Origin of the sequence: Pedobacter gandavensis (assembly GCF_032678465.1) — a bacterium.
Lineage (GTDB): Bacteria > Bacteroidota > Bacteroidia > Sphingobacteriales > Sphingobacteriaceae > Pedobacter > Pedobacter gandavensis_B.
The window spans coordinates 115344-230686 of the sequence record NZ_JAVTSK010000003.1 but is presented as its reverse complement, the minus strand read 5'-3'; the positions used below and the strand labels follow the sequence as shown (position 1 = coordinate 230686).

The 115343-nt window shown below is 40.1% G+C and carries 96 protein-coding genes (1 of these 96 only partly in view); 42 read left to right on the top strand and 54 right to left on the bottom strand.

Features of this window, described 5'->3' with window-relative positions; genetic code table 11:
* Together R2Q94_RS07150 and R2Q94_RS07145 are read left to right on the top strand one after the other, a co-directional pair.
* Nucleotides 1-137, top strand: the 3' end of a protein-coding gene (locus R2Q94_RS07150) for an ElyC/SanA/YdcF family protein (protein WP_316820763.1). Its footprint begins 547 nt before the window's first position; only the last 137 of its 684 coding nucleotides appear in the window; the start codon falls outside the window, past its left edge; the stop codon is at nt 135-137.
* A gap of 139 nt (nt 138-276) precedes the next feature.
* Entirely contained in the window at nt 277-777 is a 501-nt protein-coding gene (locus R2Q94_RS07145; RefSeq protein ID WP_316820762.1) for a DinB family protein, read from the top strand.
* On the opposite strand, the gene R2Q94_RS07140 is transcribed toward R2Q94_RS07145, so the two are convergent.
* The 14 genes from R2Q94_RS07140 to R2Q94_RS07075 form a co-directional block, all read right to left on the bottom strand.
* Nucleotides 774-2204, bottom strand: a complete 1431-nt coding sequence (locus tag R2Q94_RS07140) for an AcvB/VirJ family lysyl-phosphatidylglycerol hydrolase (RefSeq protein ID WP_316820761.1) — start codon at nt 2202-2204, stop codon at nt 774-776. The genes R2Q94_RS07145 and R2Q94_RS07140 overlap by 4 nt on opposite strands.
* 4 nt (nt 2205-2208) lie before the next feature.
* A complete protein-coding gene (mprF, locus tag R2Q94_RS07135) occupies nt 2209-4797 on the bottom strand; it encodes a bifunctional lysylphosphatidylglycerol flippase/synthetase MprF (protein ID WP_316820760.1) in 2589 nt (862 codons plus the stop codon).
* Between the two features lie 261 nt (nt 4798-5058).
* Complete coding sequence (locus tag R2Q94_RS07130) at nt 5059-5613, bottom strand: DUF3347 domain-containing protein (RefSeq protein ID WP_316820759.1); 555 nt, start codon at nt 5611-5613, stop codon at nt 5059-5061.
* 15 nt (nt 5614-5628) lie between these two features.
* Nucleotides 5629-6858, bottom strand: a complete 1230-nt coding sequence (locus R2Q94_RS07125; protein WP_316820758.1) for an efflux RND transporter periplasmic adaptor subunit — start codon at nt 6856-6858, stop codon at nt 5629-5631.
* Nucleotides 6859-6861: 3 nt separating this feature from the next.
* Nucleotides 6862-8103 carry an efflux RND transporter periplasmic adaptor subunit gene (locus tag R2Q94_RS07120; RefSeq protein ID WP_316820757.1) on the bottom strand — a complete coding sequence of 414 codons (1242 nt, stop codon included), beginning with the start codon at nt 8101-8103 and terminating at the stop codon, nt 6862-6864.
* On the bottom strand, nt 8081-9430 hold the full coding sequence (locus tag R2Q94_RS07115) for a TolC family protein (RefSeq protein WP_316820756.1): 1350 nt from the start codon (nt 9428-9430) through the stop codon (nt 8081-8083). The genes R2Q94_RS07120 and R2Q94_RS07115 overlap by 23 nt, the downstream gene beginning before the upstream one ends.
* On the bottom strand, nt 9396-11333 hold the full coding sequence (locus tag R2Q94_RS07110; protein WP_316820755.1) for an efflux RND transporter permease subunit: 1938 nt from the start codon (nt 11331-11333) through the stop codon (nt 9396-9398). The genes R2Q94_RS07115 and R2Q94_RS07110 overlap by 35 nt, the downstream gene beginning before the upstream one ends.
* Entirely contained in the window at nt 11330-12628 is a 1299-nt protein-coding gene (locus R2Q94_RS07105) for an efflux RND transporter permease subunit (RefSeq protein ID WP_316820754.1), read from the bottom strand. The genes R2Q94_RS07110 and R2Q94_RS07105 overlap by 4 nt, the downstream gene beginning before the upstream one ends.
* A gap of 114 nt (nt 12629-12742) precedes the next feature.
* A complete protein-coding gene (locus R2Q94_RS07100) occupies nt 12743-13111 on the bottom strand; it encodes a heavy-metal-associated domain-containing protein (RefSeq protein ID WP_316820753.1) in 369 nt (122 codons plus the stop codon).
* Nucleotides 13112-13205: 94 nt separating this feature from the next.
* A complete protein-coding gene (locus tag R2Q94_RS07095; protein WP_316821052.1) occupies nt 13206-13604 on the bottom strand; it encodes an HYC_CC_PP family protein in 399 nt (132 codons plus the stop codon).
* A 112-nt stretch (nt 13605-13716) separates the two neighbouring features.
* Complete coding sequence (locus R2Q94_RS07090) at nt 13717-14286, bottom strand: AraC family transcriptional regulator (protein WP_316820752.1); 570 nt, start codon at nt 14284-14286, stop codon at nt 13717-13719.
* Nucleotides 14287-14371: 85 nt separating this feature from the next.
* Nucleotides 14372-14776 (bottom strand): hypothetical protein, encoded by a 405-nt coding sequence (locus tag R2Q94_RS07085; RefSeq protein WP_316820751.1) that lies wholly within the window; start codon nt 14774-14776, stop codon nt 14372-14374.
* A 76-nt stretch (nt 14777-14852) separates the two neighbouring features.
* Nucleotides 14853-15065: a heavy metal-associated domain-containing protein gene (locus R2Q94_RS07080; RefSeq protein ID WP_316820750.1), complete on the bottom strand. Its 213-nt coding sequence runs from the start codon at nt 15063-15065 to the stop codon at nt 14853-14855.
* 36 nt (nt 15066-15101) lie between these two features.
* The gene (locus R2Q94_RS07075; RefSeq protein WP_316820749.1) at nt 15102-17330 is read right to left on the bottom strand and encodes a heavy metal translocating P-type ATPase; all 2229 of its coding nucleotides are present in this window, start codon (nt 17328-17330) and stop codon (nt 15102-15104) included.
* A gap of 214 nt (nt 17331-17544) precedes the next feature.
* On the opposite strand from R2Q94_RS07075, the gene R2Q94_RS07070 reads away from it, so the two are divergent.
* Nucleotides 17545-17793, top strand: coding sequence for a hypothetical protein (locus R2Q94_RS07070; protein ID WP_316820748.1), 249 nt, complete (start codon nt 17545-17547; stop codon nt 17791-17793).
* A gap of 46 nt (nt 17794-17839) precedes the next feature.
* Here the strand turns inward: R2Q94_RS07070 and R2Q94_RS07065 are convergent, their stop codons facing one another.
* The 8 genes from R2Q94_RS07065 to R2Q94_RS07030 form a co-directional block, all read right to left on the bottom strand.
* Nucleotides 17840-18820 carry a pepsin/retropepsin-like aspartic protease family protein gene (locus R2Q94_RS07065; protein WP_316820747.1) on the bottom strand — a complete coding sequence of 327 codons (981 nt, stop codon included), beginning with the start codon at nt 18818-18820 and terminating at the stop codon, nt 17840-17842.
* Nucleotides 18820-20085, bottom strand: a complete 1266-nt coding sequence (locus R2Q94_RS07060) for a thioredoxin family protein (RefSeq protein ID WP_316820746.1) — start codon at nt 20083-20085, stop codon at nt 18820-18822. Before R2Q94_RS07060 ends, R2Q94_RS07065 begins: the two co-directional genes overlap by 1 nt.
* A gap of 117 nt (nt 20086-20202) precedes the next feature.
* Nucleotides 20203-21696: a PKD-like family lipoprotein gene (locus R2Q94_RS07055; protein ID WP_316820745.1), complete on the bottom strand. Its 1494-nt coding sequence runs from the start codon at nt 21694-21696 to the stop codon at nt 20203-20205.
* Nucleotides 21697-21715: 19 nt separating this feature from the next.
* The gene (locus R2Q94_RS07050) at nt 21716-22492 is read right to left on the bottom strand and encodes a DUF4843 domain-containing protein (protein WP_316820744.1); all 777 of its coding nucleotides are present in this window, start codon (nt 22490-22492) and stop codon (nt 21716-21718) included.
* Nucleotides 22493-22509: 17 nt separating this feature from the next.
* Nucleotides 22510-23919 carry a RagB/SusD family nutrient uptake outer membrane protein gene (locus R2Q94_RS07045; protein WP_316820743.1) on the bottom strand — a complete coding sequence of 470 codons (1410 nt, stop codon included), beginning with the start codon at nt 23917-23919 and terminating at the stop codon, nt 22510-22512.
* Between the two features lie 32 nt (nt 23920-23951).
* Entirely contained in the window at nt 23952-27368 is a 3417-nt protein-coding gene (locus R2Q94_RS07040; protein ID WP_316820742.1) for a SusC/RagA family TonB-linked outer membrane protein, read from the bottom strand.
* Nucleotides 27369-27410: 42 nt separating this feature from the next.
* Complete coding sequence (locus R2Q94_RS07035) at nt 27411-28490, bottom strand: FecR family protein (protein WP_316820741.1); 1080 nt, start codon at nt 28488-28490, stop codon at nt 27411-27413.
* Between the two features lie 101 nt (nt 28491-28591).
* Nucleotides 28592-29179, bottom strand: coding sequence for a sigma-70 family RNA polymerase sigma factor (locus R2Q94_RS07030; RefSeq protein WP_316820740.1), 588 nt, complete (start codon nt 29177-29179; stop codon nt 28592-28594).
* A gap of 216 nt (nt 29180-29395) precedes the next feature.
* On the opposite strand from R2Q94_RS07030, the gene R2Q94_RS07025 reads away from it, so the two are divergent.
* Genes R2Q94_RS07025 through R2Q94_RS07015 form a run of 3 tightly spaced genes read left to right on the top strand, consistent with a single transcriptional unit; the run spans nt 29396 to nt 31816 of the window.
* Nucleotides 29396-29986 (top strand): porin family protein, encoded by a 591-nt coding sequence (locus R2Q94_RS07025; RefSeq protein WP_316820739.1) that lies wholly within the window; start codon nt 29396-29398, stop codon nt 29984-29986.
* Nucleotides 29987-30012: 26 nt separating this feature from the next.
* On the top strand, nt 30013-31086 hold the full coding sequence (locus R2Q94_RS07020; protein ID WP_316820738.1) for a sensor histidine kinase: 1074 nt from the start codon (nt 30013-30015) through the stop codon (nt 31084-31086).
* Nucleotides 31073-31816 carry a LytTR family DNA-binding domain-containing protein gene (locus R2Q94_RS07015; protein WP_316820737.1) on the top strand — a complete coding sequence of 248 codons (744 nt, stop codon included), beginning with the start codon at nt 31073-31075 and terminating at the stop codon, nt 31814-31816. The genes R2Q94_RS07020 and R2Q94_RS07015 overlap by 14 nt, the downstream gene beginning before the upstream one ends.
* Here the strand turns inward: R2Q94_RS07015 and R2Q94_RS07010 are convergent.
* Nucleotides 31813-32730: a DUF6268 family outer membrane beta-barrel protein gene (locus R2Q94_RS07010; RefSeq protein ID WP_316820736.1), complete on the bottom strand. Its 918-nt coding sequence runs from the start codon at nt 32728-32730 to the stop codon at nt 31813-31815. The genes R2Q94_RS07015 and R2Q94_RS07010 overlap by 4 nt on opposite strands.
* 220 nt (nt 32731-32950) lie before the next feature.
* On the opposite strand from R2Q94_RS07010, the gene R2Q94_RS07005 reads away from it, so the two are divergent.
* A complete protein-coding gene (locus R2Q94_RS07005) occupies nt 32951-33751 on the top strand; it encodes a PAS domain S-box protein (RefSeq protein ID WP_316820735.1) in 801 nt (266 codons plus the stop codon).
* 45 nt (nt 33752-33796) lie between these two features.
* Entirely contained in the window at nt 33797-34279 is a 483-nt protein-coding gene (locus R2Q94_RS07000) for an N-acetyltransferase family protein (protein WP_316820734.1), read from the top strand.
* A 111-nt stretch (nt 34280-34390) separates the two neighbouring features.
* Here R2Q94_RS07000 and R2Q94_RS06995 read toward each other — a convergent pair whose 3' ends face one another.
* From R2Q94_RS06995 to R2Q94_RS06965, 7 genes are all read right to left on the bottom strand, one after another.
* Nucleotides 34391-35296 carry a PorP/SprF family type IX secretion system membrane protein gene (locus tag R2Q94_RS06995; RefSeq protein ID WP_316820733.1) on the bottom strand — a complete coding sequence of 302 codons (906 nt, stop codon included), beginning with the start codon at nt 35294-35296 and terminating at the stop codon, nt 34391-34393.
* Between the two features lie 16 nt (nt 35297-35312).
* Nucleotides 35313-36074, bottom strand: a complete 762-nt coding sequence (locus R2Q94_RS06990; RefSeq protein ID WP_316820732.1) for a gliding motility-associated C-terminal domain-containing protein — start codon at nt 36072-36074, stop codon at nt 35313-35315.
* Nucleotides 36075-36140: 66 nt separating this feature from the next.
* Nucleotides 36141-39428, bottom strand: a complete 3288-nt coding sequence (locus R2Q94_RS06985; RefSeq protein WP_316820731.1) for a tail fiber domain-containing protein — start codon at nt 39426-39428, stop codon at nt 36141-36143.
* Between the two features lie 41 nt (nt 39429-39469).
* Entirely contained in the window at nt 39470-44239 is a 4770-nt protein-coding gene (locus tag R2Q94_RS06980) for a hypothetical protein (protein WP_316820730.1), read from the bottom strand.
* A 643-nt stretch (nt 44240-44882) separates the two neighbouring features.
* Nucleotides 44883-47072, bottom strand: a complete 2190-nt coding sequence (locus R2Q94_RS06975) for an alpha-galactosidase (protein WP_316820729.1) — start codon at nt 47070-47072, stop codon at nt 44883-44885.
* A gap of 321 nt (nt 47073-47393) precedes the next feature.
* Entirely contained in the window at nt 47394-48953 is a 1560-nt protein-coding gene (locus R2Q94_RS06970; protein WP_316820728.1) for an alpha-L-fucosidase, read from the bottom strand.
* A 126-nt stretch (nt 48954-49079) separates the two neighbouring features.
* The gene (locus R2Q94_RS06965) at nt 49080-49697 is read right to left on the bottom strand and encodes a sterol desaturase family protein (protein ID WP_316820727.1); all 618 of its coding nucleotides are present in this window, start codon (nt 49695-49697) and stop codon (nt 49080-49082) included.
* A gap of 221 nt (nt 49698-49918) precedes the next feature.
* Between R2Q94_RS06965 and R2Q94_RS06960 the strand changes: the two genes are divergently transcribed.
* The 11 genes from R2Q94_RS06960 to R2Q94_RS06910 all read left to right on the top strand — a co-directional run bounded on the left by R2Q94_RS06960 (nt 49919) and on the right by R2Q94_RS06910 (nt 61878).
* Nucleotides 49919-50869, top strand: coding sequence for a ring-cleaving dioxygenase (locus tag R2Q94_RS06960; protein WP_316820726.1), 951 nt, complete (start codon nt 49919-49921; stop codon nt 50867-50869).
* A complete protein-coding gene (locus tag R2Q94_RS06955; RefSeq protein ID WP_316820725.1) occupies nt 50856-51491 on the top strand; it encodes an alpha/beta hydrolase in 636 nt (211 codons plus the stop codon). Before R2Q94_RS06960 ends, R2Q94_RS06955 begins: the two co-directional genes overlap by 14 nt.
* A gap of 2 nt (nt 51492-51493) precedes the next feature.
* Nucleotides 51494-52213, top strand: a complete 720-nt coding sequence (locus R2Q94_RS06950; protein WP_316820724.1) for a pirin family protein — start codon at nt 51494-51496, stop codon at nt 52211-52213.
* Between the two features lie 4 nt (nt 52214-52217).
* The gene (locus tag R2Q94_RS06945) at nt 52218-52523 is read left to right on the top strand and encodes a hypothetical protein (protein WP_316820723.1); all 306 of its coding nucleotides are present in this window, start codon (nt 52218-52220) and stop codon (nt 52521-52523) included.
* Nucleotides 52524-52628: 105 nt separating this feature from the next.
* Nucleotides 52629-53390 carry an ROK family protein gene (locus R2Q94_RS06940; RefSeq protein WP_316820722.1) on the top strand — a complete coding sequence of 254 codons (762 nt, stop codon included), beginning with the start codon at nt 52629-52631 and terminating at the stop codon, nt 53388-53390.
* Nucleotides 53390-54802, top strand: a complete 1413-nt coding sequence (gene gndA / locus R2Q94_RS06935) for an NADP-dependent phosphogluconate dehydrogenase (protein ID WP_316820721.1) — start codon at nt 53390-53392, stop codon at nt 54800-54802. The genes R2Q94_RS06940 and gndA overlap by 1 nt, the downstream gene beginning before the upstream one ends.
* A gap of 33 nt (nt 54803-54835) precedes the next feature.
* Nucleotides 54836-56347, top strand: coding sequence for a glucose-6-phosphate dehydrogenase (zwf, locus tag R2Q94_RS06930; protein ID WP_316820720.1), 1512 nt, complete (start codon nt 54836-54838; stop codon nt 56345-56347).
* Nucleotides 56348-56437: 90 nt separating this feature from the next.
* A complete protein-coding gene (gene pgl / locus R2Q94_RS06925; RefSeq protein ID WP_316820719.1) occupies nt 56438-57163 on the top strand; it encodes a 6-phosphogluconolactonase in 726 nt (241 codons plus the stop codon).
* A gap of 496 nt (nt 57164-57659) precedes the next feature.
* On the top strand, nt 57660-60098 hold the full coding sequence (locus R2Q94_RS06920) for a beta strand repeat-containing protein (protein ID WP_316820718.1): 2439 nt from the start codon (nt 57660-57662) through the stop codon (nt 60096-60098).
* Nucleotides 60099-60127: 29 nt separating this feature from the next.
* A complete protein-coding gene (locus R2Q94_RS06915) occupies nt 60128-60925 on the top strand; it encodes a hypothetical protein (protein WP_316820717.1) in 798 nt (265 codons plus the stop codon).
* Between the two features lie 11 nt (nt 60926-60936).
* Nucleotides 60937-61878 (top strand): gliding motility-associated C-terminal domain-containing protein, encoded by a 942-nt coding sequence (locus tag R2Q94_RS06910; RefSeq protein WP_316820716.1) that lies wholly within the window; start codon nt 60937-60939, stop codon nt 61876-61878.
* 114 nt (nt 61879-61992) lie between these two features.
* On the opposite strand, the gene R2Q94_RS06905 is transcribed toward R2Q94_RS06910, so the two are convergent.
* The gene (locus tag R2Q94_RS06905; RefSeq protein WP_316820715.1) at nt 61993-63417 is read right to left on the bottom strand and encodes a RagB/SusD family nutrient uptake outer membrane protein; all 1425 of its coding nucleotides are present in this window, start codon (nt 63415-63417) and stop codon (nt 61993-61995) included.
* Nucleotides 63418-63441: 24 nt separating this feature from the next.
* Nucleotides 63442-66498: a TonB-dependent receptor gene (locus R2Q94_RS06900; protein WP_316820714.1), complete on the bottom strand. Its 3057-nt coding sequence runs from the start codon at nt 66496-66498 to the stop codon at nt 63442-63444.
* 270 nt (nt 66499-66768) lie between these two features.
* Here R2Q94_RS06900 and R2Q94_RS06895 point away from each other — a divergent pair, with 270 nt between their 5' ends.
* The 7 genes from R2Q94_RS06895 (at nt 66769) to R2Q94_RS06865 (ending at nt 72215) form a co-directional block, all read left to right on the top strand.
* A complete protein-coding gene (locus tag R2Q94_RS06895) occupies nt 66769-67905 on the top strand; it encodes an NAD(P)/FAD-dependent oxidoreductase (protein WP_316820713.1) in 1137 nt (378 codons plus the stop codon).
* Nucleotides 67906-67908: 3 nt separating this feature from the next.
* Nucleotides 67909-68640 carry a methyltransferase domain-containing protein gene (locus tag R2Q94_RS06890; protein WP_316820712.1) on the top strand — a complete coding sequence of 244 codons (732 nt, stop codon included), beginning with the start codon at nt 67909-67911 and terminating at the stop codon, nt 68638-68640.
* Nucleotides 68637-69689, top strand: a complete 1053-nt coding sequence (locus tag R2Q94_RS06885) for a type III polyketide synthase (RefSeq protein ID WP_316820711.1) — start codon at nt 68637-68639, stop codon at nt 69687-69689. The genes R2Q94_RS06890 and R2Q94_RS06885 overlap by 4 nt, the downstream gene beginning before the upstream one ends.
* 24 nt (nt 69690-69713) lie before the next feature.
* The gene (locus tag R2Q94_RS06880; RefSeq protein WP_316820710.1) at nt 69714-70160 is read left to right on the top strand and encodes a 3-hydroxyacyl-ACP dehydratase FabZ family protein; all 447 of its coding nucleotides are present in this window, start codon (nt 69714-69716) and stop codon (nt 70158-70160) included.
* On the top strand, nt 70153-71430 hold the full coding sequence (locus tag R2Q94_RS06875) for a beta-ketoacyl-[acyl-carrier-protein] synthase family protein (RefSeq protein ID WP_316820709.1): 1278 nt from the start codon (nt 70153-70155) through the stop codon (nt 71428-71430). The genes R2Q94_RS06880 and R2Q94_RS06875 overlap by 8 nt, the downstream gene beginning before the upstream one ends.
* Nucleotides 71431-71496: 66 nt before the next feature.
* Complete coding sequence (locus R2Q94_RS06870; protein WP_316820708.1) at nt 71497-71751, top strand: acyl carrier protein; 255 nt, start codon at nt 71497-71499, stop codon at nt 71749-71751.
* Nucleotides 71748-72215: a 4'-phosphopantetheinyl transferase superfamily protein gene (locus tag R2Q94_RS06865; RefSeq protein ID WP_316820707.1), complete on the top strand. Its 468-nt coding sequence runs from the start codon at nt 71748-71750 to the stop codon at nt 72213-72215. The genes R2Q94_RS06870 and R2Q94_RS06865 overlap by 4 nt, the downstream gene beginning before the upstream one ends.
* Before the next feature lie 28 nt (nt 72216-72243).
* On the opposite strand, the gene R2Q94_RS06860 is transcribed toward R2Q94_RS06865, so the two are convergent.
* The 3 genes from R2Q94_RS06860 to R2Q94_RS06850 all read right to left on the bottom strand — a co-directional run bounded on the left by R2Q94_RS06860 (nt 72244) and on the right by R2Q94_RS06850 (nt 76194).
* A complete protein-coding gene (locus tag R2Q94_RS06860; RefSeq protein WP_316820706.1) occupies nt 72244-73125 on the bottom strand; it encodes an exopolyphosphatase in 882 nt (293 codons plus the stop codon).
* A 5-nt stretch (nt 73126-73130) separates the two neighbouring features.
* Nucleotides 73131-75188: a polyphosphate kinase 1 gene (ppk1, locus tag R2Q94_RS06855; RefSeq protein ID WP_316820705.1), complete on the bottom strand. Its 2058-nt coding sequence runs from the start codon at nt 75186-75188 to the stop codon at nt 73131-73133.
* Between the two features lie 127 nt (nt 75189-75315).
* Nucleotides 75316-76194: a hypothetical protein gene (locus R2Q94_RS06850; protein ID WP_316820704.1), complete on the bottom strand. Its 879-nt coding sequence runs from the start codon at nt 76192-76194 to the stop codon at nt 75316-75318.
* A 151-nt stretch (nt 76195-76345) separates the two neighbouring features.
* On the opposite strand from R2Q94_RS06850, the gene R2Q94_RS06845 reads away from it, so the two are divergent.
* Together R2Q94_RS06845 and R2Q94_RS06840 are read left to right on the top strand one after the other, a co-directional pair.
* On the top strand, nt 76346-76837 hold the full coding sequence (locus R2Q94_RS06845; RefSeq protein ID WP_316820703.1) for a YajQ family cyclic di-GMP-binding protein: 492 nt from the start codon (nt 76346-76348) through the stop codon (nt 76835-76837).
* 106 nt (nt 76838-76943) lie between these two features.
* Nucleotides 76944-77387, top strand: a complete 444-nt coding sequence (locus tag R2Q94_RS06840; RefSeq protein WP_316820702.1) for a GNAT family N-acetyltransferase — start codon at nt 76944-76946, stop codon at nt 77385-77387.
* Nucleotides 77388-77510: 123 nt separating this feature from the next.
* On the opposite strand, the gene R2Q94_RS06835 is transcribed toward R2Q94_RS06840, so the two are convergent.
* Nucleotides 77511-78824 carry a nicotinamide mononucleotide adenylyltransferase gene (locus R2Q94_RS06835; protein WP_316820701.1) on the bottom strand — a complete coding sequence of 438 codons (1314 nt, stop codon included), beginning with the start codon at nt 78822-78824 and terminating at the stop codon, nt 77511-77513.
* Between the two features lie 93 nt (nt 78825-78917).
* On the opposite strand from R2Q94_RS06835, the gene R2Q94_RS06830 reads away from it, so the two are divergent.
* The gene (locus R2Q94_RS06830; protein WP_316820700.1) at nt 78918-80633 is read left to right on the top strand and encodes an ABC transporter ATP-binding protein; all 1716 of its coding nucleotides are present in this window, start codon (nt 78918-78920) and stop codon (nt 80631-80633) included.
* A gap of 12 nt (nt 80634-80645) precedes the next feature.
* Here R2Q94_RS06830 and R2Q94_RS06825 read toward each other — a convergent pair whose 3' ends face one another.
* The gene (locus R2Q94_RS06825) at nt 80646-81539 is read right to left on the bottom strand and encodes a mechanosensitive ion channel family protein (RefSeq protein ID WP_316820699.1); all 894 of its coding nucleotides are present in this window, start codon (nt 81537-81539) and stop codon (nt 80646-80648) included.
* A gap of 174 nt (nt 81540-81713) precedes the next feature.
* Between R2Q94_RS06825 and rnr the strand changes: the two genes are divergently transcribed.
* Nucleotides 81714-83843: a ribonuclease R gene (gene rnr, locus R2Q94_RS06820; RefSeq protein WP_316820698.1), complete on the top strand. Its 2130-nt coding sequence runs from the start codon at nt 81714-81716 to the stop codon at nt 83841-83843.
* Between the two features lie 39 nt (nt 83844-83882).
* Nucleotides 83883-84851 (top strand): polyprenyl synthetase family protein, encoded by a 969-nt coding sequence (locus tag R2Q94_RS06815; RefSeq protein ID WP_316820697.1) that lies wholly within the window; start codon nt 83883-83885, stop codon nt 84849-84851.
* A 42-nt stretch (nt 84852-84893) separates the two neighbouring features.
* Here the strand turns inward: R2Q94_RS06815 and R2Q94_RS06810 are convergent, their stop codons facing one another.
* On the bottom strand, nt 84894-85856 hold the full coding sequence (locus R2Q94_RS06810) for a response regulator (protein ID WP_316820696.1): 963 nt from the start codon (nt 85854-85856) through the stop codon (nt 84894-84896).
* Nucleotides 85857-86063: 207 nt separating this feature from the next.
* On the opposite strand from R2Q94_RS06810, the gene R2Q94_RS06805 reads away from it, so the two are divergent.
* Complete coding sequence (locus tag R2Q94_RS06805) at nt 86064-86420, top strand: helix-turn-helix transcriptional regulator (RefSeq protein WP_316820695.1); 357 nt, start codon at nt 86064-86066, stop codon at nt 86418-86420.
* Nucleotides 86421-86483: 63 nt separating this feature from the next.
* Here the strand turns inward: R2Q94_RS06805 and rpmA are convergent, their stop codons facing one another.
* The 4 genes from rpmA to R2Q94_RS06785 form a co-directional block, all read right to left on the bottom strand.
* Nucleotides 86484-86858 (bottom strand): 50S ribosomal protein L27, encoded by a 375-nt coding sequence (rpmA, locus tag R2Q94_RS06800; protein ID WP_316820694.1) that lies wholly within the window; start codon nt 86856-86858, stop codon nt 86484-86486.
* A 57-nt stretch (nt 86859-86915) separates the two neighbouring features.
* Nucleotides 86916-87227: a 50S ribosomal protein L21 gene (gene rplU / locus R2Q94_RS06795; RefSeq protein WP_187664577.1), complete on the bottom strand. Its 312-nt coding sequence runs from the start codon at nt 87225-87227 to the stop codon at nt 86916-86918.
* An 84-nt stretch (nt 87228-87311) separates the two neighbouring features.
* Nucleotides 87312-87824 (bottom strand): hypothetical protein, encoded by a 513-nt coding sequence (locus R2Q94_RS06790; protein ID WP_316820693.1) that lies wholly within the window; start codon nt 87822-87824, stop codon nt 87312-87314.
* 33 nt (nt 87825-87857) lie between these two features.
* Complete coding sequence (locus tag R2Q94_RS06785; protein ID WP_316820692.1) at nt 87858-89252, bottom strand: dicarboxylate/amino acid:cation symporter; 1395 nt, start codon at nt 89250-89252, stop codon at nt 87858-87860.
* 147 nt (nt 89253-89399) lie between these two features.
* Between R2Q94_RS06785 and R2Q94_RS06780 the strand changes: the two genes are divergently transcribed.
* Both R2Q94_RS06780 and R2Q94_RS06775 read left to right on the top strand, forming a co-directional pair.
* Nucleotides 89400-89897, top strand: coding sequence for an RNA polymerase sigma factor (locus R2Q94_RS06780; RefSeq protein ID WP_062549678.1), 498 nt, complete (start codon nt 89400-89402; stop codon nt 89895-89897).
* Nucleotides 89884-90480: a hypothetical protein gene (locus R2Q94_RS06775; protein WP_316820691.1), complete on the top strand. Its 597-nt coding sequence runs from the start codon at nt 89884-89886 to the stop codon at nt 90478-90480. The genes R2Q94_RS06780 and R2Q94_RS06775 overlap by 14 nt, the downstream gene beginning before the upstream one ends.
* 168 nt (nt 90481-90648) lie before the next feature.
* On the opposite strand, the gene R2Q94_RS06770 is transcribed toward R2Q94_RS06775, so the two are convergent.
* The 3 genes from R2Q94_RS06770 to R2Q94_RS06760 all read right to left on the bottom strand — a co-directional run bounded on the left by R2Q94_RS06770 (nt 90649) and on the right by R2Q94_RS06760 (nt 92415).
* Complete coding sequence (locus tag R2Q94_RS06770) at nt 90649-91104, bottom strand: hypothetical protein (RefSeq protein WP_316820690.1); 456 nt, start codon at nt 91102-91104, stop codon at nt 90649-90651.
* 76 nt (nt 91105-91180) lie between these two features.
* Nucleotides 91181-92038 carry an AraC family transcriptional regulator gene (locus R2Q94_RS06765; RefSeq protein ID WP_316820689.1) on the bottom strand — a complete coding sequence of 286 codons (858 nt, stop codon included), beginning with the start codon at nt 92036-92038 and terminating at the stop codon, nt 91181-91183.
* 11 nt (nt 92039-92049) lie between these two features.
* Complete coding sequence (locus R2Q94_RS06760; protein WP_316820688.1) at nt 92050-92415, bottom strand: VOC family protein; 366 nt, start codon at nt 92413-92415, stop codon at nt 92050-92052.
* Nucleotides 92416-92599: 184 nt separating this feature from the next.
* Between R2Q94_RS06760 and R2Q94_RS06755 the strand changes: the two genes are divergently transcribed.
* Complete coding sequence (locus tag R2Q94_RS06755; RefSeq protein WP_316820687.1) at nt 92600-95518, top strand: two-component regulator propeller domain-containing protein; 2919 nt, start codon at nt 92600-92602, stop codon at nt 95516-95518.
* Nucleotides 95511-96143 (top strand): response regulator transcription factor, encoded by a 633-nt coding sequence (locus tag R2Q94_RS06750; protein ID WP_316820686.1) that lies wholly within the window; start codon nt 95511-95513, stop codon nt 96141-96143. Before R2Q94_RS06755 ends, R2Q94_RS06750 begins: the two co-directional genes overlap by 8 nt.
* A 63-nt stretch (nt 96144-96206) precedes the next feature.
* Here R2Q94_RS06750 and R2Q94_RS06745 read toward each other — a convergent pair whose 3' ends face one another.
* The 4 genes from R2Q94_RS06745 to R2Q94_RS06730 all read right to left on the bottom strand — a co-directional run bounded on the left by R2Q94_RS06745 (nt 96207) and on the right by R2Q94_RS06730 (nt 101664).
* Nucleotides 96207-96833 (bottom strand): hypothetical protein, encoded by a 627-nt coding sequence (locus R2Q94_RS06745; protein WP_316820685.1) that lies wholly within the window; start codon nt 96831-96833, stop codon nt 96207-96209.
* A gap of 35 nt (nt 96834-96868) precedes the next feature.
* Nucleotides 96869-98770 carry a family 20 glycosylhydrolase gene (locus tag R2Q94_RS06740; protein WP_316820684.1) on the bottom strand — a complete coding sequence of 634 codons (1902 nt, stop codon included), beginning with the start codon at nt 98768-98770 and terminating at the stop codon, nt 96869-96871.
* A gap of 179 nt (nt 98771-98949) precedes the next feature.
* A complete protein-coding gene (gene trxB, locus R2Q94_RS06735) occupies nt 98950-99912 on the bottom strand; it encodes a thioredoxin-disulfide reductase (RefSeq protein WP_316820683.1) in 963 nt (320 codons plus the stop codon).
* A 123-nt stretch (nt 99913-100035) separates the two neighbouring features.
* Entirely contained in the window at nt 100036-101664 is a 1629-nt protein-coding gene (locus tag R2Q94_RS06730) for an acyl-CoA carboxylase subunit beta (RefSeq protein ID WP_316820682.1), read from the bottom strand.
* A gap of 263 nt (nt 101665-101927) precedes the next feature.
* On the opposite strand from R2Q94_RS06730, the gene R2Q94_RS06725 reads away from it, so the two are divergent.
* On the top strand, nt 101928-103238 hold the full coding sequence (locus R2Q94_RS06725; protein WP_316820681.1) for a TIGR00341 family protein: 1311 nt from the start codon (nt 101928-101930) through the stop codon (nt 103236-103238).
* A 27-nt stretch (nt 103239-103265) separates the two neighbouring features.
* On the opposite strand, the gene R2Q94_RS06720 is transcribed toward R2Q94_RS06725, so the two are convergent.
* Entirely contained in the window at nt 103266-103961 is a 696-nt protein-coding gene (locus R2Q94_RS06720; protein WP_316820680.1) for a diphthine--ammonia ligase, read from the bottom strand.
* An 80-nt stretch (nt 103962-104041) separates the two neighbouring features.
* Here R2Q94_RS06720 and R2Q94_RS06715 point away from each other — a divergent pair, with 80 nt between their 5' ends.
* On the top strand, nt 104042-104749 hold the full coding sequence (locus R2Q94_RS06715; RefSeq protein ID WP_316820679.1) for a hypothetical protein: 708 nt from the start codon (nt 104042-104044) through the stop codon (nt 104747-104749).
* A gap of 52 nt (nt 104750-104801) precedes the next feature.
* Here R2Q94_RS06715 and guaB read toward each other — a convergent pair whose 3' ends face one another.
* A complete protein-coding gene (gene guaB, locus R2Q94_RS06710) occupies nt 104802-106277 on the bottom strand; it encodes an IMP dehydrogenase (protein WP_316820678.1) in 1476 nt (491 codons plus the stop codon).
* Nucleotides 106278-106538: 261 nt separating this feature from the next.
* Between guaB and R2Q94_RS06705 the strand changes: the two genes are divergently transcribed.
* The 4 genes from R2Q94_RS06705 to R2Q94_RS06690 all read left to right on the top strand — a co-directional run bounded on the left by R2Q94_RS06705 (nt 106539) and on the right by R2Q94_RS06690 (nt 108464).
* Nucleotides 106539-106913, top strand: coding sequence for a hypothetical protein (locus R2Q94_RS06705; RefSeq protein ID WP_316820677.1), 375 nt, complete (start codon nt 106539-106541; stop codon nt 106911-106913).
* A gap of 213 nt (nt 106914-107126) precedes the next feature.
* Entirely contained in the window at nt 107127-107594 is a 468-nt protein-coding gene (locus tag R2Q94_RS06700; RefSeq protein WP_316820676.1) for a MauE/DoxX family redox-associated membrane protein, read from the top strand.
* 23 nt (nt 107595-107617) lie between these two features.
* Nucleotides 107618-108004: a hypothetical protein gene (locus R2Q94_RS06695; RefSeq protein WP_316820675.1), complete on the top strand. Its 387-nt coding sequence runs from the start codon at nt 107618-107620 to the stop codon at nt 108002-108004.
* An 85-nt stretch (nt 108005-108089) separates the two neighbouring features.
* Nucleotides 108090-108464 carry a hypothetical protein gene (locus R2Q94_RS06690; RefSeq protein WP_316820674.1) on the top strand — a complete coding sequence of 125 codons (375 nt, stop codon included), beginning with the start codon at nt 108090-108092 and terminating at the stop codon, nt 108462-108464.
* A 55-nt stretch (nt 108465-108519) separates the two neighbouring features.
* Here the strand turns inward: R2Q94_RS06690 and R2Q94_RS06685 are convergent, their stop codons facing one another.
* Genes R2Q94_RS06685 through R2Q94_RS06675 form a run of 3 tightly spaced genes read right to left on the bottom strand, consistent with a single transcriptional unit; the run spans nt 108520 to nt 114990 of the window.
* Nucleotides 108520-110049 (bottom strand): TlpA disulfide reductase family protein, encoded by a 1530-nt coding sequence (locus R2Q94_RS06685; protein ID WP_316820673.1) that lies wholly within the window; start codon nt 110047-110049, stop codon nt 108520-108522.
* Nucleotides 110050-110078: 29 nt separating this feature from the next.
* Complete coding sequence (locus R2Q94_RS06680; protein ID WP_316820672.1) at nt 110079-111473, bottom strand: RagB/SusD family nutrient uptake outer membrane protein; 1395 nt, start codon at nt 111471-111473, stop codon at nt 110079-110081.
* Between the two features lie 10 nt (nt 111474-111483).
* Complete coding sequence (locus R2Q94_RS06675; RefSeq protein WP_316820671.1) at nt 111484-114990, bottom strand: SusC/RagA family TonB-linked outer membrane protein; 3507 nt, start codon at nt 114988-114990, stop codon at nt 111484-111486.
* Nucleotides 114991-115343: the final 353 nt, after the last annotated feature.

The window sequence follows — 115343 nt, the reverse complement described above, 5'->3', positions numbered from 1 at the left end:
TTAAGACCAGATATGGGCAAAGCCTGATTCTTGGTGAATATTTAAGAATGATTACCTATGGAAACAGAGGCGACTTTTCCCTTTCCGAAGTACAAACCAAATTAAATCTTGTAGAAGCCTTATTGTTAAACAAATAAGCTACAACTGAGATTCAAAATCTGATTTATACAGATCCTAATTCCTTAAAAAGGATTCCTGAATTACGAAAAGAATACAATTCTTATTTGAGCAATTGAGGAAATCTTTGCACCTTCGTAGCACAAAAACCAGCGCATTATGTATCGTAGTATTGAAGATTTCCTGACTGAAAGAAAAGAAGAAGAGTCAAATACCATCAAACTATTTTCCAACCTTACTGAGGAAACAAAATCAGTAAAAATTCATGAAAACGTACGTTCTCTGGAGCGCCTGGCATGGCACATTACCCAAACCCTAACAGAGATGGGAAAAAATGCGGGCTTATTTGAAACCGATCTTTTACACGAGCTGCCTATTCCGTCTACTTTAACAGAACTGATTGAAACCTATGTAAATTACAATACGCTGTTGATGCGTACGGTAAGATTAAAATGGACCGACTCCAATCTGGATGACCTCGTGAATATGTATGGAGAACAGTGGAAAAAAGGCAGAGTCCTTTCCATCTTAATCGCCCATGAAAGTCACCACAGAAGCCAAATGACCGTCATCATGAGCATGCTTGGTTTAACTGTTCCTGGAATCTATGGTCCTTCCAAAGAAGAGTGGGAAAGCATGGGAATGCCGGCAATGGATTAATTTGGAATCTGCTTTAAAAATACCGTAGAGATTTTCTCATAATCTTTATCAAAATGGTGATCTCCAGAAATGGTGATCACCTTGAGCCCTTCTTTTAGAAACTGATTTTTAATTTTATTGCCTTCCCCTTCTCCAAAAATAGATACTGGAACTATTGGGCTTATTTTTTTAAGTTCGGCAATGACATTATATTTCTCTTTATTGCTTCCGAAATTGAACAGATCCACAAGATGGATTTCAAAATCCGCAGTCACATCCGGAGAAAGTGAAATGACACTTTTAAGCCTCGATTTTAAATCAACAGGCAAGCGGTTGGCTATAAATGGAACGATCGAAGCCCCAAAAGAGTAACCAGCAAGAATCAGGTTTTCCTTTCCCATTACGTTCAGGTAATGGCTGAGTGCCAGACTAACCTCCTTACTGGTTTGATCCGGATTCTTGGCATTCCAAAAGTACTTTTGTGCATCTAAACCCAGTACGGAAAGACCCTTGGCAGCCAGCTCCTCCGCCAGGCTCTGATCAAAGCTGGTCCAGCCACCATCACCAGAGATCATAAAAACAATTGGTAAGTTATTCTGTTGAGCTGCCGGAATCAGGGTGATTGGCAAATCTCCTTTGTAAGGAGTAATGGGCTGATGATTTAAATTGCTATTTTCCGCCGACTTCCGTTCTGTGAATCCCGGAGTAGTCAGGATTTTTTTTAAAGCAGTACTCAGTTCTGATTCCCAATCTACGGAATTCATAAAACCATGTCCGGCATTGGGCAAAGCAATCAGCTCAGTCATAGGCATCCCTTTCAGGAAAGTTGCTGTGACGACAAAAGGACAGGCTAAATCTTTTCTTCCATTGATTACCATAAAAGGAGCAGTCAGGCTTTTTGTACTTTGCAACATATAAGACACTCCTTTCTTTACCGGCTGTAAACCCAAACCATTCCCTTTACAAAGTGGTTTATTGATGTTAATGTCGGGAGAAAATCCCAAGGCAATTGCTCCTTTAAACGTATTCGCAGGTGCCTGCGCCAGCATGGCATAAACCAAGGTAGCACCATAAGAATAGCCCATTAACACTGGCTTCAAATAATTAGGAAGTCTGTATTTTTTTTGAATAGACAGGCTAAGTTCTTCAAAATCGGCCGCGGGATACAAACATGCAGTAGCTTGTTTGGATAAGTAATACTCATAATGTCTGGCATCTATTCCTAAAACCAATGCCCCCTCAGCAGCCATGTTTTGAGCCATATTGATGACCACATCTTTCCAGCCACCATCTCCGGAAACAAACAAAACGACGGAGGCAGGACTACGTAAAGGGTGGTAAATGGTAATATTTCCGAATTTACCATAAGAAACATGTTCTACCTCGATGGCAGCAGCGGGTTTAGCACCCAGCAATAACAGGAATAAAAAAACAATTAAGTGTTTCATCAGCTTAGGGTTTAATGACCTTGGATAATACCGTTGGCACTTGTAATAAATCGTAATCATGATCGTAAATCAGGTATCTATTCTGCCATTCAGGAGCAAATTTTTCTTTTGCTGCGCGTAATCCTTTGTAATGAGAGAAGGACCTGATTTTCTCATAGGCAAACTTCATCGAACGCTCCGGGAAATTATGTGGATCTACCAGTCCGGACATCGGTGCGAAGCCAAGGTTTACTTTTGTGCAACCTTCCGCTTTCAGGTGATTAAAAAGCGTAACCATAATAAAATCGATAATCCCATTCGGTGCATCACTGGTTTTCCTGATCAGATCGTAGGTACCCTCGCCTGGTGCATAGTCTGGGATAATATTGATAAAAGCAACAATCTTTTCCTCCGCATTTTCGACAGTTATGATGGTATGCCCCTTTAATTCCTCCCAGTTAAACATCCCCTGAGAAAACACCAGTTCTTCACGGTCCGTATCCTCAAGCCAACCGTCAGAAACAGCTTTTAACTTTTGCAACAGGCCATCTTTAATGGGTGCGGTATACACTTTCGTATGATAACCATGGTCCGTCACCTTTTTCAAGGCATTACGAATGGACTTTTTACTTCCCCCTTCCAATGAAAATGCCGACAAATCAACGATCCCCTCCTGTCCCAAAAACAATCGTTTCTTACCTAAGGATAAGAAGTCTTCCAGACTTTCCTCCGGCACCCGGTAATACAAACTTTTCATCCCATTTTCAAAGCAGTATTTATCGAAATCTTTAATCAGGGCTTTCCTGTTTTCAATAGCCGAAACCGGACATTCCAATACCACAGCAAAATTTCCCGCAATGCGATACGCGACAAAGCCCTCTAATGACTCTGAAAAATAAATCAGCTTGTCTTTATAAGTTTTAAAATAATCTATCCCGGTATTGCCATACTTTTCCAACAATTGATTGGCCTGCTCAAATTCCAGTTCTTCTGTTTCGTCGCTGGAAATATAAGGTCTGATGAGCGTGTAAATCAGGAAACCAATAGATAGAAAACCACTAATATTGATAGAATATAGGAATCCCCTGGCGAAATGGTCCATAGGTTGCAGGTCATCACTACCCATCAGGATGAAATTCTCCAGGGTATAGCGGACAGACTGCCACCAGCTAAAATCAATGTTAAAATGCTTTTTGTCGAGAAAATAAAAACCAATCGTACCATAAATCAGGATCCCGAGAATACTGAGTAAGGTAGTCTGAATTCCAAAAGACCTGAGTTTAGCATTATTTTTTATATAATATTCTTTTCTGGAAGCCAGAAGAACAACCATCACGAGTACAGAGAAAATCGCCTCTTCATAATCAATCGCCTTGGTCAGATTCCCCAGGAGAGAAAGTAAACACAATGCCATTGCAAAATACCAGGCCATGCGCAAACCTTTCAACATGAATGCCGCGGTAACCAGTAAAAACAAACCGGCCATCAGCACAAAATAATTGGAAGCAGTAATGGCTTCCATAGGAATAAAATCCTTCACAAATTTCAGGCGGGAATGGATCGCAGGAGTCAATACCGAAACAATGTTGATGATCCCCAGTAACAACAGGAACAATGCCGGAACCACCCGCATCAGTAATTTATTGATGCGGAAAAGAAAACTCATGGCCCCAATGAACATTGGAATCCAAAACTCCATGAAACGATAAAGAAAAGTAATGGATACCGCTTGTGGAGTAGCATAGCCCAAACGAATCAGGATAAAAGTCATGGAGGCTTCTACAGCCCCTAAGCCCCTTAAAAATGGAGAGATGATTAGGAATACGACAGCAACAATATAACTGATGATTGCATTCATCCAGGAAGCAGGAAGATCCAAAGCCAGCATAGCAATATAAATATGGACAATTCCTACTACTTCAATTAAACTACTGTAAAGAAAAGTGGCAATAAAATGCTTGCGTTCTATCTGGTTGTTTCTAAATTCCGAAGCATAAACTTCTATAACAGGGATGTATTTAATGATAAACCGGTAAATGCTCCCTCTTTTGATCACAGAGCGATACAAATAGTAAATTCCTACCATCAACAGGATAGCCGCAATCAGGCCAAACCATTCGCCGGCACCGATACTTCCTTCCAGGATAGCGTAAATAAATACTGGAATAGCAATCACCAGCACCGATAAAATTCCTACAAAACCGTAGATAGAAGAGGCAAAATTAATCTGAGATTTGCTGACTCCTTTCTGTTCAATCGGGCTACTAAAGAAAGCAAGAGAAGAAACTCCGCCTGCGGGCAAAAAAACACTGATAAAATTACGTTTCAGAAAAAGTATAGTGCCATCTGCGATAGAAATCGTGCTGGAAACCGCAGCAAATGAAGAGCGGTACATCATACCGTGGATAAATACATAAGCCACACTCAATACAATGCCTATAGTAACCCAGAGCCATCTGGCCGTGGTCAGTAAATGTTCAACCTGCCTGATTTCTCCACGCTCCTGCTTAATGAACCAGATCGCTAGTCCAATGAAGAAAAGACTAAAAACATAACTGGATATAATTTTTCCATTCTCCTTTAAAAAGGGCACAAAAAATTTGAGTTGCTTCATTCCGTTATTTAGATAAACTTTATAAGTCTTATCTAAATATACAGCTTATCCAAATAACAAAATGAAGAAATCTTCATACAAAAGATTAAAAAGATTTTCCTCCTAGAACTTCACATGCATGATAAAATGGAAAGAAAAGCAGATTGAATTAATCTAATAACTCATGTAGATCATATGTATACGTTTAAGTGAATAAAAATATACAACTACAACCTGATTATCAAATAACTTACACCCATTCCAATTCTAAATAATCTGAAATTATTTTATCGTTTCTTTAATTTCTCCGCAAGTCAGCATAGACTCACCATAATATGGATTTTTGATGTCTTTTTGATTGCTTAACCAGGAAGCACCTTTATCGTTTAATGCCATTGGGCAGTACTCGACGTAGATCTCACCACCGGCAACTCCTGAAACCTTTGCTCTTTGAATAAAATCATCACTCAACGAAGCAAAAGCCACTCTTTGTACTTCAATATCTGTAGCATCGCCAATTTTGGCAGTCAATGCCAATAAACTCGCCGGATTTGATAACTCTTTCGCACCCAATTCAATCGCCTGAGCCGCAACTTTTGCTTCTGCAACATCTCCATTGGTCAGGGCTGTTGTCAGATGAATATAGTGAGGATAAACCGCATTCAATTTATCATCCTTTAAACTCACCTTTCCTTTTTCTGCATTAACTTCCGTTTTTGCTTCTTTAGCATGGTCATGGCCTTCATGAGACTCTTCTGCTGGTTTCTGCGTATTTCCGCATGCTGATAATAAAGTGGTTGCCGCAATTGTTATGGCTAAACTTGTGATTGTTTTCATGTTATTTTTATTTAATTATTTCAATTTTAAACCTTCTATAGGATTCTTTCCTTTTTTCAAAATATATTCACTGTACAACAGATAGGCGCCAGTTACAACCACCTGTTCTCCATCAGATAGGCCGGCAGTAATTTCTACCTGGTTGTCGTTCTCCTGGCCTGTAGTGACCCGTTTCGGCTCAAAGCTATCCTTTCCTTGTTTTACCCAAACGTGCATCCCTTTACCATCACGGATTACCGCATCAACAGGTAAGGTCAAAGTGCTGCTCTTTTGATTCCCGCTAGGCACAAATACATTGGCTTGCGCGCCCGGCTGCCATTGCTGATTTGGGTTAGGAATACTTCCCCGGATTTGCGTCAGCTGTGTACCTGAAAGTAAGGATGGAGTGATAAAACTAATGGTCATTTCCTGAGGCTGATCTTCCCAGCCCGGGATCACCACTTTCACTTTTTGTCCTTCTTTGATACTGGCAACCTCATTTGGATAAACATCCGCTTCTACCCATAAATCACCATAACCTTCCAGTCTCATAATTGGACCACCTTCAGTCACATATTGCCCAGGGGTAACGGATACTTCTGCAACCACCCCACCTTCAGGTGCAAAGAAGGTTACATAAGGGTTTTTCTTCTGCGTCGTCAACAATTGTTGAATTTGTCCGGCAGACTGTCCATAAAGCAATAGCTTCTGCTTTGCAGATTCTACCAGTTGCTGTTCAATTTTATCCCCGGGAAATTGCTTTTGCTGTGCAACGGCCATCAGATATTCCTGCTGTAATGCAGAAAGCTGTTCTGAATAAATCTGGTACAAAGGTTGCCCCTTTTTAACCCGAACCCCTGTTTCCCTTACATACAATTGCTCAATCCGACCTGCGATACGACTGGAGATATAGCTGCTTTGTTTTGGATCAACAACCAGTCTACCATTCAACTGTTTAGTTCCTGAGATGCTGTTTGCACCAATCACTATCGTAGTAATATTTGCCAGAATCTGCCTTTTCTCATCTACTTTCAGGGCTTTATCATTACTATTCTTTTCGAAAGGCACCAGGTCCATTCCACAAATCGGACAGGTTCCCATTTCTTCTTTGATCACCTGAGGGTGCATCGGACAGGTATAGGTTTGTTTTTTTACGACCACACCATCTTTAGCAGCCTCCTTTTGCGCGCTTTGACAAGCGGCCAGAAATACCGAAGGAACGAGTGCCACCAATGCAAACTGTTTTATAAATAATTTACGTTCCATATCTTAAAGTTCCTTGTTTGCTGTCATTTTAATAAAACTCTCACTATCCACCAGATAGGCGGCATTCTTACTGATATTCCAGCTACTGATATCCTCTTTGATCTGTACCTTACCAGCAATGCTGATCCCAGCATCTACCATTTTTGGGATAAACACATTGCCCTCTTTCTTGAAAACTACGCGTTTATTTCCAACAGAGACAACTGCTTCCTCTGGTAACCACCAGGATGCAGACAATTGCACTGGAATTCTTGCCGTCACCAACTGGCCAACTTTGATCTTTGGATTGTTCAGATAAGCTCTTGCAATGGTGAAATTCTCCCCATTTTTAAAAGTTGGCTGAATTAAACCAATACGGGCCGTTTGACTCTCTGTTTTATCTGAAGTTTTGTAAAACACAAACTTGCTTCCTACCCTCAGATGAGCAGCCAGTGCAGCTTTCAAAGAAAACTCAGCCACCAGTTGATCCGAACTGTATACAGTAAAAAGCGCAGCACCTGCACTTACATACTGGCCCTCTCTTAATAAAACCGGTGAATTAACCGGAGCTGCAGGAACAGCTGCTGCAGCCGAAGCGGTTGCAGTTCCAGCCATACTGGCCATACCATCGCCAGATGTTGAAGATTCGGATGAAGCTGCCGGACTTGCTACTGCTGTTGCAGCAGATTGTTCCAGAATAAAACCGGAAACATTACTGTATACAGGAATGCGGTAACTTGGTGTACCCCGCTTTATTAAAGCGCTGATCCCTGCAGGTGTCATCCCCAACAACAATAAACGTTGCTTTCCTTTTTCCAACATCAACGGATCATTTCCAGTACGATAAATGAACAACAATTCCTGCTGAGCAGCCGCCAGATCGGGCGAATAAATCTCCATGATCAATTGACCTTTGCTGACTGGCTGATAATTGTATTTAATCCACAAACGTTCGATTCTCCCTCCAATTTTACTAGAAATATTGTGCTGGTTTCTTGTATCATAATTGATGATCCCCTGCACTTCTTCAGTAAAAATCTTTGAGCCATATTCGGCCTTGATCACCGGAACTGATGAAACCACCTGCTCATTGGAAGGTTTTAATAAATGTGAAAGATTGCTATCCACATTTACCGTTGCTGGATCATGATGCGCATCTGTCTTTTTGTTTTCTTTACAAGCACTCAACAATAATATACTGATCGCCGCTAATCCCATTAGCACACGAAAATTTCTGCCGGGCTTAACGATATAATTCTTTTTCATAATCTACGATCATTAAATAAAGTTTCAATTTTTCATCCAATACATTGGCCTGCATCATCGTCAGCGCCTCCCATGTACCAATCACCTCCGGCAGTTCCATTTTGTTTTCGCGATAATTGAGCATACTCACTTCCATGGTCTTTTTCAGTGTCGGAATAATCGTTTTTTCCATTGCCTCAATGCGTTTTTGCATGGACTGGATTTCGAACTGCATGCCATACAACATTCCTTGCGTTTCCTGAAGCATCGCAGCTTTTTCTTTCTCCATCGCCAACACTTCATATCCCATTCCTTTCGCTTCCGATTTATACATTTTCGAAGACCATGGCGCAATTGGAATACTCACCATTCCCATCACACTAAAGGCTTTAGGCATCATTTTCGTTAAAGGCGACATGTGATCAAAACGCAGTTTAAAATCTGGCTTAGCCTGTTTCTGCATGGCCTCAATGTTCAGTTTCATCGATTGAATGCTAAAGTCCATTTTCTCGATATCCTTCCTCACCATCGCCAGACTTCCTGTATCGATTGCCGAAGCTGGTACATAAACCGGCTGATAAGTGGAGTCAATCGCAAAATCCATATTGCCAGGATGATTCATTAGGCTGTTTAACCAGGCTTTAGATTTCGCCATATCCCCTTCCAGCATACGGATCATATTTTTATTCTCCTCAATTTTTGCTGTAGCCCGATAAACGCTACTCAATTTCGATTGATTAAAAGGATATCTGATCTCTTCCACCTTTTTCATGGTTTCCATGATCTTCTCATTTTCTTTCAAAACCTTGATCCTCTGCATCGAAACCAGCCAGCCAAAATACAAGCGCTTGGCCTGTGCTTTATATTCATTAAGTGTCACTCCTCTGGTCGCATTTTCTACCTTTGCCTTCGATTCAATGAACTTTTTATTCGCTTTTAGCTTCGCTGGATTAGGGATGTCCTGCTCCAACTGTACCATGACCGATCCTTTATCCCCTTCGTCCATAATCATCTGACCAGGGTAAGGAGTCATAAATGTTCCCACTCCAATCATTGGTGCCATCCAGGCTGTTGCTGCATTGGCCGTATGCTTATAACTTTCCGCCCTCAGTCCGTACGATTGCAACAGCAGGTTATTCTGATCAATTCTTTTCAAAATTGTATCCAGTGAAAGTACCGGCTTACCGGAAACAGCCAGACCTGCTTCCTGTGTAGTTTTTTCTTGTGAGACTACTGGTTTCAATTTCGAAACCGCTGGTTTTTCTTGTGCTACCGCAGCAAAAGGTAACATGCATACCAATGCTGCTATTCTTTTAATGTTGTACATCGTGAACCTCCAGTTTTCCATATTTTCTCAATTCGTATTCTTTTGACATTAAAAAGATCAGTGGTGTCACCAATAAAATGTGCGTAGAAGAAGTCAATACCCCCCCAATCATCGGTAAGACAATTGGCTGCATCACATCAACGCCAACTCCTGTAGCCCATAATACCGGTACCAGACCAAACAGCGACACACATACCGTCATCAGTTTGGGTCTTAACCTTCTGGCTGCACCAAAAATCACGTATTCTCTTAAATCTTCTTTAGTAATGTTCTCCCTTGAATTTCCTTTCAATTTGATCAGTTGAGCCATAGCATCATTCAGGTAAATCACCATTACAATCCCTGTTTCCACCGCGATTCCGAACAGCGCGATGAAACCAACAGCTACACCTACGGAAAGATTTACATCCCAGAAGTAGATCATGTAAGCCCCGCCGATTAAAGCAAAAGGCACTGTAATCAAACTCAGGAAAGCCTCTCTGATGGATTTAAAAGCAAAGTATAAAGAGAAGAAAATGATCAGCAATACCACTGGTGCAATCCACATCAGCGTTTGTTTACCACGGATCAGGTTCTCATACTGTCCACTCCATTCCAGAAAATACCCTTCAGGAAGCATCCCTTTTTCTTTATTCAACTTCTCCATGGCATCCTGAACGGTACTTCCCAAATCTCTGTCCCTTACATTAAACATTACCGCACCACGAAGGATCGCGTTATCGGAGCTGATCATCGGAGGACCATCTTCAAATTTGATGTCGGCCACTGCTGATAGCGGTACTTCCCCAAATCCTTTCGATTGAACCGGAATCCGCTTAATCTGCTCTACACTATTTCTATATTCCTGAGCCAGACGCACACTAATGGAAAAACGCTGACGCCCTTCAATGGTATTTCCAATGGTTGCCCCACCTAATGCCGTTTCAACAATCTGGTTGACATCATCTACATTTAAACCATAACGTGCCAGTTCATCCCTTTTCACATCTATCGAAAGGTATTTACCTCCGGTGATGGGCTCCACAAAAAGATCGCTCACCCCTTCAGTCCCTTCCAATGCCGCTTTTACACGCTCTGAAACAGAAGCAATGGTGTCCAGATTTTGCCCAAATACTTTAATCCCCACATCGGTACGGATGCCCGTAGCCAACATATTGATCCTGTTGATGATGGGCTGGGTCCAGCCATTCACCACGCCTGGAATCTGCAGTTTTGCATCCAGTTCGGTGATGATGTCCTTTTTGCTGATCCCTTCCCTCCATTCTGATTTAGGTTTTAGCGTAATGATCGTTTCAATCATGCTAATTGGTGAATTGTCGGTTGCCGTATTCGCTCTACCTGCTTTCCCCAATACCTTATCCACTTCCGGTACAGATTTAATAATCTTATCCTGCACCTGTAAAATCCTTTTCGCTTCTGCATTGGAAACATCTGGTAAAGTCACCGGCATAAACAAAATACTCTGTTCATCTAATGGTGGGATAAACTCTGTGCCCAGGTTTTTCAATAAAGGAATCGTAATGAGCAAAGCGATGATATTAATTGCTAAAGTGGTTTTTCTCCATTTCAACACCGTTCTGATGACGGGTTCATATACTTTTTCCAATACCCGGTTTACCGGATTTGCACTATCCGGTCTGAACTTCCCTTTCATAAAGAAGGAGATAATTACTGGTGCCAGGGTAATCACCAGCAATGCATCGACTATCATAATGAAAGTCTTTGTAAATGCCAGTGGATGAAACAATTTCCCTTCTTGCCCCGTCAGCATAAATACAGGTAGAAAAGAGGTGATAATGATCACCGTTGCAAAGAAAACTCCTCTGGATACCTGTTTACTCGATTTAGTAATGATCGCCAGGCGCTCCTCTTCCGTGATCCAATCCGGGGATTTACGGAATCTATTTTTTAACCACTTGATCATGATTCAGTTGTTTTTTGTTGTTCTTGCTCCCAGACCAGATAGCGTTCTGAAAGGTGTTTATAAGCATTTTCACTCATGATAATTCCATTGTCGACAATCACACCGATGGCCAGGGCAATCCCGGTTAAGGACATGATGTTGGAAGAAATATCAAAAGCATTCAGTAGAATAAAACTGGCGGCAATCGTAATCGGAATCTGAATAATGATACTCACCGCGCTACGCCAGTGGAAAAGAAAAATGATCACAATTATTGAAACCACAATCATTTCCTCGATCAGCGTATGGGTAATGGAATCAACCGATTCTTTAATCAGTTCACCTCGATCGTATACGATATCGAATTTGACTCCTTTTGGCAGGCCTTTAGAAACTTCTTTCATTTTAGCCTTGACATTGTCGATCACCTCTGCAGCATTTTCTCCATAACGCATCACCACAATTCCTCCCGCGCGTTCGCCTTCTCCATCCTGATCAAATATGCCTAAACGTGTTTCCCCGGTCATCTGAACGGTGGCCAGATCCGAAACCCGGATTGGTGTCCCATTCTGATTCTTCACCGGGATATCCCCAATCTCCTTAATTGATTTCAGGTAGCCTGAGGTCTTGATGATATAGCCCATATCACTCATTTCAAACTTCCTGCCACCGGATTCGTTATTGTTGCTTCGCACCGCTGCAATCACTTCCGGGGCAGTCAATTTGTAATAAAGTAATTTATTGGGGTCAATTGAGATCTGATATTGCTTCTGAAAACCTCCAAATGAAGCAATTTCACTTACTCCTGGTACGGTTTGTAAGGCAAACTTCACATACCAGTCCTGGATGGCGCGTTGCTCTCCCAAATCCATGTCTGGCGCATCCAGGGTATACCATAAGACGTGCCCTACTCCAGTTCCATCGGGTCCTAACTGAGGACTTACGCCATCTGGTAAGGTTTTTGAAATGGTACTGATGCGTTCCAGCACACGCTCTCTCGCCCAGTACACATCTACGTCATCCTCAAAGATGACATAGATAAAGCTCATTCCGAACATGGAAGATCCACGAACGTATTTAATCTTAGGGATTCCCTGCAAATTAGTGACCAGCGGATACGTCACCTGATCCTCGATCAGTTGTGGTGAACGCCCCATCCATTCTGTAAAGACAATCACCTGGTTTTCGGACAGATCCGGTATTGCATCTATAGGATTTTTCTTCACGGCATAAATGCCCCAAACGAATAAGCCTAAAGAGAGTACCAGCACAATAAACCGGTTGCGCATGGACCATTCTATAATTTTATGTACCATTTTATTTTATAAATTATGAGGATGTTGAATCTTGAAATCATCTGTTCAGGAAGGCCATCTGTAAAAGCAATTGCCCGCTCAGGCCTCGCTTTTACAGATTTTCCTGATCAATAATTAGTGTTTCTTTGGTGCTTTAGGTAATTTATCACCTGCTTCACGGTCGTATTGGCAACAACCATGTAAGGCACTGTAAACTTCATCCTTTGCCTTATACTTAGGCGTATCATAACCTACAGCAGCCACTTTTTTCTGTACTTCATCATTGCTGATTTTAGTACTGTCGTAGCTCACTTTCAGCATTTTTGTTTCGGTATTCCAGCTTGCAGCACTCACTCCCGGAACCTTTAAAGCAGTTTCGATCGTTTTCTTGCACATAGAACAGTTGCCAGATACTTTGATACTTTCAGTTTTTGATTGTGCAAATACTGCAGAACCAAGGAAGGTCAGGCCGACCACCATAGAGAATCTCAATGATTTCATCATAATTATAATTGTAAAAAATAGTTTAATAAGAATAGGGCCATGGCAAAGCCATCACCAGCGACACGAAGGTGTCAGGAAGGATAAAGGGAGGGTATTATATTCTGTAGGTACAGTTTTTCAGGAAGACAGGAACTTTCTGTCCTTCAGGAGGTGCATTGCTCAATGCCTCTCTGGTTATTTTAACAGGGATTTCTACGGCATAATCCAGAAACAATGCAACTGGAAGAATGGCCTGAAATGGCGGATTAAACTGGTATACCGTCTGACTAGTCGTTTGACTTTGGTCTACTTTGGTTTCCTGTTTCTGATCTTTACAGCATGATTTGTCTTTAGCATTGCCTTTTGGCATTCCACAAAGATCACAAAGCTCAGTACTCTGTTTTTCCATACCCCAGCTCACCAGCTCTCCCATGCAATAATGGAAGTGCAGCGTTGATCCACTGGAAATCCCCAGGTAGAACATTGCAATTATGGTTAGCAGTACTTTTTTCATCTGTTTCAAATCTCCTGAATTTAACCGGCTTAATTTTATATAATTCTGGAATTATTTTATAGAATTAAACCGGTTGAGGCCCGAAATTAATGGCCTGAGCATTTAAAGATACTTAATTATTAATTTTATCAATAGGATTTCTTAAGGATTTCCCCTCTGCTTTATATTTGCTTGGTGCTATTCCTGTAATCGACTTAAACTGAGAAGAAAGGTGGGCATTGCTACTGTAGCCCATTTTCATGGAAATCTCATTCAGATTGAGTTCTCCATATTCAATCAGTTCTTTCACCTTTTCAATCTTCTGATGAATAATAAACTTTTCAATGGTAAGCCCTTCTGATTCAGAAAATAACCGACTTAAATAGGTATAATCCCTATTTAAACGCAAGGCGATCATACTGATCAGACTCTGATTCAAATTGGCAAGATCAGAATAATGAACAATTTCAATGATGACCGTTTTAATCCGCTCTACCAATTGATCTTTCTCTTTATCTATGAGTTCAAATCCAAGAATGCTCAGGGAGGAAGCAATATTTTGTAACTGACGATCTTCGGGTTCCGGATGAATTTGCACGGTACCTAAAGTAATATCAGCAACCAGGAAGTTCAGATTTTCCATTTGATGGCGAACAGCAGTAATGCAACGTTCGCAAACCATATTTTTAATGTGTAATAACATGTAGTCAAGCTTAATGAAGTTAATGAGCAACAAAAAACTGTTGCCAGGTCAATAAAAAACAAATGAGGAAATTTCCTCCGCTTGATCAAATGATGAGTACCCTGTTGGAAAGATAAATAGGTGTTTTATTAAAAGCTACCCTGCTCGTATTTCTGTTCCAATTCCCGATATCGGCAATGCTTTCTGATCTAATCAGATATGCAAATACTGTCTGACTGGTGACCGACAATACATATCTGGCCTTTAATCCTGCAGCAGCCGAATCTTTAATATTTTCTTTAACCGCATATTCGCCATGATGCTGGCAGCAATCGCAGTCTTTATCCTGCAGCATCGTATCTGAAATGCCTTTTGCTTTTGTTGCTACATGAACCTCCTCATTTTCAAAACTAAAAGCAGAGGCCATAGAACAATGGAGTATACACACAAATAACCCGGTGGTTAACAACAGGTAAAATGCGGCAAAACTTAAAGCTCCAATTTTCTTCATAAGGTAAAACAAAGGCGGAAACCCCTTTGTAGTTTCCGCCGGCAAATATACAATTTAAGGCATTAAAGTCGCAAAACTAAACTTGCTCCGCCTGAAACCCTGCATTTTTTAAAGTGTCCTGAATCAATTTTCCATTCAATTCCGATGCAGCCTTAACCGTTAATATTTTATCTGGATTATTCGTATCGACTTCCCACTTACTTACCTCAGTAAGTGCGTCCAGGTGCGGACTAACCGTTGAAATACATCCAGCACATTTGATATTTGTTTTAAATTTTAAAGTTTCCATTTGATGTTATAATTAAAAATGATTGATATTGAGTGATTAACTTAATTTTGAGAGTTTTAACCTTAGACTATTACTGACTACAGACACCGAACTTAAAGCCATTGCTGCTCCGGCAAGCATAGGATTCAGTAAGAATCCATTGATGGGGTACAAGAGTCCGGCAGCAACTGGAATCCCGATCAGGTTGTAAATAAAGGCCCAGAATAAGTTCTGACGAATGGTCCTTACGGTCTGCTTAGAGAGTTTCAACGCTTTCGGAACCTGCTGTAAATCTGAAGATACCAGAGTGATACTGGCTACATCAATGGCAATATCAGAACCTTTACCCATGGCAATAGAAACATCCGCCTGTGCCAATGCCTGACTATCATTGATGCCATCTCCAACCATTGCTACTACTTTCCCCTCCACTTGTAATTCTTTCACAAAATCCGCTTTATCTGAAGGTAAGACATCTGCCTTATAGTGATCAATTCCAGCTTGTAAAGCGACAGAAGCAGCAGTGTGGTTGTTATCACCGGTAAGCATATATACCTCAATACCTTGAGCTTTTAACGCAGCCACTGCTCTTGCAGAACCAGATTTCACCTGATCGGCAATTGCCACAATGGCCAATACCTGGCTGGCATTGGCCAGGTAAATCACAGTTTGCGCCTTTTCCTGCAAACTCAACACCTTAGAGGCCAGAGCAGCGGATACAGGTATGTTTTGGTCTTTTAAAATCTTATGACTTCCAGCCCAATACTTCTGACCATTTACGATCCCTTCTACTCCTTTTCCTGTCAGGCTCTCAAAATGACTCAGTGCAACAGTACCAACGCCCTTATCTTTTAAATGGCGAACAATTGCTTCTGCCAATGGATGCTCTGAAGCATATTCCAATGCCATCAATATTTTTTCCAGTTCTGTCTTAGAATGAGGAAGATCTGCTGCCCATTCCAGCGCTGTTACTTCAGGCTTGCCTTCGGTAATTGTTCCTGTTTTATCCAGAATTACTGCATTTACTTTATAACCGAGTTCCAGTGCTTCTGCGTTTTTAATGAGTACACCTGTTTCAGCACCCTTCCCAATTCCTACCATAATGGCTGTTGGCGTAGCTAAACCCAGGGCACATGGACAAGCAATCACCAATACCGTCACCATGGCGAGCAATCCATGTGTAAATGCATGTTCTCCACCAAACAGCAACCATGCTCCAAGTGTTAAAACTGCGATCAGCATCACAACTGGTACAAAAATTCCGGCGATCCTATCGACCAGCTTTTGCACTGGTGCCTTAGATCCTTGCGCATCCTGCACCAATTTGATGATCTGTGCAAGCATCGTTGCTCCACCTACTTTTTCTGCTTTAAAACGGAAGGTCCCCTTTTGATTGATGGTTCCGGCAAATACCTGATCTCCTACTCCTTTTGCTACAGCTACCGGCTCACCCGTAATCATACTTTCATCTACAAAAGAATTCCCCTCATACACGACGCCATCTACAGGGATTTTCTCTCCTGAGCGCACCATCAGCCGATCCGCAATACGCAGCTCTGCAATTGGAATCTCTCTTTCTCCCTGCTCATCTACCAGTAACACGGTTTTTGGCTGTAATCCCATTAGTTTTTTAATGGCTGAAGAGGTATTTGATTTCGCTTTTTCTTCCAGCAATTTCCCCAGCATAATGAATACGATGACCACCGCTGCCGCTTCAAAATAAACATGTGGTTCTAAACCTCTGGAATACCAGAATTCCGGCCAAAAAGTATTGAATACACTAAAAGCAAAGGCAATTCCTGTACTTAAGGCCACCAAAGTGTCCATATTGGCACGACCATGTTGCGCTTGTTTCCAGGCATTCACAAAAAAGCTCTTCCCAAATAGGAAAAGAATTGGCGCTGTTAAGGCCATCATATAATAGTTGCCATTTGGCATATGCATGAAAAACATACCAATGATTACTACAGGCAAAGCCAATATGGAAGAGGCGATCATCCTCTTCTTCAGTTGCTGATAATTATTTTGTTGTACTTCTTCCTGTTTTTCTTTCGCTCCTTCTTCTTCAAGAATTAAGTCATACCCAACAGATTGTAATGCTTTCTGTAAATCTGAAGGCTGAATTTTATCCTGATGGTAAGTGACCTTTACCGATTGTGTGGCATAATTGACCTCGGCCGCTGTTACTCCCTCCTGTGTGCCAATCATAGACTCGACACTACTGGCGCAGGAAGCACAGGTCATTCCTAAAACAGGAAGGCTAAGGGTTTCTATATTTTCTTTCATTGAGGATCTTATTTTTCTTATTACAAAGGTACCCCAATCTCATAGGAAGAGTTTTATAGGATTTCGGGAAAGATTTATATAATATCAAAACCAATCCCTAAAACCTCAGCTTAGTTTTACAACTAAGCGTAAAGCCCAAAACAATATTCCTTAAAAAACGTTCTTTTAATAAGCTTTACTATAAAAATCTATTTAAGTAAAACCAACGAGTGCCATGGCAAAGATTAACATGTGTTTTGATCATCAGGTAGCGGTGAAGGTATTCTTTCTGAATCAGGATAAGATTAAAAAAAAATCAATTATCAAATACCTGAGAAGTGATTCGGATGGAGTTCTGGAGATCTCCCTTGATGGAATGGATGAAGGAAAATGGAAACTCAGTCTGGAGTGGAAATATGAAGACAAAGAGTATTCCCTGGTTAAAGAAATTGAAATCCCTTACAAAGAGGCGACGACTGGATAAGCCTGCCAGCATTTCTGGATACTCAGTTCATTAACCAGGAATTAACTTATTTCAATAGCATGGCCATATCATAAAATTTCATTGTATTTTCAATGTAGTTGATCTGAACATAGAAGTATTTCAAAAATTGAAAGCCAAGAATACCGGATACCTGCATCTGCTCATCAAAAGCTGGCATGGCATGTAAGCCCATACCTATCCCCTGCATATTTAAGCCGCCAATCCACATGTTCCGGAGCTTTCCACGTCTTACTTTTCCGGTATTACCAGAACCTTCAACCATTTGCACTTCTTGGGTTTGTTGCCATTCCTTACCGGCAGAAACTTCCAGACTAAGGTCCATAATGTTGTCGGTAGCTCCCGTATCCATAATAAAACGATAAGGCTGATTTGAAATACGGACTTCCACCACCGGAAAATTATTCAATAAAGCAAAGGGTATACTGATCGTGGGCGCAATTCCTTTCAATTTAGGTTCTTCTATCCCTTCTTTACTCAATACCATTTCGCGACTGGCAAAATTAAAATTTAGTTGATATGATTTGAAAAAAGCGCTTCCGATCAGACCAAGAATCTTCTCTGAACTACCCTGATTTAGCTGACTGAGCTTTACTGCGGGCAGGTATTGTTTTTCCAGTTTTAGGTTTTGCCAGGTTAAGCTATTTATAGCAACCCTTTCTATCGACACTTCTGATGTCATTCCTTTCAACTGTTGATCGGTCTTTTCCGTTTTAAAATGATCTGAATTCAACAGGATAAAACCATTGCTTCCTGTATCTACTAACAGCAAGCCCTCTACTCCATTCACCTGCACCACAACATACATTAACCCTCCAATAAATTTAAAAGGGGAACGAATCTCTTTGGGCAATACCTCTGCAGCACTGCTTTTTAAGCCCAGGACAGCTGGCTTCCGAAAGGAATTGATAAAATCATGAATGGCGAAAGATTTAGAGACAGATCCAAAGCAGCATAGGAGCATAAAGATTAGACTTTTCTTCCAAAAATTTAAAGTTAATAGATACATTAGTTACTGATGATTTGAGGTGTAGGACTAGCGGACAAAGTTCTCGTAAGGAACTCTTCCGGACTGATATTTGGGTAATTTGGTCTGGTTTTACGGACTTCGCTCAAAGCAAGTCCGGCATGAAACAAGGCTTTTTCCTGTAGCCCATTGTAAGCATACAACTTGCATAGCGTTTGTTGCACCTGAAAATCTTTATGATCCGCTTGCAAAGCCAACAATGATAAAGCCAGTTTATTATCGTCTTGATTTGTTCCTTTTCCGGCAATAATTAATGTGATTTGTGCAGTTTGAATAGGATTCAATTGTTTTCTATGATGGGCAACCAATCTCTTTGCAAGTTGATAGGCTTTCTGCTGATCCAGCAATTTCCAAACGGTCACTGCATGAAATTCGGCCAGGAATGCAGCCGTATCCGCTGCGTAAAATTGTCCGAGATAAGCCAATAAGCCCGGTTCATCTACCTGATAAACTTTCTTTTGATCTGGTCCTACTCCTACTTTCAAAGCCCTCGACATCAATTCTGCATCGATCACTTTCTTCAGGTACCTGCCAGCTTTCTCTACACCTAGTACCGCAGCCAATTTGTCCTGATTTTTCTGTAAGACTCTAAAATACTTACTATCAGAACCCGTAGTCATGAACATACGCATTTGTACACTTTCCAAAGAAAACTGATCCTTTTGCAACAGCAGATACTCATCAGCCACCGTCCCTAATTGGGGATCTCCAGCTGCCGCGAGTTTATATACATAAGTTTTTAAAAACTCCGTTTCCCGATAGCCCTCCAGATATTTTCTTTTATAGGAAAGTAACTGTTTGCCTGGATCAAGTGCCTCTTTTCCAATTTCAATAAATGCAGCAGGTTTTAATCCACCACCTCCTGCTTTATGAATCAACTTACCTTCGCTATCAAAGAATAAATAACAAGGATAAGAAGTGATTTTATAAGTTTGTTCAAACATTTTCGCATCTGCATAACGAAGTTTGGTAAAGGCATCATCCTTGCTTGTTTGATCCATTTGCAGCTTAAAACTGATAAAATTGGCATTAAAGAAATCGCCGACTTCGCTTTTTGGAAACACCTCTTTGTCCATTTGTTTACATGGCCCGCACCAGGTGGTAAAAGCGTCTACAAAAATTGCTTTATTTTCATTTTTAGCCTTCATCAGCACTTCTTTCCATCCTGGAAGGTTTTCAAAATTAATGCCCTGGCTATAACTCGTTCCTGTGATCATACTGATGATCACCACTAATAATTTTCTCATAACTTTTTTCGTTTGCTCAGCAGCGCTTAGCTACTGGAAGATGATTTCTTTGATTTTGAACTCAAAATAACCAACCCGAAGAAGGGGGAGCTTCTCCAGGCTGATTGGAGCGTATAATTATTTCCAGGTTACACTGGGATTCAGAGAACTAAATTTATATTCGATATCCAGAATTTTACCAAAAGAATCATACTTAGAGAAAAAAGTCTGATTACTGAAAGTTCCTGAAGGATCAACTTTAAAGAAATACACTGATCCCTTCTTTTCAGTCTTGCTGTTTACTGCTGCCAAAAACTGTGCACCATTAGTCATCAATAGATCAATAGATACATTGCTTTGCTCAAATGTATAGACCACTCTTGCAACATCATTATTAAAGTCATAGACATATATTTTATTGTCGACCGCATAATAAGTGAGTGGATTATTGCTGGCATTCGCATAAGCCGTAGCTGAAGAAAAACCTGGAGCTGTCACTTCTTTGACACTTTCACAATAAGTAACCAATGACTTATAAAAACCAAATTTATATACAAAGGTTTTCCCTGTCTGGTTGTCTTTACCATAGGCGATGGGTTTTAAACTACCAAAATTTGTAGCGGAGGGTGCAGTACCAGTTGGCATATTGTGATCAAAAAGCAAACAGGTTTTGTCCCCGATATCGTCCACATTAAACGCATCTGCAGGATTTCTTGTGATCGGCATCATTTTTCCTGCAGGTTTGTTGAATTTTAGGAAACGGTGGTTCAAATCGTCATATATAAACGCATAACTACTCATTAACAAAGACTTGGATGCTTTATAATTCCCAGAAGCGCGGTAACCGAACATCAACGGTGTACTACTACCTGTAGTCGTATGCAAACTTCCGTTATTGATCACATAATTGTTCATACCGGAAAAGTCCTGATACATCACTGTAGGCGCATAAGCTTCCGGTGCATAAAAAAACCAGGCCGGGCTTTGCTGTAACAGACCAAAGCTAGGGAGTAAAGTATATCCACCATTTTTCATGAACACATACAACAAGCCGGAGGCATTGGCCAAAGATTGTATCATGCTCAGGGATGTTGCATCTTTTAAACGAATGCTATTATTGGTCGAAAAAGCCCCATAAAAAACTTCATCTTTCGTATTGTTTAAAATCACATCAATATCCTGAAAACCATCAGCTTTTTCGTTCAGCACTAAAAAACCTTGTGAAGCTTTAGCGCGCACATTCAAGCCATAGGTCTGACTTCTTGCCAGGGAAGTTCCTGGATCCCTTACTTCCAGTTGAATGATGTATTCACCAATCGGAACCCTGATCGCATAATTTAAGTTCCTTTGTATAGAAACTGTTTTAATAGTCGTGTCGCCCATTTTTGCCTTTACAGGAATCAATTTCCAACTGTATTGCAATTGAGTACTGTCGCCGGTAAACTTAACTATTGGTGTAATTTTCAGGGAATCCAGTTGAACCAAAGAATAATTATCAGGTCTATAGGCTGGCCCTTCCAGGCTAATACTATTCACCGGTTTAAGGTCATAGTTCCCTTTATCTTTATAGCAGGAGGCAAACAATAGCCCTACCAACGGAATGAATAGCAAGTGGTTAAAAAATCGTTTCATTTTTTTTAGTTAAAGAAGGTTAAGGGAATATGATATTTAACCCGTTTTCATCTTTTAAAGGATAAGTAAACGGATCGTCGGCAGCAGGTTTTAATGTGCCTGAATTCAGATCGTCCAGCAGTGAACGTAACTTCAATTGAAAATAAGCGAATTTCGTACCACCAAAGATATACCTGGACGGATCTTCGAGTGCCAATGTTGCCGCATAATTAATTTCGGGATAACCCAGATGATAAAGAATAAAACGATGCTTGGTTTTAGAGTACACCCCAAAGAAACGTGTCATTCTCAAATCCCAATCCAGCGGTTTCACCATAAAATTAAAGAAAGCCACTTTACTTTTTAACTGCCTGCCAATTCCAGGCTCAAAAGCATCATTACCAACGAGTTTAAAAGTCACCGTTTTACGAATGGTTTCCAGATCCTTAGTGTTTTTCAGAATCAATGGAAAAACACCTTTAAAACTCCCTGCTTTAATAACTCCTTTTCCAAACTCGAAATCCTGTCCGGGTATAGCCAATGATTCATTCGCAACCAACTCGACTTTAAACTCCCGGTCTTGCGAAGCAGCTCTACCCGTCACATCTACCGGAAAAAACATCGTATCCGCCAGAATCGCTCCTTTAGCTGCAAATGAAAAGTCGACACTATCCAGATAACCAGAAGCCGTTCCCGATCCTAATCTGGAAAATTGTATTCGATCCTTTCCATCATAAAATTTCACCTCCTCTTTTGTACAGGAGGTAAACGACAACACAAGGCCCAGAGCTGCCCAGCTTAAATTCTTTACTGACATAAAATTATTTCTCATGACTATTTTCCTCCGTAAATTTTTTCATCTTCCGGTAATGGGAAGACATAGGTTTTTGCCTGCATTTCTAACACAGGACTGTCTTCAATACGGCCTGCATTCAGGCGTTTATAATAGAAGAAAGTCTGGCCTTCTGTAAAAAACTCTTTGCGATATTCTTTTGCGATTTCTGCCTGTAAATCTTCGGTGCTGACAATTGGCGACAATCCACGACTAGCCAGAACCTGATTCAGGTATTCCAATCCTGTTTGCTGATCTGCTGCCGCTTCTGCTGCGATATAAAACAGTTCTGAAATCCTCAACAATGGAATATAATTTCTTTTTAAGACCAATGGAGTACTAGCCCCTGCCAGATCTTCATAAAGGTATTTATGAGGAACCAGATAACCTTTTACTCCTAACATCATCGGTGCTTTAAAACGAATATCAGTTGGCTGATTCCTGAATATATTGGTGGTAATTTTTGATTCCTGTGTAAAGTAATAAGGCGTTGTTGTGGTTAATCCTGTACCTGGCAGGAAATTCGATTCTGCGGTTTTCTCAAATTTATCGCTGAAAAGGGCAAACAGGTGTTCTGCATGAAAGCTGCGGTCTGTATTGACTTCTGCTCCTGCTAAACGTAACCTGATTTTTTTGGCATCTATGACTTCCTTTGCCTTTTGAAAGGCCCTGATGTGATCACCCATATATAGGTAAATCCTTGCTTTAAGTCCTTTTACAGCATAAATATTCATTCTGATCTGACGGTCCGGACCGCCAGTCGGGCCTAAATCATCCATACGCATCAGTTCTTCTGCCTGATCCAGATCAGCCAATGCCAGATTGATGACCTCTGCCACTGAAGAAAAGGGCGTACTTTCCTTACCATAAGTCTTTACATACGGCATGTATTTTGTATCTCCGGCATGCGGATAAGATGGACCAAACATCCGCAACAAGTCAAAATGAATATAAGCTCTTAAAGCCAGTGCCTCACCTTTAATCAATTCATAATTATGGCCTGAAAAAATTGATTTTTTAGCATCGATATGCTCCAAAATAGCATTGACCTGCGCGATGGTATTGTATTGTTGTAACCAGGCTTTGTCGATCATCCCACGGAACTGACTGACTTCATAGTTGAAATTCTCAACTGGTTTCAGGTAACGGATGGCCAGGTCTGAGGAGCTGTTCACAGAATAGTCAGAAGCCATTACGCTCAACATTCCATAAGTTAGCTCTCTTCCATAAACTGCATCTTTCGTCATCGTAACATAAGCACCTACCATCGCTTCGTTAAAGCCCTGCTGACTTGCAAAAAGCTCTTCCTGTTTCATTTCTGTTTTTGGCTGTACATCCAACCACTTTTTACAGGAGCTCATTGTCAATACCAACAACAAGAAAGGTAAAAAGCCATATTTGAATTGTTTCATTTTGTTAAAATATCTTTTAAGTAATAAGACCATTATAAAGTAATGTTTGCACCAAATGAGATCCGCTGCGCAAAAGGATACATTGTACCACGTTCTATCCTAATGGTAGAAATCCGGAGAATATCATTCATGCTCAGGTTCAATCTGAGATTTTGAATCTTCAGACGCTTGATGAAAGGACTGTTGTTAAAAGTATAACCCAGGGTAATCGCAGAAATCGTTAAATAATTATTTTTCTGTACAAATCTGGAAGTTGCACCTACCCTGTTCGCACCGTTGATACTGGAATAACCACTATATTTTGCTTCATCACCGGGGCGGGTCCATTTTGCTTCATAAGCCCTTTCGTCTACGTTATACTCAGAGACATCAATATCCTCAACCTTAGAAACCAGCGTAGAATTGTAGAGGTAACCTCCATAAGAGTACCCTCCGGCTACAACCGCATCCCAGCCTTTATAAGCGAAATTAGCCCCTAATCCCCCGGAAAGTGTTGGACGTTCATCACCAATAACAACCTGCTCGGCAGCTCTCCATTCTGTTCCGATACTACCATCTCTGTATTGGTAAATTTCATTTCCGGTAGCAGGGTCAATCCCCAGGGAACGAATGGCATAGATTGCAGACCTGGAAGCACCTTCCACAAAAATATTAGGAGGTAATGTCGAAACTCCTCCCAAATCTTTGTCGTAATTAAATTGCAAATCATCAAGAATGAGCTTATTCCGTTGCTTCATGGCATCAGATATTTTGGAGATTTTATTTTTATTGGCCCCCATATTTGCCCAGATACCCAGTCTCGCCTTGTTTGGTCCACCTTGTAAAACCCTTAAATTCACACGGATATCAAATCCATTATTCTGCACTGATCCTATGTTGTCGGTAAAGCTCGCAAAACCTGTAGATGGTGCCAGAGTTACACTTTGTAATAGGTTGGAAGTGCTTTTCCAATAATATTCTGAATTGATATTCAATAGACCTGCGAACAAGCCAAAGTCCATCGCTACTTTCTTCTGACGCGTAGTTTGCCATTTCAGGTTGGCATTACCTAAACCCTGAATAACCGCACCGAAATCCTGATCATAAATACTCTCCGTATTGTACTTGTATTTCGTCATCGCCTGATAAGGCGCAAAATTCTGACTGGCAGTTTCGGCAATCCCAGCGGTGATCCTTAAATTGCTAAAGAAATTGAGTTTCTGAATAAAAGACTCCTTGTATAAGTTCCAACCCAATCCTGCAGACCAGACCGGAGCATATTTCTCATTTGATCCAAACTGTGAAGAGCCATCCAGCTTGAAAGATAAGTCTACAAAATATCGACTGTCGTAGGCATAATTAAATGTAGCCAGGAAACCTGCTAACCTACTGGTATTATCCAGACCATCAGGTCTGGTATTTTCTTTATACTGCTTGGCAAAGGCCAGATCATCCATTTTAGGATTGGGAAAACCTTGAGCAGTAATCCGCATGATACTGGAATTTGATTCCTTCACATTAAAGCCAGACAACAGGTAAAAGCTATGTTTTTCATTTATTAATTTACTAAATGTTGCAAATAAGGAACCCTCATAACCAAAAGATTTACTGTTGGACACATTCAGGTCACCACGTAGGGCATATGATGCCATATCAGGCGTAATTCCAGCAAATGCAGTGTGTTCTGCTGGTCTAAAATCTTTGGTATCTGACAATCGTTTGTTGATTCCTATTGTTGCTCTCAAACGAAAATCGTCACTGATTTTCCATTCAGAAGATAGATTATTAATGATCTCTGTATACTGACTTATACTTTGGGTATTAATTGTCCCATTGTATAAAGGGTTGATTATAAACTGATCTCTAAGCCCATTCTTAAAAGTCTCATATAAAAAAGGAGAGCCTGCACCACCTTCGCCAGGAATTGGGAAATAGGGTTTGGCATTAACAAAATCCTGGAAACTACCATAAGGTGAAGCTGTTCCTTTTGTATTTGCAATCTGAAGATCGTTTCTGAAGAGAAAATTCCCAGTATTGTAATTAAAAAGCATATTTCCCTGATAGTTGTCTCGGGATGAACCTTTCATCACTCCCGGATTAAAAGCGGCAGAGAATCCCACGCTATATTTAAAGGCCTGATCTCCTCCATCTAAGGTTAAAGAGTGGCGTTGCTCTACAGCGGTCTTTAATGGCTGAGAAAGCCAATAAGTATTTGTTCCCGCTTTAAGAAAGGCCAGTCGGTCATTATAAAGTTTCTGCCTTGAAATATGTTCGGAGGGAGTAGACGAACTGTACAAACCTACCCTTTCTTCAAACTCGAGTAAACGGGTTGCATCCAACATATTGTAATCTCTAAGATCTGGAATGACCATATTGGAACTTAAAGCATATGTAGCCCTCAATTTTCCAGCTGCCGGAGATTTGGTCACGATAACCACTACCCCATTTGCAGATCTTGTTCCATATATGGCTGCTGCAGATCCATCTTTTAATAAAGTTAAAGATTCAATTCTGTTCATATCCAAATCCACGATGCGCTCTAATGAGGTTTCAAAACCATCCAGGATAAAGAGTGGAAGGTTGGGGTTTCCGTAAAAAGTGGAGCGTAAATCGCCACTGGCGTAATTCTCGGTAAGGTTATTTCCTCCACGTATTTCAATATTTGGCAAAGCATTTGGATCTGAGCCGGCAAGGTTATTGTCAATAATCCGGAAGGAAGGATCCAGCAAACCTAATCCCTGAAGGATATTTCCAGTACTGAGTTTCATCAATTCCTGTCCGGTAAATGTAGTAGAACTTCCTGTATAGGTCTCCTTTTTACGATCGGAAATCCCCGTTACTACCACCTGATTCAGTTCAGAAACATCTTCTTTCAGTATGGTCTGGATATTGGAATTCTTTCCTACAGTCACTTCTGTACGAACAAAACCAATATAGGAAAGGATCAAGACTTCCTTTTCGGCTGCGCGGATCTGGTATTTTCCATTACTATCTGAAACAGTTGACCTGGAAGGATCTCCTTTAACACGGACAGAAACACCTGGCAAAGGTTTCTTCAAATGATCAATTACAGTTCCATTGATCTGTTGCAGACTAACTGCACCGGTTTGTTTTTCGATCTCAGCGATTTTAGCCTTCACGGCAATCATCGCTCCGTCTTGTTTAAATTTCAGGAATACCTTCATTTCCAACTCAGCCAGAACATCTTCAATAGAGCGGCTCTTTTTTGGGAAGCTGATCCTTTCCTGAGGGTTCAGCTTAATCGTGCTATAATAGAATTTTACCTGATACAGTTGTTCTATCTGACGAAAGGCTTGTTCAATAGTTTTGTTATTAAAGCTAAGGTTTTTCTTTTCCTGTGCTCCTGCGGATTGCAGAAAGACAAAAAAGAAGACAGCAATACAGTGCATACTGATCCTGCAGCAGGGTTTTATCCCATGCCGCAGCATAGCGACTAGATTTTCTTTCATAATTTGGGAAGTGGTGGTTGTAGGTTTGTTGGTTGAATTTATTTAGTTGAAACGGAGAATGACTTTCTCCTTTTCTATCTTGAATGTACAGTCGGTCGCAAAACAGAACATGTTGAGGACCCGTTCTAAAGATTCGTTTTCATAGGTGCCGGAAAATTTACCTGCCGACTTTTGTTGTCCGATGATTTCAATAGGCACACCATACCAATCTTCCAAAGCAGTAACCACTGCTCTAAAGCTGGTTTCTTTAAATTTGAGTTGCCCTTTGATCCAGGATTGACGTTGTTGAATATCAAAAGTTTCCTTTTCCATCAGATCTACAGACCTGTTCAACATCACCATATCTCCTGGGAGCAGGATTTCCGGCTGATTGTCCAAGCTTGAATTATAGGCCTTCTGAACTTTCAGTTTTCCACTTAGCAGTTCCACCTGTTGTCCTGATTCATGAGGATAAGCGCGCATGTAAAAGCTGGTTCCCAATACAGTTGCTTTCATATCGGAAGTTTCCAGCATAAAAGGAAGTTCAGCATTCGGACTGATGTCAAAATATGCCGCTCCAAGTAAAACTACTTTCCGATTGTCCTTATTATAGCCATGTGGTACTTTAAGTGTACTGTTGGCATTTAGAATAACCTTTGACTGATCAGCTAATGTCAGGGTCATTCTTTCTCCTAATGGCGATTTAAAAACCTGATATTTTGCCTGTTCTTTTCTTAAAGCCAGATCAGATTGTTGTCCTTCCTGATACTGGTTGAATAAAGTAATTCCCATTACCAGTAAAACTGCGGCAGCAGTAGCATACCAAATGCGGACAAACGACGGTTTTTTGTATAGAGGAACCAATTCGCCCTCCTGATTGGATGCTCCGGATTCTTCAGGAACAAATAACTGTGATTGTTGTGCCAATGCCAGAAGCTTAAATTCTTCCAGAGCCAGTTTCTCCTCACGGCTTTTCAGCATTTGATTTAAAGCGAACAACATCTTGCAGGCTTCATCGAGTGTCGCTTTATTTTCCGGAGATACAGCGGCGTAGGTTTCCCAGGTCAGTATATCCTGGGCATTGCTTTTATAACAATAATTGAGAAAGGTCTGATCTAAAATAAGTTGTTCTATAGTATACATTCGTATGGCGCTTTCCTACTAGACGGAATCAGCTTTAATTTTTACCAACCAATATTTGATTTTTTTTAAAAAATAAATAAACCAGAATCATCAATAAAAATCTACACAAAAATCAGGGTCATAAAAATACTCAGGTCCTTAGGACTCAAGTTCTCTTTAACCATTTCTTCTCTCATCCGTTTAATTCCTTCGAATAAATTGTTGTACACACTCCTGATGGTTAATGAGCTCCTTTCTGCAATTTCCTCATTACTCAATCCTTCATAATATTTTAAAAATATAACTGTCTGGCAACGTCTTGGTAAACCTTCATATATCCTGGATAGCTTTTCTTTCAGTTCTTCCAGGGCCTGACTATTGAGTAAACGCTCTTCTGTGGAAGGTTCAGACCAGGCATCAGAGAATTCATCCAATGATTCCATTTTATATTTCTGGGAGGAACGGTAGCTGTCAATAAGTTTCCGGCGAAAGGTAGTCGAGATATAAGCTTTCACATTGCTGACCTGACTAAAATCCGTCCCTTTTTCCAGGAAGCCCAAAAAGATCTGGTTGATCAGGTCTTTTACCGCACATAGATCCAGTCCACTTTTTAAACCTACAAAAACCAGGTAATTATAATGCTGCTGATACAATACGTAAATATCGTCCGATAGGGTTACTTCTGGTTGGGGTCCATTTATCACAGCCATGATTCAGCGCTTCTTATAATTTAAGACTGCAATCTACTATTCTAATTCTTTACCCTGAAATAAATTTAGCATAGTAGCATGTTTACCAATGGTCAAAGCTCCAATACCCTTCATCAAATTATTTTCCATTACTTCTGATTTATCCTCCTTTTTGCAGCATAAGGGAAGAGGAACCTCATTGGAATCTTCCGGAGTTAAACATTAAATATCATTCAAATGAAAAAACAATTATTACTGCCTGCAATCGCTTTAATGATGCTGGCAAACACTGCGAAATCACAAGAAAACAGTCCGGTACATATCGGATTAAAAGCCGGCGCTAATTATAGCAAACTATCACTTTCTGCTCCGGGCCTTTCAGGTAAATATTCGACCGGATTTTCGGCTGGTGCCCTGGCCAGAGTAGATCTTGCTGCAGCATATCTACAGGCTGAATTGTTGTACAGCAAAAAATCAGGTAAGCTGGAAAATGACGCCGCAATTCATCAAAAGGCAAAATGGTCGAGTCTGGATCTTCCTTTAGTACTGGGTTACAAAATTCTACGTACTGAGCAAATGAACCTGAGGATATTTGGAGGAGCTGTTTATAGCTATACCTTAAACGACAAGAGTTCCATCTTTAAACAAATCAATCCTGCATTCAGGGAGTTTAACAAATCCAATGTGGGTTATCAGGCTGGTGCAGGAATTGATGTAGGAAAGCTTACTTTTGACCTGCGTTATGAAGGTGCATTAACGGACATCGATAAAACATTCAAATCCCGTCCTAAATCCTTTCAGGCAAGTGTTGGATTCCTGATTTTTTAATCCAGTGCTTTAACATTAAGCTGATAATGAAAAAATTCCATTTCAATAAACCCCTGGTTTTCATTTCCTCTTTCTGGATCTTACTGGGTTTTACTTTATGGTCTCAATTGAAAAGAGACTTCCCCTTACTCGATACTTCAGGAACCACGATTCTTACGGTCTTCTGTTCGGCACTGATCTCCCATACTTTGAGTAATGGTTTATTACCGATTGCCTTAAGAAAAGGGAAAATGCAGATTTTTGTTGCCCAGGCAATTATTGCAACGGTTATTTTAACCGCCACAATATCGGGATTATTCTATGGCACCTATTGGCTCATCATTCATGGCACCCAGTATGACAATTCCGCTCAGCTGGAACAGCATCAGGATTATCTGGTGGTATTTTTAAGGACCATTCCTTCTGCTTTACTGATCATTGGCTCTACTTGTGGTTTTCAGTTTTATCAGGAACATTATAAAATGGCGCAAAAACATACCTTGTTACAACAGGCGCATCTGGAAGCACAGCTAAGGATATTACAGGATCAGATTAATCCTCACCTCATGTTCAATGTGCTGAATCACCTGCATATTCTTATGAAAAAAGATGTAGATCTTGCTTCTACTTTACTGATCAAATTTTCAGACATTCTAAGGTATCAGTTGTATGAATGTAACCGGGAAACACTCCCATTGGAAAAGGAGGTCAGCTATTTAAAAAACCTGGTCTCCGTAGAAAAAATTCGCTGGGGGGAAGAACTTCAGGTTGATTGTATATGGAACATTACAAATGGAAAGCGGGACATTGTCCCGCTTTTGCTCGTTCCATTTGTAGAGAATGCATTTAAACACGTTTCCCGTTTGCCGTCTGAAAGAGGCTTTGTCCGTTTGTCCTTAAATCAGGAGCATGAACAACTGACCTTCATCATAGAGAATTCAAACTCTCCAAAACCTGCCCGCAAAAATGAAAATAGCGGGATTGGCCTGGAAAATGTACAAAAACGTTTGTTGATCCTTTATCCAGGGCATCATGACCTGGAAATTACACGCACAGATGCCCATTTTAAAGTTGTTTTAGTTATTCAATTAGATCGAAAGGTAAATTATGTCGGTTACTAAAAATGCGATAGACCAGCCCTTATCCTGCCTGATAGTAGATGATGAACCCATTGCCCGCGCAGGAATTAAAGATTTCATAGAGCAGGTAGATTTCCTGCAACTGGTAGGTTCTTGTGGAACTGCAATGGAAGCTTCGGATTTCATCCATAAAAACCAGGTAGACCTCTTATTTCTGGACATCAATATGCCTTACTTATCAGGTTTAGAATTACTGGAATCCATGGAAAACCCACCATTAACGATTCTTACAACTGCTTATTCAGAGCATGCGCTGGAAGGTTATCGTCTACAAATTGTAGACTACCTGCTAAAGCCGATTCCATTTCAGCGTTTTCATCAGGCGGCTACCAAGGCACGTCAACTGCATCATTTGCAACGTTTACAAAAACAGCCTCAAGCGATGGATCCTTATTTATTTGTACGTCAAAAAGATAGTTTTAAGAAAATCCAGTGGGCGGATATCCTGTATGTGGAGGGTATGCAGAATTATGCGAAACTAAAATTTATTGATCAGGAATTGATCATTCATCAAACCTTAGTTTCCCTGGAAGAGATACTGCCCGCTGAACACTTTTTCAGGATTCATAAATCATATCTGGTTAATATCTCTAAAATTGATGTAGTGTCGGGAGGACGAATTTTCATAGGGGACCATGAGTTGCCTATTTCCCGACACCGAAGAGAGGATATATTAAAGGAGATCGTTTACAATAAACTCATCAGCCGCTAAGGCTTTCCAAAATTCCATTTGAGACCAACAGCTCCATATGCTGTGGTCTCAAAATGCGGAGGATTTTCCTTTTTTTGCTCTTTAAAGAAATCTTTCAACTTTCGGCTGGTAAATTCCATCGAACGGTACAATGAAGCGCCTGCGGTCAGCTGTAATGATAATGATTTACTTAATTTAAATTCAGGCTGAAATCCCGAAATCACCTGCAGATAGGACAACAATGCTTCGTCTTTTCTACCTACATCAGCTGTCATAGAGCTGACCTCAGCTACTGCTTTCAATTTAATAGACTCGCTGGCTTTAAAGGCTAATTCTACTTTTTCAGGGAAATTGACCATTACCTGGAACTTTCCATTGGTTTTCCAGTTTAGAAAGATGGCAGGCAACACCATAGGCACACCAAAAGTATTAGAGACTACAGGACCTACGCCCAGGGCCAGATTGGGATTAAACTGTTTAATAAAAATCACTCCTCCCATCACAAGAATGTCTTTGGAGGAAATATCTTTCATATCCGTATACACTCCTGCAGAGGCCATAAATAACATGTTCCAGCTTTTGCTCAATGGACGCAGGTGCATTAGACCTACACTCGCATTGAGCAGCTCGTCTGGAAACAATTGTACATCATAATTCTGATTTTTAATTTTAGCATAGGAACCACCCAGGCTTACCGCCCATACTTTGGCTCTGCCCAGGGAATCCATTTTCACAGACAAAGGAATACCAATGCCTCCTTCTATCCTTTTCATATCACTTTTTTGCGCTGTTTTCCCCGCATTACCTTCGGGAATATATCTGGATAGTGGAATGTATTCTGCTTTCAATCTGAAGCCTGACAGTTCCTGTGCTTTGCTCTCTAGTCCGCTGATCAGGGCAATCAGAATAATAATGCCGTAATTAAGAAATTTCATAATGTTTTTCTGTATCAATGATTAAATAAATTATCCGGCGAATTACGTCAGGATATGATCCTTACAGAAATAATATTGACCAGTGGCACTTTCATGTTGACAACTGGCATCACCTTATACTATGCAATAAGATTATCAGAAATTTAACCCGAGTTTCATTTTTTTAATACATTTGCAGCTGAGAGAGTTATCCTGATTTATTCCAAAGCATATCAACCGTTTGAAGACAAGAAACTATAGAATTCCTATCATTTATATCGTTATTGGTATTTTTTGGATCACATCTAGTGACTACCTTCTGCTTTCTTTTGCTTCGGAATTTGTACCTGAAATTTCCTGGTATGTTGCATCCTTAAAAGGGATCATTTATATTCTGGGAACTGGCTATCTTTTGTATTACCTGATGAATAAGGAAAGGGAAAAAACAGTAAAGGCAGACAATAAACGGATGGCGGATATTGTCGACAAAATGAATAATCTGATCATCATGTCTGATATTTCCGGTAACATCACCTGGGTAAACCGCGCATTTGTGAGCATTACAGGATATACCAAACAAGAGGCTCTTGGAAAAACACATGCCAGTCTTTTATATGGCCCGGAAACAAATCAGGAGGTGGTCTGTCAATTGGCAAAGGCTATTCAAAACCGGGAATTTTTCAGCGGCGAATTGGTCAATTATGCCAAATGTGGAAAAGCCTATTGGTCTCAATTCAACCTTTCTCCTATGTTCAATTTAAATGGTAGCTTAGAAGGCTATCTTTCTGTCGAGAATAACATCGACGACAGCAAGGACAGAGAAGACCTGATCGTTCAGCAACACCGAAAATTAAAGGCGGTATCCTGGTTTAATTCCCATGAAATCAGGAAGCCAGTCGCTTCTATTCTGGCCCTATCAGAGTTACTTATGGAAGAAAAAAATGCGGAAGAACAGCAAGAACTCATAAAATACCTCCACCAAAGCGCTGTCAACCTGGATCTTATCATTCATCAGATCAATGAAGCGGCGGCTGTAAAATAAATTATGTACCTTTGATCCCAGCATCAAACCAACAATTTCCTTAAAATGATCCGGCAGTTTACACCATCAGATCTTAACCCGATGAGGGAGATCTATAATCACTATGTGGAAAATACACTACTTACATTTGACGAAGTAGCATTGAATTCGCAAGAATTTGCGGATAAACTGGCTCCTGTACTTTCCAAATACCCTTGTCTTGTTTATGAGAAAGAAGGAAAAGTTTTAGGTTTCAGTTATGCTACCGCCTGGAAAGAAAACCCGGCCTATCGTTTTACAGTGAGCACTGCCATTTATTTGGATCCTGAAGCGATTGATAAAGGTACAGGAACCGCACTTTACAAAAAGTTGATGGAAGAACTACGTGAGATGAAAATTCATTCCATTGTTGCAGGGATTCTTATGCCAAATGAAAAGAGCACAAGAATGCATGAAAGATTAGGTTTCAGCAAAGTAGCTCACCTTAGCCAGATTGGTTATAAATTCAATAAATGGGTAGATGTAAGCTATTGGCAAGTCAGCCTTTAAATCCTGAAAAACGAATTTAACGCTCCATAAATAAAAAAAGCGTTGAACCTTATGAAGGTTCAACGCTTTTTTTATTTATGGTTCATGATCATGGATCAAATGGAAGCTGATTTATTTTCCTTCGTTGAACAACTTAATTTTAAGGTTGATCTCAAAGTCTCCTCCTGTACGTTGTCGTTCTCCGGCCAGCTGACTGGTGTAATATCCCTGAATCACATATCTATCGTAACTGACACCTACACCAAACGTAGAACTTTTGTCGCTATGGTACATCCCTAAAAAGGAAATGATGTTATTTTCCAGCTTAACGTTGGTTCCAATATCCCAGATGTTATCGATGTCTTTTGCCCCTCTGAAACTAATCTTTGGTTCTATAGAAACCACATCCAGACTCGTTCCGATTTTATAGGAGGCAGCTACAAAATAGGTAGAACCATCTACCGTATTCTGATCGTCTTTTTGCATGAATTTCTTCAAATTAGGTAAAGCACCCTGTAGGGTAAATCTTTCGTTGGTAAATGCAATCCCAAAATCACCATCTACAAATGCCTTACGCTGGTTAAAATTCTGTGCAGAGATATCGTCTGGTGCAGCAACAATATTGTTGTTATCCAGCTTTTCTTTCATCATGCCCAGGGAAACACCGAAATGCAGGCTTCTGTTATCACCATTTAAAGACAAATGATAGGCATAAGTTCCCATCACACGGGTACGGCCAATTAAGCCTGCCTTATCGCTATATACGGAAAGTCCTAATCCTACCTTTTCATATCGATAATCACCGGTTACAGACATCGTTACAGGTGATCCTGGAATAGATCTCCATTGGTTACGATAACCCATATTTACATTTAATCCCTGCGTCATCCCAGCGAATGCCGGATTACTGAGGTATTGATTTTCATAATACTGGCCTCCCAAAGGTCTGATCTGAGCCTGCGCATCCTGCGCCACATTGAAAAGTCCCACCATTAAAGCTCCGCCTGCTAAAATCCTCCGCACTACTAATTTCATCATGATCAATTTTATCTGATTATTTGTCTCTTACTATAGAAATAAATCCTGTTTTTTTACCTTTTCCTGAATCGATGGTCAGGATATAATAATAGGTGTCCTCCTGAAGCGGCACCCCATTAATCATCCCATCCCAGGAATTGTCGTAGCCAAACATCGTGAATACCACCCTTCCTTCACGATCGAAAATTCTCAACTCATTGTTTGGATAGAGCTGGATATTTTTAACAATCCAGGTATCATTTTTACCATCTCCATTAGGAGTGATCATATTATTTGCTTCCAGCTCGCTATAAGGTTTAATTGCCGAAGCCAGCATACTTACTGCGGTGATATCTGAAAGGAGAATGGCTTTGGTAAACAGCTGACCAATGTATCGTCCATCCGCATTGGCCACGCTTTCTTTTACCTGGATAAAGTCTTTAGCATTGTTACTGGTTACAGGGGAATATGCCAATACCAGATTTTTACCTTCGTTGCCATTCAGTTCCACATCCTCATAACTCAGCGCCAGTTCTCCTTCAAAATCTACAGGTTTGCTAAATCTGTACATCCTTTGGATACTATTGTACTTAGGAAAGATCACCACATTGGGCTGTTTGCTAATGCTCAGATTTTTCATACTCCAATCATTTGCGGGAACTAATGTTAAGCCATCCGTACTGAATACAGTTCCATTTTGAATAAAAAGACCATCTGAATTCACTTTTAACTGCGCCTGCAATTCTGCTACTGGTAGCAACAGAAAACCAAGGGCAAGTGAGGAGATTATTTTCTTCATTATTTTATCATTTATTCCCTTAGAAAGGGGGGATTAGTTTTTGATCAGCGCAGATAAGGCATGATCCTAGTTCAATTTTTTAAGAATCTGATCGATTTGCTCTTGTTGCTTATTCATTCTTATTTTCAGCTCTTCGATTTCTTTTTGTTGTTCTTTTACGGCCTGAATCAGGATTCCCGTCAATTGAGTATAATCTACTTTCAGAAAACCATCTTTACCTTCAGTGACCATTTCCGGATATACTTTTTGTAACTCCTGTGCGATCACCCCGATTTTCGGACCTGTCGCATATTTATTCTGGTCTTTATACACAAACCTTACTCCCCTGATCTGATCAATCTTTTGAAGTGTTGAACTCAGTGTCTCGATATGATCTTTTAGTCTACGATCAGATGGTGTATAAAAATTCTGACGTATGGTTAGGCTTTGCGCAAAGATGACACTTCCATCTGCTTCAAAAGTGGCTCCTTTTCCGGCTCCCCCATCTGCACTGATCGCATTTGCACCAAGCTTGATATTTTCAATTGCGGTATGGTTACCCAGATTGTCCTTTGCAGCAGCTGATACAGCAGTTAATCCTGCCTCTAATGTTTGTTTGTTTACCGCGTCGAATGCTGTGATTGGATCAGCAAGATTACTCAACTTAAATCCACCCATTTCAATATCTGCTCCTGCCGCAGCAAAACCGCTTAATGAAATGGCTGTTTTTGCAATTTCAGAGGCTTTACCATTTACATCACCAACAAGGAAATTGTCTTTGCCTAGTTGAAGTGCTCCTGCTACAAATGTTTTCGTGTCTACATAATTTTTTGTAGCTGCATCTTGCCCTACCGCCGGTTCTGAGAGTCCTGATAATTTAAATCCACCCATAAGCACATCTGCTGCTGCTGCACCAAATCCACTCAATGGAACTGCAGTTTTAAGGGTTGAAGTGGCGATACCTTTTGCATTCCCTACATACAGATTGCCTTCGTCCAGTTTATTGTCCATCGGAATCCAGTCCGTTCCATTGTAAACATATAAGTGCTGATCTGTGGTATTGTAATATGTATCTCCTGCCACTGCGCCGGTTGGTGCCGTTGGTCCTTCAGGAGTTTTAGTCGTTTTGGAATCTACATAAGCTTTAGTCGCCGCATCTTGTGCCAATGCCGGATCAGCAAGGTTAGTTAATTTAAAGTTAGTGGTTCCATCACCGAAAGAAATGTCTGCTTTTGGGCTTGCAAAATCGCTCAATGATATGGCAGATTTTTTTACTGCGTCTGCTTTATTAACCGCATTACCTACCAGGATATGGTCAGTAGGCAATGTCATTGCTGCGGGATTGGCAACTTTGGTATCTACATAGTTTTTCGTTGCTGCGTCCTGTGGTTGTTTCGGATCCGCCATAAAATTGATCTGGAACTGCGTAGTTACATCACCCATTTCAATATTCGCAACTGGCTTGGCAAAACCACTCAAAGGGATCTGAATCTTAGGAATTGCTGTTGCTTTTCCAGTTGCATTTCCAACAAACATATTCTCTTCCGGAAGCGATAAAAGTGTAGCAGGGCTCTGGAACAAAGCATCTACATATTTCTTCGTTGCTCCATCTGTTTCCACCTTAGGATCGGCGAGATGACTTAATACAAAACCGCCAAAAGATACATCAGTTGCGGCAGCGCCAAATCCACTTATAGGAATCGTACTCTTTAAAACATCCGCAGCTTTTCCATTCACATCCCCTACAAAAAGGTTTCCTGTGCTCAGTGTTAAACTAGAAGCGGCAATGGGTTTTTCATCTACATATTTTTTAGTCACCGCATCCAGTTCCGTTTCCGGTGCTTTCAGGTTGCTAATCTTAAAACCGGCCATAGAAAAGTCGGCAGTTGGGGCGCCAAATCCGGTAATTGGAACCGCATTTTTAAGGATCGGACTGGCCACATTCAAATCATTTCCAATTAATAAACTTCCTTTTGTAAGCGTAATTTTATTAGGATTAATGGGTCTGGTATCTACATAATTCTTAGTTGTTGCATCCTGTGGATCTGTAGGCTCTGCCAGGTTGATGATTTTATACTTCGCACCTGCTCCGCTTACCCCCATTGATACATGCTCCATTGCTTTATCAAATCCTGAAATCGGGATCAGGTTCTTTGGCGTTGCAGTAGCCACATCGGAAGTATTACCTACGAAAAAATTATTGTTTGGCAATGCCAGAGCTGTTGGATCCTTAAACAAATCATCCACATAGCCCTTGGTTGCTGCATCGGTTGCCACAGAAGGACTTTTCAGATTTTTGATCGCAAAATTATTGGTTCCATTTCCCATACGAACATCCGCTAATGGGAAACCGAAACCACTGAATGGAATATTGGATTTATCTAGTTTTTCGTTGCTGATGGCCAAATTACCAATGGTCAATTTCCCAGCACTGCTGATGGTTGCATCACCCGACAAAGGAACAGATACCGCTTCACTTGAAGCATTTCCGACAAAGATATGGCCTTCGTTTAGCACATTATCTACCGATACCCAACTGGTCTTGTTGTACACATAAAGTTTATGATCTGCCTGGTTGTAAAACAAATCTCCCTCTCTCACCTTTACAACTAAAGGATCAGGATTCGTATTTCCAGTTGGTGTAGAGCCGTTCGTAGAGATTTTGAACCATAATGCCCCATTATAGATATAGGTATTGTTATCGTCTTTATTGAAAAACATCTCTCCTGCTTTTGCAGGATTTGGGAACTCTGATTTGGTTCCACTCGCGATGACTCCCCCACCTAAATTGACCCAACCTTTTTCTGTAAAAGCGTAAAGTTTCTTATCGGTTACATTATAGAAAATATCTCCGAATTTAGGATTAGTAGGAATTTCTGCATCTGTACCAGATTTGAATGCCCGTATGTCTTTATCGATATCCTGAATTGCGGCATTCATAACGGCTATTTTTAAAGCATCGTTCGCATACTCAGGATCAAATGTTCCTAAGGGATATCCATTAGCAGTTGGTCTAAACAATGTTCCCATTGCATAGGCTGTTGGATAAGTTAAATAATCAAAAGCTGCTCCTCTTAAATAAGTGACATCAACTGTTAATTTTCCCCCGGTAATACTTACAATTTTATCGATTCTATAGGTTTGTCCTGCAAAATCGGCAATCATATCCCCAGGTAGAATTTCAGATACGGAAAAAATAAAAGCAGGATCAGTAAATGTACCTTCAATCGAATAGTTCGAATTTGCGGTAGTAGGCGTTTCTGAGGCGCCACTAATATAAAATCTACCACTCAGTAGTGTCTGGGCTTTACTGTCAAAGCCATAAAATACACTTGAGATTGTCAATATGACTACATATAAAAAACCTTTTCTCATTCCAAAATCCATTGTGCCTTGATTCAGTAAATTCCAATAAATTAAAAAGTAAACACAGCAGTATAGGTTTTGTACGGTCCAGGGCTAAATCTCAAAACCAGGGCATTATTACCTACACTATCAACAGAAAACATATTTGTTGCTCCTTTTACTCCGGATGACCAATAGTTAGCAGGGAAACCTGAAAATCTATCAATCACACTAATATTTGCTGGTGGCCAGAATTCATCTATTGAAGTATTATTCATGTTTACGTCTCTGATCTCAAATAATACAACAGGAGCTTGTTCTGCAGGAGTCTTACCGAACATGGTATTGTCAATATTCAACCTGAGTACATCCAACCTTACGCCTGTCGGAACAGTAATGATAAATTTAGTCTTAAGTCCAGGTACGTCGCCATCAACCTGCGCTATGGTTATTCCATCTGCTGATGCTTTAACCTTCGCATAAGCCAGACTATTTGGATGGTAGTACTTGATACTACCTGAAGCTGCACCTCCACCACCTGTTGGCGCTGGTGCCCATACTGCTGCAGTTCCAGCGGAATTTACCGTTAGTACTTTGTCTTTATCTGCGGCAGTAACAATCGGATAATTGGTCAGTTTGTTTTTCTCAGCAGGTAGCATCAAACCGGCATCAGTAGTTGTGCTTGCAGGAATGACTGCAGCGCCATTACCGGTAGAACTGTTGATCGTTCCATTAGTAGCACTTGATGTATAAGTAAGATCAGTTTTAGTTGAAATTACTCCGGCAGCATCAATAGCAATACCAGCACCTGTTTTCACACCACCAAGGGCAGAAGCTGTAGCTGCAGGCAAGGTATAAGCTGTACCGCCACCAGTTGCTGGTGTTACCCAGGTTGCATCACCCGAAGCATTAGCGGTAAGTACTTTACCAGCATCAGCAGCTACAGGGCTTGTAATTTTATTTAATTTCACTTTATCTGTCGCTGGCATCAGTCCGGCTACTGAAGTAGTCACGCCGGTCAGTATCGCTGAATTTCCAGTACTGGATTGCAAAGTACCATTGATTGGCCCAACTGTGTAAGTCAGGTCAGTTGCTACTGGTGCAGCAGTAATGGTAATATTCGCGGAACCATCAAAAGCCACTCCATTTATTGTTCTTGGCGTGATTAACTTAGTGGCAGTCGTGGCATTAAAACCACCTGTACCATCTCTTTTTACAATGGTATTTGCTGTGCTTGCAGTAGTTGCTGCATTAGCAAGGTCAACCCCTGATTTAATATTTGCCGCTGTTGCACCGCCAACAGATGCGACCAAAGGCAGATCTGCTGTTCCCGAAGGATGGGCCAAATCACCTGCCAGTTTAACGATACCTTTTGTCGTAGAGGTGGCTGCCACACCACCAGCCTGAGCATCCACATAAGTTTTCACTGCTTTTGCGCTAGGGTATTTTAGGTCTGATCCACCATCATTTGTGATGCTAGTGGTTTTATTACTGAGATCTTCTTTCAGATCAACCCCCAGCTCTGTTTTAAGTGCTGTAGGTGTAACTTGCCCTAATGTTGTTGTACCAGTCGCTTTGATATAGTTTCCTGCGGTATAAGAATTCATTCCAGTACCCCCATTTGCCACACCTACCGTCCCTGAAACCGTAGTTGCCGAACTTGCGTTTCCTATGACATCACCAACAATTTTACCTGTCCCATCTCTTTTAACAATGGTATTTGGCGTAGCTGCAGAAGTTGCTGCATTTGCTGCATTTGCACCTGTTGCCACCTGTGCAGCAGTTACACCACCTACAAAAGCAACTTTAGGCGCAACGGCGGTTCCATTTAGATCGGCAGCCAGTTGCACTAAACCTTTACTGGACGTAGTTGCGTCTGGTGCTCCTGCTGAAGTAGAGGCATCTACATAAGCTTTTACCGCTTTTACACTTGGGTATTTGTCGTCAGACAAAGCATCTGCTGAGACACTAAGACTCTTATTAGCAAGCAATTCTTTACCGTCTAATAATACCTGAGCAGCAGTACTTACCGGTTTATCGGCATCACTAGTATTGTTCACATTGCCCAAACCAAGATCGGCAGCTGTTAGCGTCACATTTCCTGTCTTAGTATTTACAGATTGTACGCCAGCACCTGGAGTAAGGATTTCTTTCCAATTGTTCAAATCAGTTGCTGGAGTAGCTGCCAGTACAAAACTTTTGGAAGCTGTGGTATTGATCACTGTGCTTCCAATCTGCGCTCCGGTAATCGCCAGCATTTCTGCCTGACTGGATACCACATTTACAGAAGAAAAAGAGATCGCAGGAATCTGGCTGGTTGGAATTTTTCCATTACCGTCTAAGGTTGCTACTCCACCTATCGCTGCTTTTTCAGATTTATTAATCTTATCATCTAAAGCCGTTTTTGTCGCATCACTAAGCGTTTTATCCTTATCAGCTGTATTCGTTACTTTATCTAAACCGAGCTCTACTTTTAATTGTGTTTTACTAATTTGCGCAAGTTTCGTTGCTGTTTCTGCGATCAGAATTCCTCCGGCAGTATACGTATCCAATCCTGTTCCACCTTTTGTAACTGGTAAAACTGTGATTAAAGGTTCTTTTAATAATAATCCCGGAACGGTTGGAGCTTCTGCAATACCTCCAAGGTCTCCTGCCAGTTGCACTTTCCCTAACAGGGTTGTGGTTGCATTTGGAACCCCTCCTGCTCCAATTACGGCGGCATTCACTTTAGTTTCTACATAAGTACGAACAGCACTTTCTGAAGGATATTTATTAGCTGAGTTTGTGGCCAGTGTACCATCTGTTGTTTTATTGACTAAATCCTCCTTGAGGTTAATGCCCAAATCTGCTTTCACCTGATCTGGCGTTCTTTCCTGCAAGGTCGTTGCGTCCAGCGCATTGATATAACTTCCAGGGGTATATGAAACAATACCAGTACCCCCATTTGGCACCTGAACTACTCCCGTAACCGAGGTCGCAGAGGTCGCAGTTGAGGCATTCCCAATTAAATCACCGGTTACCTTTCCCACGATAATATCTCCATTGGCATCTCTTTTCACAATGGTTTCTCCCAGATTAGCTGAAGTTGCAGCATTAGCCAGGTCTACCCCTTTCTTAATATCAGCAGCTGTAGCACCGCCAACTTTTAATACTTGTGGTGCATCCGCTGCTCCTCCCAAGTCATTAGATAACATCAACTGGCCCTTTACCGTAGTTGTTGCATCTACCACAACGCCATTTGCATCTATATAAGTTTTCACGGCTTTTACCGTTGGATATTTTACATCAGAAGCAGCATCTGTTAGAATTGAAAAGCTTTTATTCGCTTTATCTTCTTTGGCATCCAGGGCAGTTTGTGTTTGTGTACTGATTGGCTTATCAAGGTCACTTACGTTATCTACATTGCCAAGGCCTAAATTAGCTTTTGCATCTGTTACATTATTTGCGCCGGTTCCACCATTTACAATGGCTACGATTCCGGTCACATTTGCAGCATTTCCTGAGATATCCCCGGTTACTTTAGTACCACTTACCGTTCCAATTTTAGCATCAGTTACACTGCCATCTTTAATTTTATCAGCAGTAATTGCCTGGTCAGCAATTGAAAGAGGAATTAGATTTCCGTCTCCTGTTAAAGTAGCATCATGTCTCACTGAAGTTAGGCCCCCACCAGCAGCAGTCGTAATTTTTGCCTGTAATTCTTCAAGTGCCGCTTGTACGTTAGTAGAAGTAACCCCTCCTTTAGGCTCTACAGGTACTGTACTTGCTACCTGTTTCCCCGAACCAGCACCACTACCTACTAAACCGGCTAAATCTACCCGACTATTTCTTGGTCCTGAAATGGAAAGCACTGTTCCTTCCAGACTTAAACTTTGATTTAAATCCGCTAAACTCACGGTATTACTGCCTTTAATAGACAAATTATACCCGGCGTCGAAGCTCAACATCGGTAATAGCCCGCCTGCAGCTAGTTTATCATCTACATATTTTTTTGTTGCGGCATCCTGATTATTGGAGGGATCCAATAAGTTTGTCAACTTGAAACCGCCCATAGAGATGTTTCTTGCCGGAGCACCGAATCCACTTAATGGAATATTCTTTTTATCCAGGTCAATATTTGCTATTGTACCATCAGCAATTTTTATAGAAGTTACCGCATGATCAGCAAGATCAAGCGTCAGATCAGTTAAAACTGCTCCATTTCCATTACCAATTGCGATTGTCCCGAAAGAAGTGACAGTTTTCCCCGCACCAGGCAAGGAATTCCCCGGAATACCCGGCTCCCCTTTTTCGCCTTTCTCACCGGTATCACCTTTTACTCCTGGATCTCCTTTTAATCCGTTCAGTCCAGGCTCACCTTTTGCGCCACTATCGCCTTTGTCCCCTTTTGGGCCGACCAATAAAATACCGTTATTTGGCCATGCACCTGCCGTTTTTGGACCATAAAGGCTATTATTACCCAAATGCAGATAAAAATCGCCATTGGTACCGATCAAAGGAGAAGGTGTTGTAGCACCACTTAGAATGGTGTTTCCGTTGGAACCGGACCCCCCGGTACCTATTTCTGAATTACTAGCCAGTTTCTGCCATTGGCCATTATTATAATAATAAAAACCCGGAAGATTATTTGTTTGGTAAATCAATAAACCATTGGCAGGATTATTGATCCCTTCACGTTGAATAAGGGAGAGTCTTGGAATAAGTAAACCTTTTGAAGTAGAAAGCACTTCAAGTTGCGCACTGGCATCTGGTACATTAGTACCTATTCCTACCTGAGCTTTTGCACCAAATGCAAATAGCAACCCAATAAGCATGGTATATTGCTTAACTGTTTTATTCATGAGATTACGGTATTGTTAAAATAGATCGTGATAATTTAGGTATAGGCTCAATGGAACCTCTTACTTGTCCATGAGCTTTAATTCATTCATTTTTTGATTTATTTTCCTTTTTAAGGATATCCAGTGATCAATGCGCATTTCTGCGACAAAGAATCCCCTGGATTATAGTCTTTTATATAAGGCTGTGGTTCTCTTTTCTTTTCTGGAAACATATAGAATACAACAATATTGAACAATAAGGCATTTGCTTTTTTGTAGATATGGGAAAGCCAACATCTTACAAAAAAATATCAGTTTGGGGGCAAAGCTAATATAGATAAATGGAATATTATTGTAACGATAGTAAAATAATTGACATTAACTGCAACATTAGAACTCAAACAACTGTACATCAAGAGGTTTTGAATTTACCTATTTATGGGTATTGCAAAATTAAATGAACTAAAAAGAACACAAGTCTAAATTAATGGATGAAAATCTTGACTTTAGCTTATGAATCGCCCTGCAAAAAGCAGGGCGATGTGTCGATGTTGAGATGACGACAAGTGAGGATTGCATATTGGTTATGGTTTTTAACCAAAACATTTTAATTTCCTGATCTAAAACGACAGTTTTTCATTTCAGGATTTGCTGGTATTTTCTTTTATTCAGTAATTTTTATCCAGGTATAGCTTTCTGCTTTCATCAGTACTGGAACAGAAATGCTATAATCCCTATCCAGCGTATATTTTTTCGGGGCTCCATTCTGAACGCTTAAAGTGGCCGTATTTTTTAACCCGGTATAATACAAGGGCAATTTCAATTCTCTACGGATCTCTTCTTTTAAAGGATTATAGACCAGGATCATTCCCTTCGTTTTCAATTTAGGGTTCAGGTGCATCAGTCCATCCCAATCCCTACCATCTGCCCTACGCAAATGGATAATATCAGAATTAAGAATTTCCCTGTTTTCTTTATACCAATCGATCACTTTGACCACTGTTTTCTTGGTTTCTTCTGTATCATACAACCTTGGTCCGCGATAACAAGCCTGAATTCCAGCGCCATAATATTGCATCATTAGTTGCTCATAATCCTTAAGGTGATCTGCCAATGGCTCCAGAACAGCTTCTGGTCCGCCGCCCTGATATTTTGTCAAAGGAACAAATCCCCATACCATTGAAGGGATCTCGTCCCAGGTTGCATCAAAAATATTCTGGCGATTTAAAATCATCTGTTGTTCACGAGACAGCGAGAAATTCACCTCACGATAACCTATTCCCACCTTATTGGTACCATCCATAAAATACCAATCGGGTGCATTCACATAGATTCCCTGTTCATTGCACCAACGGTATAAGCTCTTTTGCAATTCCATCTGTTTCCATTGAGAATCTTCCAGGCCTTCATGCCCGGGGTGGGTAGTTGAAGCACAAACATCACCAGGGTAAGGTCCGTCATTTTCAAAGATATCAAAACCGGTTTTAGTCATAAATGTCTTCAAACTTTTCAGGTAGCCCAATCCCCATTTACTACCAAAACATGGGGCATTGACAAAAAAGGCACCGCCTGGCTTACCGGTTTTAGGATCGATGACATCATCTTCATCACTGATTTTACGCGAGCTAAACAAAGAATAACTCCCTATGAAAATCCCTTTTTTATGGGCATAATCGGTTAATGTTTTCCATTTATGAATATTGGTAGCGGTGGTATCTTCCATATTGCAATGACTACCGAAACTTAAAATCAGCGCCTCATAGCCAGTTGCTGCACATTGATCAATCGCAGTACGTACCTGTTCATCATTTTTACTCACCAAATGCATGAATATTGGATTGGCCGTAGTCCATGGCATAGTGGTACGGTACATTTTACGAATTGCCAGCCCTCTTCTCTCCCTATCGTAACTGTCCATCAACAACTCATTGGTACGAATAGATTGAAAAGTCGTCCCGGTTTTTAGCTGAACGCCAATATTTCTGCTGGGATGCACTTCTAACAAACAAGGTGTGGTATAGTCGTAATTCACCTGTGAAGTATAGGATTTATCTACTTTCCAATGGGTACTTTGGTCGCTAATCGGGTAACGCATTGCGTTGTTAAAAGCGAAATTACTTTCCAGATAAATTCCTTGCGGCACCTTCATTCCCCTACCGGTTTTATTATTAGAATGGAGTTCACCAACCACTGCGCTTTCTTCTTCCACAACCGCCAGCACCTCATTCACAACCTGATCGAGCTGCACCGTTTTTCCGGAATTATTATCCACTGTCAGCCATTTGGTAATTAAAGGCAAACCGTCATAAATCGCATAATTTACCTGTACCTTGATGTTTTTTAATGCCGGCAGCTCAGATTGGTAAGTAAAGGAAAGCACTTTTCCAGCCGCCTGATTTTTTTGACCTGCCCACATCTTTGTTTTCCAGTTCAGGAAAGGTTTTAATTCGGTAATCTGATGTGAAACATAATGAAAACTACTGTCGCCAGGTTTAAAATCATCAATCCATGAAGGCAGGAGGTAAGCATTTTCCTTTTGCCCGAACAAACCGCCTACATTGTAATTTTTACCATCAATCACTAAGCGTGCTTCAGGTTTTATGGCCCTTAGCAACTGCTGTCCGGTAATCTGATTGAGGAAATCCACACAGGCCACATCCGGACTAATTCTAAAAGTTCTTTTCAGCAAGCCATTGTCCAGCACCAGCTCCTTCTTTTCCGGAACCGCATATATTTTAGCTGTATAGGCAGCGTTATTCAATAACCAATCCTGTTTAGCAGGATTGAGCATTTGTGCTTTAACAAATACCGAACTAAAAATCATAAGCGAATACGCTGATATTTTTAGTGTCATAAACATCCATCTTTTCATGTGCTATTTTTGCTTTATTAATTTTTGAATAACTACTGGTGCTCCTTTCTTTGGTCTTTAAAGCACAAAGCATAAGGGATCAGCTTTCCTCAATTGCGGCTAAAGCCAGCTGGTAGGCTTGTAGTTGAGGTTTAAGTTGAACAGGGGTTCAGTAGGGGTTCAGTTAGGGTTGCCCTAGGCGATTTATGCCCATTGACCTAGCCAACCCTAACTGAACCCCTACCGAACTCCTACCAAAGACCCTAGTAGACCGGAATTCTTCCCCTACTCTACCTGGCTTCTTCTCCTGCTATTTTTTAGATTTTATTTTGTATAGCTAACCGGACGCAGGTACAGGCCCAGTTCAGCAATTGCCGGGTCTAACCTGGAAGAAAGGATCGTCAGGCGGATTTCCTTTGCGGATACTGCAGGAAAACGCAGCAGACGTTTATATCCTATCGTACTTCCTTCCGTAATTTTCTTCCAATGCTCCCCTTCTTTATATTCAAGTATAAAGGACTCTACCCTTTGTCCCATTGCCAGGTTTTCCTGTAAAGCCAGAACATCAAATTTCTGAGCCTGGTCCATTTTGAATTCCAGAACATAAGGAGCGGACTTATTGCTCATCTTCAAATAGGTATTGTCCTTTCCGTCAAATAAAACTGCTGTTTTTTTAGGATTCAGGCCAACAAGCTGAGCTGATTTCAACACATTATTCGCAAAGGTTTCATCGAGTTGTCTTTTGAAACCCTGAAGGGCATTCACATCACTTTGATTGATCAATCCTTCTTTATCTGGGGGAATATTCAACAGCAAAACGCCATTACGACCAACGGAGCTGTAATAAATATCCATTAATTTATCCGGACTCTTCACTTTATCGTTTTCTGCCGGATGATGGAACCATCCCGGACGGATAGACACATCAATTTCTGCAGGGTACCAAACCAGGCTTTTCGCTTTGCTGATCACCTTTCTGCTGCCCAGATCTTTGTCCATCATATCTTTTGGTGCAAATTCCGCTACTTTTTGAGAATTTTCGGCAATGGCTTCATTACGCATCTGATCTCCGGAAACCACACTCCATTCCATTTCCCTACCATAACCCGTTTCTGTTCCTACCCACCTCACATCCGGTCCGGAAACCGCAATCGTTGCTTTTGGTTGTAATTTACGAATCAGGTGATACCATCTGTTGTATTCGTAAACCTGTTTCTTTCCATTTGGACCTTCTCCATTGGCACCATCAAACCATACTTCGTCGATTTGTCCGTATTGAGTCAGCAGTTCTGTGAGCTGATTGATGAAATAATCATTATACGCCATGCTCCCGAAATAAGGAGAATTACGATCCCAGGGAGAAAGGTAGATCCCGAAACCAATACCAAACTCTTTACAAGCGGCAGCCATTTCTTTTACAACATCTCCCTGCCCGTTTTTCCAGGGACTATTTTTTACAGAATGTTCGGTATATTTACTAGGCCATAAACAGAATCCGTCATGGTGTTTTGCGGTTAAGATGACCTGCTTGAAACCGGCATCTTTACATACTTTTACCCACTGGCGGGTATCTAGTTTTTCAGGATTAAAGATTTTAGGGTCTTCCGTACCATCACCCCACTCTTTATTGGTAAATGTATTGATCCCAAAATGAATAAAGGCCGTAAGTTCCAGCTGTTGCCATCGAAGTTGTCTTTCTGAAGGCCTTACATTGGCTGCTTTTTTAATGATATCGGCCTCTGTATCATTTGGACTGATCCTGACATAATTCTTATCGGTAAAAATTTGTGCAGTTCCCTTTTGTGGAATGCCTGCAAGAATCCCGCAAGCAAAGACAGCCATAAGGTTAGTCAGTACTTTGGCGCTTAAAACTTTTGTTTTCATTTTGTGTGTTTATAAATTGGTTCAGCCATTAAAACAGATGCTGGCCAATTCAAAGAACGCAGGAATTTGAAATATAAAGTTTTTGTTAATTGCCAAAACGTTAAGCTTTTTTGGCATGGAGATCCTTTAGGACCTTTTACTCAGTTCTGAACCGAATACTTTGTCCCAGATGTCGGAAGTTACACCATAACCTTTAGTAGAATCGTCGTAGTGATGCAACATATGGTGTTGTTTTAACTTTTTCCAGAAAGGATTACTGAATTTAGCATGATGAAGCATATAATGCGTCATGTCATAAAACAAATATCCCATAATAAAGCCTGCGAAAAAGCCATCTAACATATTTAGCGGGAATATCGCACGGAATAAGAAGTAAAAAGCGGTGGCCAAAGGAATACTTGCTGATGGTGGCATCACCAATCTTTGGGCATCATTTGGGTAATCATGGTGTACGCCATGGAAGATAAAATGAATTCTTTTCCCCCATTCAGATTTAGGGTAAAAATGAAATACAAAACGGTGCAATACATACTCTGTTAAAGTCCAGATGAAAAGTCCCAACAGGATATGGCCAATTGCGGTCAGTACATCATTGAGTACCACTGCCTGCCAGCAGAAATATAGGATCACCGGAACATACACAATCAGAGGTACGAAATAAGGAATTTTCGATAGGCTTTCTAAAAGTGGACTCTTAAACATTCGGATAGATTCCGAAGAATTGGAGATAAAATTCTTTTTCATCGTATGGCAATTCGTTTTTATAAGTTGGCAAACTTAGGTAGGAATCCTGAACATTTACCCCCCATTAGTCAGTTATGAAACTTTTATGACATTGATTAACACCAATTGCAGGATTTATGTTTTGCTTTTTTAAAGATAGTGAAAAATGTATTTCTTACGATATGTTAAGATCCAGAAAATTCCATCTTCATAAATTTGTATTGTAATTAAACAATTGAGTCATGAAACATGAAATTTTAGGAATTCACCACATTACTGCGATTGCAGGCAATGCAAAGAAAAATTATGATTTTTATACCAGAGTATTGGGATTAAGGTTGGTTAAAAAGACCGTTAATTTCGATGACCCTAATACTTATCACTTTTACTACGGTGATGAGCATGGCACACCAGGCAGTATCTTAACATTCTTCCCATGGGAGGGCATTGGCACTGGTAGACGAGGCAGCAAACAAGTGACGGAAATAGGCTACAGTGTTCCTGCCGGCAGTCTTGAGTTCTGGCAAAAGAGATTAGAAGAAAACAATGTGATTTATAATAAACCTGCTGTAAAATTTGGGGAAAAGTACCTGACCTTTTTGGATCCGGACGGTTTGAAATTTGAATTGACGGAAGCACAAACACCAGATACCAGAGCACAATGGGAAAGTAAAGAAGTGAAAAAGCTCCATGCAATACATGGATTTCATCACATCACCATTACCAGTAATAAAATAGAAGCGACTGCAGCTATTCTGACTGGTGTATTTGGCTACCGTTTGTTAACCAAAGAGGTAAACCGCTCCCGTTATATAACCGATACAGTGGCTCATGCGGCAATTGTGGATTTGGTGGAGGCTCCAGGGGAAGCAATTGGGCACATTGCAGGAGGTTCTGTTCATCATGTGGCCTTCCGGGTAAAAGATGAGGAAACTTTGATGTACTTCAGAGATCAACTGCTACAGTTGGGAATGAACATCACAGAGAAAATTGATCGGAATTACTTCTATTCTTTGTATTTCCGTGAACCGGGCGGTGTGCTTTTTGAATTGGCGACAGATAATCCAGGCTTTACCATTGATGAGCCGCTGGAAGAATTGGGTACTCATTTGAAACTGCCTGTTCAGTATGAGCCTAACCGTAGCATCATTGAAGGAATTTTACCAAAATTAGATGAACATGTATCTTCATAAAAAAGACATTATTTCTGCCGGACAACCGATAGGTTCGGCAGATAAAGCAATCGTATTTTTACATGGCCGTGGGGCATCTGCATCAGACATTATTTCTTTAAATCAACATTTACAGGTTAATGATGCTGCTTTATTTGCTCCCCAGGCTACAAACCACAGTTGGTATCCCTATAGTTTCATGGCGCCGGTTTCAGAAAATCAACCGGCACTGGACTCTGCTTTGTCCCTCCTCAAAGATTTAACAGAAGACATTGAATCACAAGGAATTCCTAAAAACAAAATCTTCTTTGTGGGGTTTTCACAAGGAGCTTGTCTGACATTGGAATACATCGCCAGAAATGCGATGCAGTATGGTGGTGTGGTTGCATTTACAGGCGGACTCATTGGATCGGAACTCAAGCTGTCTAATTATTCAGGTGATTTTAAACAGACACCCATATTGATCAGCACCGGAGATCCCGACCCACATGTGCCGGTATCCAGGGTAAATGAAAGTAAAAAGATACTGGAAGAAATGAATGCGCAAGTCAGCATTAAAATTTATCCGGGAAGAGTACATACCATTAGTAAAGCAGAGATTGAATTGGCCAAAACCCTGGTTTTTCAATTGACTAAAATATAGAAATGATGGCACAAAGCGTATTACATAAAGCCAACACCCGCAGCATCGCAGATCATGGTTGGTTAAAGAGTTTTCAAACCTTTAGTTTTGCTGGAAATTACAATCCAGAGCGCATTCAGTTTGGCGCATTAAGGGTGCTAAACGACGATTATATAGATGGAGGAACCGGTTTTGGGGAACATCCACACGACAATATGGAGATCATTTCCATTGTACTGGAAGGTGCCTTAAAACATGAAGATAGCATGCACAATGTGGCGGTTATTGAACCTGGAGAAATCCAGGTGATGAGCGCAGGTACAGGCATTTATCATCAGGAATACAATAAAGACGAAAAACATCCGGCAAAGTTTCTTCAGATCTGGCTTTTTCCAAATCAAAGAAATGTGAAACCAAGGTATCAGCAAGAGCGTTACGACAGCAGGCTATTACCCAATCAGTTTACGCAGATTTTATCGCCGGATAAAGAGGATGAGGGGGTATGGATTTATCAGGATGCCTGGTTTCATCTGGGAAAATTCGATGCGGGCGTACACCTAGAGCATCCTTTAAAAAAGGAAGGAAACGGGCTTTATATTTTCGTGATAAAAGGAACAATCCAGGTAAACGGACAAGATTTAGCCGAACGTGATGGTTTTGGAATATGGGAAATCGAGTCCCTGCAGATCAACACCCAAACAGAGGCTGAAGTCCTATTGATGGAAGTACCGATGAATTTTTAACATTATGAAAAAGAAAGAAATATTACTGATCTGTTGTCATCCTGGGATTCTGGAAACCCTGACCCGCCTGATAGAGAAATCCGGTGAATTTTCGGTCACTGCTGCCACTTCTTCTGAAGCGGCAGTAGATCACTTTCATGCTCATGTTTTTGACCTGGTCTTAATGGGCGCGGGGCTCCCTCCGGAGGAGGAACAGGGACTGGAACAAAAACTGAAAGAAATCCATCCGGAAACCCCTGTAATCTACCACTTTGGAGGTGGAAGCGGCTTGCTTTTCACAGAAATCAAACAAGGACTTGGTCAGACATAATGTTTTTTTATTGTTTTATATTGAGGTTTAGCATCTTTAACTGGTCGATTTTTTGTTATTTTGAGTGTTTATAATACACCCGGGTTATTTTTACATCAATTACACATGCCTGCAGCAGAGAAAAACAGCAATATTTTATCTATCGATATCGGTGGAACCAGCATTAAGGCATGTATTTTAAGTGTTGAAGGGGAGCTAATTTCTGAATACTCCAAAGTTCCTACACCAAAAAATGCAACTCCAGAAATGGTCATCAAATGCATCAAAGAACTTTCTTCAAAGCTGGACCAGAGTTTTGTTAAAATCTCCATTGGTTTTCCAGGCTATGTAAAATGCGGAGTGGTTTATACTGCGCCTAATCTGGCAAAGAAAAAGTGGAACAATATTGATCTGGCACAGCAGGTCAGCGATAACTTTGGCAAACCGGTGCGCCTGGTGAACGATGCAGATCAACAGGCTTTAGGTGTGGTATCGGGAAAAGGATTTGAAATTGTATTTACTGTTGGTACCGGCTTTGGCACTGCACTTCTCTACGATGGCGATCTCCTGCCTCACCTGGAACTCGCCCACCTTCCAATTAGCAAAAATAAAGACTACGACGATTATATTGGCAACAAGGCTTTTATCAAAATTGGCAAAAAGGATTGGAATGAGCGCTTACAACGCATCATAGAAATTTATAAAACCGTATTTAATTACGATACTCTATATATCGGTGGTGGCAATTCAAAAGAAATTACCTTTCCATTAGACCCTAACATTATCCTGGTTTCCAATAAAGACGGAATCAAGGGTGGTGCTAAATTATGGGAGCTGGAAGATAAATTTCATGTATTTACTACTCACCCTAAAATAAACAACAAATAATGAACAAGTACACTTTAGGAATGATTGGCCTTGGCACGATGGGCCGCAATTTATTGCTTAACATGGCCGACAATGGCTATTCTGTAACCGGTTATGACAAGAGTCCTGACATGTTAAAGAAGCTGGAAGAGGATGGAAAAGCACATCAATTGAAAGGTTTTGCCGTACTGGAAGACTTTATTCAAAGTCTGGAATTGCCAAGAAGAATTGTTCTTTTGGTACCAGCAGGTGCAATTGTAGACAGTGTAATTCAAGAGCTTGTTCCATTATTGGATAAAGGTGATATGATCATCGATAGTGGAAACTCTCATTTCACAGATACCAGCAGAAGAGCAGAAGAACTTGCAGCGCAGGGTCTACATTTCTTCGGCATGGGTATTTCTGGTGGAGAAGAGGGCGCCAGATTTGGTCCGAGTATGATGCCTGGTGGTGATAAAGCAGCTTATAATGCGGTTAAACCAATTCTTGAAGCAGTTTCTGCGAAAGTAAATGGTGATCCATGTGTAGCTTATATCGGCCCAGGAGCTTCCGGTCATTTCGTGAAAATGGTGCATAACGGAATTGAATATAGCGTAATGCAAATCCTTGCAGAGACTTATGACTTGTTGAAAAACAGCCTTGGCTATAGCAATGAGCAGATTTATGCTACATTCGACAAATGGAATAATGGCCGTCTGAAGTCATTTCTATTGGAAGTAACCAAAGACATTTTCAAAGTAAAAGATCCAAAATCAGGAGGTTACCTGATTGACGTCATCAAAGATCAGGCGAAATCTAAAGGTACTGGAAAGTGGACTTCTCAGGTGTCGATGGACCTGCAATTGCCAATCCCAACAATTAATGAGTCGGTAAGTGCAAGAGACCTTTCTAAATTCAAAACTTTACGTGTAGACTTAGCTGCAGCATTGCCTCATCCTTCACAAAAAGTTGAAAACACTGAGGAGTTTGAAGCGCATTTAGAGCAGGCGCTTTATTTCGCCATGATCACTTCTTATGCACAAGGTTTACATTTATTAGCGCAAGCTTCTATTGAATATCAATATGAGCTGAACCTACAGGAGATCTCTCAGATCTGGCGTGGCGGATGTATCATCAGAGCGGTATTGCTGGAAGACATTTATCAGGCTTACAAAAAACAACCTGAGCTTCCTCATTTATATGCAGATGCAAGCATTCAGCAACAGTTAAAGGACATTATCCCTGGAACCAGAAATGTAGTGGTCACTGCGATCAACCATGGTATTGCGGTGCCTTGTTTTGCCTCTGCCCTTACCTATTATGATTCGTTAAGAACGGCAAATTCGCCATTAAACTTAACCCAGGCGCAAAGAGACTTCTTTGGCGCACACACATTTGAACGTACAGACAGCGAAGGTATTTTCCATGCCAACTGGAACGAAAATAACTTATAAATAACCCAGTGAACTAATACAACAATTTCACAAATGAAAACAAGCATCAACGTCAATCCAACCATAATCGTCATTTTTGGTGGTACCGGTGATTTAAATTTGCGCAAACTTGCGCCTGCACTTTACAATCTATATGCCGATGGTTTTATGCCATCAAAATTTGAGATTATAGGTACAGCCCGAAAGAAGCTTACGGATGATGACTTCAGAAAAACACTAATGGGCGGTGTAAATAGCTTTTCCAGATCCGGTAAGGTGAAGGAAGATAAATGGAGCAAATTTGCAGAACATGTTTCTTATAGTCCTGTAGATGTTGAAGCTCCGGAAACTTTTGGTGTTTTAAAAGCAAACATTGAAAAGTTTCAACAGGAATTTGGCCCGACTACACAAGTTCTTTATTACCTGGCAGTAGCGCCTAACCTTTTCCCTCTGATTGCAAACTGTCTTTCTGAATATGGACTGGCAGGCGATGAAGACAATTGCAGAATTGTAATTGAAAAACCTTTTGGAAGAGATCTAGAAACTGCAAGAGAACTAAATGCCATACTTTCCGGAATCTTTACCGAGAAACAGATCTATCGTATAGACCATTATTTAGGTAAGGAAACGGTACAAAATATCATGGCTTTCCGCTTTGCAAACTCCTTTTTGGAGCCACTATGGAACCGTACCTATATTGATCACGTTCAGATTTCTGTTACAGAACAGCTGGGTGTTGGCGAAAGAGGTGGTTACTATGAAAGTGCAGGTGCATTGAGGGATATGATCCAGAATCACCTTTTGCAATTGCTTTGTCTGATTGGGATGGAAACCCCAATTAACTTTGATGCCGACGAGATCAGAAACAAAAAAGTGGATGTCTTGAAAGCAATGCGTCCTTTTAGCCCGGAAGACATCAGATTTAGTACAGTCCGCGGACAATATACTAAAGGATGGGTAGAAGGTAAAGAAGTACCAGGATACAGACATGAAACTGGTGTTGCCGCAGATTCCAATACAGAAACTTTTGCTGCAATCAAGTTTTTCGTAGACAACTGGAGATGGCAGGGTATTCCTTTCTATGTTCGTACCGGAAAGCGTTTATTCCAGACTTCTTCGTTAATCACGATTCAGTTTAAGGATGTGCCACATCAGGTGTTTCCTTCAGCAGTAACTGAACACTGGCAACAAAACAGGCTGATCATCAGCATCCAGCCTGAAATGAGTATCCGTTTACAAGTACAGGCCAAAAGACCAGGTTTAGACATGGTTTTAAATCCGGTAGACATGGTGTTCGATTATAAAGGCACTTATACTTCACAAGCTCCTGAGGCTTATGAAACCTTGTTACTAGACGTGATGACTGGTGATCAAACGCAATTTATGCGCGCAGATCAGGTAGAAAGTGCCTGGGAATTGCTCATGCCAATTGTAAATGCATGGGAAACTAAAAAATCCCTGAGCTTCCCGAATTATACCGCAGATTCATGGGGTCCGGAAGATGCAGAAGCTTTGATAGCCAGAGATGGCTTCCACTGGTTCACCTTACCTTTGAAAGACGAATAAAAAAATAAAATAAACATTGTTCAAGAGGCTAATCCTGATACGGTCTACACCGATTTAGGATTAGCCTTTTAGCTAATAAAACAAGTACCAATGAACTTATTGATTTATAAAACCCAGGAAGAATTACAACAGGATTTAGTAGATTATATTGTTGCAATCGCTAATAAAGCGATCGAAGAACAAGGCTATTTCAATTTTGTGTTGACCGGGGGTAACTCTCCAAAAGAATTGTACCATTCACTGGCTACAACCTATAAAGATAAAATCGACTGGACTAAAGTATATTTCTTCTTCGGCGATGAACGAAATGTAATGCCTGATCATGAAAGCTATAATGGCTTAATGGCAAAAAGAGCCATGCTGGATCTGTTGGAAATCCCTGCAAACCAGATTTTTTATGTGGATACTACCCTTGCTCCTGAAAAAGCTGCAATAGAATATACGAAAGCAATCAACGCCCATTTTGATGGTGCAGACCTTTGCTTTGACTTAATTTTATTAGGTATGGGAGATGATGCACATACGGCTTCACTATTCCCAGGTACGACTATTCTGAACAGTAAAGAGGTAGAAGTTGATTCTGTATTTGTAGAGAAACTATCGACATACCGCATTAGTTTCACTGCTCCTTTAATCAATAAAGCAAAGAACATTGCGTTCTTAGTATTTGGTGAAAATAAAGCCAATGCGGTGAAACATGTGATCGAAGATCAAAAGAAAAACCCTAAATTATATCCTACTCAGTTGATTCAGCCAGTAGACGGAAGCGTAACCTGGTTCTTAGATGATGCTGCCGCAGCATTGTTAGATCATTAAGATTTTTATTTTCTTATCGGAAAAGCCGGTTGTCTTTTTATGACAACCGGCTTTTCTGATTTACAGGCTTTTCAAGCTCATGATTTGTGGTCATTTGAGGATATACCTCCCCATAAAACATCAATATGTGTCTTGATTTTATGATATAGAACTGTTCCAAAAATCAGGTGTTTTAGCCCGCCAGCCAATAGGCCAGACAAACAAAGTCTCTATATTTTCACACAAAGAAACATTCATAGCTATTAATTACACAATTAAGGTAAAACAAAGTATTTCTACTTCAATTAGGAATATATGATGATCCTTTATAAATATAAATGAACAAGATGAACAGCTATTAAACACCCATTCTCTATTAAGTTTGAGGTAGCATATAAAAATGCTGTTTTATTAGCCCTGAGGGTAATAAAATAGCCGTAACCTCTCGAAGATGACGCCGTTCAGTTTAAAAAACATAGGCAGATATTTTTTTCTTTCATTGTTAACTATAACGTTAATGGTGGTATGCGGGACTGCGGTGAAAGGGCAAACCCAAACCTATGCGAACAGTGAGGAAAATGGAAAAACAGGATTATGTGTTATATGTGGAGTGACGAATCCGACCTTCCCCATTAATTCCAGTAGTTTAACCGATTACTCCAATTTTGTGGTTACCGTAGGTTTAGGGGGGGTAACTGTTTATCAAACGCTGATCTTTCCCTCTGTCAATCCAAATGTAGGTTGTGATGAAATCATTATAAGAATTGGTAGTGGAGCAACATTACTTACTGCTAATCTATTAGGCGGTGTTACGGTACAAAGTTATAATGGTAACACAGCAAATCCAGATGCGGTAGTCGTAAACAGTAGCATTTTAACATTACTGGGAACTGATAACCAGGGAGAAATCAGAATAAAACCAACTGCAAGTTTTGATAGGGTAAGATTGACATTATCTTCTGCACTACTCGGTGCACTTAGTAACTTCAGGGTTTACTTTGCATATTCTTTAACCGGAAAACCTGTGGTAGCCGCCACAACCGGCGCCGCCGCGGTATGTGTCAACTCATCTACAGGTCTAAGTAATACAAGCTCTGGAGGAGTCTGGTCTTCGGTAAGCCCCGCGATTGCTACAGTTAATGCTGCTGGATTAGTGACCGGCGTTAGTGCAGGAAGCACCACCATAAATTACACGGTTACCAATGCTACGACAGGTTGTTCAACCACGGTTCCACATACCATCACTGTTAACGCTTTACCAGTAGTGAATGCCATTACCGGAACCTTATCCGCCTGTATAGGAAAAACAACCACATTATCCAGCACCACAACAGGTGGTGTATGGACGAGCGGAACTCCTGGAGTTGCCAGTATCAACCCTACTTCCGGGCTGCTGACTGGTGTATCTGCTGGAACCTCTTTGATTACTTATACCGTTACCAATGCAAATGGCTGTGTAGCTACACAAACTGCAACGGTCACTATTAATGCACTACCGGTAGTGAATGCCATTACCGGAACCTTATCTGCCTGTATAGGAAAAACAACCACATTATCCAGCACCACACCAGGTGGTGTATGGACGAGCGGAACTCCTGGGGTTGCCAGCATCAACCCTACTTCTGGCTTGGTGACTGGTGTATCAGCCGGAACCTCTTTGATTACTTATACCGTAACCAATGCAAATGGCTGTGTGGCTACTCAAACTGCAACGGTCACTATTAATGCACTACCGGTAGTGAATGCCATTACCGGAACCTTATCTGCCTGTATAGGAAAAACAACCACATTATCCAGCACAACAACAGGTGGTGTATGGACGAGCGGAACTCCTGGAGTAGCCAGCATCGACCCTACTTCCGGGCTGCTGACTGGTGTATCAGCCGGAACTGCTCTGATTACGTATACCGTAACTAATGCAAATGGCTGTGTAGCTATACAAACTGCAACGGTCACTATTAATGCACTACCGGTAGTGAATGCCATTACCGGAACCCTATCTGCCTGCATTGGAAAAACAACCACATTATCCAGCACAACAACAGGTGGTGTATGGACGAGCGGAACTCCTGCGGTAGCCAGCATCGACCCTTCTTCTGGCTTGGTGACTGGTGTATCAGCCGGAACAACTCTGATTACGTATACTGTTACTAATGGAAATGGCTGTGTGGCTACACAAACTGCAACTGTCACGATTAATGCGCTACCAGTAGTGAATGCCATTACCGGAACCTTATCTGCCTGTATCGGAAAAACAACCACATTATCCAGCACTACAACGGGTGGTGTATGGACGAGCGGAACTCCTGGGGTAGCCAGCATAGACCCTTCTTCTGGCTTGGTAACTGGTGTATCGGCCGGAACAGCTCTGATTACTTATACTGTTACGAACGGAAATGGCTGTGTAGCTGCTCAAACTACAACTGTCACCATCAATGCACTACCAATAGTGAATGCCATTACCGGAACCTTATCTGCCTGTATTGGAGCAACCACCTCACTATCCAGTACAACTCCTGGCGGTGTATGGACAAGTGCAAGTCCTGGGGTAGCCAGCATCGACCCTTCTTCCGGGCTGCTGACTGGTGTATCAGCCGGAACCGCTGTGATTACTTATACTGTTACTAACGGAAATGGCTGTGTGGCTACTCAAACTGCAAGCGTAATTGTTCATACCCAACCTTCCATTCCTGCAATCAGTCAACGTGAAATATGTCTGGGGCAATCCATTGATCTGAGCAGCCTGAATCCAGCTGATGTAAACGGAACAACTGGCGGAAGCTATGTATGGTCTTCAAGCATCGGAGGAGCGGCCTTGAGCTCCACTACAGTTTCCCCGTCACTTGGCAATACCACCTATTACCTGCGGTATACTAAAGATGGTTGTTTCAGCGACAGTAGTGTTTTGATTGTCGTACACCCAAAACCACCCACACCACATGTCACTCTAAATTAACCTACATAAAACTCTTAAACTAAAAAATTATGAAAACGAACCTCAAAAACCTTAAACTCATTGCAATTGCATTCAGCTTATTCGCATTACCTTTCAATGCACTTGCCGATTCCTTTGACTTATATTTATGTGGTACCGGAACCGCTGGATTGATTCCGGATCCTACAGTAACCGGAACGCTAAAAGCCAATGATCAACTGATCTGGCAGGAATTCACCTCAGCAGGTGCACCCACAGGTTCTGCGACGACAGTTACAGTAGTCACGAATGCGGTCGCGCCACCATTTACGGTTACAGGACTAGCTGTTGGAGCTCATTATTATAAAGTTCATGTCGTTACTGCCAGTGCAAATTCTTGTGCGGGAGATGTATCGCCAGCCTTTAATGTCTATTCTCTACCAGCGCCAGGGGTAGCACTTGGAGCACCTACCAATACGAGTTTTTGTGCGGAGAATTCGAATGCAACACTGAATTCTTCTACAATTACTGCAACAGCTACTGCACTTGCACCCGTACTTTCTGATGTAGGCTATGAGTTCACCTGGACCGCTACAAAAGATGCTGGATCTGGTGCTGTTGCTGTTGCAGATGTGACTACAGTTGGTTCAATTGCTGCAATCACTACTCCGGTAAATGTGAATTCTTTCACATTAAATAGCACTGCCGGATCGGGGGCATATGTTTTTAAAGCTGCGGTTAAATATAAAGTTTCTTCAGGTACACTGAGGGGAGATAATGGAACAGGTTGTACTGCTGAATCTGCGGCATCTTCAACAATTACTGTAACTCCTAAACCAGGCACACCAACAATTATAATCGCACCATAATATCATCATTGATGTTTAACAGAAAAACAGGTTTCGTATCAGGTATGTTGTTGCTCAGTGCAACGGCATGCTTTGCGCAATCTAATGGCCAGACTACCGCAGTGATTCCTGCGGGCTCCTCCTTAAAGCTAAGGGCCGTTTCTGTTAACGCAGTGACTTATCAATGGTTGAAAGACGGTGTAATCATACCTGACGCCACAAATATTGAATATGCCGCCTTTCTTCCAGGGATATATACGGTGATCTCCTATAATACGAATGGCTGCGCTTCCCATATTTCAGACCCAATTGTACTCACTGCCGGTGCTGTATTGGGACTAAGTGCAGACTTAATGATCACCAAAAGTGCAGAAAACAAATCCATCACAGTCAATGATACTTTTGAATACTTACTGCTGGTAAAAAACAACGGAGCCGGAGTAGCAAATAATGTTAAAGTTCAGGACATCCTTCCGGAAAATATGGTTTTAGACCAATTACTACATCCAAGTTTGGGTCTGGCAGATTACGCTGCAGGCAGTAGAACTGTACTTTGGGAGATTAAAAAACTGGAGAATGGAGAATCAGCGACCCTAAGAATAAAGGTTAAACCTTCAAGACCAGGACTACTCGAAAATACAGCTACAGTTTCAGCTACTGAAACTGACCCTAATCCGATCAATAACACTTCTACAAATCATAAAACGGTATCAGATATCATCATTCCAAATGTATTTACTCCAAATGGAGACGGGAAAAATGACACCTTCAACATCCCGGCATTAGAAAAATACCCAGAAAATGAACTGAGTATTTTCAATAGATGGGGATCTGCTGTCATGGAGAAAAAACCATATAAGAATGACTGGGATGGTTCGCAACTTAATGAAGGAACTTATTTCTACTTATTGAAAGTTAAAATGCCAAATAACACATGGGAAATATACAAAGGCTTTGTTACCATCATCCGTTAATTTTTTGACGACGCTACATCACCTAAAAAAACCGACATTTCTTTTAGAAAACGTCGGTTTTTTATTTTAAGATTACAGGTTTAATCCCCTACGATAGCCCTGAATTAATTTCTGTTAAAAACCAGGATTTTGTGATAGATTTTCATTTAATGTCCGTTCCGTTTCAGGAACAGGCATCAACAGATATTTATCATCCAGGGTAATTTTATGAATTTTCAACTGTTGTTCTTTCATTCTACCTAATCTCAGCAAATCGTATCTTCTTTGTCCTTCAGCTGCAAACTCCCAGCCTCTTTCCTCTACTAAAGCAGTCACAAAATCTTCTTTCGTAGGCGTGGTCACCAAACTCAAGGGTAATAATCCAGCTCTGTTTCTAACTGCATTAATGCCATTAAATTTATTTGGATCAGCGCTATTCAGCTGATTCATCGCTTCTGATTGCATCAGCAAGACATCCGCGTAACGAAGAATAACCCAGTTATTTCTGGCACTGTTCCCTTGTCGGGCAGGATCAGTAAATTTCAGGTAGTAAAAATTAGCCGTTCCGGGTACGACACCAATCGTCGCTGCTTTTCTATTATCCGTATTCGAATAAGACAAGGCAAATGCATTTTCTACATAGAATGCCTCATTCCCATCATTAGGAAATACAGATTTAGGCAGGTGCATTCTTGGAGTAATCGTCCCTGTACTTGGCGCCAGACCAAACTGTACGACAAATATTTCTTCTTTATTGCCAGCTTTCTTATCGGGATTAAAGACATCAGCGAAAGGAAGTAAAGTATATATGCCAGGACTCATCGCGATGACTTTATTACAGGCAGTCAGTGCATCCTGATAATCTGTAGCCACAGCAGCTGAACTTGATGCTCTGGTGAGGAATACTTTGGCTAATAAAGCGCTTGCAGCTCCACTGGAAACACGTCCTTTACTCGCTGCAGGGACCTTATCTTCTTTCAGACAATTTGCTTCTGCAAACATCAGATCAGTAATAATCTGCTCATAAACTGCTTTAATTGGCGTTCTGGCAGGTTTAAGATCATCAGATCCTTCTGTTGCCTTGATCAATAAAGGCACATCACCGAAACTCCTAACCAGGTCGAAATAAGCAAGGGCACGCAAAAATTTAGCATTTCCAACAATGTGATCCCTTACCGCAGGCGTGATTGGTCCCCCCTCCACATTTTGTATTACATCATTTGCACGGTTAATCAATACATAAGAATTGTTCCACCAGTTGCTGATCTCTCCATTGGTAGAAGTATAGGTTTGATTGTACAATTCCGGGCGATTGGTTTGTGGTAATCCCACTTTCATCTGATCACCGGTCAGGTCATTGACCACCCATACCGTACGACCATAATATTGTTGTGCTTGCATCACGCTGATGACTCCATTCAAAGCGGCATTTGCGTCTCCTTCCGTTTTGTAGAATTTATTCTGGGAAATAAAATCGTAGGCATCTTCCTCAAGAAACTTCTTACAGGACGAAACATTCAATAACACTATAGCAGCGATTAGTATATTTATCTTTTTCATTATCTTTTCTTAATAGGTGATCAATTAAAAGCCCAACCTGATTCCGGCAGTATAGGTTCTGGTGGTTGGATAAGCGTTATAATCAGTATTTAAACTTAGTCCGTTATTGAGTCCAAATGAGTTGACCTCCGGATCATAACCGCTATATTTAGTAATGGTCAGCAAATTGGTACCCGTCATAAAAATGCTGGCGGATTTAATGGTTTTTCCTAGTGCTTTACCGATTGGCATATTGTAAGCAAGAGATACAGTTTTCAACCTTAAAAAACTACCATTTTCTACCACATCACTGGTTACACCAGTCCTTCTTCTCAAGGTGCTATTGGCCTTAGGGATGGTATTGCTGGTATTCGGACCAGTCCAGCGGTCGACAACAGAGGCCAGTTTATTGGTCGTAAAATCACCGGATTCCATTTCATACCTATTGAGGTTCAGGACTTCAGTACCCTGTACACCTTGAATGAAAATATTCAGATTTAATCTTCCATAACTGAAATTATTGGTGATTCCATATATAAAGTCTGGTTGTGCATGCCCAATGATCTCCCGGTCTTTAGCATCAATTACTTTATCTCCAGTCAGGTCGGCATATCTCGGATCTCCAGGCAACACACCTTTAATCCCACTGGCATCAATTTCGGCCTGAGTTTGCCAGATGCCTAAAAAGCGGTACCCAAAGAAGGAACCAATAGATTCCCCTACTCTCAATACACTAGTCCCTCCTGTTCCGGAAGGAAACAACGCACTACTCGCATCTCCAACGAAACGTTCCTTTTCACCAGCAAGGTCGGTTACCTTGTTTCTGTTCATGGAGAAATTAAGATTTGTGCTCCATTGGAATTTTTCTCCAATAAAGTTTTCTGTGTTAATCGCCAGCTCAAATCCTTTATTGGATACGCCTCCTGCATTCAGTAAAATACTACCATAACCTGCAGTTCTTGGAATAGATACATTTAACAGCAGGTCTTTAGTTTTTTTGCTGTAGTAATCCGCAGTGATAGAGATTCGGTTCTTGAATAAAGCAAGATCAATTCCCAAATCAAATGAAGCGGTAGATTCCCAGGCAAGATTAGGATTCGGAATGTTATTCGGAGATACGCCAACCACTCGATTTCCACCTAGAGTTGCCCCATTTACACTGTAACGTGCGATGGATTGATATGGATCGATTTCCTGATTTCCTGAAACCCCATAACTGGTTCTCAATTTCAGGTCAGATACAAAAGGCAGCGATTTCATAAAATCTTCTTCAATCACACGCCATGCAATTGCTCCCGATGGAAAATAGCCCCATTTGTTATTTGCTCCAAATTTTGAGGAACCATCTGCACGCATCGTAAAAGTAACCAGGTATTTGTCCATCAGGCGGTAGTTGACACGACCAAAGAAGGAAGCCAGGTTATTTTTCAGTTTCCCGGAACCCGGAACCAGCACGTTTGCACCAATCCCTATATTATCGGCACCCAATACATTGGTGAAAAAATTATTACTGGCTGCGAAGAAATCCGAATTATTAAACTCTTGCATACTGAAACCTCCGATTACATTGACCGCATTGTTTTTGTTGATCTGTTTGTCGAAAGTCAGCGTATTTTCATTTACCCAACTGAAGTTATCCCCATATTCTTTTCTTGCTGTTCCAAGTGTATTGCTACCCACAAACAGGTCTGAAGGCACATAAAAATCCCTGTTTTGCAGGTTGAAATCTGTCCCAAAAGTGGATTTCCACTTTAAACCTTTTATGATTTCATATTCTCCAAAGAAATTAAGTAAACCACGCAGGTTTTTATATTTATTTGTCGTTTTATTCGCATAGGCAACTGGATTTCCTAAGGCAAAAACATAACCTGTAGGGCCATTTTGAACGGTATACTCTCCATTTGTATAGACAGGTACTGCCGGGTTAATCCGCAAAGCTTCCAATAAAACACCACCATTTGAACCGCCACTGGTATTCACCAAAGCACGTTTATCGAATCCGCCGGTAAGCTGAGAGCTAAAGCCGAAATTTAATTTCTCTCCTACTTTTTTATCCAGGTTAAACCTCACTGAAGCTCTTTTATATCCGGAGTTGATGATGATTCCCTGCTGATCGAAATAGTTCATACTCAGGTTATATTTTGTTTCCGCTGTTCCGCCGATAAAATTCAACTGGTAATTGCTGATCGGGGCAGTCCTGAAAATCTCATCCTGCCAGTCTGTTCCCTTACCCAGGCTGGCCAGTTGGGCATCGGTATACGGCAATGCTTTTGCAGAAGCCGGGCTCTCTATATTGCTGAGCCTTTGCGCATCATTCAGATAATTTGCATATTGGGTCGCATCCATCATTTTGTAAGGATTTCTTACTTTTTGAATTCCATGGTAGGCTTCGAAATTGATGGCCGACTGTCCCGCAGCACCCTTTTTGGTGGTCACGATCACCACCCCATTTGCTCCTCTACTTCCATAAATAGCAATGGAAGAGGCATCTTTCAGGATATCAATGGATAGGATATCATTAGGATTTATAGAACTCAGGTTTCCCGCTCCTGGAAAACCATCGATTACAAATAAAGGTTCATTACTGGAATTAATGGAATTGGTACCACGGATCCTCAGACTCACTGTCCCCCCTGGTTGCGCCTGAGTTTGCGTTACCTGAACACCACTTGCACGGCCTTGAATCATTTGATCCACTCGTGTAATGGGTACATTTTCCAGGCTTTTTGCAGTAATAGAAGCAACGGCGCCAGTCAGGTCCTTTTTCTTCTGAGTTCCATAACCCACCACAACTACTTCATCCAGATCATTGTTGTCTTCTGCAAGTGTAATATTTACAGTGCCTGAGGTAATGGTGTAATGCTGTGTAATGAAGCCTATACTTGTCAAGATCAGTACATCACCAGTTTTTGCGGCTATTGAAAATTTACCATCGGTGTTTGTGGAGGTAGCCAGGCCCGAACTTTTTACTTTTACGGAAACCCCGGGGATTGGGTTGTTGGATTTATCCTTAACCGTACCATTGACCGGTACAGATTGTGCAAACACTATCATGCAACAAAATTGCAGGAAAGCGATAAGAAGTGTGATTCTTTTCATCATATTATATTTGGTTTTGGTTTAGCTGTTCCGTATTTCTGAGTACTCAAATATTACAGCAGTCGATTGGTATCTGGAATATTTTCCAATACCATCAGATACTTTTCAGAAAAGTTAAAGTATCGGTTCACGAAATTAATATTTGGTGTTCCAATGTAGGAATCGACAGGAGCAGCAAGGGGTGAAATTCTTAAATCAATAGGAGGAAAATCATAAAACACGCGAAAAACAAATCATAAATACCCTTGTTATTAGCAGCAAGGGATCTACAATATGAAAACTCAGGTAGAAATACTCATTATAGGCGCTGGGTTATCAGGATTAACAGCTGCGCTCCATTTTTTGAAATCAGGCTTTCCGGTTACCCTGGTAGAAAAGAATACCTATCCCCATCATAAAGTTTGTGGAGAATACTTATCAAATGAGGTTATCCCTTATCTGGAATGGCTGGATGTAGATTTGAGTGTCCTATCTCCGGTGGCCATTCATCGATTTAATTTCTCTACTGAGGATGGCCAATTGCTAGAGGTTCCACTACCCCTGGGAGGTATGGGAATCAGCAGATTTTCATTAGATCACTTTCTTTTTCAACAAGCAAAAGACAAAGGCTGTCAGATGATCCAGGATACCGTTATAGCGCTTGATTTTCGGGAAGATCAAAACCTATTTGAAGTTAAACTGGCCAGTCAGCAGTTGATAAAAGCAAATATTGTAATTGGCGCATATGGAAAAAGAGATGCCCTGGATCAAAAATTGTCCCGTAGCTTTATACAAAAGAAATCACCCTGGCTTGCGGTAAAAGCTCATTATGAAGGATCCTTTCCTGATGAATTGGTCGCGATTCATAATTTTGAAGGTGGCTATTGTGGGGTCTCAAAAGTTGAAAACAATCAAATCAACATTTGTTACCTGGTAGATTATACTTCCTTTAAAAAGTACAAAAGTATTCCGGAACATCGCATGAAAGTCCTTTACCAGAACCCTCATTTAAGACAAGTATTTGAGCAGTTCAAACCATTATTTGATCAGCCGGTAACGATTGGTCAAATCTCCTTTGAAAAGAAATCACTGGTTGAAAATCACCTGCTGATGATTGGTGATACTGCAGGATTGATTCATCCATTTTGTGGCAACGGAATGGCCATCGCTATGCATAGCGCCAAGCTTTGTGCCTCATGTGTGATCGATTATTTAACACAGGACTCTCCTTCACGTATTGAGCTGGAACGGAAATACCGAAAAGTATGGAACCAAAATTTCCTAAAACGTATGTCTGCAGGAAAAATTATGGCAGGAATTCTGAGAAAAAAACAACTGAGAAACAAATTCATGCGTATATTAATAAAATATCCTTTTTTATTATCAATGATGATTAAACAAACTCATGGAAAACCCATTGTAATTAACTAATCAATGGTAGATACCAGGTACAGAAGCGAATTACCGGAAATCATGGACAACTTCTCCATGGAAGGGGAAGTATTAATAGAGGCGCTCGATAAAATAGCGCAGATTAATCGCTTATTGGGTGGTAATAAAGTCAGCCTCGAAGGCCTGAAAATATTACTGGATACGGCAATAACGAAAGAAAATCAGTTTACGCGAAAACGCGAAATCAGCATATTGGATGTGGGTTGCGGAAATGGAGACATGTTGCGGTTTTTAGCCGATTATGCGCATAAAAAACAATTAAATTTCAGACTTAAGGGAATCGATGCGAATGCTTTCAGCCTGCAGCATGCGATTCAATTATCAGCTGATTATGAAAACATCAGTTATGAATGTCTTGATGTTTTTCAGGAAGGGGCAATTCCAGAGCCTTATGATATCATTTTATGCACCCTCACCTTACATCATTTTAAAGATCAGGAGATCATCCAGCTCCTCTCCAGGCTTAAGGAGAAAGCTAAACTAGGACTGGTGATCAACGATTTACAACGGAGCATCATCCCTTATTATCTGTTTAGGGCTTTGTGCTTTGTATTCAGGTTAAATGAAATGTCAAAAGAGGATGGTCTGATTTCTATATTAAGAGGTTTTAAAAGAAAAGACCTGGAACAATACGCCCATCAATTGAAACTAAGTAATACATCTATAAGATGGAAATGGGCTTTTCGGTACCAATGGATTATACCAACAATATGAGCGTAAAAATAATAGCTGTAGCAAAATCACTTCCAGAATTTTCCAGATCAACAGAAGAAATCCTTCCATTCTTAGACCTATGGCTATCAGAACAAGATGATCGTTTTCGGAAAAAGGTGAAGAAAATCTTTGAAAACGCGATGGTCGACCAAAGGTATTCGATTATGTCTCCTGAAGCAGTTTTTGGAACTGCATCTTTTGAGGAACGAAATAACATTTACATTACTGAGGGGATCAAATTGGGCAAAGCTTGTCTGCAGGCTGCCTTAGAAAAAGCAAACTGGAATGCCAGGGATCTGGATTATATCATCACAGTAAGCTGTACGGGAATCATGATCCCCTCTTTAGATGCCTATCTGATCAACGCTTTAAACCTACGTCAGGATATAGTCCGCCTTCCCGTTACAGAAATGGGTTGTGCAGCTGGTATCTCCGGCATCATCTACGCTAAGAATTTCCTAAAATCAAATCCAGGGAAACGGGCAGCTGTAGTTGCCGTAGAATCACCAACTTCTACCCTGCAACTTGATGATTTCTCTATGGCCAATATGGTGAGTGCCGCCATTTTTGGAGATGGTGCAGCCTGTGTCTTATTGTCGGCTGATGAAAATGAGGAAGGGCCAGAAATCATTGGAGAAGAAATGTATCATTTCTATAATTCCGAGGAATTAATGGGTTTTCATTTGAGTAATACCGGCTTAAAAATGGTCCTGGATGCAGAAGTGCCTGAACATATAGCCAATCATTTTCCAGCTATTATCCAGCCTTTTCTAAAGAAACATGAGGTATCATTGGAAGATATTGATCATTTAATCTTTCATCCAGGTGGTAAAAAAATCATCCAGGTGGTAGAAGCTTTATTTGAACATTCCGGAAAAAACATCCTGGATACCAAAGAAATACTTCGGCAATACGGAAATATGTCGAGCGCAACAGTTTTATATGTGCTGGAAAGGTTTCTGGATAAGAAACCGGCAAAAGGATCACTGGGACTCATGCTTAGCTTTGGACCCGGTTTTTCTGCACAGAGAATATTATTAAAGTGGTAACTTTACCAGATAATTGAAATAAACATGAATAAAGAAGAAATCCTAACCCACTTACCTTATAGCAAACCGTTTTTATTTGTTGATGAGTTATTGTCGATCGACGAGAACGGTTCTGTCGGAACCTATACTTATGATAAAGATCTTGATTTTTACAAAGGGCATTTCAAGGATCATCCGGTAACTCCAGGTGTAATTTTAACAGAAACAATGGCACAGATCGGCTTGGTTTGTCTTGGTATTTACCTGACTGCCACCGCTACTTCCGGTCTTCCAGGACATGTGATGCTGACCTCCACTGCCATTGATTTTATGAAACCGGTTTTCCCTGGAGAAAAAGTAACTGTAAATACTGAAAAAGTATATTTCCGTTTCAAAAAGCTTCATTGTAATGTTCAAATGACCAATGAAGCCGGAGAAGTAGTTTGTAAAGGAACGATTTCAGGAATGGTAACCAACAAAATGAATGCCTAACAGAGTAGTCATAACGGGTATGGGTGTGGTCGCACCGAATGGAGTTGGTTTAGCTCCTTTCCTGGAAGCTATTCGAACTGGTCGTTCCGGCATCACCCATCATCCGTTATTAGCTCAACTGGAGTTCTCCTGTCAGATTGCAGGAACTCCCCTGCTTTCGGATGAATTTATTGCCAATTATTTCTCTGAAATAGAGTTGAGAAACTTCAACAGCTCCGGCATCATGTACGGTGTGATTGCAGCAATGGATGCCTGGAGAGACGCCGGACTTCAGATCGCCTCATCCGAAGAACCCGATTGGGACAGCGGAACCATTTTTGGAACCGGGACTTCCGGGGTAGATAAATTCAGGGAGGCGATTTACAAAATAGACGATTTACAAACCCGCAGGTTGGGCAGCAATGTGGTTTCCCAAACCATGGCCAGTGGCATCAGTGCTTATATTGGCGGGAAATTAGGATTGGGTAATCAGGTCAGCAGTAATTCTTCGGCCTGCACAACGGGCACAGAAAGCATACTAATGGCCTATGAGCGGATAAAATCCGGACTGGCGACAAGAATCCTGGCAGGCAGTACGAGCGATAGTGGGCCATATATATGGGCCGGATTTGACGCCATGAAAGTCTGTACCTTTAAACACAATGACTCTCCTGAGTCTGGATCCAGACCGATGAGTGCGAGTGCCAGTGGATTTGTACCAGGTGCCGGTGCAGGCGCATTTGTATTGGAATCTTTAGAAAGTGCATTGGCCAGAGGTGCCCGGATTTATGCAGAAATCCTGGGTGGCGAGCTAAATTCTGGTGGACAAAGGGGAAGCGGCAGCATGACTGCGCCAAATGCGATGGCCGTACAACGCTGTATCCGTAATGCGGTTCAGCATGCGGGTATTCATGCCAGCGAAATTGACCTCATTAACGGCCACCTTACTGCCACTTCAAAAGATAGTCTGGAAATTCAAAATTGGGCGGCAGCCTTACAAAGAAGCGGCGATGACTTCCCTTATATCAATTCCCTAAAATCAATGGTTGGCCACTGCCTTAGTGCCGCCGGCAGTGTAGAATGTGTTGCTGCCTTACTCCAGATGCAACAGGGTTTTATTGCTCCAAATATCAATTGCGAAGACCTGAATCCAGAGATAACTTCAATAATTTCCGCCTCCAGTATCCCCCGGATACAGCGCTCCCATCCTGTTCAAATCCTAGCCAAAGCCAGTTTCGGTTTTGGAGATGTCAACTCCTGTATCATTTTTAAAAAACATATTAGCGCTTAAGCTGTTTGTTAAAAACATCACTTATGATCCAGTTATATGTTAGCCATACCTTTTCAAAACAAAAACATGGACAGAGCCTTATTACTCTCAAAATTAAAAGTCATTGTTGCCAATTATAGTCATGACAAAGACGCTTTAGAGTTTCTCAATGAAAGCACAGATTTTATCAAAGACCTTAAGATCAATTCCGCCAATCTGGTAGATGTTGTTCTGGATGTGGAAGAAGAATTCGACATAGAAATTGATAATTTATCTATGGAGCGCATGGTCAATGTCAGTTCGGCTATGGAAATCATCTATGATAAACTGAAAGCGAAATGATCGGTAATGACATCGTGGATTTGCGGCAGGCGATGCAGGAAAGTAATTGGCGTAGAAAAGGTTACCTAAACAAACTCTTTTCCATTAGCGAGCAGCAATGGATCCTGGATGCTAAAAATCCAAGTCAAATGATTTGGTTGTTATGGAGCATGAAGGAAGCCGTCTATAAAATCCATTCCAGAAGAAAAAACTGGCGGGCATTTGCTCCTTTAAAGTTGATTTGTGATTCCCTGGACATTAAAGATGCAGCGGCTACTGGTAGCGTAGAATGTGATCAACTCAGGTTCTTTACCCAAACCCTGCTGGCTGAAGAATTCATTCATACTGTGGCCAGTGAGCAGTTTCCTATACCCTCTATCAAAGTGAGGATCAGTGGATACAACCCTAAAGACATCAGTTACAGAGCTACAGATCCGGCCACAGTGAGTCACCATGGCCGATACCTTGCATTAGCTTATATATAGCGGCTGTAAATTGTTACATCCCTCTTTATTATTTGAGGTTTTCTTCAATCAACAGATTAATGATCCCATCCGCAAGTCCAACTTTCGGGACATAAATCTGCTTAATTCCCGTCCATTTTAACAGGGTAATATAAATCTCACAGGCCGGAATAATTACATCGGCACGGTCTGGATTTAAGCCAAAAACCTGGATCCGCTCTTTTAAAGAATGGGCATTCAGATTATTGTAAAGTGTTTTTAATTTGATAAAAGACATGGGCATCCCTTCTTTCTCATCAGACATGCGGTACAACTTATTGATGTTACCACCGGTACCAATACCTGCAAGGTTTTTAAGGGATTTCGTGTTTTCTTTTACCCATAATTTCATTTCTTCCCAGGTTTCTTCCCGATCCTGATTGTCCAGGATTCTGATCGTTCCAATATCAAAAGATTTTGAAGCTACAGGAATTCGATTGACGAAAACCGAAAGTTCTGTACTTCCTCCACCTACATCAATATATAAATAGCTCTTTTTATTGTCCAGATTATCCTCTATATGATTGGCATAAATGATATTTGCCTCTCTTTGTCCCTGAATAATTTCCAGATTAAGGTCACAAACTTCCTTAACCTGTTTAATGATCTCAGCTCCGTTTTCCGCCTCCCGCATCGCAGAAGTGGCACAAGCCAGGTACTTACTTACCTGATAGACATCCATCAGGTTTTTAAAAGCACTCATCGTTTTCAATAAATCATCCGTTTTTCTTTTAGAGATGCGGTGATCCAGAAAAGCATCGTCTCCCAAACGTAAGGGAACCCGGATCAATGTATTCTTCTTAAAGCCGAATCCTTCCTCAGTTTTAGTGATGTCAGCAATTAATAACCGCACGGCATTGGACCCTATATCTACAGCAGCATATCTAAGCATTGGCTTTATTGGTGTTTATTTTTTAAGTAATTATAGGTTTGAACCTGCGCTCTCACCTTAGTATTCAATCTATTTTTATGGTATTTATTGCTGTTCAATTTGGTGATGTCCCGGGCTTTCACATTGTCCTGCAGCTGGAACTCGATAATATCCCTAATTTCTTGTTTCACTTCTTTATCCAGCACAGGAAAACCAACCTCTACCCGATGTTCAAAGTTCCTGCTCATCAAATCTGCCGAAGAAAGAAACATCTCTTCTTTCCCATTATTTCCGAAAATGAAGACCCTGGCATGTTCCAGAAACTTATCAATGATACTGACCACTGAAATATTTTCACTAAAACCAGCAACACCTGGCACCAGCGTACAAATCCCCCTCACAATCATCTTAATTTTAACGCCAGCATTACTGGCTTCATATAATTTCTCAACAATCCCTTCATCGGCAAGACTGTTTACCTTAAGGATCATATATGCAGGTTTCCCCGATTTGGCAATCTTAATCTCGCGATCGATCAATTGATAAAATTTACTCCGTGTTTCCAAAGGAGAAACGATCAGGTGTTTAAATCCGCTAACCACCATTTTCTTATTCAGGCCTGCAAACAATTTCTGCAAATCCTGAGTGATTTCTTTTTTAGCCGTAAAGATGCTGTGGTCGCAATAAATACCGGCAGTTTTTTCATTGAAATTACCTGTAGCCAGATTGGCATAATAGGTTGCTTTTCCGCGCTCCATCCTTTTCACCAGACAGATTTTGGAATGTACCTTGTAATCTGTCAGGCCATAGTTGACGTTCACTCCCTCTTCTTTTAATCGGGTACTCCAGAAAATATTTGCGTTTTCATCAAACCTGGCTTTCAATTCTACGAGGCAATTCACCTTCTTACCGTTTTTCGCAGCATTAATCAGGGCATTCACGACTTTTGAGTTCTCTGCCAGACGATACAAGGTAATATTGATCTCTGTTACTTTCGGATCAATGGCAGCTTCTCTCAGGAATAAAATGATGTAATCATAAGATTGGTATGGCAAGTTGACCAGATAGTCCTTTTCCGCAAGTTTATTGAAAATACTCTCTGTGCGGTGTAAACCCGCAACTTTTAAAGGCACATTTGGCGGATACTCCAGTTCTTTGCCACCCACATTCGGGAAGGCAATAAAATCGCCAAAACGGTGGTAACGATTCCCCGGAATTAAGCTTTCCGCTTCCACCTTCATTTTGTTTAACAATACACTGAGCATGTCGAAAGGCATTTCCGTATCGTAAAGCAATCTCATAGGTTTCCCTTTCTTCCGTTTATCCAGACTGCTCTTTAATTCTTCAATAAACTTATCACTTACCCTTTTATCAATATCTAATTCTGCATCCCTGGTCAGCTGTATAGAATAAGCATCAATTACATCATAATTAAACATATAAAAGATGTCATCCAGACAATATTTAATAATATCTTCTGCCAGAATGATAAACTTCAAACCATTGGTTTCCGGTAAGACCAGAAATCTTGGAAGATTAGGGGGCAGTTCAATCAATGCATATCTGGCGTTGGCTTTCGAAGATTTCCTGGAAAGCCGCACGAAAAAATAAAGATACCTGTCTTTTAATTCTGGAAATGGCTTTTCCAGATCGATCATAATGGGCACCAGGTTGGAAAGTATTTTGTCTCTAAAATGATTCCTTACAAACTCTCCCCTGGCTACATTGAGCTGGGTCTCATTGAGAATAAAAATCTTGTTTTGTGCCAGTTCATTAATTAGGGTGGCCTGGAATAACAGTTCGAACTTACGCTCCTGTTTCACCACAATATTTTTTATTTCATTTAAGATCTTTTTAGGATTGAATCCCAGCAAGGCCTTCGCTTTTTCATTTAAATTGGCCAAACGGCTCATCGTGGCCACCCTAACCCTATAGAATTCTTCCAGATTGGAGGAGAAGATAGAAAGGAATTTAATTCTCTCTATCAAGGGTACAGTCTCATCTGCCGCTTCCTGCAAAACCCGCTCGTTGAAATACAACCAGCTGATCTCTCTGTTTAGGAATGGTGCCTTTTTTCTTGTCATGTATAAATAAAAAAATCCCTGTAAAAACAGGGATGCTCAAAACTGCAAATTCTATTGTTAAGTCAGTGTTAATTATCACCTCCTCATAAAATTAAAATAACGTCCCGCTAATGTCTATGACCAGATCTTATGTTGGGCTGGAATCTGTAGTTACGGTGTTTTCTAAAACGGCCTCTGGTTCAGCAGCCTTGCTTGCTGATTCCGTTGGTTTTTCAACTGCTTTAGCTGTTGCTGCTGCAGGAGCGACCTTTTTAGCAGGCCTGCCTACACTTGCCTTCGCAGCAGGAGCTTTGGCCGCTGCAGATTTAGTCGTACTGGCTTTAGTGGCCGGAGCCTTAGTCGCCGTAGTTTTAGCGGCTGGAGTCTTAGTGGCCGGAGTTTTAGTGGCAACAGGTTTAGCAGCAGCTGCTTTAGGACTTGCCGATTTAGTGGCAGGTTTAGCTTTCGCCGCAGTTTTTGCTGCATTTGCTTTAGCCGTTGCCGCAGCTTCATTCACAATTTCAGTCACTTCTTTCTTTAACACAGCCGCTTTTTCTGCAGCTGTTTTAGCTACCGTTTTCGCTTTTACTGCTACTTTTTTTAATGGCTTAGCCAAAGCATCAGCGGCTTTTTCTTCTGTAGCGATGGCTGCAACTTTTACACTCTGTACCACCGGCTTAGCTTTTGCTACTGCTTTTTTGACTACTTTTTTTGCTTTTTTTACTTCTTTTTCTACTTCCTTCTTCAGCGCTTTCGCTTTTTTCTCTGCTTTCTTAGTCAATGGTTTCTTTGCTTTTGCAGCTTCTTCCAATTTGGCATTCACTGCTTCTTTCACTTCGAAGAATTTCGTAGAAAGTTTCTTTGCAACTACTTTACTCGCCTTTGCAATGTCATCCCCGATTTTCTCTGCATCATGTCCTAAATGTTTTACCACTTCGAAAAACTTCTCACTTAGACTTTTTTCCAATTGTTTTTTCGCTGCGCTTTTAGCAACTTTCTTTTCTACTCTTGATTTTTTGCCTTTCATATTCGTTTATTTATAAGTTTTTAGGTTGATCAGATAAATAGGACACTGCTCAGTTCATATTCCTTGTTTAATGTTTATATTTGTAATGAGTACCCACAATGGGTTAATTCTCACTTAAATCTAATATTTTTTTTATTCTAAAGCTATAATCATGCCCACTTTCGATATTGTAAGTAAAGTTGACGCGCAAACTTTTGACAACGCGATGAACAATGCCAAAAAAGAGATCTTAAACCGTTATGATTTCAATACCTCTAAGAGCACAATTGATCACGATAAGAAAACCAATCAGATCACTATTGTAACTGAAGACGATATGCGTTTAAAGGCTATACAAGACGCTATTATCTCCAGAATGGTAAAACAAGGACTGGATTCCAGCAGTTTAGACTTTGGAAAAGAGCAATACGCTTCGGGAAATATGATCAGAAAAGAGATTACTGTGAAAGAAGGTATCGACAAAGAAACTGCTAAAAAAATTGTTGCAAAAATAAAGGCGAGTGGATTAAAAGTTCAGGCTTCGATGATGGATGACCAGGTTAGAGTACAAAGCAAGAGCATTGATGACCTACAAGCGGTAATTTCCCTTTGTAGAGCCGAAGACTTTGGTCAGCCACTACAGTTTATTAATATGCGCAACTAATTAACGATCCTTTCCAACTGATCAGACCAATAAAATTCATGGTGCTGATCAGTTGTCATTACGTGCTTCATTTTTTTCAAACCGGTCAATTATAAAATATCAGCCTATGGAAATTATTGATAGTGGATATGTTTACTCTGATGATCCTCAGAAAATAGATCCTATAGCCGTTCACCATTATTTAAGTACTCAATCTTATTGGGCACAGAACATCCCTCTGAAAACCGTACAAAAATCAATTCTCAATTCTTTATGTTTTGGGATCTATAAAGAGGGAAAACAAGTTGGTTTTGCAAGGTGGATTACCGATAAAGCAACCTTTGCCTATATGGCCGATGTATATGTTGAAGAGGTACATCGCGGACAAAATTTATCAAAAAAACTCATGTCATTGATGCTTTTCCATCATGATTTGCAGGGACTGAGGAGATACATGCTCGCGACTATGGATGCACATGGATTGTATGCACAATTTGGTTTTAAACAAATCGACCACCCCGACCGGCTAATGGCTATCGTGATTAAAGATGCCTATCTCAATAACGACTAAGCGTTGATCAAAACAAATGCTCTTTCCATAAAAAAGCTCAAACATTCTTTGAGAACGTTTGAGCTTTTTATCTTATGAGTAGCTATAAAATGGCCACTCTTTCTTAAATTGATATTTTGTTGTTTAAACTGTTTTTACATCTCCCTCGCTGTAATCCTTGATATCGGCGATATAGCCATTCAGAATCAGGAAATCGAACAGGGGTTTTGCATCCGGTGTTACCGGCATATTTGCACTTGTAATTACAGTATTTGTCTTTTTATCCAGGAAAGGATACGCAAATAAGCGTACATTTTTGCTAAACATATCACTCACATAACTCAACAGCTGACTGGAGTAATTGTCTCCGAAATTGCTGGAGTTAAATACGAATTTAAGGTTGTTGATATTGGTAGAAATCCCCACACTTTTTGGCTTGCATCGATCCAGGTATTTCGCTAGTTTATTGTGTCTGGCAAAGTTGGATACCATCACAAGATTTCCTGTCTTACACATATCCTCCGCACGTTTTGCAACGGCCTCCAAATCAAAACTTTCCGGCTCATCATCTCCCGCGCTCAATACATTCGATAGCAGTACCTCAATCAATACACTTAAATTCTCTTTACTGACACTTTCAGAACGGACAAACTGATCTACCGCTTTGTTTAACATGCTAAAGTTAGGATTTGATTTCTGCGCATATTTGGTGCGTAAAATCATGATGTCCTTTTTATACAGCAGGTCTTTCGGCAGACAAGGATTTCCTAAAGAATCAAAAATCGCAGCATCAGAAAAATCCTTCGCGATCAGATAAAGGTTCAAAAGAATGTTATTGATCTCTCCAAAAGCAGGACCACTTACAGAAATCAGGTCGATCTCAACCGAACCCACAGTCAGGTTATCCGCCAGAGATTCAATCATCGTTTGCGGATCATTCTTATAATAGAAAGCCGCATAAACCAAATTCACACCGATGATGCCCAGTACATTTTGTTGCAAAGCCGCATCGGTATCCAGTAACCTTACATGGAAAAAGATTTCATTAGGCGCTCCACCTGGTTCTGATTGAAAACGAATTCCAATCCAGCCATGGGGATCATTTGATTTATTGTAGTTTAAAGTTGTAACCGTATCTGCAAAAGCAAAGAAAGTACGATCATCATACTTCTCTCCGTTCAATCTTTCATTTAACAAGCCAAACTCATGGCTCAACATTTTTAATAGTCTGGATTGACTAACATACCTGCCCGATTCTTCTACACCATAGATGGCATCACTAAAAGTCATGTCGTACGCCGACATCGTTTTAGCCACCGTACCCGAGGCTGCACCGGCAGTAAAAAAATTACGCGCCACTTCTTGTCCTGCACCTATCTCCGCAAAAGTTCCGTAAATCTTAGGGTTTAAGTTAATCTTCAAAGCTTTACGCTTGGTATCCAGAATTTCTCTTTCCATGCTGCAAAAATAACACAATAAGACGGAATTCAGGCCATAAAATTGCCTATCTTGAGTCAAAAATTTAAAGATCAAAACAAACCCCGGTTTCAGATGCTGAACGTGAGCAACCTTCACATACAATTCTTAAATAAAGAAGATAAATCCTGGCTTACTGCAGTGAATCACATCAGTTTCCGGATCGACAAAGGAAAAGTATTGGGCATAGTAGGAGAATCCGGATCGGGAAAATCTGTCACCTCCTTTTCCATCATGAGGTTGCACGACCCTGTAAACACTAAGGTTAAGGGAGACATAGAATTTGACAGAGTAGATCTGCTACACCTTTCTGCTGAGGAAATCCGGAAATACAGAGGAAACAAAATCGCGATGATTTTTCAGGAACCGATGACTTCCTTAAATCCGGTATTTACCTGTGGCTACCAGGTACAGGAAGCTATTATGCTCCATCAGCATTGCGATAAATCAACAGCCAAAGAAAAAACCATTGCTTTGTTTGAAGAAGTGCAATTACCCCGCCCGGCGCAAATCTTTGAAAGTTACCCGCATCAGTTGTCTGGTGGACAAAAACAACGAGTCATGATTGCCATGGCATTGAGTTGTAACCCTGAACTCTTGATTGCCGATGAGCCGACTACAGCATTGGATGTAACCGTTCAAAAAACCATCCTTCAGCTGCTATTGAAAATCAAAAAAGAAAGGGAAATGGCCATGATTTTCATCTCCCACGACCTTTCTGTGATCCGGGAAATCGCGGATCAGGTAGTTGTGATGTATAAGGGAGAAATCGTTGAACAGGCAGCGGTTAAAAAACTATTTGAATCCCCACAACATCCTTATACCAAAGGTTTACTGGCCTGCAGACCGAACCCGGAACACCTGTTAAAAAAACTTCCTGTAGTGGCTGATTTCATCGGAGGAGAACCAAATCAGGCCATCGCACACCTGTTAAAAAGCAATACGTATACCTCAGCTGAAATCAGCGAAAGGAGGGCAAAATTATATGCACAGGCCCCGATTCTACAGGTCAAAGATCTCTGTACCTGGTTCCCCATCCGAAAAGGTATTTTCGGAAAAACTACGGATTTTGTGAAGGCAGTAGACCAGGTCAGTTTTGAAGTCTTTCCCGGAGAAACCTTAGGTCTTGTCGGAGAATCTGGTTGTGGGAAGACCACCTTAGGCAGGAGTATTTTAAGACTGACCAATCCCAGTTCAGGCAGCCTGATTTTTGAAGATAAAGACATCATTGCTTTGAATAAAGCAGAACTCCGGAAAATGAGAAGAGAGGTGCAGATTATTTTCCAGGATCCTTACTCCTCTTTAAACCCAAAACTAACTGTTGGAAATGCATTAATGGAACCCTTGCAGGTGCATGGATTACTTGAAAATGATACCAAAAGAAAAGCCCGTATTTTGGAACTACTGGAAAGAGTAGACCTCAGTCCCGCTTCCTTCAACAAGTATCCGCATGAATTCTCCGGAGGTCAACGCCAACGAATTGTAATTGCCAGGGCATTGGCCTTACAACCAAAATTCATCATTTGCGATGAATCTGTATCAGCCCTTGATGTTTCGGTTCAGGCACAGGTACTCAATTTATTGAGACAATTACAGCAGGATTTCGGCTTGACTTATATCTTCATTTCACACGATCTTGCGGTAGTAAAACACATTTCTGATCGTATGATTGTGATGAATAAAGGAAAAATTGAAGAGCAGGGATTTTCCGAAGAAATTTACCTTCATCCCAAAAAAGAATATACCAAACAACTGATTGCCGCCATCCCCGGTTCTTCCTTCAAAGGTTAGCAGAAAGCGCTATTAATGAATTTCCGGCTCTACCGGACCGCCTGCCAACTGGATGATGGCCGTATTCAACAATCTTCTTACACCACGCTCCTTTACCTTATCATAGTGTTTCAGTAGCACCATCACTTTAAATATCGCGACATCCTTATTGATGGCAATTGTTTTCACAGAAAGACCACCTTCCATTACATTTTCCGAATTGTGCGCGATCGCTTTATTCAGGTAACCCTCCAGAAATTCAGGCGTATAGGTATCCCTCAGGGACAGGTCAAACTCTATACTTAATTTCTTCGTATTTTGCTTGGATTGGTTAATGATGACCGAACTAAAAGCCACCGAATTTGGGATGATGACCATATCACTGTCTTCATTCTGAAGTATCATATTGATCAAAGTGATGTCCAGAATCTTCCCTTCATGTTCCCCCAGTTTAATGTGGTCCCCTAAAGACAAACGGTCTGAAAACATGATGATCAATCCATTGATCATATTGGCTATATAATCTTTAAAAGTTACCGCCAGGGCCGCTGCCACAATGGAAACACTAAATACGAGATCCTTAGGATTTACATCGAACAAATAAGTGAATGCAATCGCAAAAAACACCGTATTCAGAATCGATACTACCCGGTTGATCCCCAGGATAAAATTATCCTTGATCGACTTTTTCAGTCTGTGCTTCTGGATATACCAGTAAATCACCACCAATCTGACCACTGAAATCACCAAACTTGGTCCTAAAAAAAGGATAAAGCCATTTCCCAGCTTGCCCAGAAAAGGATATTCTCTGTAGATCTCGGGAACTCTGATAGAAAGAAAGATCAGCACCATGCAAACAAACGCTTTAATCAGCGTCATGACCATCTCTTTACCTGTTTCTCTTTCTTTATCTTCTATCGTTATCAAACCTAAATGCTTTATTTAAATCCTTATTTATCCAAAGATACAAAAATCAGGCATCCATTAAAGAGATCTAAGGGCCTTTTACAACCTTGAATTGCCTGATTAAAGACATTTAACCGGTCCTTTACCTGCTTTTCCACTTCAAATTGTTACCTTCGAATGATTCATATCTATACTATGGCAAAAAAGAAATCATCTCACTTAGAACTCGTTTTAATACAATTAATTAGCGATGTTCTGGAGAAAAGTAGCAAAGAGGCCCTGAATTACAAGCAGGTCTCTGCAAGATTAAACATTACAGATTCCGATGCTAAGGAAACTATTCACGATATATTAAAGCAACAAGCCAAAAAAGGCATTTTTGCAGAACCGGAACGTGGCAAATTCAGGTTAAAAGACCTCAAAACATTTATCATAGGAAAAGTCGATCTGACTGCCGATGGTGCAGCTTTCATCGTTCCTGATGATGAATTTGAAAAGGATGTATTTGTATCTTCCCGTAAACTTCATAATGCCCTTCATGGGGATAAAGTAAAAGTTTACATCTACGCCAAGAAAAGTGGCCGTAAGAAGGAAGGAGAAGTGGTAGAAATCATCCAGCGTGCAAAAACTGATTTCATCGGTGTCATTAGAATTTCCGATCGTTTCGCTTTTGTAAATGTGGATGATAAAAAAATGCTACATGACATTTTCGTCCCTCTCAGCGACCTGAATGGGGCCAAAAATGGCCAGAAAGTACAGGTCAGCATTACTGACTGGCCGGAAGGAGCGAAAAATCCAATTGGCAAAATCAGCACCATTCTTGGAGAACAGGGCGAGAACAATACGGAAATGAACGCGATTCTTGCGCAATACGGTTTCCCTTTGAGCTTCCCTCCTGAAGTAGAAAAAGAAGCAAACTCCATTCCTGAGGAAGTATCTCCGGAAGAAATTAAAGGACGCCGGGATTTCCGGGATACCGTTACTTTCACGATTGACCCTGCCGATGCAAAAGATTTCGACGATGCCATATCCTTCAAAAAGCTGGAGAATGGACATTATGAAATTGGCGTTCACATTGCCGATGTATCTCATTATGTAAGACCTAACTCCGCATTAGATAAAGAGGCATATGGCAGAGCTACCTCTGTTTATCTGGTAGACCGCGTCATTCCAATGCTACCGGAGCGCCTGAGTAATGGCGTATGTTCCTTACGTCCGAATGAAGACAAGCTGTGTTTTGCAGCGGTTTTTGAACTGGATGAGAAAGCAAACATCATTAACCAATGGTTTGGTCGCACGGTGATCCATTCCAACAGACGTTTCAGCTATGAAGAAGCACAGGAAGTGATTGAAACAAAAGCCGGCGATTATGCAGAAGAAATTCTTAAACTGAACGAACTGGCCTATATCCTCAGAGAGAAGAAATTTAAAGAAGGTGCGATCAGCTTTGAAAGTACAGAAGTTAAATTTAAACTTGATGACCATGGTAAACCTATTGGTGTGTACGTTAAAGAACGTAAAGACGCCCATAAACTGATTGAAGATTTCATGCTGCTTGCCAACAGAAAAGTAGCAGAATTCATTGCTAAAAAAGGAAAAGGCAAGCAGAAATACACCTTTATTTACCGTTCACATGATTCTCCTAATCTTGAAACCCTAAACACCTTTGCACTTTTTGCAGCACGTTTTGGCTACAAGATCAATACAAAATCGGATAAAGAGATTGCGAAATCACTGAATTACCTGATGGAAGATGTGGAAGGTAAAAAAGAACAGAACGTATTGACGCAACTGGCCATCAGGTCTATGGCGAAAGCAGTATATACCACCAAGAAAACCAGCCATTACGGTCTGGCATTCGACCACTATACCCACTTCACCTCTCCAATCAGACGTTACCCTGATGTGATGGTACACCGCCTTCTTGCGGCCTACCTCAACGATGAGAAATCTGCAAATGAGGAAGAATATGAAATTGCTGCTTCTCATTCCTCCGCAATGGAAAAACGTGCTGCCGATGCAGAACGTGCTTCAATCAAGTACAAACAAGCGGAATACCTGGAAGACAATATCGGGAATAGCTATGCAGGTATCATTTCCGGCGTTACAGAATGGGGTATGTACATAGAGTTGAATGCCAATAAATGCGAAGGCATGATACGTCTCAGAGACCTGACAGACGATTTCTACGTACTTGATGAAAAAAATTACTGTATTGTAGGCCAGCGTAAAAAGAGAACTTATCAGCTTGGCGACGAAGTTCAGGTAAAAGTGAAAAAAGTTGACCTCTCAAAAAGACAAATAGATTTTTCTTTAATCCAATAAAATAACACAGATACTTCGGTAAACACCTTTGCAAATAACATGTATACTCCTACCCAATTACAAGAAATTATAGAAAATGCTATTGATCAAATCGAATACCCTAAAACACCAGCCAGACTTTATGAACCCATCCGTTACATCATGGGGCTTGGTGGTAAAAGAATCAGACCAGCACTAGTATTAATGGCCGCTGATTTATTTGGCGCCAGCATTGAAAAAGCGGTCCCTGCTGCATTGGCAATAGAGACCTTTCATAATTTCACACTAATACATGACGACATCATGGACAATGCGCCTTTGCGCCGGGGCCAGCAAAGTGTCCATGAAAAGTGGGGAGTAAACAATGCCATTCTTAGTGGTGATGTGATGATGGTAGAATCCAACAAGCACCTTTCCAGGTTAGACAGCAAAGTTCTGAAAGACGCACTGGATACCTTTAATGCAACTGCGCAGGGCGTATGTGAAGGTCAGCAACTGGACATGGAATTTGAAGAACGTGAAACAGTAGGCATCTCCGAATACATCAATATGATCCGTTTAAAAACAGCCGTATTGTTAGGTGGAGCAATGAAACTGGGTGCTCAGGTGGCAGGTGCCAGTCCAGAGGAAGCCGCACAACTTTACGTGTTTGGAGAGAATATCGGAATTGCTTTTCAATTACAGGATGACATTCTGGATGTTTACGGAGATCCGGAGAAATTCGGCAAACAGGTAGGTGGCGACATCATCGCCAATAAGAAAACACTGCTCCTGTTGGAATTAAAGGAACGCGCCGAAGCATCCGACCGTTTGGCAATAACAGCACAAAGCAATAATCCTGACTATGCGGATAAAATCGCTAGGATGACAGCCTTATATAATAAATACGACATCAGAGGTTTAGCCAGCCAGGAAATGAGGAATTACTCTGATAAAGCCTTTGAAGCACTGAGCGCTTTAAAGGTCCCTGAGGAAAGAAAAGAGGAATTGTTACTCCTTGCTAATCAACTCATGAATAGAGAGCACTAAGCAGATCAAACAGGGCATCAGAAAGCAGCTATAAGAAGAATACTAATCTTCCAATAGCTGCTTTACTTTTTCTGAGGTCAGGGGTTTTACATAAAAATCTTTGACACACATAAAAGATTTCGCCCTTAATCTTTCTCTTGGGTCTATGGAGGAAGAAACAATGATCACATCGATAAAAACCTCATGTTCTTCCATCATTTGAAGAAATTTCCAGCCATCAATCTCCGGCATGTGCAAGTCCAGTAATATCAGGTCTGGTTGATGTTCTTTAATATATCCTAATGCAATTTCAGGTTCATTGAACAAAGCTATTTTTTTCTCATTATAGTGTTTCCGGATCAGCATCTGGTGTAAACGATTGGTAATGATATCATCGTCTACCAGAACAATATGATTCGTGTCTGCCTTTTCATTCATTTCTGTAAAAACGGTTTCATGCTCCTGTTTGTGCATCATCGCATTGAGCATCTTAATGATACCATCTAATTTTACCGCCTGCAGGTTAATATCGCCCAGTAGTTGATTGATTTTAGCCACTTCAAAGCTTTCCAGCTGCGGATAATTGCTGAGCGTAGAGAGGCTTAAAATATTGGTAATGGGTGCGCGCAATTCATGTGAGGTTAAGTGCGAATATTCACCGAGCATTTTGACAGACCCTGAATGATCATTATCGTTGACCAATGTGCAGAGCACCTGATCTGCTACACCGGCTTTAACCAGGGGTGTAAAGACCACCTGTAGCAATTGCTCCCTGGTATTTTCTATTGCAAAGCGCTGAGCGATGCTAAAACTATAGCCTGAGAAACACCTGATCAATAAACCCTGAAAATTCTTTCTGTATTTTTGTGTAATGATTTCCACAGCAAAGTCCCCAATTGAGGGTGTTTTTAGGAGAAAACTGTCCAGGTTATTTTGTGCTTCTATTTTAAAAGAGACCAACTGGTAATTTTTATCTATTATAAAAAACGAGCAGTCTGCAGCTTCGCAATTCCTTCTAATTGGCATATTTTATTCTATTATAGCACTTAATGAGTGTAAAAGGCCTATAAATACTTTCCTATCGCTATCTATTGTTTAACCCTAGAATTAACAACATTAAACGCTGTTGATTGAAAAAGATATTCAGATAGAATTATGGAGTCATAATTGCCTTATTTATCAAACAATTAACTCATTTGTAATCAACGCAAATCAACGAAATATATATTAGTTATGCAAGAAATTCTATCAAAGAAGGATATAGGAGACAGGATTAAGGATTTGAGGGCTAAAAATGGCCTTTCGCAATCATTCATTGCGGAAGTTCTGAATTTATCCCGAAGTAATTATTCTCAGATAGAACTTGGAAATCAGTATCCTTCCTTCCATACCCTTCATAAGCTCGCCAGATATTATGGCAAAAGTTATCAATGGCTGATTGAGGGTGTGGAGCAAGACTCCCCTAAAGAAAGTATGCATTCAGCAAGTGGAATCATCCAGGAGCTGGAAAATACCTTAAGACAATTCAGTGCCACTATAGAGAAATTAGCTGATGAACTGAGCCAGCTAAAAGAGAAGCGTGTTGATTAAAAAAATGATCAACGCAAAAAAGGCCATAACCTAAAGTCATGGCCTTTTTTATAATGCTTTTTACTATTCTGCTTTAGCAGCTTTCTTAGCAGGAGCTTTTTTAGCTGGAGCAGCTTCTTCCGTTGCCGGAGCTACTTTTTCAGCTTTAGCTGGTGCTGCTACCTCTTCTTCAGTAACTACTACTGGGAAAGGAAGGATAGAAACGTAAGATTTATTATCTTGTTTCTTTTTGAAAATTACTGTACCATCAACTAAAGCGAATAAAGTATGGTCTTTACCAATACCTACTCCTTTATCAGGATGGTGTTTTGTACCACGTTGGCGTACGATGATGTTTCCAGAAATTGCTACCTGTCCACCAAAGATTTTGATACCAAGGCGTTTACTATGCGATTCACGTCCGTTTCTCGAACTACCGGCTCCTTTTTTGTGTGCCATGATTTATATTTTATGAACTATCTGATGATCTGACAATTCGTTTTGTTTAACAATTAATTATAAACTGATACCAGAGATCTGGATTTTAGTGAAGTACTGGCGGTGACCATTTTTCTTCTTGTAACCTTTTCTACGTTTCTTTTTGAAAACGATTACTTTATCACCTTTTAAATGAGACACGATCTTAGCTGAAACAGTAGCACCTTTCAAAGTAGGAGCACCTACTTGAATTTTACCATCTTCTTCAACCAACAATACATTGTCAAATTCAATACTAGCGCCTTCATCTCCTTGCAAACGGTGTACAAAAAGGTGCTGGTCTTTTGCAACTTTGAATTGCTGTCCTGCTATATTTACTATTGCGTACATTGTTAAATAATTATTATTTTAAACTGTTTATTTTTTTTATCGAGGTGCAAATATAGAATTAATTATTTTAAATCCATAACAGATTTAATTTTTCTTTCCATACCTATCTTCAGCATCATTGATGCTCTGTGAAACAAGGCTTTTCATTTGCTCTGCAAGTCCTTTTAACTTAGGGATCTCATTGTAATCCGTCAGGTAAGTCACTTTTTTAGATTTATTCTTGTAATTGAAAGTAATCTCATAACGCAAAGCCTTATTGGAATCCAGGTTCGTTCCCTGATTGGCAATCAGGTCCGGGAAATTCCAAAAGCCAATCTCTGCAGCCTTACTATGCAAATACAGCATATCATTGTGGCGTAGCTTTACATTTGTTTTGATCACTGAGTCTCTCCCATCCACATACTGATAATCCCCTGTTGCAGAATTATAAGTGTTCTCCAGATTATTACCTACGCCCCATTTGTATTCAATAGATTCGAATTCTGTTGATTTAAAAGGTGCATTACGGAACATTGGCGTGTAGTAAATGACACAATAGGCCAGGAAAGGTACGACAATGGTAAATAACAGGAAGATTTTCTTCGCTCTTGTACTCATATTATATTTGTTGTAATTATTTGTGTTTCTTATCTATTGATGGTCATCAAGAGGCGCGGTAAGCTCTCCCTCCCATTTGCTGACCACTGCGGTTGCGATGCTGTTTCCAACAACGTTAGTAGCCGATCGGCCCATATCTAGTAATGGATCAATACCAATCAATAACGCCAATCCTGCTTCAGGAATGTTAAACGTAGCAATCGTTCCGGCAATCACTACTAATGATGCTCTGGGTACGCCAGCAATCCCTTTACTCGTCAGCATCAGGATCAACAACATCGTGATCTGCTGATCAAAAGTCAAATGGATGCCATAAGACTGCGCAATAAACAGTGAGGCAAAGGTCATGTATAACATTGATCCATCCAGGTTAAAAGAATAACCCAATGGCAGTACAAAACTCACAATTTTATCTTTACAACCAAAACGTTCCAATTGAAGCATCGTTTTTGGATAAGCAGCCTCACTACTTGCCGTACTAAAAGCCAGCAATACCGGTTCTTTCATTCTGTTCATCAGGTTAAATACTCTGCCTTTAAGAATAGACCAGCCGATCATAATCAGCACCACCCAAAGCAATAACATACTGCCATAGAACTCACCGATAAAAATCGCATAAGTAGACAATACCCCTAATCCTTGCTTGGCCACAATTGCAGCCATGGCACCAAATACAGCAAAAGGAGCAAAGTTCATCACATAACCAGTTACTTTAAGGATCACATGTGCTACGGCATCAAAAAACTTGATAATGATCTGCCCCTTCTCTCCTATTGCAGCGGTAGCCACTCCAAAGAAAAGTGAGAATACCACGATTTGAAGGATCTCATTGGTCGCCATTGCCTCTGTCATACTTTTAGGGACAATATGCGAGATAAAGTCTTTCATCGATAGCGCTACTTTATGAATTCCAGTATCCGCATTCGCTGGTGGCAAAGGTAAATTCATGGCCAATCCCGGTTCAAAGAGATTCACCATAATCATTCCCAGAATCAGCGACAATAAAGAGGCACTCATGAACCACAACATGGTTTTTCCACCAATACGACCTACTGCCTTGATGTCTCCCACTTTAGCTACACCAACCACCAGGGTACTGAAAACCAGTGGCGCAACAATCATTTTGATCAGTCTCAAAAAGATATCGCTGAGTAAAGTTAATGGTTCCAATGCTTTCTCTCTCAGCTTTTCCGCTTCCGCTCTTGCTTTTTGAGCCACTACTTTCTGAGCATTCAGTTCCGCATATTGCACAACAGTAGTGTCTTTAACGCTGAGTAATTTTACTTCAACATTTTTGAGCTGGTGCTCTGCTTTTGCAATATTCTCATTGTAATCTTTTAATGAAGAGACATTCAAATAATATCCCAATCCAACACCTAATACCAAGGCAAGAAAAATGAAAAATGTTAACTTATTATTTTTTGACATACTAACTTTTAAAGTATTTATACAGTTTGTAAAACTACAACAATTACTTTATTCTCTAAATATTATTACCAAAGCAACTAACTTTATACATTCAACTTGTAACAAATAGCCTTATTTTTATCTAACCAAATAATAAAAAGACGCATATTGAAAGAGAAAGACCTGTTATTTAAACAAATCTTCGACACCAATTCCAAGAAAATATTCCATCTTTGCTACGGTTATACGGGCGATCAGGACGCAGCGAATGACCTGCTTCAGGAAACTTTTCTTAAAGTTTGGCAGAACCTGGACAAGTTCCGGAATAAGTCGTTGATCTCCACCTGGATTTATAGAATTGCTGTCAACACTTGTCTCACCTATCTGAGATCGGAAAAACGTCAGGCAAAAGATGAACTTACTGAAAACATCATTGAAACCCGCCCCGAAGAGCTCTCAGAAAAGAACGAACAGGTTGCTTTACTTTATAAATCAATCTCTCAACTAGAAGAAAATGACCGTTTGATCATTACCATGGTACTGGATGAATTGCCATACCATGAGATCGCGGACATCTCAGGAATCAGCGAAGGGAACCTGAGGGTAAAAATCCACCGCATAAAATTAAAACTTACCGAATTATACAATCAGCATGCAAGAATTTGATCATATACAATCGCTTTGGCAATCCCATACGGTAGAGGTTAAACTCTCTTCAGATGAAATGCTGGCACAGGCAAAAAAGGAAGTAAATTCAATGCGCAACCGCTCGGTCTTAAATATCGCAGGTATGGCCATTTCCTTCCTTGCTGTAGCAAGCCTTTGGGTATTCTTTGATTTTCAGTCCTGGACTACCTATGCTGGAATTACTGTAGTACTCCTTGCAATTGCCGCCTCTATATTGATGTTATATAAAGGCCACCGCTTAATTTCAAATAATGATTTCACCAGCCATCCGAATGAATTTCTGATGAGGTTAAAAGCCTATCAAATCAGCAGATCGAGCTTACACGATAAAATGTACTGGATTTATGCCGCAGCATTGAGCATCGGGTCTGCACTGTACCTGATAGAGATCCTGACCTATATGGACCTTTGGGCACAGGTGCTTATTGTAGTTTTCACCTTATTGTGGATGATTTTCTGCTCTACACTGGTGAGAAAAGCAGTAATCAAAAGAGACAAGGAAAGAATATCATTATTGATTGAGAAGTTCGAGCGACTGGCAAATCAGTTTAAAGAACATTAAGTAACTTTATCGAGCGCTATAAACGTAAAAAAGTCATCTTCAGAAATGGAGATGACTTTTCCTTTTTATTAACTAACCCAAATTTAATTCATCCGAACTTATACCTGGATTTACCTGCTGACAAAGATAAGTTGGAATCAAAACACCCGATAGGCGAAAATCACCAAGTTAAATATTTTCGTTAAATCTGTTGACCTGAGTGATCTCCCAAAGTCCATCTTCTCCCCTTTCGATGGTAATAAAATTCTTTTGCACAAATAATGGGAATTTTAAATCTACCCGAACCACAGTAAGGGTATTGCTGCTGGAAATAATTTCATAATCAGATTCGCAATTCATTTCTGTTTTCCCCAATTTATGGTAAAATGAAACCAACTGTTTTTTAGATTGCCTGCCCAGTTTTGTACCAAGACAAACACATACCTTCGCATTTTCGTTCAACACCAGATTTAACAACCTGGCGTCGGTATGGACAATTGCTTCAATAAAAGCATTTACAACCGTAAAGGGTTTACTATTTACAGATTTTTTGAGTAGCCGATCGTCATTATTCAGAGGACTACTGTAGCCAACTGTGCCACTGAGGAATACCATCAGTAAACACGAGAACAAAGTCTTTTTCATGAGCTTTTTTTTATTAAAAATAACCCAATCAACTGACTATCAGTGTGCTAAAAACACCTTTAAAATGAAATGAAAACTAACGGTACTGACCTGGTGTAACCTGGAAGGAATTCCTAAACAGTCTGATAAAGGAACTGGGACATTCAAAACCTACGATATCTACAATCTCATTGACTGGATAATCAGTATTCCGTAAAAAATACTTGGCCTGACGCAGCCTGATACTGGTTAGAAATTGATGAGGTGATTGATGGTAAGCTTGTTTAAAGGTTCTTAGAAAATGATTCACAGAAAGGCAGGCAATTCTGGCAATCTCTTCCAGTCCCAGATTTTTATTGTAGTTGCTGATGATATAATCTCTTGCAATGTTCAGCCTCCTTAGAATTTCTGATTTTGTACTACGATTCAGAAAATTCAAAGAAGCTGCTCTGTTCGTTACCTCGGCATCGTAAAGCGCATAATAATTCAACAGGCAATGTTCCAGGTAGGTATTGAGTAATAAGTTATCCTTACTGCCCTTTTCAATGTGCTTTTTCAGGTTCAGCAGGTTAAACTTCATATCGCCTTCCAATGGATAAATGGACTCCACAAAAACCGGGGCTTTACTAATACCGGATACCGGTTCGTCCAGCAATTGCGTTGCTTTAGCTGTTCTGGCATATTCAAAATCCATGACAAAACCGGGATCAAACAGCACAGACATAGAATCTACCTTTACGGAAGAATCAATTTTTCTTGAATAAGAAGTATCCTGATTTAAAAAGATAAAATTCCCGGAATATAATGTCAGTTCACGATTGGCAATGGTATAATCTGCCGATCCGCTAAAGATCATTTGAATGGCATACTTCCCGGTTTCAGCATGATGGATCTGCTCATGGGCAGATTCCATAATCACTTCATTCTTATCGACCAATGTTTGCTGAAATGTCATTTCCTTTTTAATTAAGCATCTGTATAATCTCTTTCTTCCAGTAACAAAATATGATTTCCGGAAGGGTCATAAAACTCACAGGATAGCCCCTTTTTCCTGTAGAGCGGTGCAGTAAAGATGGCTACACCTTGTCTTTTGAGCGTACAAAAATCCCGCAGACAATCATCTGTATAAACTACTGTAGGTTCCCTTTCTCTGGACCCATGTTTCACCAGCATTAAACTATGGCCATTAAACATTTTCAAAACCGGACAATTAATTCCGGCCATCTGTAAATCTTCTTCCTTTATCAGGCCTAGTTTTTCCACAAAGAACTCGCTGGATTGCAGGATATTCTTTACAAAAATGACCTGGTAATTCAACTCCGGAGTCATCATGAGCATGGTGATTTGGCTGTTTAATTGTTTACACTACAAATTTAAGCTTAGCAAATCAGCATCAGTTCCCCCCTTAAGGGGTATATTTGTAACCTTAGCAAAAATCACCCTTAAAGGGGTATTTTTTTAAGCGTACCTGATAAATATATTTACAATGGCTTGAACCATCAATTCCTACCTGAACGTGTATTACAAACCGATTTTCCTCTTTCTATTCCTCCTCTTAACCGGTAGTGCAGATAGTTTTGCACAGCGCTATAACTTCCGTCAATATGATATTGAAGATGGCCTGACACAATCACAGGTTACGGCAATCAGCCAGGATAGTAAGCGTCGTTTATGGATCAGTACACTGGGTGGCCTTAGTTGTTTCAATGGAAGGCAGTTTTATAGTTACACCAAAACCAATGGACTGAATAACAATTTTGCTCTGGCCCTCAGTTTAGGTAAAAATGATGAAATATGGCTGGGTACAGCACGTGGTATTTCCAGGTTTAACGGAACTCAGTTCGATAATTTTGCCCAAACCAGAGAGTGGGTAGGTAAATTAGTGACCAGTGCCAAGGGGACTGTTTATGGCCTCTCCTCCTCCCGACTTTTTAAAACCGACAAAAAGCAGATCACTTTTCTTAACGTCAGTAAGGATCCGAAAGAAACAATAACGGCATTAAAAGTTGATGAAAATGGAAAGGTCGCAGTAGCACTGCATGGGAAAGGCATCTTTTACCTGGAGCAGGGGAAATGGATGGCTCATCCGGAAAACGAAATATTAAAGACTTTTGTCATCAATGATTTTTTCAGTGACCATCAACAAAAAGATAAGCTCTGGATAATGGCAGAAGATGGTCTTTATGCGCTGGAGCAAAAAAAAGTGAGTCAATATGTATCCGGTAAATTTACCGCCATACAACAGGATGCTAAAAACAACATCTGGATCGGTTACAGCAGCGGAGCCTATTACCTGACGAAAAATGGCCTGATCCATTTTAATGGTAAAAACGGGTTCAGCAATAATGCGGTCAATGCCATATTTAAAGATATAGAGAATAACATCTGGCTGGCTACAGATGGAACCGGTCTGTTCAGATTCATAGACAGAGATTATGTGGTCTTTGACGAATCTCAGGGATTGAATAGTAAAATCGTAATGAGTCTGGCGAAAGGCCCTAATGCGGACGAAATATGGATTGGAACCTATGGTGGTTTATTTCAATATCAAGGCGGAAAAATTAAAGAGATTGCTATTCCTTCGGAAGTAGACAACACAAGGAACATCAACTTCCTTTACAACGACCGCCAGAAAAACATCTGGATCGGAACCGTGTATGGTGGACTCTGGTGTTACAATGGTAAAACAATCGTTCGCATGGTATCGGATCGTCATTCCATTGCCTATAATGCCATTTTAGAAGACAGTAAGGGAAGGATTTGGGTCTCCACCAATGCTGGTTGTTTTTTATTAAACAAAGAAACAAAACAACTGGACTGGGTCAGTAAGCAATTTGGCAGCACCTTACTGGAAACTACCGAAGCTGAAATTCTGGTAGGCACCCAGGATGGTGTATACATCATCAGCAATAAAGGCCAGACCAAAGCACTAAATCTTCCTCAGTTGACAGGTTCTTCCGTCCTTTGCATGACAAAATCAGGACCACAAAACTTACTTTTCGGAACCTCCGACAATGGGATTCTGATCTGGGACCGGAAGACAGGAAAAACGAGGACCTTAAATACAGCGAAGGGTTTAGCTTCAGACCATATTTACAGTATGCTCCTGGACCAGCAAGGAATTTTATGGGTCGGAACCGGCAAAGGAATCAATAAGATCAACACAAAAGACTTTAGTGTCATCAGCAATAACAATGAACCAAATTTACTGGTGGAGTGTAATCAGAATGCCATTCTGCAGCACAATAATGACATTTGGGTAGGGACTACAAAAGGGGCTATCGTCTACAACCGGAATCATCAGGTACCGCCTACTGTCCCCCCTTATATCTACCTCAATACTGTCACTGCTTTTGCACAAAGTAAAGGCCGGCAGAACAAGGAGCAAACCATTTTCAAGGGAGATGAGCTAGGGCGTATCGCGACCCTTCCATATCATCAGAACAACCTGAACATTACCTTTACCGGAATTTTTTTAGCCAATCCTGATGGCCTGCTGTATCAGTACAGGTTAGTAGGATTAGACAATAAATACAGCGAAAGTACCTCCAATACTTCCATGAACTTCTCTTCTGTTCCTCCAGGAAGGTATACTTTTCAAGTGAGGGCACTGACCAAATCGGGCCTGATCTCCTTAAATGCAGCTTCCTTTTCTTTCGAAATTACACCTCCCTATTATCAGACCGGTGTATTCCGATTGCTTATCTTTGTGCTCATTGTATTGTTGATTTTACTGGCTGTTTACGTCATTTTGAATTTAAATGAACGAAAGCGAAAACTAAGGCTAAAGATCAAACTGGAAGAGCAATTTAAAGTCAGAAAGCAGACAGCTGAAGATTTTCATGACGATCTTGGTAACAAATTGACCCGAATCTCCGTCTTATCAGAAGTATTGAGCAGTATGATAGATAAAGATGATACAGAAAAGAGAAGTATCATCTCGAAAATCAACGACAATGTAAATGAATTATATAGGGGTACTAAAGACATATTGTGGTCATTAAATCCTAAAAATGATAAGTTAACTGAACTAATAGGCCACATTGAGGCGTTTGGGAGGGAAATGTTCAACAATACCCATGTTGATTTCCAATCTCATATTGATCTGGCCGGATACGATGGAAAATTATCATTAGATGTGAGCAGAAATCTGCTGATGATCTTTAAGGAGGCAATACACAATGCACTGAAACATGCAAAACCGGGGATGGTTGTATTTTCAGCAACAGTAGATGGGGAAAACTTAAAAATCACCGTAAAGGATGATGGACAAGGACTAGATCCCATAGGATCCATGGATGGCCATGGGATAAACAATATGAACGTGAGAGCAAAAAGAATCAATGCAAAACTAGATATCAATTCAAACGCCAGCGGAACGGAAATTAAACTCGCAATTCATCTTTCCACTTTAATGCGTCTGAAAAATGTATAGTCAGCCAGAATCCAGAATTGTCATCATCGAAGATGATCAGACCATAAGAGAAGGGTATGCTTATTTAATTAACCATACTTCTCCGTATCAGGTAGTGGCCACCTACCCTTCTTTTGATGCCGCAAAACATAAGATCAGCAAAGATCAACCTGATGTGATCATTCTAGATATACAACTACCAGGTACCAATGGCATTGATGCCCTTCCTATGTTGAAGAAATTGCTGCCACAGGTATATATCATTATGCTCACAGTTTATGAAACAGAAAAGACCATTCTTGATGCTCTGGCGAATGGTGCATCCGGCTATTTTACTAAAAACACACCTACAGCTAAATTAATTGAAGCCATTAAAGATGTACTGAATGGTGGTGGACCTATGAGCCCTGATGTTGCAAAAACAGTCATCCTTTCTCTTCAAAAGAACCAGGATACTCCACTCACCAAAAGGGAAACACAAATTCTGGAGCTGATCACCATTGGTAAAGACCGCGGGCAAATTGCTAAAGAACTTTTTATTGAAGTAGAAACCGTAAAAACACATACCAAGAACATTTATACGAAACTAAATGTCAATTCAAAGGCTGAGGCCATTCAGGTGGCAAAAGATAAAAAATTAGTTTAAACAAAACGGCCGTACCTTTTTGAAAAGATACGGCCGTTTTATTGCCATAATTAATGTTCCTGACTATTCTTTGAGCTCAATAGTAGAGAAACTATTACCATTTAAGCGATACTGCAGCATTTTAACTGTACCGGCTTTGTTGGTTGTATCTTTATCATCCAACACAGGAACTGAGCGGAACAGGTTTCCATCCTTGATGATGAACTTATCGCCACCTGCATAATTCTTCTTGATAGAAGGACTTAGCGGTGGGAAACTGATCTTTCTAAACTCTCCACCTGCATATTCGTACACATTCAGATCGTGCACGTTTTTTTTACTCAGCAATTCAATATAAATCTCCGGATTTCCATCATTATCGAGGTCCATATTCCAGACATCTGTAATGATTCCCTTCCTTTCATTAGAGAAAGACTTATAATTATTTTTCAACGTATCCGACAATAGAATCAGGTATCCGCCAACACTATCTACACCTTTCCCCCAACTGACTACTTCAAAGTTAATACCAGGGCGTATGGCAATGTCCTTGTAAAAAGGAAACTGACCCTGTGGTTTCTTAACCTCTGAAGAATTAGTCGCACTGCCTGGAGCAGTTGTTTTGTTGGAAGCATTATCTCCGCAAGCAGCCAATAAAAGCAGCCCTGCAAATAGCAGGGGCAGCTTTGAGAAATATTTACCTGATTTCATTTTTATATTTTTTTCAATGTGTTTCTTTCGAAAACCTATTTCACTTTTACATCCGCAGCACCATTGTTCAGAATGGTTTCTGTCACCACACTTTGTTTACCGGATGGCGTGATTACTATAGTTTTAAGAACTCGTTTTTCTCCTTTAGGAACGATCACCTGCAGTCCCTTGGTATACAAAGTTGCAGCAGTTGAAGGGCGTGTCAGGTCTAAAGTATAGTAAATACTTGATCCTGGCATTGGCGCTTTCATATCGATGTTAATCGTTTCACCGTTGATTACTTTTTCATTCAAACCAAGAGGCGTAGGTACCCAGTAATTCGTACCGGTTTTATCTAATCTAGCCAGGTGCAGAGGAAGACGTTCTTCAGAGAAGTTTTTTAAATCTTTACGTTCCGGTTGTGTCCATGCAATTTCAGCAAGTGAAAAAATCCTTGGCATAATCATGTACTCTACTTTTGCAGGAGTCTGGATATATTCTGTCCATAAGTTAGCCTGCACACCAATCACATATTTCTGTTGATCAGCAGTCAAAACTTTAGGCATTGGATCATAGTTATAAACTGTCGAGTAGGTAGAGAAACCACCAATATTTGTTGGTTCATCAGCAGAATTAGATTGTTTATGATCAAAATAAAGACCGCCACCATTAGGAGTCATGATCACATCATGGTTTTGTTGCGCTGCAGCGATACCACCTTCAGTACCTCTCCAGGACATCACCGTAGCGTTTGGTGCTAAACCACCTTCTAAGATTTCATCCCATCCAATAATCCGGCGACCTTTTGCATTCACATGTTTTTCAATTCTTTGGATGAAATAACTCTGTAAACCATGCTCGTCTTTTAAGTTCAGGTCTTTAATCATTTTCTGACAGAAAGCACTTTCTTTCCAATATTCTTTAGGGCATTCATCACCACCAATATGAATGTATTTAGAAGGGAATAAAGCAATCACTTCATCTAATACATTTTCCAGGAATTTGAAAGTATTGTCGTTAGGTACAAACACATCATCAAATACGCCGAATTGTTGTTGTACCTGTTTTCCTTTTCTGGAACCAGACCAAGGTGTTTTGGCATCTACAAAAGTATCTCTTTCCGGGAAGCAGCTCAACTCCGGATAGGCAGCGATTGCTGCAGAAGCATGACCAGGAAGCTCAATTTCAGGAATAACATTGATGTACCTTGCCGCAGCATAAGCAATCACGTCTTTCACTTCATTTTGAGTGTAGTAGCCTTTGTATTCTTTATTATCGGTACCTACACCAGGGTGATGACCAATAATGGTTCCATTTCTTTTGCCACCCACTTCTGTTAACCTTGGGTATTTTTTGATTTCAATTCTCCAACCCTGATCATCTGTCAAATGCCAGTGGAAATTATTCATCTTATAATCAGACATCACATCAATATATTTCTTTACCAGGGCAACCGGGAACATGTGACGGGACACATCCAGGTGCATTCCTCTATATTTGAAACGTGGGTAGTCATTGATTTCAGCATTTGAGATCAATACCTCGTTGTTTACCTTTTCCGGCATCAACTGCATCATAGATTTTAATCCATAAAATAATCCAGCTTCTTTACCTACAATCGTAATATTTTTACCTGTGATATTGATTTTATAACCTTCTGCAGGCAATTGATCTGCACCTACTGAAGTCAGTACAATCGCTCTTTCATTTGCTGCTGCTGCTTTTGCAGGTCTCAATGAAAATCCAGCTTTGGTCACCACAAAGGCGTTGAACAAGTCGGCCATTCTGGAGTTTTTTGGGTCATTCGACACTAGAACTACGGTTTTATCCAGTTTAAAGTTACCGTTTGTCTTCTTTACAGATACCGGGGCAGGAATAATACCCATGTTCTGGTCCTGCTGCGCAGAAGCTTCTATTGCAATAAATGCCAACAGAACAATTGTAAAAAATTTCTTCATTTGTTTTTTGAGTGTTTATTAATTTGGTTAAAACGGAGCGTTTTTTATGCTGCAGAACCCTACAGATCAACGCACCTTCATTTTTTGTTTAAATTGAATGCACAAGATAAAAAAACCTTTGATACAAAAAAAGGCGGAATTCTCACGAATTCCACCTTTTTATATATAGCTGTTATCGGTTAAGATAAAACTTTTACTTCATCTTCTTTGGCAGCCAGGAAACGTTCTGCATCTAAAGCAGCCATACAACCTGAACCTGCAGCAGTTACCGCCTGACGGTAGTAATGATCCTGTACATCACCCGCAGCAAAAACACCTTCTACATTTGTTTTTGTTGATCCAGGAATGGTTTTAAGGTATCCGGTTTCGTCCATATCTAACTGTCCTTTAAAGATATCTGTATTTGGTTTATGGCCAATAGCCACAAAGAAACCTTCTACAGGAATCTCAGATTCCACATTAGTTTGATTGTTCAATACTTTTACACCAGTTACATTTTTACCGTTACCCAGGATTTCCAAAGTCTCAGTATGGTAAATCACCTCAATGTTAGGTGTATTCAATACCCTGTGCACCATTGCTTTTGAAGCTCTGAATTCATCTCTTCTCACTAGCATGTATACTTTTTTACAAAGTTTAGCCAGGTAAGTTGCTTCTTCAGCGGCAGTATCACCTGCACCAACGATAGCTACATCTAATCCTTTAAAGAAGAAACCGTCGCATACCGCACAAGCAGAAACACCAAATCCATTATATTTTTGTTCAGAAGGTAAACCTAACCATTTCGCGGTTGCACCTGTAGAGATAATTACTGAATCCGCAGTGATGGTTTTAATATCATCTACAACTACTTTATGAGGCATTGAAGAAAAATCTACAGAACTTACATATCCAAAACGGATATCAGTTCCAAAGCGTTCCGCTTGTTTGCGGAAATCTTCCATCATTTCTGGTCCTGTGATTCCAGCAGGATAACCAGGGAAATTATCAACCTCGGTAGTTTGTGTCAATTGTCCACCAGGTTCCATACCGGTATACATTACTGGTTTCAGGTCTGCACGGGCTGCATAAATTGCTGCAGTATATCCTGCCGGGCCTGAACCTATAATTAAACATTTAACGTGTTCTATTTCTTGTGACATATTATTTTTTCTGTTATACTACAAAATTACACTTTTCTACAACGCATAACAAGTGCTGGCTTTGCAGAAAGCCGCATTATGAGTTACTGATTATAAAATATCGGGAATTACAATCTCAGAAAATCAGGTTTGGATGATCCCTACATTAAAGGCTTTTTTAATTGGGGATTGATTTGCGGCTTCAATTCCCATTGAAATCACCTTTCGGGTCTCTAAAGGATCGATGACACCATCCACCCAAAGCCTTGAAGCTGCATAATATGGCGTAGTCTGACTATTATAGCGATCTGTAATTTCTTTTAAAAGTTCCGCTTCTTTCTCTGGAGTGATGGTTTCTCCTTTTGCCTTTAGGGAGGCTTCCTGAATTTGCAGCAATACTTTTGCGGCTTGTGAGCCACCCATTACGGCTATTTTAGCACTTGGCCAGGCATAAATCAAACGGGGATCATAAGATTTGCCACACATGGCATAATTTCCTGCACCATAGGAATTGCCCAATACGATTGTAAATTTAGGCACTACAGAGTTGGCTACTGCCATTACCATTTTAGCACCATCCTTGATGATTCCTCCTTGTTCAGACCTGCTGCCCACCATAAATCCGGTCACGTCCTGTAGAAACACCAATGGGATTTTCTTCTGATTACAGTTCATGATGAACCTTGCGGCCTTATCTGCACTGTCGGAATAAATCACCCCACCAAACTGCATCTCTCCTTTTTTAGATTTCACCACTTTTCGCTGGTTGGCCACAATACCCACAGCCCAGCCGTCGATTCTTCCCAATCCGCAAATGATACTCTGTCCATATAGTTGTTTATATTCTTCGAAATCGGAAGCATCTACCAAACGATAAATCAGCTCCAGCATATCATAGGGTTTCTCCCTGCTTTCCGGCAGGATCCCATAAATATCTTCCGGATTCAGCTTAGGCTGCTCAGGCTTGATTCGATCAAATCCGGCAAGTTCCGGAGCACCCAGCTTGCTCATGATGTTGCGAATACTATCCAGACAAGCCTGATCATTAGGATGTTTATAATCCGTCACACCGGAAATTTCGCAATGGGTAGTTGCACCACCTAAACTTTCATTGTCGATGTCTTCCCCAATAGCGGATTTTACCAGGTAGGAACCTGCCAGAAACACCGATCCCGTACCATCCACGATCATGGCTTCATCGCTCATAATTGGGAGATAAGCACCACCGGCAACACAAGAGCCCATAATTGCTGCAATCTGTACGATTCCATCTGCCGACATGTGCGCATTATTTCTGAACATCCGTCCAAAATGTTCTTTATCAGGAAAGATCTCATCTTGCATTGGCAGATATACCCCTGCACTATCTACCAGATAAATGACTGGTAATCGGTTCTCCATCGCAATCTCTTGTGCCCTCAGGTTCTTTTTAGCCGTCATAGGAAACCAGGCTCCAGCTTTCACTGTAGCATCATTGGCAATGATCATACATTGCCTGCCGGAAACATAGCCAATTCCGGCAACCACTCCTGCTGATGGGCAGCCACCTTGTTCCGCGTACATCCCATCCGCAGCAAAAGCACCGACTTCCAGAAATTCACTTTCCTTATCTATTAAATAAGCGATTCTTTCACGCGCCAGCAGTTTTCCCTTCTCCTTTTGCTTCCCCGCATTCTTTGCTCCCCCACCTTCATATATCTTTTTAAGCCTCGTCTTCAACTCGTAAACCGACTGCTTATTCAAATCTTCATTTTTGTTGAATTCTATATTCATTTTGGCAAGTTAAATCTATTTTCCAATGAAACAAAAGTCCGTTTTAGGCTTTGGTATAAAGCAGTCATTTGTTGCGCTTTCCCTAAGAATTATGCCCTATATTTTTTTTAAAATGACATCCAGTTTTTTCAAAACTCAGGTCTTCAATTCATTTCAAAGCCCCTCTGGAATTTACAATCCTATAAATACAGCAACCAAATGTTTATTGCGAAAAAAAAACAATTTTAGGATCAATAATTGCTACAATTCTAAAAATTCCGTTTATGAATGATCTTTACAACGTCCTCAGAAAATTTTTCAATTACCGTTTCAATTTGCAGGAAGACAGTGCACCTCAGGCAGAAACCATTGCTTCGATAAAGAAAAATGTTGCTTTTAAAGGGGCCAACTTGTGGACATTAATTTTCGCCATATTTGTTGCCTGTATCGGATTGAATGTGAATTCTACTGCGGTCATCATCGGCGCCATGCTGATCTCTCCGCTCATGGGCCCAATTGTAGGAATCGGGCTTGGGATAGGCACTAACGACTTTGATCTCGTTAAAAAAGGGCTCCGAAACCTCATTCTTGCTACCATTATCAGCATCATCGCTTCTACCCTATATTTTACTTTCACACCGCTTCATGAGGCTTCCTCTGAATTATTAGCCAGAACTTCGCCATCTATCTGGGATGTTTTTATAGCTAGCTTAGGTGGTCTGGCAGGAATTGTTGCCGCTACCCGGCAAGAAAAGAGCAATGTAATTCCGGGTGTGGCCATTGCCACGGCATTAATGCCTCCGCTATGTACGGCAGGCTTTGGAATTGCTTCAGGAAATTTTTACTATTTTTTTGGTGCCATTTACCTCTACTTTATCAATAGTGTTTTTATTTGTGTGTCTACCTTTCTAATCGTGCGGTATTTGAAATTTAGAAAGAAGACTTTTGAAAACAAGGAAGATGAACAGAAAGTAAGTCGCTATATCTGGATCATTGTCATCATTACGATTGCGCCGAGTATTTACCTCACCTATCAGATTGTAGGCAAAAGTATCTTTGAAAACAATGCGAACAGATTCATCAGTCAGCAGTTGAACTATACCAATACTCAAGTCATCTCAAAAAACCTGAAATTCAACAGAAAGGGAAGCGAGATAGACCTATTGTTATTGGGTGCAGAACTCTCGCCTCAACAGCTGGACTCCTTAAACCAAAAGCTACCGGATTACCAATTGAAAGGAACAAAACTGATCATTAGGCAAGGTCTGAATGCGAAGAATGAAGTTGATCTTTCTCAAATCAAAGCCAGCATACTGGAAGATGTATTCAAAAGCAATACTGAAGCCGCCGTTAATGACCCTTTAAAGTTGTTGCTTCCAGACCTGAAACCAGAACTTCGTGTACTGTACCCCGATCTAAAAGATTACAGCATTAGCAATACCATTTTTACTCGTTTAGATTCCAATAAGTCCGATACGCTGACGATGGTAGTGGCTTCATTCTATAAGCCAATTCCCCTGGTTGATCAGGATCGCCTGAGGTTATGGTTAAAGAACAGGGTAAAAGCAGACTCTTTGAAATTGATTGTTTTATAACGGGACCGATTCAAGCTAAAGCCCAATTTAAGGTAATAGATCAATATACCAATACCCGGAGTACTCTCCTTCTTCTCCATTGGGCTTCGGGAATTGCTTATATACCTTTTCTCCCAGACTAAATTCTATTGGAGCAGTAAAAATCGGGCCATCAAACACAAATGTATGAAACTCGCCATTCTCTCCGCAGGGATCAATTCCTTCCGGGAGATCGGCGATAAAATGCTCGTCGATTACTCTTCCGCAGAAATCTTCCAGTCCTTCCTGAGCACAAACTACTATGGTTCTATACCCAAGAGCAATAAACTCATGAATCAACCCGAGCGTATCCCGTTTCCATAAAGGAAATACCCCTTTGAGCCCCATTTCTGCCAGCTTGCGCTCCCGGTATTCCCTCAGGTCTTCCAGAAAAATATCTCCAAAAATAGAATACGCTACTCCTTTTGAATGCAATATATCAAGATGGCGCTGCATACTTTGCTCGTAAGCTTCCATAGTTGGGGATTCCGACAAACGAACCTGATATAAGGGAATACCAATACTTTTCGCCTGTGCAATCAGCAGTTCTTCTCTGACTCCGTGCATACTCACCCGTTTAAAAGCTTCGTTTACGGTAGTCAGCAGATAGCGTACTTCAAACGCTTCTTCCTCCAAAATATGATGTAATGCCAGGCAACTGTCTTTACCTCCACTCCAATTAAACAGACTGATCTTTTTATCCATTAGGGCACAATATTACAAGAAATTCCGGTCTTCATATCAGGAACACACTTTTTTCATAAAACTGACGTTATTTTCCATGTATGAAACTAAAAATCATCCTCTTCTTTCTATGCTGTCAGACTGCGGTTTACGCTCAGAATTTCAAGTTTCCGACATTGTCAAATCAGGGAAAATCCATCACCGAACTGGTTCCTGCAAAATGGAAAGTGCTGGACTCTGTGGCTGGCGACCTGAACCAGGATCAGGTAAAAGATCTGGTGATGATTTTAGAGTATCAGCAGGAAATCCGGGAAAGCAGGGCTTATGGCGACAATACCACTGAGCTCATCACGGAAATTCAGAAACCAAGGATACTGGCCATTTACTTCAAAAACAAAAATGGTTATCAACTGGCCACTCAAAACAACAACTTCATATTAAGGTCGCAGGAAGGTGGCTCGCTGGGTGATCCCTTGCGGCCGATGGGAATTGAGAAAAATCAGCTTTCTTTATCCTTTCAGGGAGGTGGAGAATGGCGGTGGAAATTAAAGTATACCTTTAAATACAATGGTAATAACTGGATACTGGAAAAAGCGAACAATTATTATTACAATGAAAACTCAGGAGAGCTGACAGACAAACAATATGATTTCGTGAACAGGAAACTACTGGTCACTACCGGATTGGGCAAGCACAGTAAACTACCCAATGAAACCATCACGCATGATTTTCCGATAAAAGAACTGCGGACTTTCCAAAGTTTCAAGAAACCATGGACCTGGGAGATCAGTCCTGACGAGTTCCTATAACGCAAAAAAGGGTATCCGAAATTTACGGATACCCTTTTTTTATGATCAAAAACTAGTTCTTACTAGAATAGTTTGGTGATTCTTTAGTGATAGAAACATCATGTGGATGACTTTCTCTCATACCTGCAGCAGTGATACGTACAAATTTAGCTTGTTGTAAAGCATCGATAGTAGCTGCTCCACAATAGTGCATTCCTGCTCTTAGTCCACCAACATACTGGTAGATCACTTCTGCCAAAGTACCTTTATAAGGAACGCGACCTACAATTCCTTCCGGAACTAATTTGGTCACTACATCTTCCTCATCCTGGAAATAACGATCTTTAGAACCTTGTTGCATAGCTTCTACAGAACCCATACCACGGTAAGATTTAAATTTACGTCCTTCATAGATGATGGTTTCACCTGGAGATTCTTCTACTCCTGCGAACAATGAACCTGCCATGATACAGCTCGCTCCGGCAGCAATAGCTTTTACAATATCACCAGTTTGTTTGATACCACCATCAGCGATTACAGGAATTCCTGTACCGATCAATGCTTGTGCACATTCGAAAACTGCATACAATTGAGGTACTCCAACACCAGCAATAATTCTGGTGGTACAGATAGAACCTGGACCGATACCCACTTTAACTGCATCTGCACCAGCTTCTGCCAATGCTCTTGCAGCATCTGCAGTAGCGATGTTTCCAGCGATCACCTGTAAATCAGGGAAACGTGCTTTAATGGCTTTTACCATATCAATCACACCTTTAGAGTGACCATGAGCGGTATCTACAGTCACCACATCCACACCTGCTGCAACTAAAGCTGCTACACGGTCAATGTTATCTGCTGCTACCCCTACAGCTGCACCTACGCGTAATCTTCCACGCTCATCTTTACATGCTTTAGGGTAGTTTTTATATTTTTGGATGTCTTTGAAAGTGATTAAACCTGCAAGATTTCCAGCGGCATTAATTACCGGTAATTTTTCGATTTTATAATCTTGTAAGATTTCTTCTGCTTGTAAAAGCGTAGTTCCTTCAGGAGCAGTGATCAGATTTTCTCTGGTCATCACTTCAGAAACTTTACGTTGCATGTCTTTCTGGAAACGAAGGTCTCTGTTAGTGATGATACCTACCAATTTATTGTCGGCATCAATCACAGGAATTCCACCTATTTTGAAATCCTTCATGATCTGGAATGCGTCCGCTACTTTTGCATCTGCATTTAAAGTAACCGGATCCTGGATCATTCCACTTTCTGAACGTTTTACTTTTCTAACTTCTTCAGCCTGACGTTCGATGCTCATGTTTTTATGTAGCATACCGATACCACCTGCCTGAGCAATGGCAATTGCCAAACCAGCTTCAGTTACGGTATCCATTGCTGCAGAAACAACAGGGACATTTAAACGTATTTTTTTAGTTAAAAAACTTCCGGTATCCACGTCACGTGGCAGAACTTCAGAATATGCAGGAACTAACAATACGTCGTCGTATGTTAAACCTTCAGATATAAATTTATTGGGATCAAGTTGCATAGCAAATAATTTAGGAGTTACTATTTGCCGGGCAAAGATACTATTATTATTGCAACTGCGCAACAGTTCCCCAGAAATAGGCCGTTTTAGACAAAAGATTACACTGAGATTAAGATTCCTTAACCTCAGCAAAATCATTAAGCAATGTTACCTATGCAACAAAAGTTTGTTACATATGCAACACGCGTTTGTTACATATGTAACAAATCATCGTTCAAAGCCTACATATATTTGGTATAACAAAACGCTAATACTAAAAATATGAATACTGGTAGAATTATTTTTGAACTCCTGGTTGTAAGCGCTTCATTTACATTTAGTGCATTCACAAATGTAAATGTGAAATCAAATACAAAACGTAGTGTAGCATTTGATTATCTCATTCAAAGAGTTCATGGAGAGTTTACACAAATAGACATAGCCAACCCTTCATCCGTACCAGATTATGGTATGTGTTATATAGGAGGAACTATATATCGCTGTGTATACCAAGTAACTGCTGCAGGAAAACTAAACATCCCATCACTAACTTCATTAAGGCAGATATATTATACAGGAGCCCAAATTAACAATTATCTGGTATTAGGTTACCTGTATTCAGAACCCGGTTCAATACCAGCATTATACTGGGATTAATATCAGTACAAAAAATTCTATTTAAACAAGAGACACTTAACTAACCTATAATTTAAACCAAAAACCACTGCCCCCCAAAAATTAACTTTCTCAAAATTCAAAAAGGATCGGGGGCTTTCCCTGAGAACCTTCGGTCCTTTTTCTCCTTAACATTTGTAAGAAAATTTACCTAAAAAAATTAATCAAAATCAATGTGTGACTAAAATTATAACAATGGATACTTCAATAAAAGGACAATCGAGATTCCAGATTTCAGATAAGGCCAGAGAGCTCAGCATAGAAATCATCTGCTATTTATTTATTGCACTATTTATTTATACTGCTACAGATAAAATTTTTGATTTTAAAAGTTTTCATCGTTTTTTGGGTCGGTTAGATTTCTTGCATACGATAGGTCCAATTCTAGCATACCTAATCCCAGTTGCTGAAATTGCAGTTTCAATTTTACTACTCATCCCAAAAACAAAACGTCTGGGCTTATATCTTTCACTAGCCATCATGATACTCTTCACCTCCTATCTGGTTTTTATGAAATTAACCTTGGATGCGGAGCATCTACCCTGCCATTGTGGAGGGGCAATCACCAGGTTAAGCTGGACACAACATATTTGGTTCAATTTAGGATTTATACTACTTGCAGGGATTGGCATAAAGCTAATCAACAGTAAAAAAAGTTCATAAATATTTATTTAATTCTTACAACGATGAAAAATATAACGAAAGTGATTTTGGGTCTGCTCGTGATTGGGACGGCAATCGGATTTAGTGCATTTACAAATGCAAAAAAAAATCAAGAGAATATGGTAAATAAAAAATCTTATATACTGATTGATTATCTAGTGCAAAGGCACGCAGGTCAATTCACACCATATCTACCTTACAATGAACAACCTAATGGAGCATTATGCATAGGGAGCTCTAAACGACAATGCATCTACGAGGTAACTTTACTAGGCAAATGGAATATACCAAACTTATCCACCATTTGGCAAACTTATTACACAACAGAGCAAATTGATGAATATCTAGCCAATAACTGGTTATTCAGTGATCCTCATTACAAATATGGATTATACTTAGGGGATGAATAAAAAATTACGCGTAGTAACAGGTAAATGCTATCCCCTGTATAAAGAAATATAGCAATACCAAACCAAATCAATAAAACATAAAACAATGAAAAATTTCCAAAAAATTGCTTTGGGCCTGATGACTGTAGGCTCAGCATTCGCATTCAGTGCATTCACAAATGTAGACCTTGGTACTAATAAAAAAGCTGTTACATTTGATTACCTAGTACAAAGGGCAGCTGGACAATTTACACAAATTAACCCTTCAAATCCAAGTGCAACCCCAGACTATTCATTTTGCAAAACATCAGCAGCAAATAGATGTTCTTATGAAGTAACATTATTAGGAAAATCGAATATGCCAACACTTGTCTCTTTAGGACAAACTTCCTATACTGCTACCCAAATTCAAGATTATTTAGATAATGGTTATATTATTGAAGATCCAGAAACTACTAAAAGTACATTATATGTAGACTAGTAAAAGTTAAATTACAGAGAGAATAGTATTTAATTACAAATACTATTCTCTTTATTTATAAAAATCCATTCAAAAAATTTTTGAATAAAATCGCACTATCCGCTATACTACTCCTTGGTCTTGGAGGGGCGGTTGAAATCGTTTTACCATCCTTTATAATTATCAAGATAGGAAAGCCGTCTATATTATAGTGTTTAATAATTGGATGATCAGCACCAAGTCCAGCTGTATATAAATTAATCTCATCATCACTTGTATATATCTGTTTTTCCAAGCTTTTCACCCAGCTTTCTTTTTTTACATCAATACTAACAGTCATAAATACAACATTAGGATTGTCTTTATAAGTCTGAATAATGGGTTTTAATTCCTTTGCCAAATTTGCACAGGCGACACAGCCAGTGTACCAAAAATCTAAAATTATAAGTTTTCCTTTATAATCACTTAGCTTATGTAGTTTACCCTCCTTATCTGGTAATTCAAAAGGAAAAGCCGGACCAGTACTATTCTTTTTCAGCTCCATTATGGCTCTTCTAAAAACATTCTCTCTCGGAAACCCCACAGATTCATCAATAAGAAAATCACGTGCATCCTGACGTAAGTTTATTTCAAAACTATAAGCTATCAATAATACCTTATCATATACCAGCCCCTCATTACCTTTTCTGATAAAGTTCATTAATTCTTTAAAAGAATACCTAAAATTATAAAAACCAGGTTTTGAGCTTAACAAAAACATAGTAGAGAATCTATCCCTTTTATATAAAAAATCACAATATTTATATGACTTCACCAAAATATCATCATCAAATTTATTATGATCAAATTCTTTTAAATAAGAAGATAGAAACCTATAAATAACCTCATCCCAACCATTTCGGTCACCAGATGCATTCGTCATCATGAGGAATCTGTCAGTTAAATGCAAATTATGCTCGCCCCAGATATCCGCACTAATTAATGAATAAATTGAAGTATTAATTCTATTTTTATACTTTTTTAAAATCTTTAGTTTATCGAAATAAAGTGAATCATCTATTTTTATTTGTCGAATTAATATTCGCTCAAATAACGAAGAATTTCCTTCCTCTATTTTACCTAGTTTAGATGCAGCATCAAGGCTTTGATTAGCCAGCTCAAAAAGGCAATTGTACTTAGGACTTCCTTTCCCTTTAAATAATACACTCTTTATACCAAATACAATCTTGATATTGTCACCATTCTGAAAAATAAAAAGATTATTAAGTGCATTAAACACCTCCTTACCTACTTTGAACCCTGAAGAATTATAAATAATGCGTCCATAATTTATGTCCGTGCTCAATGGCAACTTAAAAAGAGATTTCAGTTTAGTGACTTTAAAAACATTTAAATCATAATTAGTTATAAACATAGAGTTTATGGCATCCCTACACATTTCAAATTCAATACTTGCATCTTTTAAAAGAGCAGAATCTTTGACAATAACTTCAATCATGACGAACTTCTCTATAGATTTAGCTTCTTTTCCGAATATCCTTAATGGTAGCAATTGAATGAAACAAGTAAGGAATAATAATTTCACCATTTTGATATGCAATTTCATTATATGAGCTTATTTTTAATTCTTATATTTTAGCGGGGATTTTGTACTATCCCACTCAAAGCAACTTCTGCAGGATATATTGGAAACACCCATCTTAAATCATTTGGAGGAAGAGTATACGTCACACCATTTAAAGTACGGGTAAGTGTAATATTAGCCCCTTCCTTATTTAACCTTTTTAAATCAAACCACCTAAGGCCTCTCCAAACCAATTCTTTTCGTCTTTCTATTAAAACTTTAGATAAGGCTTCACTCGCTGAATTACTTACAACTGGTACATAAGGGGAGCTATTATGAAAACGCTTAATTAGTAATGCATTCAATACATCCATTGAGGCGGATACTTCATTTCTTCTAGCCAAACATTCAGCTTTGATCAGATAAACTTCATCTGTAGCCAATCCAAAAAAAGGGTAAAAACCGGTCGCATTTCCAGCATATGATCTCTTTAAATTATAACTACCATCAGTGAGTTTAGAAAAATATAGTTGCAGCCGGAGGTCATTTCCCGAATAAAGACTAATCAGATCTTGATTAATCCTTGAATAATCTGAACCTGCTCCTATAATTTCATCATAATCTATACCTGTAGTACTTATATAAATTAACTCGTCATTATTAATAATAGTAAATGGAATAGATGCTGTTTTGCTAATCAAATTGTAGTCGGTTATTTTACTATATAAGGAGAGGCATTTATCCGAAAAACGTTCTGCATTCACATAATCGCGCATATCAAGATAAATCCTGGCTAAGAGTGCATAAACAGCAATCCTAGTAGGTCGATTTAAATTTTCTGAAGACCTTACAGAAGGTAATAAATTCTCGGCAACACTTAGATCATTAAGAATTTGATCCAAACTCTCCTGAAGGGTTGACCTTTGCTGGATATAATCAATGCCCGCTTTAAGTCGAAGAGGGATACCCAAATCTGTATGAGCAGTCTTTGCGTCATATGCTTTGCAATAATTTCTAGTCAGATCATAAAATCCAATGGCGCGTATAAATAAGGCGGCCCCTTTCAAAGCCCTTCCTTCGGTTGAAGCTAAAAGTTCTGATTTTGCTAATCCTTCAAGTATACTATTTGCATAAAAAATCTGAGTATAAACTGGATTCCAATTATACTCCCCAGACTCTCCTTGATAGATGTCGCTAGCCCAAATATAGGAATTACGTTCAGTAGCGTTTGCTAACACCTGCCAATTTTGGTAAGAAAGGGTGTATTCATCTGAAGCGAGTTGTGGCAAAACTACTCCAGTTTGTATGAAAGTTTGATAATTATCCAAAAGCTGTTGGAAATCTTTTAAAGTTTTAGGTACGATTAAATTCGTCGAAGGTTTTTTATCTAAAAATTCAGTTCTTTTGCAACCTAAAAAGCAAAAAAAACATAATATAAAACAAAACTTGTTAAAAATATTTTTCATATCTCTTTGATTAAAAATTTGCGGTTAATCCAAAAGCAATTGATCTAGGAGCAGGCCCAATTAGGCTATTTGGATAATCTGGATCAATATTTTTTTTATTTGCCTTCCAAATGATTCCTACGTTATCTGTATAGAGAAAGAAATTTAAATCATTAAATGGAAGTCCTTTTTTTTGATTGATTCGGTAACCTAATCGAATGTCTTGCAGGCGGATGTGATCAGCTTTCTCTACCAATACCTCAGAATAAGTATATAAATTATCTCTGCCAGAATTGGCTGGATAAATAAGTGCTGGAACATTGGTTTTAAGCTCATCACCAGCTTTTTGCCATCTTTTATCATAATCAGGCATTTGATAAATACCACCCGGTGCATATAAATTTGAATTGTTTAAAGAAGCACGGCGAAAATAATAATTGAATTTATAAGTGATGTTAAAACTGAAACTAAAACCCTTATATTCAAGCGTATTACGAATACTTCCAAAATTAATAGGGACAGCAGAACCATTATAAACTAAATCATCACGATTTATTGAAGTTAAAATATCTGTATATAATGTACTCTCTTTCCCATTTAAGTAACCCTTTGGATTACCTAAGGCATCCAAGCCCCGAAATTTATAACTAAAGATTGCATAATATGGATATCCTTGTAACGGGTTATTATAATTACCACTAACTACATTTGAATTTGAGCCATTAGATACTTTGTAATCGGTAACTTCACTTTTGCTATGGGTATAAAGAAAAGTGGTAGACCATTTCAGTTTACCATTGAAATTTACACTATTCAAACTAAGATCTATTCCTTTTGTTAAGGTATTGGCGGAGTTCCCTATGAATTGCTTGACACCAGTTTGTGCTGCAATTGGACTATTGCCAATCAAGTCGAGCCCATTTTTTCTCCAATAATCAATACTACCATTTAAGCGATTATTTTTTATACCAAAGTCTAAACCAAGATTTATGTTCCGTATTCTTTCCCAACGCAGGGAGGGGTTTGGAGGATTAAGAATTATTGCAGAAATATGATTAAATAGATCGGGTCCATTTTTAGCTTTAGCAGTCAAGTATGCAGAAATATTTGTATTAACATTTCCAGTATAGCCATAACTTACTCTCAATTTCAACAATGGCAACCACAACAGTCTTTCATAGAACTTTTCTCTGTTTATTACCCATGATCCACCTACACTCCATAATGGAACTCCTTTTTGATTTGTTTTCACTCCAAATATATTTGATTCATCTTTGCGTAAGCTCATTGAAGCGATATACTTGCTATCAAAGGAGTAGGAGCCATTAAAGTAATATGATAGAAAGCGATTTGTTGTCCCACTTAATTCGGTAAGGCCAGCTATTCGTGAAGTTATATTCGGATTTGTGAATTGGGGATATTCGATGGTATGATTGATGGTGTTATTTCGATTACTTGCATTTTCTGGATCATAACCATAGACTCCTTGCCTACTTAAAAACGCAGAATTATCTCTAATCTCTGTGCCTCCCAATAAATTAACATTATGCTTCTCCCATACTTTCTTAAAATTCAACTGAAAACGGCCATTATGAGATTTAATATTATTTTGACTAGTATTTAATATTGCCCCCATAGGCATGGGATAAGTAACTTCCCCCGTAGTTGCATTTATTTGAGAATACAAATTAATTAAGTTACGAGTATAATAAGAGTCAAGTTCAAATAACGTATTTCCTTCTCCTATCATTTTCGCATAACTATAGTATGCGGAAGCACTTAAATCCTTCAAAATAGAATAAGTAAGATTTAAATCAATTCGATAATCCGTTAAATCATACTTTTGAGTACCAAATCCTTTATTTTGTTCCTCCAAAGGTTTATAGAGCCAATTTAAAAGCTTACCATTCCCTGCAGTCTGTGCATAGGCTATTCTAAGATCATTACCTACCACTAATGGATTACCATCTGCATCGGCAACTTGTAAGTATGGATACCTCGGGGTCCCAACAGAAACACCAGCTGTGTTAGTATTACTTCCTGTATAGGTTATTCCGGTATAAAGTTCAAGTTTATTTTCTAAAAAATAATAGGTATTGTTTCCTCTTAAAGTTACTCTACTATAATTATCATTGTACCTATTTGAAATGTTTTTGTCGTAACCACTTGAAAAAAAATATTTTTGTACTTCCCCTCCCCCAGATATACTAATCGCATGCTGTTGATTTACCCCTAGCTTTCTGTAGCCATATTCTAAAGCCTGTTCACGACCATCTATAGTTTTCAATCGATTGATCATGGCTAATGAATCCGCGGCAGATATCGTCCCATTTCTTTTGGCTAAAAATATTTCTACGGCAGGCGACAATGGTAAATACCCCATATTAATACTACTATTATAACGCCCCTTATCAAATAAAAAATCCTCTACCTCAACAAATTGTTCGGAACTCAATTGAGGAGCATAATACAGATCAGGACGTTCTATGAGATTTACATTAGAATTTAAAGTGATTTTAGGCGCTGAATTTAATGCCCCTTTTTTTGTGGTAATCACGATCACGCCATTTCCACTTCTTGCCCCCCAAATAGATGCGGCGGCGGCATCTTTTAAGACAGTAATGTCCTTTACATCATTTGGATTGATATTGCCAATATCTCCTTCATAAGGAAAATTATCTACGATAATTAAAGGGGAACCATCTGAAAACAATGTTGATCTTCCTCTAATTTCTATGGCACTCCTTGGCCCAGTTATCCCCCCCCTATTAAATATCAAACCGCTGGTCACACCATCCAATCGGTCCAATATATTCGTGGAAACAGATCGATTGATTAATTCATTATCCACAAAGGCAAAAGATCCTGTAGCACGCTCTTTCGGAATTTTTTGATAACCTGTACTGATATCAACTTCCTGGAGTTTGCCTGTACTGACTACTAATTTTACTGTTCCAATATTTGCAACAGCTTTAAACTCCTGGCTCTCGTAACCTAAAAAAGAGATAATCACTATGGCGTTTTCATTAACTTTCTTTAAGGCAAACACCCCGTTATTATCCGTCAATGTAACTGTTTTAGCCCCCTTTATCTTTACAACTGCTCCAACCAAAGGCTTACTGTTTTCGTCAACTACACGTCCATTAACATCAATTAAATCTGCCAGACCACTCTCCCTCTTACCCAAGGAACGATCATCTGCTACAATTGCAATAGTTTTATCGACAATTTTGTAGGTTAAATCTGCCCCGGATAACACCTCTTCTAAAACACTTTCCAGAGGGGTTTTCTGAAAATTAACATCTATGGGTTTATGAGAACTGATTTTCTGATCAGACCAAAAGACATTATACCCTGTTTGTCTTTGAACTTCTCTAAAGAGCTCAGTAAGCGTGATATCTTTTTTATGATAAGTTAGCGTCTGAGCCTGAATACCTTCAGCAAACAACTGGCTTATAGTCATTAAAATTATAACAATGGTTAAACGCATCAAAAAAAATATTTTACGTATGCCCTTAAAAAGGGCAGCTCCTTTCATGTGAATGTTTCTATACATTTCATCGGTATTGCGACAAAGCCTTAGCAGCTCGATGTAACTTTAATTTTGCTAATGAACAAAATTTGCTAAGTTTGTTGTCTGTTGAATTAATCGGTTAATAGCTGAATTTAGCAGGCATACAGTCGTTTATGTTCTCGTAAAACGTAAGCGACTTTTTTATGCGCATCCCTGAGAAGATTTCTTTATCACTTGACCATAATGCCCCTCCCTTCCAACTTAAATCTCACATCGCCGGCGGCTTTTAGTAAGCATTGAGAATTTTCTTTAATTATCATCATGTATTCTGGAACATATGATCTTATGACGATTCTTTGAACAGATCACATCATGTT

Excerpts from the sequence above, each read along its gene's own strand:
- R2Q94_RS07145 (WP_316820762.1), top strand. The coding sequence starts at position 277 with ATGTATCGTAGTATTGAAGATTTCCTGACTGAAAGAAAAGAAGAAGAG.
- R2Q94_RS07140 (WP_316820761.1), bottom strand. The coding sequence starts at position 2,204 with ATGAAACACTTAATTGTTTTTTTATTCCTGTTATTGCTGGGTGCTAAA.
- mprF (WP_316820760.1), bottom strand. The coding sequence starts at position 4,797 with ATGAAGCAACTCAAATTTTTTGTGCCCTTTTTAAAGGAGAATGGAAAA.
- R2Q94_RS07130 (WP_316820759.1), bottom strand. The coding sequence starts at position 5,613 with ATGAAAACAATCACAAGTTTAGCCATAACAATTGCGGCAACCACTTTA.
- R2Q94_RS07125 (WP_316820758.1), bottom strand. The coding sequence starts at position 6,858 with ATGGAACGTAAATTATTTATAAAACAGTTTGCATTGGTGGCACTCGTT.
- R2Q94_RS07120 (WP_316820757.1), bottom strand. The coding sequence starts at position 8,103 with ATGAAAAAGAATTATATCGTTAAGCCCGGCAGAAATTTTCGTGTGCTA.
- R2Q94_RS07115 (WP_316820756.1), bottom strand. The coding sequence starts at position 9,430 with ATGGAAAACTGGAGGTTCACGATGTACAACATTAAAAGAATAGCAGCA.
- R2Q94_RS07110 (WP_316820755.1), bottom strand. The coding sequence starts at position 11,333 with ATGATCAAGTGGTTAAAAAATAGATTCCGTAAATCCCCGGATTGGATC.
- R2Q94_RS07105 (WP_316820754.1), bottom strand. The coding sequence starts at position 12,628 with ATGGTACATAAAATTATAGAATGGTCCATGCGCAACCGGTTTATTGTG.
- R2Q94_RS07100 (WP_316820753.1), bottom strand. The coding sequence starts at position 13,111 with ATGATGAAATCATTGAGATTCTCTATGGTGGTCGGCCTGACCTTCCTT.
- R2Q94_RS07095 (WP_316821052.1), bottom strand. The coding sequence starts at position 13,604 with ATGAAAAAAGTACTGCTAACCATAATTGCAATGTTCTACCTGGGGATT.
- R2Q94_RS07090 (WP_316820752.1), bottom strand. The coding sequence starts at position 14,286 with ATGTTATTACACATTAAAAATATGGTTTGCGAACGTTGCATTACTGCT.
- R2Q94_RS07085 (WP_316820751.1), bottom strand. The coding sequence starts at position 14,776 with ATGAAGAAAATTGGAGCTTTAAGTTTTGCCGCATTTTACCTGTTGTTA.
- R2Q94_RS07080 (WP_316820750.1), bottom strand. The coding sequence starts at position 15,065 with ATGGAAACTTTAAAATTTAAAACAAATATCAAATGTGCTGGATGTATT.
- R2Q94_RS07075 (WP_316820749.1), bottom strand. The coding sequence starts at position 17,330 with ATGAAAGAAAATATAGAAACCCTTAGCCTTCCTGTTTTAGGAATGACC.
- R2Q94_RS07070 (WP_316820748.1), top strand. The coding sequence starts at position 17,545 with ATGGCAAAGATTAACATGTGTTTTGATCATCAGGTAGCGGTGAAGGTA.
- R2Q94_RS07065 (WP_316820747.1), bottom strand. The coding sequence starts at position 18,820 with ATGTATCTATTAACTTTAAATTTTTGGAAGAAAAGTCTAATCTTTATG.
- R2Q94_RS07060 (WP_316820746.1), bottom strand. The coding sequence starts at position 20,085 with ATGAGAAAATTATTAGTGGTGATCATCAGTATGATCACAGGAACGAGT.
- R2Q94_RS07055 (WP_316820745.1), bottom strand. The coding sequence starts at position 21,696 with ATGAAACGATTTTTTAACCACTTGCTATTCATTCCGTTGGTAGGGCTA.
- R2Q94_RS07050 (WP_316820744.1), bottom strand. The coding sequence starts at position 22,492 with ATGTCAGTAAAGAATTTAAGCTGGGCAGCTCTGGGCCTTGTGTTGTCG.
- R2Q94_RS07045 (WP_316820743.1), bottom strand. The coding sequence starts at position 23,919 with ATGAAACAATTCAAATATGGCTTTTTACCTTTCTTGTTGTTGGTATTG.
- R2Q94_RS07040 (WP_316820742.1), bottom strand. The coding sequence starts at position 27,368 with ATGAAAGAAAATCTAGTCGCTATGCTGCGGCATGGGATAAAACCCTGC.
- R2Q94_RS07035 (WP_316820741.1), bottom strand. The coding sequence starts at position 28,490 with ATGTATACTATAGAACAACTTATTTTAGATCAGACCTTTCTCAATTAT.
- R2Q94_RS07030 (WP_316820740.1), bottom strand. The coding sequence starts at position 29,179 with ATGGCTGTGATAAATGGACCCCAACCAGAAGTAACCCTATCGGACGAT.
- R2Q94_RS07025 (WP_316820739.1), top strand. The coding sequence starts at position 29,396 with ATGAAAAAACAATTATTACTGCCTGCAATCGCTTTAATGATGCTGGCA.
- R2Q94_RS07020 (WP_316820738.1), top strand. The coding sequence starts at position 30,013 with ATGAAAAAATTCCATTTCAATAAACCCCTGGTTTTCATTTCCTCTTTC.
- R2Q94_RS07015 (WP_316820737.1), top strand. The coding sequence starts at position 31,073 with ATGTCGGTTACTAAAAATGCGATAGACCAGCCCTTATCCTGCCTGATA.
- R2Q94_RS07010 (WP_316820736.1), bottom strand. The coding sequence starts at position 32,730 with ATGAAATTTCTTAATTACGGCATTATTATTCTGATTGCCCTGATCAGC.
- R2Q94_RS07000 (WP_316820734.1), top strand. The coding sequence starts at position 33,797 with ATGATCCGGCAGTTTACACCATCAGATCTTAACCCGATGAGGGAGATC.
- R2Q94_RS06995 (WP_316820733.1), bottom strand. The coding sequence starts at position 35,296 with ATGATGAAATTAGTAGTGCGGAGGATTTTAGCAGGCGGAGCTTTAATG.
- R2Q94_RS06990 (WP_316820732.1), bottom strand. The coding sequence starts at position 36,074 with ATGAAGAAAATAATCTCCTCACTTGCCCTTGGTTTTCTGTTGCTACCA.
- R2Q94_RS06985 (WP_316820731.1), bottom strand. The coding sequence starts at position 39,428 with ATGAGAAAAGGTTTTTTATATGTAGTCATATTGACAATCTCAAGTGTA.
- R2Q94_RS06980 (WP_316820730.1), bottom strand. The coding sequence starts at position 44,239 with ATGAATAAAACAGTTAAGCAATATACCATGCTTATTGGGTTGCTATTT.
- R2Q94_RS06975 (WP_316820729.1), bottom strand. The coding sequence starts at position 47,072 with ATGACACTAAAAATATCAGCGTATTCGCTTATGATTTTTAGTTCGGTA.
- R2Q94_RS06970 (WP_316820728.1), bottom strand. The coding sequence starts at position 48,953 with ATGAAAACAAAAGTTTTAAGCGCCAAAGTACTGACTAACCTTATGGCT.
- R2Q94_RS06965 (WP_316820727.1), bottom strand. The coding sequence starts at position 49,697 with ATGAAAAAGAATTTTATCTCCAATTCTTCGGAATCTATCCGAATGTTT.
- R2Q94_RS06960 (WP_316820726.1), top strand. The coding sequence starts at position 49,919 with ATGAAACATGAAATTTTAGGAATTCACCACATTACTGCGATTGCAGGC.
- R2Q94_RS06955 (WP_316820725.1), top strand. The coding sequence starts at position 50,856 with ATGTATCTTCATAAAAAAGACATTATTTCTGCCGGACAACCGATAGGT.
- R2Q94_RS06950 (WP_316820724.1), top strand. The coding sequence starts at position 51,494 with ATGATGGCACAAAGCGTATTACATAAAGCCAACACCCGCAGCATCGCA.
- R2Q94_RS06945 (WP_316820723.1), top strand. The coding sequence starts at position 52,218 with ATGAAAAAGAAAGAAATATTACTGATCTGTTGTCATCCTGGGATTCTG.
- R2Q94_RS06940 (WP_316820722.1), top strand. The coding sequence starts at position 52,629 with ATGCCTGCAGCAGAGAAAAACAGCAATATTTTATCTATCGATATCGGT.
- gndA (WP_316820721.1), top strand. The coding sequence starts at position 53,390 with ATGAACAAGTACACTTTAGGAATGATTGGCCTTGGCACGATGGGCCGC.
- zwf (WP_316820720.1), top strand. The coding sequence starts at position 54,836 with ATGAAAACAAGCATCAACGTCAATCCAACCATAATCGTCATTTTTGGT.
- pgl (WP_316820719.1), top strand. The coding sequence starts at position 56,438 with ATGAACTTATTGATTTATAAAACCCAGGAAGAATTACAACAGGATTTA.
- R2Q94_RS06920 (WP_316820718.1), top strand. The coding sequence starts at position 57,660 with ATGGTGGTATGCGGGACTGCGGTGAAAGGGCAAACCCAAACCTATGCG.
- R2Q94_RS06915 (WP_316820717.1), top strand. The coding sequence starts at position 60,128 with ATGAAAACGAACCTCAAAAACCTTAAACTCATTGCAATTGCATTCAGC.
- R2Q94_RS06910 (WP_316820716.1), top strand. The coding sequence starts at position 60,937 with ATGTTTAACAGAAAAACAGGTTTCGTATCAGGTATGTTGTTGCTCAGT.
- R2Q94_RS06905 (WP_316820715.1), bottom strand. The coding sequence starts at position 63,417 with ATGAAAAAGATAAATATACTAATCGCTGCTATAGTGTTATTGAATGTT.
- R2Q94_RS06900 (WP_316820714.1), bottom strand. The coding sequence starts at position 66,498 with ATGATGAAAAGAATCACACTTCTTATCGCTTTCCTGCAATTTTGTTGC.
- R2Q94_RS06895 (WP_316820713.1), top strand. The coding sequence starts at position 66,769 with ATGAAAACTCAGGTAGAAATACTCATTATAGGCGCTGGGTTATCAGGA.
- R2Q94_RS06890 (WP_316820712.1), top strand. The coding sequence starts at position 67,909 with ATGGTAGATACCAGGTACAGAAGCGAATTACCGGAAATCATGGACAAC.
- R2Q94_RS06885 (WP_316820711.1), top strand. The coding sequence starts at position 68,637 with ATGAGCGTAAAAATAATAGCTGTAGCAAAATCACTTCCAGAATTTTCC.
- R2Q94_RS06880 (WP_316820710.1), top strand. The coding sequence starts at position 69,714 with ATGAATAAAGAAGAAATCCTAACCCACTTACCTTATAGCAAACCGTTT.
- R2Q94_RS06875 (WP_316820709.1), top strand. The coding sequence starts at position 70,153 with ATGCCTAACAGAGTAGTCATAACGGGTATGGGTGTGGTCGCACCGAAT.
- R2Q94_RS06870 (WP_316820708.1), top strand. The coding sequence starts at position 71,497 with ATGGACAGAGCCTTATTACTCTCAAAATTAAAAGTCATTGTTGCCAAT.
- R2Q94_RS06865 (WP_316820707.1), top strand. The coding sequence starts at position 71,748 with ATGATCGGTAATGACATCGTGGATTTGCGGCAGGCGATGCAGGAAAGT.
- R2Q94_RS06860 (WP_316820706.1), bottom strand. The coding sequence starts at position 73,125 with ATGCTTAGATATGCTGCTGTAGATATAGGGTCCAATGCCGTGCGGTTA.
- ppk1 (WP_316820705.1), bottom strand. The coding sequence starts at position 75,188 with ATGACAAGAAAAAAGGCACCATTCCTAAACAGAGAGATCAGCTGGTTG.
- R2Q94_RS06850 (WP_316820704.1), bottom strand. The coding sequence starts at position 76,194 with ATGAAAGGCAAAAAATCAAGAGTAGAAAAGAAAGTTGCTAAAAGCGCA.
- R2Q94_RS06845 (WP_316820703.1), top strand. The coding sequence starts at position 76,346 with ATGCCCACTTTCGATATTGTAAGTAAAGTTGACGCGCAAACTTTTGAC.
- R2Q94_RS06840 (WP_316820702.1), top strand. The coding sequence starts at position 76,944 with ATGGAAATTATTGATAGTGGATATGTTTACTCTGATGATCCTCAGAAA.
- R2Q94_RS06835 (WP_316820701.1), bottom strand. The coding sequence starts at position 78,824 with ATGGAAAGAGAAATTCTGGATACCAAGCGTAAAGCTTTGAAGATTAAC.
- R2Q94_RS06830 (WP_316820700.1), top strand. The coding sequence starts at position 78,918 with ATGCTGAACGTGAGCAACCTTCACATACAATTCTTAAATAAAGAAGAT.
- rnr (WP_316820698.1), top strand. The coding sequence starts at position 81,714 with ATGGCAAAAAAGAAATCATCTCACTTAGAACTCGTTTTAATACAATTA.
- R2Q94_RS06815 (WP_316820697.1), top strand. The coding sequence starts at position 83,883 with ATGTATACTCCTACCCAATTACAAGAAATTATAGAAAATGCTATTGAT.
- R2Q94_RS06810 (WP_316820696.1), bottom strand. The coding sequence starts at position 85,856 with ATGCCAATTAGAAGGAATTGCGAAGCTGCAGACTGCTCGTTTTTTATA.
- R2Q94_RS06805 (WP_316820695.1), top strand. The coding sequence starts at position 86,064 with ATGCAAGAAATTCTATCAAAGAAGGATATAGGAGACAGGATTAAGGAT.
- rpmA (WP_316820694.1), bottom strand. The coding sequence starts at position 86,858 with ATGGCACACAAAAAAGGAGCCGGTAGTTCGAGAAACGGACGTGAATCG.
- rplU (WP_187664577.1), bottom strand. The coding sequence starts at position 87,227 with ATGTACGCAATAGTAAATATAGCAGGACAGCAATTCAAAGTTGCAAAA.
- R2Q94_RS06790 (WP_316820693.1), bottom strand. The coding sequence starts at position 87,824 with ATGAGTACAAGAGCGAAGAAAATCTTCCTGTTATTTACCATTGTCGTA.
- R2Q94_RS06785 (WP_316820692.1), bottom strand. The coding sequence starts at position 89,252 with ATGTCAAAAAATAATAAGTTAACATTTTTCATTTTTCTTGCCTTGGTA.
- R2Q94_RS06775 (WP_316820691.1), top strand. The coding sequence starts at position 89,884 with ATGCAAGAATTTGATCATATACAATCGCTTTGGCAATCCCATACGGTA.
- R2Q94_RS06770 (WP_316820690.1), bottom strand. The coding sequence starts at position 91,104 with ATGAAAAAGACTTTGTTCTCGTGTTTACTGATGGTATTCCTCAGTGGC.
- R2Q94_RS06765 (WP_316820689.1), bottom strand. The coding sequence starts at position 92,038 with ATGACATTTCAGCAAACATTGGTCGATAAGAATGAAGTGATTATGGAA.
- R2Q94_RS06760 (WP_316820688.1), bottom strand. The coding sequence starts at position 92,415 with ATGATGACTCCGGAGTTGAATTACCAGGTCATTTTTGTAAAGAATATC.
- R2Q94_RS06750 (WP_316820686.1), top strand. The coding sequence starts at position 95,511 with ATGTATAGTCAGCCAGAATCCAGAATTGTCATCATCGAAGATGATCAG.
- R2Q94_RS06745 (WP_316820685.1), bottom strand. The coding sequence starts at position 96,833 with ATGAAATCAGGTAAATATTTCTCAAAGCTGCCCCTGCTATTTGCAGGG.
- R2Q94_RS06740 (WP_316820684.1), bottom strand. The coding sequence starts at position 98,770 with ATGAAGAAATTTTTTACAATTGTTCTGTTGGCATTTATTGCAATAGAA.
- trxB (WP_316820683.1), bottom strand. The coding sequence starts at position 99,912 with ATGTCACAAGAAATAGAACACGTTAAATGTTTAATTATAGGTTCAGGC.
- R2Q94_RS06730 (WP_316820682.1), bottom strand. The coding sequence starts at position 101,664 with ATGAATATAGAATTCAACAAAAATGAAGATTTGAATAAGCAGTCGGTT.
- R2Q94_RS06725 (WP_316820681.1), top strand. The coding sequence starts at position 101,928 with ATGAATGATCTTTACAACGTCCTCAGAAAATTTTTCAATTACCGTTTC.
- R2Q94_RS06720 (WP_316820680.1), bottom strand. The coding sequence starts at position 103,961 with ATGGATAAAAAGATCAGTCTGTTTAATTGGAGTGGAGGTAAAGACAGT.
- R2Q94_RS06715 (WP_316820679.1), top strand. The coding sequence starts at position 104,042 with ATGAAACTAAAAATCATCCTCTTCTTTCTATGCTGTCAGACTGCGGTT.
- guaB (WP_316820678.1), bottom strand. The coding sequence starts at position 106,277 with ATGCAACTTGATCCCAATAAATTTATATCTGAAGGTTTAACATACGAC.
- R2Q94_RS06705 (WP_316820677.1), top strand. The coding sequence starts at position 106,539 with ATGAATACTGGTAGAATTATTTTTGAACTCCTGGTTGTAAGCGCTTCA.
- R2Q94_RS06700 (WP_316820676.1), top strand. The coding sequence starts at position 107,127 with ATGGATACTTCAATAAAAGGACAATCGAGATTCCAGATTTCAGATAAG.
- R2Q94_RS06695 (WP_316820675.1), top strand. The coding sequence starts at position 107,618 with ATGAAAAATATAACGAAAGTGATTTTGGGTCTGCTCGTGATTGGGACG.
- R2Q94_RS06690 (WP_316820674.1), top strand. The coding sequence starts at position 108,090 with ATGAAAAATTTCCAAAAAATTGCTTTGGGCCTGATGACTGTAGGCTCA.
- R2Q94_RS06685 (WP_316820673.1), bottom strand. The coding sequence starts at position 110,049 with ATGAAATTGCATATCAAAATGGTGAAATTATTATTCCTTACTTGTTTC.
- R2Q94_RS06680 (WP_316820672.1), bottom strand. The coding sequence starts at position 111,473 with ATGAAAAATATTTTTAACAAGTTTTGTTTTATATTATGTTTTTTTTGC.
- R2Q94_RS06675 (WP_316820671.1), bottom strand. The coding sequence starts at position 114,990 with ATGAAAGGAGCTGCCCTTTTTAAGGGCATACGTAAAATATTTTTTTTG.